73 protein-coding genes and 7 pseudogenes are annotated in these 86923 nt (G+C 58.7%); 50 read left to right on the top strand and 30 right to left on the bottom strand.

The features are described 5' to 3' along the window. A pseudogene (locus AC1DUP_RS32955) lies at positions 1-78 on the top strand (ATP-binding protein); the annotation flags it as partial. Between the two features lie 329 nt (positions 79-407). On the opposite strand, the pseudogene AC1DUP_RS32950 reads toward AC1DUP_RS32955, so the two are convergent. Next, a pseudogene (locus AC1DUP_RS32950) lies at positions 408-642 on the bottom strand (IS91 family transposase); the annotation flags it as partial. 17 nt (positions 643-659) lie between these two features. Further along, positions 660-1535: pseudogene (locus tag AC1DUP_RS32945) on the bottom strand (IS630 family transposase); the annotation flags it as partial. On the opposite strand from AC1DUP_RS32945, the pseudogene tnpC reads away from it, so the two are divergent. The 5 genes and pseudogenes from tnpC to AC1DUP_RS32920 all read left to right on the top strand — a co-directional run. Next, a pseudogene (tnpC, locus tag AC1DUP_RS32940) lies at positions 1535-3000 on the top strand (IS66 family transposase); the annotation flags it as partial. The pseudogenes AC1DUP_RS32945 and tnpC sit on opposite strands and share 1 nt — an antisense overlap. A gap of 502 nt (positions 3001-3502) precedes the next feature. Then, on the top strand, positions 3503-4360 hold the full coding sequence (locus AC1DUP_RS32935; RefSeq protein ID WP_113296515.1) for a WecB/TagA/CpsF family glycosyltransferase: 858 nt from the start codon (positions 3503-3505) through the stop codon (positions 4358-4360). Between the two features lie 15 nt (positions 4361-4375). Then, complete coding sequence (locus tag AC1DUP_RS32930) at positions 4376-5872, top strand: sugar transferase (protein ID WP_113296514.1); 1497 nt, start codon at positions 4376-4378, stop codon at positions 5870-5872. A 46-nt stretch (positions 5873-5918) separates the two neighbouring features. Continuing rightward, on the top strand, positions 5919-6962 hold the full coding sequence (locus AC1DUP_RS32925) for a UDP-glucuronic acid decarboxylase family protein (protein WP_113296513.1): 1044 nt from the start codon (positions 5919-5921) through the stop codon (positions 6960-6962). Positions 6963-6966: 4 nt separating this feature from the next. Further along, positions 6967-8796: a glycosyltransferase family protein gene (locus AC1DUP_RS32920; protein ID WP_113307583.1), complete on the top strand. Its 1830-nt coding sequence runs from the start codon at positions 6967-6969 to the stop codon at positions 8794-8796. 297 nt (positions 8797-9093) lie between these two features. Here the strand turns inward: AC1DUP_RS32920 and AC1DUP_RS32915 are convergent, their stop codons facing one another. Further along, complete coding sequence (locus AC1DUP_RS32915; RefSeq protein ID WP_477836815.1) at positions 9094-9918, bottom strand: response regulator transcription factor; 825 nt, start codon at positions 9916-9918, stop codon at positions 9094-9096. A gap of 556 nt (positions 9919-10474) precedes the next feature. Between AC1DUP_RS32915 and AC1DUP_RS32910 the strand changes: the two genes are divergently transcribed. From AC1DUP_RS32910 to AC1DUP_RS32885, 6 genes are read left to right on the top strand one after another with little or no spacing between them, the layout of a single operon-like run. Next, entirely contained in the window at positions 10475-10981 is a 507-nt protein-coding gene (locus tag AC1DUP_RS32910; RefSeq protein WP_113307584.1) for an acyltransferase, read from the top strand. Further along, positions 10978-12015, top strand: coding sequence for a Gfo/Idh/MocA family protein (locus AC1DUP_RS32905; RefSeq protein ID WP_113296509.1), 1038 nt, complete (start codon positions 10978-10980; stop codon positions 12013-12015). The genes AC1DUP_RS32910 and AC1DUP_RS32905 overlap by 4 nt, the downstream gene beginning before the upstream one ends. Then, positions 12012-13115: a DegT/DnrJ/EryC1/StrS aminotransferase family protein gene (locus AC1DUP_RS32900; RefSeq protein WP_113296508.1), complete on the top strand. Its 1104-nt coding sequence runs from the start codon at positions 12012-12014 to the stop codon at positions 13113-13115. The genes AC1DUP_RS32905 and AC1DUP_RS32900 overlap by 4 nt, the downstream gene beginning before the upstream one ends. Next, positions 13105-13818: an acyltransferase gene (locus AC1DUP_RS32895; RefSeq protein WP_113296507.1), complete on the top strand. Its 714-nt coding sequence runs from the start codon at positions 13105-13107 to the stop codon at positions 13816-13818. The genes AC1DUP_RS32900 and AC1DUP_RS32895 overlap by 11 nt, the downstream gene beginning before the upstream one ends. Continuing rightward, complete coding sequence (locus AC1DUP_RS32890) at positions 13815-14789, top strand: NAD-dependent epimerase/dehydratase family protein (protein WP_113296506.1); 975 nt, start codon at positions 13815-13817, stop codon at positions 14787-14789. Before AC1DUP_RS32895 ends, AC1DUP_RS32890 begins: the two co-directional genes overlap by 4 nt. Next, positions 14786-16000 carry a DegT/DnrJ/EryC1/StrS aminotransferase family protein gene (locus tag AC1DUP_RS32885; protein ID WP_113307585.1) on the top strand — a complete coding sequence of 405 codons (1215 nt, stop codon included), beginning with the start codon at positions 14786-14788 and terminating at the stop codon, positions 15998-16000. The genes AC1DUP_RS32890 and AC1DUP_RS32885 overlap by 4 nt, the downstream gene beginning before the upstream one ends. 72 nt (positions 16001-16072) lie before the next feature. On the opposite strand, the gene AC1DUP_RS32880 is transcribed toward AC1DUP_RS32885, so the two are convergent. From AC1DUP_RS32880 to AC1DUP_RS32865, 4 genes are all read right to left on the bottom strand, one after another. Beyond that, on the bottom strand, positions 16073-17581 hold the full coding sequence (locus tag AC1DUP_RS32880) for an O-antigen translocase (RefSeq protein ID WP_113307586.1): 1509 nt from the start codon (positions 17579-17581) through the stop codon (positions 16073-16075). 85 nt (positions 17582-17666) lie between these two features. Beyond that, on the bottom strand, positions 17667-18977 hold the full coding sequence (locus tag AC1DUP_RS32875; protein ID WP_113307587.1) for a polysaccharide biosynthesis/export family protein: 1311 nt from the start codon (positions 18975-18977) through the stop codon (positions 17667-17669). Positions 18978-19252: 275 nt separating this feature from the next. Then, complete coding sequence (locus AC1DUP_RS32870; RefSeq protein ID WP_113307588.1) at positions 19253-19789, bottom strand: OmpA family protein; 537 nt, start codon at positions 19787-19789, stop codon at positions 19253-19255. Positions 19790-19802: 13 nt separating this feature from the next. Next, positions 19803-20474: a L,D-transpeptidase gene (locus AC1DUP_RS32865; protein ID WP_113296501.1), complete on the bottom strand. Its 672-nt coding sequence runs from the start codon at positions 20472-20474 to the stop codon at positions 19803-19805. A gap of 197 nt (positions 20475-20671) precedes the next feature. Here AC1DUP_RS32865 and AC1DUP_RS32860 point away from each other — a divergent pair, with 197 nt between their 5' ends. The 6 genes from AC1DUP_RS32860 (at position 20672) to AC1DUP_RS32835 (ending at position 29265) form a co-directional block, all read left to right on the top strand. Then, complete coding sequence (locus AC1DUP_RS32860) at positions 20672-21394, top strand: RNA polymerase sigma factor (RefSeq protein WP_477836814.1); 723 nt, start codon at positions 20672-20674, stop codon at positions 21392-21394. A 117-nt stretch (positions 21395-21511) separates the two neighbouring features. After that, positions 21512-22528, top strand: coding sequence for a FecR family protein (locus AC1DUP_RS32855; protein WP_113296499.1), 1017 nt, complete (start codon positions 21512-21514; stop codon positions 22526-22528). 372 nt (positions 22529-22900) lie between these two features. Continuing rightward, positions 22901-25300, top strand: a complete 2400-nt coding sequence (locus AC1DUP_RS32850; protein WP_477836813.1) for a TonB-dependent receptor — start codon at positions 22901-22903, stop codon at positions 25298-25300. A gap of 75 nt (positions 25301-25375) precedes the next feature. Then, the gene (locus tag AC1DUP_RS32845) at positions 25376-26113 is read left to right on the top strand and encodes a hypothetical protein (RefSeq protein WP_113296498.1); all 738 of its coding nucleotides are present in this window, start codon (positions 25376-25378) and stop codon (positions 26111-26113) included. 7 nt (positions 26114-26120) lie between these two features. After that, positions 26121-27968 (top strand): type I secretion system permease/ATPase, encoded by a 1848-nt coding sequence (locus AC1DUP_RS32840; protein ID WP_113307589.1) that lies wholly within the window; start codon positions 26121-26123, stop codon positions 27966-27968. Next, the gene (locus tag AC1DUP_RS32835) at positions 27955-29265 is read left to right on the top strand and encodes an HlyD family type I secretion periplasmic adaptor subunit (protein ID WP_113307590.1); all 1311 of its coding nucleotides are present in this window, start codon (positions 27955-27957) and stop codon (positions 29263-29265) included. The genes AC1DUP_RS32840 and AC1DUP_RS32835 overlap by 14 nt, the downstream gene beginning before the upstream one ends. Before the next feature lie 42 nt (positions 29266-29307). Here the strand turns inward: AC1DUP_RS32835 and AC1DUP_RS32830 are convergent, their stop codons facing one another. Continuing rightward, positions 29308-29481 carry a hypothetical protein gene (locus tag AC1DUP_RS32830; protein ID WP_477836812.1) on the bottom strand — a complete coding sequence of 58 codons (174 nt, stop codon included), beginning with the start codon at positions 29479-29481 and terminating at the stop codon, positions 29308-29310. 368 nt (positions 29482-29849) lie between these two features. Between AC1DUP_RS32830 and AC1DUP_RS32825 the strand changes: the two genes are divergently transcribed. The 7 genes from AC1DUP_RS32825 to AC1DUP_RS32795 all read left to right on the top strand — a co-directional run bounded on the left by AC1DUP_RS32825 (position 29850) and on the right by AC1DUP_RS32795 (position 37313). After that, a complete protein-coding gene (locus AC1DUP_RS32825; protein WP_113296495.1) occupies positions 29850-31574 on the top strand; it encodes a peptidoglycan D,D-transpeptidase FtsI family protein in 1725 nt (574 codons plus the stop codon). A gap of 203 nt (positions 31575-31777) precedes the next feature. Further along, a complete protein-coding gene (locus AC1DUP_RS32820; protein WP_113307591.1) occupies positions 31778-32419 on the top strand; it encodes a TetR family transcriptional regulator in 642 nt (213 codons plus the stop codon). Between the two features lie 111 nt (positions 32420-32530). Beyond that, on the top strand, positions 32531-33373 hold the full coding sequence (locus AC1DUP_RS32815; protein ID WP_113307592.1) for a metallophosphoesterase: 843 nt from the start codon (positions 32531-32533) through the stop codon (positions 33371-33373). A 16-nt stretch (positions 33374-33389) separates the two neighbouring features. Next, on the top strand, positions 33390-34685 hold the full coding sequence (locus AC1DUP_RS32810) for an ABC transporter substrate-binding protein (RefSeq protein WP_113307593.1): 1296 nt from the start codon (positions 33390-33392) through the stop codon (positions 34683-34685). A gap of 81 nt (positions 34686-34766) precedes the next feature. Beyond that, positions 34767-35720: a carbohydrate ABC transporter permease gene (locus AC1DUP_RS32805; RefSeq protein WP_113296491.1), complete on the top strand. Its 954-nt coding sequence runs from the start codon at positions 34767-34769 to the stop codon at positions 35718-35720. Continuing rightward, positions 35710-36570, top strand: a complete 861-nt coding sequence (locus tag AC1DUP_RS32800; RefSeq protein ID WP_113296490.1) for a carbohydrate ABC transporter permease — start codon at positions 35710-35712, stop codon at positions 36568-36570. The genes AC1DUP_RS32805 and AC1DUP_RS32800 overlap by 11 nt, the downstream gene beginning before the upstream one ends. Positions 36571-36572: 2 nt before the next feature. Next, complete coding sequence (locus tag AC1DUP_RS32795; RefSeq protein ID WP_113307594.1) at positions 36573-37313, top strand: tyrosine-protein phosphatase; 741 nt, start codon at positions 36573-36575, stop codon at positions 37311-37313. 239 nt (positions 37314-37552) lie between these two features. Here the strand turns inward: AC1DUP_RS32795 and AC1DUP_RS32790 are convergent, their stop codons facing one another. Next, entirely contained in the window at positions 37553-38482 is a 930-nt protein-coding gene (locus AC1DUP_RS32790; protein ID WP_113307595.1) for an aldo/keto reductase, read from the bottom strand. Positions 38483-38710: 228 nt separating this feature from the next. Between AC1DUP_RS32790 and AC1DUP_RS32785 the strand changes: the two genes are divergently transcribed. The 3 genes from AC1DUP_RS32785 (at position 38711) to AC1DUP_RS32775 (ending at position 42025) form a co-directional block, all read left to right on the top strand. After that, entirely contained in the window at positions 38711-39769 is a 1059-nt protein-coding gene (locus AC1DUP_RS32785; RefSeq protein WP_162747066.1) for a substrate-binding domain-containing protein, read from the top strand. Between the two features lie 192 nt (positions 39770-39961). After that, entirely contained in the window at positions 39962-40891 is a 930-nt protein-coding gene (locus tag AC1DUP_RS32780) for a sugar phosphate isomerase/epimerase family protein (RefSeq protein ID WP_113296487.1), read from the top strand. Positions 40892-40918: 27 nt separating this feature from the next. Continuing rightward, positions 40919-42025: a Gfo/Idh/MocA family protein gene (locus tag AC1DUP_RS32775; RefSeq protein WP_477836811.1), complete on the top strand. Its 1107-nt coding sequence runs from the start codon at positions 40919-40921 to the stop codon at positions 42023-42025. 143 nt (positions 42026-42168) lie between these two features. Here the strand turns inward: AC1DUP_RS32775 and AC1DUP_RS32770 are convergent, their stop codons facing one another. Then, entirely contained in the window at positions 42169-43041 is an 873-nt protein-coding gene (locus AC1DUP_RS32770) for an IclR family transcriptional regulator (protein ID WP_477836810.1), read from the bottom strand. Positions 43042-43298: 257 nt separating this feature from the next. Here AC1DUP_RS32770 and AC1DUP_RS32765 point away from each other — a divergent pair, with 257 nt between their 5' ends. After that, a complete protein-coding gene (locus AC1DUP_RS32765; protein WP_113307598.1) occupies positions 43299-43733 on the top strand; it encodes a VOC family protein in 435 nt (144 codons plus the stop codon). A gap of 3 nt (positions 43734-43736) precedes the next feature. Beyond that, a complete protein-coding gene (locus tag AC1DUP_RS32760) occupies positions 43737-44180 on the top strand; it encodes a VOC family protein (protein ID WP_113307599.1) in 444 nt (147 codons plus the stop codon). Positions 44181-44252: 72 nt separating this feature from the next. Here the strand turns inward: AC1DUP_RS32760 and AC1DUP_RS32755 are convergent, their stop codons facing one another. The 7 genes from AC1DUP_RS32755 to AC1DUP_RS32725 form a co-directional block, all read right to left on the bottom strand. Next, entirely contained in the window at positions 44253-45500 is a 1248-nt protein-coding gene (locus AC1DUP_RS32755) for an ABC transporter substrate-binding protein (protein ID WP_113307600.1), read from the bottom strand. 26 nt (positions 45501-45526) lie between these two features. After that, positions 45527-46630, bottom strand: coding sequence for an ABC transporter ATP-binding protein (locus AC1DUP_RS32750; protein ID WP_113307601.1), 1104 nt, complete (start codon positions 46628-46630; stop codon positions 45527-45529). 4 nt (positions 46631-46634) lie between these two features. Next, positions 46635-47543 carry a carbohydrate ABC transporter permease gene (locus AC1DUP_RS32745; RefSeq protein ID WP_113307602.1) on the bottom strand — a complete coding sequence of 303 codons (909 nt, stop codon included), beginning with the start codon at positions 47541-47543 and terminating at the stop codon, positions 46635-46637. Next, the gene (locus AC1DUP_RS32740) at positions 47540-48415 is read right to left on the bottom strand and encodes a carbohydrate ABC transporter permease (RefSeq protein WP_113307603.1); all 876 of its coding nucleotides are present in this window, start codon (positions 48413-48415) and stop codon (positions 47540-47542) included. Before AC1DUP_RS32740 ends, AC1DUP_RS32745 begins: the two co-directional genes overlap by 4 nt. 415 nt (positions 48416-48830) lie before the next feature. Continuing rightward, positions 48831-49436 carry a flavin reductase family protein gene (locus AC1DUP_RS32735; protein WP_113307604.1) on the bottom strand — a complete coding sequence of 202 codons (606 nt, stop codon included), beginning with the start codon at positions 49434-49436 and terminating at the stop codon, positions 48831-48833. Positions 49437-49733: 297 nt separating this feature from the next. After that, on the bottom strand, positions 49734-50081 hold the full coding sequence (locus AC1DUP_RS32730) for a hypothetical protein (RefSeq protein WP_113307605.1): 348 nt from the start codon (positions 50079-50081) through the stop codon (positions 49734-49736). Between the two features lie 48 nt (positions 50082-50129). Continuing rightward, positions 50130-50774 (bottom strand): helix-turn-helix domain-containing protein, encoded by a 645-nt coding sequence (locus AC1DUP_RS32725; protein ID WP_477836809.1) that lies wholly within the window; start codon positions 50772-50774, stop codon positions 50130-50132. Positions 50775-50933: 159 nt separating this feature from the next. Here AC1DUP_RS32725 and AC1DUP_RS32720 point away from each other — a divergent pair, with 159 nt between their 5' ends. Continuing rightward, positions 50934-51899 (top strand): hypothetical protein, encoded by a 966-nt coding sequence (locus AC1DUP_RS32720; protein ID WP_113307607.1) that lies wholly within the window; start codon positions 50934-50936, stop codon positions 51897-51899. 5 nt (positions 51900-51904) lie between these two features. Here AC1DUP_RS32720 and AC1DUP_RS32715 read toward each other — a convergent pair whose 3' ends face one another. The 3 genes from AC1DUP_RS32715 to AC1DUP_RS32705 form a co-directional block, all read right to left on the bottom strand. Beyond that, positions 51905-53683, bottom strand: a complete 1779-nt coding sequence (locus AC1DUP_RS32715; RefSeq protein WP_113307608.1) for a hypothetical protein — start codon at positions 53681-53683, stop codon at positions 51905-51907. Between the two features lie 86 nt (positions 53684-53769). Continuing rightward, positions 53770-54444 carry a response regulator gene (locus AC1DUP_RS32710; protein WP_113307609.1) on the bottom strand — a complete coding sequence of 225 codons (675 nt, stop codon included), beginning with the start codon at positions 54442-54444 and terminating at the stop codon, positions 53770-53772. Beyond that, positions 54410-55642 carry an ATP-binding protein gene (locus AC1DUP_RS32705; RefSeq protein ID WP_113307610.1) on the bottom strand — a complete coding sequence of 411 codons (1233 nt, stop codon included), beginning with the start codon at positions 55640-55642 and terminating at the stop codon, positions 54410-54412. Before AC1DUP_RS32705 ends, AC1DUP_RS32710 begins: the two co-directional genes overlap by 35 nt. A gap of 270 nt (positions 55643-55912) precedes the next feature. On the opposite strand from AC1DUP_RS32705, the gene AC1DUP_RS32700 reads away from it, so the two are divergent. The 5 genes from AC1DUP_RS32700 to arcC all read left to right on the top strand — a co-directional run bounded on the left by AC1DUP_RS32700 (position 55913) and on the right by arcC (position 60036). Further along, positions 55913-56263: a hypothetical protein gene (locus tag AC1DUP_RS32700; protein WP_113307611.1), complete on the top strand. Its 351-nt coding sequence runs from the start codon at positions 55913-55915 to the stop codon at positions 56261-56263. A gap of 203 nt (positions 56264-56466) precedes the next feature. Next, entirely contained in the window at positions 56467-56658 is a 192-nt protein-coding gene (locus tag AC1DUP_RS32695; RefSeq protein ID WP_477836808.1) for a hypothetical protein, read from the top strand. 170 nt (positions 56659-56828) lie between these two features. After that, the gene (gene arcA / locus AC1DUP_RS32690) at positions 56829-58058 is read left to right on the top strand and encodes an arginine deiminase (RefSeq protein WP_113307613.1); all 1230 of its coding nucleotides are present in this window, start codon (positions 56829-56831) and stop codon (positions 58056-58058) included. Between the two features lie 36 nt (positions 58059-58094). Continuing rightward, entirely contained in the window at positions 58095-59099 is a 1005-nt protein-coding gene (locus AC1DUP_RS32685) for an ornithine carbamoyltransferase (protein ID WP_113307614.1), read from the top strand. Between the two features lies 1 nt (position 59100). Then, on the top strand, positions 59101-60036 hold the full coding sequence (gene arcC, locus AC1DUP_RS32680) for a carbamate kinase (RefSeq protein WP_113307615.1): 936 nt from the start codon (positions 59101-59103) through the stop codon (positions 60034-60036). A gap of 15 nt (positions 60037-60051) precedes the next feature. Here the strand turns inward: arcC and AC1DUP_RS32675 are convergent, their stop codons facing one another. After that, complete coding sequence (locus tag AC1DUP_RS32675) at positions 60052-61407, bottom strand: amino acid permease (protein WP_113307616.1); 1356 nt, start codon at positions 61405-61407, stop codon at positions 60052-60054. 182 nt (positions 61408-61589) lie between these two features. Here AC1DUP_RS32675 and AC1DUP_RS32670 point away from each other — a divergent pair, with 182 nt between their 5' ends. The 8 genes from AC1DUP_RS32670 to AC1DUP_RS32635 all read left to right on the top strand — a co-directional run bounded on the left by AC1DUP_RS32670 (position 61590) and on the right by AC1DUP_RS32635 (position 71620). Beyond that, positions 61590-62516: a cation efflux transmembrane domain-containing protein gene (locus tag AC1DUP_RS32670; protein WP_113307617.1), complete on the top strand. Its 927-nt coding sequence runs from the start codon at positions 61590-61592 to the stop codon at positions 62514-62516. A 164-nt stretch (positions 62517-62680) separates the two neighbouring features. After that, positions 62681-64942 carry an arginine/lysine/ornithine decarboxylase gene (locus tag AC1DUP_RS32665; RefSeq protein ID WP_113307636.1) on the top strand — a complete coding sequence of 754 codons (2262 nt, stop codon included), beginning with the start codon at positions 62681-62683 and terminating at the stop codon, positions 64940-64942. After that, positions 64939-67302 carry an ornithine decarboxylase gene (gene speC / locus AC1DUP_RS32660; RefSeq protein WP_113307618.1) on the top strand — a complete coding sequence of 788 codons (2364 nt, stop codon included), beginning with the start codon at positions 64939-64941 and terminating at the stop codon, positions 67300-67302. Before AC1DUP_RS32665 ends, speC begins: the two co-directional genes overlap by 4 nt. 20 nt (positions 67303-67322) lie before the next feature. Continuing rightward, complete coding sequence (potE, locus tag AC1DUP_RS32655) at positions 67323-68681, top strand: putrescine-ornithine antiporter (protein ID WP_113307619.1); 1359 nt, start codon at positions 67323-67325, stop codon at positions 68679-68681. Between the two features lie 17 nt (positions 68682-68698). Further along, positions 68699-69622, top strand: coding sequence for an amino acid ABC transporter substrate-binding protein (locus AC1DUP_RS32650; protein WP_113307620.1), 924 nt, complete (start codon positions 68699-68701; stop codon positions 69620-69622). 131 nt (positions 69623-69753) lie between these two features. After that, entirely contained in the window at positions 69754-70848 is a 1095-nt protein-coding gene (gene cax / locus AC1DUP_RS32645) for a calcium/proton exchanger (protein ID WP_113307621.1), read from the top strand. Positions 70849-70909: 61 nt separating this feature from the next. Continuing rightward, complete coding sequence (locus AC1DUP_RS32640) at positions 70910-71215, top strand: potassium channel family protein (protein WP_477836816.1); 306 nt, start codon at positions 70910-70912, stop codon at positions 71213-71215. 168 nt (positions 71216-71383) lie between these two features. After that, positions 71384-71620, top strand: coding sequence for a hypothetical protein (locus AC1DUP_RS32635; RefSeq protein ID WP_113307623.1), 237 nt, complete (start codon positions 71384-71386; stop codon positions 71618-71620). Here the strand turns inward: AC1DUP_RS32635 and AC1DUP_RS32630 are convergent. The 5 genes from AC1DUP_RS32630 to AC1DUP_RS32610 are packed head-to-tail and all read right to left on the bottom strand — an operon-like array spanning position 71602 to position 76923. Continuing rightward, the gene (locus AC1DUP_RS32630; protein ID WP_113307637.1) at positions 71602-72753 is read right to left on the bottom strand and encodes an AI-2E family transporter; all 1152 of its coding nucleotides are present in this window, start codon (positions 72751-72753) and stop codon (positions 71602-71604) included. The two genes, AC1DUP_RS32635 and AC1DUP_RS32630, sit on opposite strands and share 19 nt — an antisense overlap. A gap of 38 nt (positions 72754-72791) precedes the next feature. Next, positions 72792-73634, bottom strand: a complete 843-nt coding sequence (gene ppk2, locus AC1DUP_RS32625) for a polyphosphate kinase 2 (RefSeq protein WP_113307624.1) — start codon at positions 73632-73634, stop codon at positions 72792-72794. A 21-nt stretch (positions 73635-73655) separates the two neighbouring features. Further along, on the bottom strand, positions 73656-75371 hold the full coding sequence (locus AC1DUP_RS32620; protein WP_113307625.1) for a SulP family inorganic anion transporter: 1716 nt from the start codon (positions 75369-75371) through the stop codon (positions 73656-73658). 53 nt (positions 75372-75424) lie between these two features. After that, on the bottom strand, positions 75425-76582 hold the full coding sequence (locus tag AC1DUP_RS32615) for an HlyD family secretion protein (RefSeq protein ID WP_113307626.1): 1158 nt from the start codon (positions 76580-76582) through the stop codon (positions 75425-75427). Further along, on the bottom strand, positions 76582-76923 hold the full coding sequence (locus tag AC1DUP_RS32610; protein ID WP_113307627.1) for a DUF3302 domain-containing protein: 342 nt from the start codon (positions 76921-76923) through the stop codon (positions 76582-76584). The genes AC1DUP_RS32615 and AC1DUP_RS32610 overlap by 1 nt, the downstream gene beginning before the upstream one ends. Before the next feature lie 322 nt (positions 76924-77245). Here AC1DUP_RS32610 and AC1DUP_RS32605 point away from each other — a divergent pair, with 322 nt between their 5' ends. Genes AC1DUP_RS32605 through AC1DUP_RS32595 form a run of 3 tightly spaced genes read left to right on the top strand, consistent with a single transcriptional unit; the run spans position 77246 to position 80004 of the window. Beyond that, complete coding sequence (locus tag AC1DUP_RS32605) at positions 77246-77560, top strand: hypothetical protein (protein ID WP_113307628.1); 315 nt, start codon at positions 77246-77248, stop codon at positions 77558-77560. Positions 77561-77602: 42 nt separating this feature from the next. Then, positions 77603-79036 carry a DUF3300 domain-containing protein gene (locus tag AC1DUP_RS32600; protein WP_477836807.1) on the top strand — a complete coding sequence of 478 codons (1434 nt, stop codon included), beginning with the start codon at positions 77603-77605 and terminating at the stop codon, positions 79034-79036. Between the two features lie 29 nt (positions 79037-79065). Continuing rightward, a complete protein-coding gene (locus AC1DUP_RS32595; RefSeq protein ID WP_113309423.1) occupies positions 79066-80004 on the top strand; it encodes a DUF2950 family protein in 939 nt (312 codons plus the stop codon). Here AC1DUP_RS32595 and AC1DUP_RS32590 read toward each other — a convergent pair. Both AC1DUP_RS32590 and AC1DUP_RS32585 read right to left on the bottom strand, forming a co-directional pair. Then, a pseudogene (locus AC1DUP_RS32590) lies at positions 79967-80510 on the bottom strand (CYTH domain-containing protein). The gene AC1DUP_RS32595 and the pseudogene AC1DUP_RS32590 sit on opposite strands and share 38 nt — an antisense overlap. A 35-nt stretch (positions 80511-80545) precedes the next feature. Further along, complete coding sequence (locus AC1DUP_RS32585) at positions 80546-81013, bottom strand: hypothetical protein (RefSeq protein WP_113296451.1); 468 nt, start codon at positions 81011-81013, stop codon at positions 80546-80548. A gap of 264 nt (positions 81014-81277) precedes the next feature. On the opposite strand from AC1DUP_RS32585, the gene AC1DUP_RS32580 reads away from it, so the two are divergent. Next, the gene (locus AC1DUP_RS32580; RefSeq protein ID WP_113309424.1) at positions 81278-83095 is read left to right on the top strand and encodes a hypothetical protein; all 1818 of its coding nucleotides are present in this window, start codon (positions 81278-81280) and stop codon (positions 83093-83095) included. 376 nt (positions 83096-83471) lie between these two features. Further along, positions 83472-83762 carry a hypothetical protein gene (locus AC1DUP_RS32575; protein WP_113309425.1) on the top strand — a complete coding sequence of 97 codons (291 nt, stop codon included), beginning with the start codon at positions 83472-83474 and terminating at the stop codon, positions 83760-83762. A 30-nt stretch (positions 83763-83792) separates the two neighbouring features. On the opposite strand, the pseudogene AC1DUP_RS32570 reads toward AC1DUP_RS32575, so the two are convergent. Continuing rightward, a pseudogene (locus AC1DUP_RS32570) lies at positions 83793-84758 on the bottom strand (ISNCY family transposase); the annotation flags it as partial. 120 nt (positions 84759-84878) lie between these two features. Here AC1DUP_RS32570 and AC1DUP_RS32565 point away from each other — a divergent pair. Continuing rightward, complete coding sequence (locus AC1DUP_RS32565) at positions 84879-85910, top strand: IS110 family RNA-guided transposase (protein WP_113309630.1); 1032 nt, start codon at positions 84879-84881, stop codon at positions 85908-85910. Between the two features lie 307 nt (positions 85911-86217). On the opposite strand, the pseudogene AC1DUP_RS32560 reads toward AC1DUP_RS32565, so the two are convergent. Further along, positions 86218-86697, bottom strand: a pseudogene (locus AC1DUP_RS32560) (helix-turn-helix domain-containing protein); the annotation flags it as partial. Positions 86698-86923 lie beyond the last annotated feature (226 nt).

The following is an 86923-nucleotide window of genomic DNA, read 5'->3' as shown; positions in this document are numbered from 1 at the left end:
CTTCGCGAAAAGCGCCGTTCCGGCCTTCTGCAGAAGGCCGGAACGGCGCTCGAGACAAACGAAACAGCAAATCAATGAAGGGGGACAGTTCTTCGTTTCGCCTACGGGGTCAAATCTTCACTTCGCTTGACAGAAGGCGCGGGTTGTTTGGCGCTATGGGGATTCAACCGAAGCGGCGGATGGCACTTGGGAAGATCGAACCTTGCCGGAACGCGTGGACAGGTCTGGAAGGAGATTGTTGGCGGTCATTGCGGTGAAGTTGACGGGCCTGTCGGCTGGTTTGCATTGGTCGAACCCCTGGTACTGTTGCGCTCTGCGTCGCTCAGGCACAATTGGCCAAAGCACCAGCCTCGCGGCTGTTCGGCATACCGACGCTGATCGTTGAACTGATGGCGCGCGTGGAATAATCATGAGCTGTCTTCCCATGCTGGTCGGCAGGCCGGCCGAATCGGGGTCCACGCGCCGATGATCGTCATGGCTCCGCCGCAACAGGGGCAGCGATGCGTCAGAGGGGGTGGCTTTGCGTCCGGTTCTTCGACCGGCTGCTCCGGCGGCGGGAGGTCGATCAGGCTTCGGCAGAGGTCCAGCTTCAGTTGGCCGATGGCCATTGGAAAGCAAGCCGAAGTGACGAATGCGGTGAAAGCTCCGGGACCGTACACCTAGTCACCCGAATCTGAAGTTCGGCTCATTGTCTTCTGGCAGAAGCGCTTGACCGACGCGAGGATCTGGTCGGCGGATTTGACCCACTTGTATGGTGTGGGATTTTCGTTGTGGGTTTCGATGAATGCGTCGATGTCGGCTTCCAGTTCTGCGGTGGAACGGTGTATGCCGCGCTGCAACTGCTTTCGCGTCAGCTCTGCGAACCACCGCTCGACCTGATTGATCCAGGATGCCGACGTTGGCGTGAAGTGAACATGCCAGTGTGGGCGGCGCGCCAGCCAGGCCTTGATCCTCGGTGTCTTGTGGGTCGCATAGTTGTCCATCACCAGATGCACGTCCGGCCCATTGGGCATTTCGGCGTCAATCCGCTTCAGGAAGTCGAGGAATTCAGTGGCCCGGTGACGCTTATAGCACTGACCGATCACCGCACCCGTGGCAACATCGAGCGCGGCGAAAAAAGAGGTCGTGCCGTTGCGGACATAGGTATGGGTACGCCGTTCGGCGACGCCCGGTGCCATGGGCAGCACCGGCTGCTCGCGATCCAATGCCTGGATTTGCGATTTCTCATCCACGCAAAGCACAACCGCCCGGTCCGGTGGTGACATGTAAAGGCCGACGATGTCCTGCACCTTGTCGATGAAGAGTGGATCGGAAGATAGCTTGAATGTCTCGGCACGATGTGGCTGCAGGCCAAACGCGGTCCAGATCCGGCGGATGGTGGTATGCGAAAGCCCGCTGTCGGCTGCCATCGAACGGATGGACCAGTGCGTTGCATCCTTGGGCGTGGTGTTCAACATACGCTCGACGACCTCCGCAACCTGGGCATCGGAGACAGTCCGTGGCCGACCGGCCCGGTATTCGTCCGTCAGCCCTTCAGAGATCCGAGCGCACGGCACGTCTGATCGACAGATGGAATTACAGCTCGAAGAACTCGTGATGGCCGCGACGGAGGATGAAGTGGCGGCCCAGTCTGCTGCTGCCAGAACGTTGAGCCTGCGTTCGTTCACACGCAAACGGCCGGTGCACAAACCCTGGCCGGAGGATGCCGAGCGCGAGCGCGTGGTGATCGATCCCCCGACCGTCTGCGCTTGCTGCGGCGGGTCGCGCCTGTCCAAACTGGGCGAGGATGTCAACGAGACACTGGAGGAGATACCTCGCCGCTTCAAGGTGATCGAGACGTTTCGGGAGAAATTTATCTGCCGCGATTGCGAGGCGATCAGCCAGGCGCCAGCACCGTTCCATGCCACGCCGCGCGGCTTCATCGGTCCGCATCTGCTGGCGACGATCGTCTTCGACAAATTTGGGATGCATAGTCCGCTGAACCGCCAGAGCACAAGGTTCAAATGTGAGGGCATAGACCTGTCGACCTCGACGCTGGCCGATCAGGTCGGGTTTGGAACGGCGGCCCTCATGCCGGTCTACGACCTAATCGAGAAGCATGTTTTCGGGGCCGAGCGATTGCATGGTGACGACACGACCATCCCAATCCAGGCCAAGGGCAAATGCGTAACCGGGCGAATATGGACCTACATCCGGGATGACCAGCCGTTCGGGGGAACGGCTGCGCCGGCGGCGATCGATTATGCGTCGAGCGACCGGCGTGGCGAACATCCGCAGAAGCACTTGGCCGAGTATGGTGGTATTCTGCAGACGGATTGCTACAACGGGTTCGAGCCGGACATTATTGCCAAAACGAAGAAGACACCGATCACCTTTGCCTTTTGCAACGCCCATTCGCGTCGCAAATTCTTTGCATTAGCCGATGTCCAGAAACATGCTCGAGATCACAAGCGGAAAGGCAAGCCGATCTCGCCGGTCGCATTTGAAGCCGTTAAGCGCTATGACAAGTTGTTCGAAATCGAGCGCCAGATCAACGGATTGAGCGCCGAAGAACGACAGGCTGTGCGGCAGGAAAAGAGCAAGCCGCTGTTCGATGAGATGCGCGAGTAGTTGGCGAAGGAACGCGCCACGCTCAGCAGATCGTCCGAGGTCATCGAGCCGATCGATTACATGCTCAAGCGCTGGGAGGGCTTTGCTCTCTTCCTCGAAGACGGAAGGGTCTGTCTTACGAACAATGCAGCGGAAAGAGCGTTGCGCGGTGTGGCGTTAGGAAGGAAAAACTGGACCTTCGCCGGTTCCCAGCGTGGGGCCGATCGTGCCGCCGTCATGCTGACCGTCATCACCACATGCCGCCTCAACGATGTCGACCCAAAGGCGTGGCTTGCCGATGTCTTCGCCCGCATCGCCGATCTGCCCGTCTCCCGCTTGCACGAACTGCTCCCATGGGAGTGGAAAAGGCTGCGCCAGGCCGAAAAAGCCTCTGCTCAGATCAACGCCTGAATCTTATCCGCAGCATTCATCAGCAATGACCCGCGCACGCGACCCAGTCCCGCGGTTCCCGGCGTATGCATACGGACATCCCTGATGACGATGTAGCCATCAGAGCTCAAATCGTTCTGCAGCTGACTGGTACTGCTGGCGCCATTGACGGCCCTCCGGCCGGCACCCGCAATTCACCTATTGAATTCCCCCTATTGAATTCACCATTGTCTCTCCCCCGGCTTTATCGCGCTCAAACCTCCCCAGCTCTGATTGCGCTAAAGCGACTGTCTTCCGCTGCTCCATGAAGGTCAAACCGCTCTTTTCGGGGGTAACGCTTATCAAAAAGAGCAATGAGGCATACCCCCGGGATACTGCCTTACTTCGAATATCGTAAGTCATTTCCGTGTGTGAAATAGAAATGTTAAGTCTTTCTACGTCCAATAGCTGGAGATGCAAGTATGGAGGCAACGGTCTTGCCAGCATATTCTGGTAACAGTTTCAGTTGGCAAAAGCGTAGGTCATGAGAAATTCACCAGCAGACAGAAACCAAACGTCAGTCCTTGATCCAACGGGTTCTCTGAAGTGGACGAATGTACTTGGTGTTCGAATTTCGGCAGTCAATCTCAAAAGCGCGACCGGACTTATTGAAAAGGCGATTGAAGACGGCAGGAAAGAATATGTGTGCGTTCGCGACGCGCACGGCGTCGTGCGGTGTCAAAAAGATCCCGAGCTTCGGTCCATACATAACCGCGCATTCCTGGTAACTCCCGACGGCATGCCGTTGGTATGGGCGCTGAAACATGCTGGCCATGTGGAAAGTGACAGGGTCTACGGACCGGATCTGATGTTATCTGTTTTCGAGACCGGCAGATCCAAAGGCTTGCGTCACTTCCTCTACGGTGCGACGGCCAAGACGCTGGAGCAGCTGCAGGCTCGACTTATCGCAAAATGCCCGGAAGCACGGATAGTCGGCTCCTATGCGCCGCCTTTTCGCGAACTTTCGCCGCAAGAGGAAACGGATGTTGCTGAGCGGATCAATCGGTCAGGCGCGGATATCATCTGGGTCGGACTGAGCAGTCCCAAGCAGGAATTCTGGATGGCGCGCATGCGCGACCGTCTGGACGCTTCGGTTCTCATCGGAGTCGGAGCTGCATTCGACTTTCACGCCGGCCTCAAACGGCAAGCTCCGAGGGTCATTCAAAGAAGCGGCTTCGAGTGGGCGTTCCGTCTTTTATGCGAGCCACGACGGCTGTGGCGACGCTATGCGCTCGTCGTGCCGACTTTCATCTCACTGACTGCCTTTCAGAGGTTGGGGCTTCGGGAGTTTCCGATCGAAGACGCGGTTTCCGGATCAGGTGCGTCGAGACAAAGGCTGTAAAGGAGTAAAACCACTATGTCGTCGTTTGCACCGTCAGCAATGCCATCAGCTCCGCCGAAGGCAATCGGCACAAGCGACACAGCCTCGCGGACAGTTTCGGCAAGCTCTGTTCCACCCATTGCGAACGCCAAGTCTGTCGATCCTTCAAGGCAGACAGGGCTCAATATGTCGGCCGCACTCCGGCGCCCGCTCCCTCGGCTTGCAACATCGTCACTCCTAATTGGCGGCGACATCGCGAGCTATGTGATTGCCTATTTTGCTCTTCTGCCCTTTCTTCCCACTGGTTCAGAAGGAACGGTACTGGAGCGCGCTTTCGCCCTCGCAGCATTGGCGGCGATCCTTCTTTATGCGTCGGCTCGGCTCTATCCCGGATATCGGCTTCACGACCACGAACTTCTGCGTCGTCGCACGACAGCTTCCGTCAAGGTGGCCGTCATCGCGGCGTTCGGAGCAGTCCTGCTGCCGGAAGGGGAACGACTGCTGCTTGCTATCGTTGGCTTCCTTGGCCTCGGGCTGATTGTCCAGCCTGTCACGCACTGGCTCGCACGAGGCCTGTGCCGGAGGCTTGGAATCTGGGGAGAGCGCGCGGTGATCATCGGGGGCAGCAATCATATCCCCGCGCTGATGGCATATTTCAAGGATCATTGGCAGTATGGCATCAAGCCGGAGCCCTATTCTTCTGATGCACCAGACGTATCGCCGGACGGCGGGCCATCCATCGCCCTGATTGCCGGCGACACAGGTTCGCTGATCGCCGATCTGGCCGCAATTCGCCGACAATTCGCCGAAGTCATCCTTCTGTCCGATACGCCGAGCCTCAAGGTAAGTGGATTGCGGCCTGCAGATGTCGGCGGGGAGATCGGCGTTCGCCTCACCAATGGTGAGAAGTCGTTAAGCTCGGATCTGGTCCGGCGGATCGTCGATCTCGCGATCGCCATACCTGCAACGATCGTGGTTGCACCCTTTATTGCGATTGCTGCGGCCGCAATCTATGCCATCGATCCGGGTCCCGTCTTTTTCAGACATGCCAGGGAAGGTCTGTCCGGCAAGCCGGTGCACGTCCTGAAACTCAGGACGATGTACCAGGACGCGGAAGAGCGCCTCGAAGCATTGTTCCGAGAGAACCCCGCCATGCGGGCCGAATGGTTGGCCCATTTCAAGCTCAAGGAAGATCCTCGCGTCCTGCCTGTCATCGGGCATCTTCTGCGCTCGTCGAGTTTTGACGAGCTCCCGCAGCTGGTGAATATCATTGCAGGCGAGATGGCCTTCGTAGGGCCGCGTCCTTTCCCCGAATACCACCTCCTGGCGATGGACGGTGAGTTTCGTGACAAGCGCCGCTCGGTAACACCGGGCCTGACAGGCCTCTGGCAGATATCCGAACGAAGCAGTGCAGATATCGAACTGCAGCAGCAACTCGACGAGTTCTACATCGACAACCGGTCCCTGTGGTTCGACTGGCACATCCTTCTCAGCACAATCCCTGCGGTCTTCAAGCGCAGGGGAGCCTACTGACCTCATCCTCGTCCTGCGAGGCAAACATCAACAACGGAGCACATCAATGCACGGACAGAAGCGAATTATGGTTACGGGTGGCACCGGATTTCTGGGATCATTCCTGTGCGAAAGACTCTTGCGAGAGGGCAATGACGTCCTCGCCGTGGACAATTATTACACAGGTTCGCGCGACAACGTTCTGCATCTTCTCGACGACCCCCGTTTCGAGATCCTTCGCCACGACATTACCTTCCCGCTTTATGTGGAAGTTGACGAGATCTACAACCTCGCCTGCCCGGCATCTCCAGTCCACTACCAAGTCGATCCCGTTCAGACGGTCAAGACCAACGTGCACGGCGCCATCAATATGCTTGGCCTCGCCAAGCGCACCAAGGCGAAGATTTTCCAGGCCTCCACGAGCGAAGTTTATGGTGATCCGGCAGTCCATCCGCAGACGGAGGACTATCGCGGCAGCGTCAATCCCATCGGCCCGCGAGCATGTTATGACGAAGGCAAGCGCTGCGCCGAAACGCTGTTCTTCGACTACCATCGTCAATACGGCGTGGAAATCCGGGTGGCGCGGATCTTCAATACTTACGGGCCGCGCATGCAGACCAATGACGGCCGCGTCGTTTCCAATTTCATCGTTCAGGCGCTTCGAAACGAGCCGATCACCATCTTCGGCAACGGCACGCAGACGCGCTCGTTCTGCTACGTGGACGATCTGATCGAAGGCTTTATCCGCCTGATGGGCGCGCCGGCTGGCGTTACAGGCCCGATCAATCTTGGCAACCCGGGAGAATTCCAGGTCCGGGAACTGGCTGAGATGGTGATCGAAATGACTGGATCGAAGTCAGGCATCGTCTTCAATCCTCTCCCAATCGACGACCCGACGCAGCGCAAGCCGGACATCAGCCGCGCAAGGCAGGAACTGGGTTGGCAGCCGACGGTGAACCTGCGGGAAGGGCTCGAAAGAACGATCGCTTATTTCGAGTGGAAGCTTTCCCTTGGATCCAGGAGCATGCCTGACGTCAGGTCCCCGCAAACGGCTTACACGCACCTGCCTGTTCCGGCCGTTGGCCTTCCTGTTCAGGAAGCCGTTCGTTAGGGATATGAATAGCAACGCCAATCATCGCAAACCAAGGCTCGTTTTCTTTCAATGGGACCACCAACCCAATGCGAACGCGTCCGGTTACCTGCTGCTGCATATGCAGCAGCAGGTCAAATGCCTCGGCACACACTTTGATGTCGTCGTCGTAAACCGCGACTGCGACTATGCGGAGGTATGCGAAAGATGCCAGCCGGATCTGACGCTGTTTGAAAGCGGCTACCGGTCACAGGGTTCACGGCGGATAAGAATCATCAACACCGATGCCCATATCGGCGTTCCGAAGCTTGGTCTTCATAACGCCGATCCATGGTGCGACCGGCGCAGTGGTTTCCTTTCCGATATGGAGCAATGGGGCATCGAGACATATTTCTCGATTGCGACCCTGGCTCCGGAATATATGCCGGAGCTGAAAGACAACCTGTTCGTCTGGCCAAACTTCGTCGATCCCGAAGTCTATCAAGACTATCACCAGCACAAGATCATACCGGTCACGCTCACGGGCCAGGTCAATGGCCTTTACCCCTGGCGGCAGAAGGTCTTTCCGATCATCCGCGATCGATATCCCTGCCTGGCTTCGCCTCAGCATACCTATGAGAGCAAACTTGCCTCCCAGTTGCTGGCAGGAGAGGCCTATGCGCGCGCCCTCAACGCGAGCCTCGTCGTGCCCACATGCGGAACCATGGCCGGCGAGGTCGTGCGCAAACACTTCGAGATTCCAGGGGCGAACACCTGTCTCGTGACGGAACGGACGGCAGCACTGCAGGCGGCTGGCTTTAACGACATGGAGAATTGCATCTTCACCGACCAGTACGACGTGGTTGAACGATTGGAATACCTCTTTGCTCATCCAGCTGAAATACAGCGCATCTCGACGGCCGGCTATAATCTGGTCCACTCGCGCCACACTCTGAATCACAGACCACAAATATATCAGTGGTTCATATTGAACAGCGGCCTGCGATCCGGGGAAAAAATCATTCAGCCCGGGCCTTTCGGCAACCTTATAAAAGTTGAGCGCATCTCCCAGCGGGGAAGCATCCATGTAGCCGGGCGGGCAAGCGACCGCGTTTTACTGAAGCAAGGCGATTTGCTTCTTGAGCAGGGTAAACTCGAGGAGGCCAAGGACTGCTACGCGCGCTGCTTGGATTACGTTTCCTACCTGCCCGAAGCCAAATTCGGTCTCGCCGTCTGCGCCTTGCATGAGGGCGATGCCGATCGCGCTTACAAGCTTCTGGTGAACTTAATCAAGGTAACGATGATCGACTACGGGGCGGCCGCCCCGGATCCGGTCGAATGGGCATATTTCCTTCTCGCGTTGGTCTGCAAAGGCCAACTCGTCCAAGCGCGGCGATTGCAGGACTTTTATCCATCCCTATCCCATAACGAACTCAGGCGTGCGCGCCTCGTCCTCGATCGAGACCGTCGAGAAGACAATCGGCCGGCCTTAGAACTGTCGGCCACAGATCGAAAGAGCATTCACCGGCTTCCCAGACGAAGCGATCACGAATGGCTTGCATGCTTCGCCGAGATTCTCGATCGTTGTCAGCAGCCAGATCTTGCGAACGTTTTTCGTCACGGTCCCTTCGAAGAAAGCGAGACCGGCGATCGTACAGCGTCTAGACATCACGGACTTGATATTGGCTGGCGCCAGCGGTTGTACTCAGGCGTCGATCAGATGATGATCGCATTGCGCTTGAATCACTTGAGGCCAAACGTGCCACCACTGCCGGAGTTTCGATATTTTTGGCATCTTGCAAAGGGTCTGATCTCCCGTTCGCAGCGGATCCCGTTGCGCAGGATCCGAACGGCGCTTTCCAGGCATCCTTCGTGATCGCTGGCAATTGCTTAAACGACATGTTTTCATTGAGTTATTCTGGAAGACGAGCTCAGCAGCCCGCCAACCCCAAGGACTACAGGCGGCTGCCCAGTCTAGGCCGAGCCAGGGAAATTGGCGAGGAAGAATCAGCGGTGGGCTATTGCGTGTAGGGCAGAGCCGGAAGTGGAGATGCACATGGCGACCTTCGCAGGCTGAGCGATCACATCCGAGCTTTGGCGCCCTGGTGCCAGATCGTGCCTCGGCGGCGCATTTTGCTTTGCGCCGCCGAGCATGGCTCAGGTCAAGACCGCGTTAGTGATGTGACGCAACAGTTGATCGTCCGATAGCATCTGCTCGGTCTCTGCTTTTTTCGGGGGCGGTAATACTTTCCTTGAAGAGATCGTTTATCTTGAACACGACCTCTGTTCTGTTGGTTGCTTTTACCTTTTTCATGATGTTGCGAACATGAACCTTGACGGTGCTTTCCCGCAGATTGAGCTCATAGGCGATGATCTTGTTCGCCTTTCCGCGCCGGAGAGCCTCTACAACTTCGGCCTGACGATCCGTGAATATGCCGGCCAACGGGCGAGCGATCGAGTTGCTGGACTCCAGCAAATGACGCATGGCGAATAGGGTGCTCGCAGGCACAAAAACGCCTCCCGCCACTGACAGCGCGATCAGTTCCATACAGACGCTGACGCTGACCGAGGCGGGTATGTAGCCCTTGGCTCCAAATTCGAGCGCCCGCACGATTTGGGTGAAATCGTCGCTATCAGCCAGTACGATGACTGGTATCGTCCCGAATTCCGACGAAAGGCTACTGATTTGCTCCGAGACGGCCGGATCGTCGATTTTTTTGCCGCCAATGTTCAAGAGGATTGCCGAAAGCGGCGGATACTCGTCGCGTTTTTGCTTCCACTCTTCAACCGTTCCAAATGCCAGGATAAGTAAATCCGTCTTGTGGGCCGCCATGCATTGCGCCAGGCATTGCCGATCAAGTTCACGGTTATCCAGGATCATGAGAGAGTGCTTTGGCCCCGACAGCAAGGTCGATGCCGCTGAACTATTCTCTACCTTAAGTGGAAGAGCTACCTTTTCCTGTCTAAGATCTAAATTTGGTATTAGCGCTGAATTCACTGCCTCATCCTCCCCAGCCGAGTTTCCCTACGCCTCAACAAAATCGAACACTCAAGCCCTTCAGATATGAGGGTTTGGAAGCACTAAAGTAGGAATTCAATACCACAGTTCTCGTGATGTTAAACTAGCTAATATAGGCTAAATGCCCACATTAGTTCCATCGGAAGGTGTAAAGAGGACGTAATTCTTGATCTAAACTTATACGATACTAAGCCGTTCCCCGAATGGTTGATTACGTTGCACCCCGGCTACGGATCGAGCCGCTAAACGCATGAAAATAATGTCGGCCGCCGGCGTATGACGGAGTCAAATCCGGATTTGCTCCACCACCAAAATTGATCGCGGGCTATGAACTTCGGCGTACGTCGTCCTAAGTAGATACGTCTTTAGGTGAATAAGCTTCGACGTTTTGTTTCTTTACTCAGATAACAAAAACAATTCTCTTTGAATGGGAAGAAATAGTTGTCCCGTCGCGATGAAATCTTGGGCGCAATCATGTGATTGTTCGGTTTCATCTGGAAATCGGGGTTTGTTGAAGAGTAGGGGTGCATGCGTAATGATTGCATCGAACGTCAAGCTGGATGATAGCTGCGTCATCCATCATCGAGATCTTGTGAATCTCTACGGCTGCACGATCGGCGCCGGCGCGCGCATCGGCACCTTCGTTGAAATCCAGAAAAACGTCCTCGTCGGGAAAGACTGCAAGATCTCCAGCCATTCCTTCCTTTGTGAAGGCGTGACGCTGGAAGAAGGCGTTTTTATCGGCCACGGGGTCATGTTCACCAATGATACCTATCCGCGCGCCGTCAATTCCGATGGCAGTCTGCAGACCGAAGCCGACTGGGTTGTCATCCCCACTCTGGTCAAGCGCCACGCGTCGATCGGCAGCAACGCCACCATTCTGCCTGGCGTGACCATCGGAGAGGCCGCGCAGGTTGGCGCCGGTGCGGTCGTAACCAAGGACGTGCCTGACGGCGCTATCGTTGCCGGCGTACCGGCCAGGATCACCGGTCGCGTTCATGACCGGTCAGTCAACATGCAAACGTTGGGAGGAATGCGATGATCGGTATTGCTGTTGTTGGATATGGCTATTGGGGGCCAAACCTGGTTCGCAACATTTCGGAAGCGGCCGGCGCGCAGCTCATTTCGGTCTGTGATCTCAATGTGGAGCGGTTGGCGGCAGTTAAAAGCCGCTACCCCGCGATAGAGATCACCGATAATTTCGAGGAAGTCCTGCGCGATCCGAAAGTGGACGCAATCGCCATTGCAACGCCGGTCTCAACCCATTTCAAGCTCGCAATGCAGGCTATGATGGCCGGAAAACATGTCTTCGTCGAAAAACCGATGGCATCGACGACGGAGGAGGCCTCGCGCATGGTCGACGAGGCCGCGCGCCGAGGCCTCGTGCTGGCCGTGGATCATACCTTCGTCCACACCGGCGCCGTCCGCAAGATGCGCGAACTGGTCGAAAGCGGCCTGGGCGACATGTATTACTACGACTCGGTTCGGGTCAACCTGGGCCTCTTCCAGCACGATGTGAGCGTCATCTGGGACCTCGCGGTGCATGATCTCTCCATCCTGGACCATGTTGTGCAGGAAAGGCCGGTGGCCGTTTCAGCGACGGGCATGAGCCATGTGCTCGGCGAACCGGAGAATATCGCCTATCTGACGCTTTTCTTCGAAAGCAAGCTTATAGCCCACATCCACGTCAATTGGCTGGCGCCGGTAAAGGTGCGCCGCACACTGATCGGCGGCAGCAACAAGATGGTCGTCTACGACGATCTGGAGCCCAGCGAAAAGATCAAGGTTTACGACAAGGGCATCACGCTGAACCCCAATTCTCAGGCCTACGGCGAGAAGGTGCATCAGATGATGGTCGGCTACCGCAGCGGCGACATGTGGGCGCCCAAGCTCGATATGACCGAAGCATTGAAACGCGAACTGGATCAGTTCGTAGAGTGCATCGAGCAGAATTCGCGCCCCATTACGGACGGCCAGGCCGGGTTGCGTGTCGTTCGCACCCTTGAAGCAGCGAGCCGGTCGCTCGCCCAGCGCGGTCGTATCATCGAGCTCGAAGAGGCGAGGCGCATTGCATGATCCCCTTTCTGGACCTCAAAGCACAATATCAATCGCTCAAGAACGAAATCGACGCCGCCGTGCTCGGCGTCCTGGCCTCGGGGCAATACATTCTGGGCGAGGAAGTCGCCCGCTTCGAGCAGGAATTCGCGGATTATTGCAACGTCAGACATGCGATAGCCGTCAACACCGGGACGAGTGCCCTGCATCTGTCGCTTCTCGCTGCAGGCGTCGGCTCCGGCGATGAAGTCATCACCGTGCCATTTACCTTCGTGGCGACCGCATCTGCGATCTGCTACGCAGGCGCACGACCCGTCTTCGTCGATGTCGAGCCCGTGACGCTCACGATGGATCCGGCTCAGCTCGAGGCAAAGATCACGCCCCGAACCAAGGCCATTATTCCCGTCCATCTCTACGGTCAGATGGCCGATATGGACGCGATCAAGGCGGTTGCTGACCACTACCGCATACCGATCATCGAGGACGCTTGCCAGGCGCACGGTGCCCAATACAAAGGCGCGCGCGCTGGCAGCATCGGCACGTCAGGCTGCTTCAGCTTCTATCCGGGAAAAAACCTCGGCGCCTGCGGCGAGGGAGGTATCGTAGTCACGAACAGCGACGATCAGGCCAAGGCGATGCGCATGCTGCGCGACTGGGGTCAGGAACAACGCTATCACCATCTGCTGAAGGGCTTCAACTACCGTATGGATGCCATTCAGGGTGCGATCCTGCGCATAAAGCTTCGGCATCTCGAAGCCTGGACAGAAGCACGGCGTGCCCATGGCCGCCGCTACTCGTCGCTGCTTGGCGGTTCGGCAAATTTGAGGACACCTGTCGAAATCACCGACCGGCGCCACGTCTACCACGTCTATGCCATTAGAAGTCGCGATCGCGATGCGCTTCAGCGCGTACTGAGCGCGGAGAGCATTCAGTCTGGGCTGCACTATCCGATCCCAGTTCATCTGCAAAAGGCGCATGCCGACCTTGGTTACCAGGCTGGCGACTTCCCAATCTCGGAAGCCGCCGCACGGGAGGTCCTCTCGCTGCCGATCTATCCCGAGATGCCGGCGTGGCACGTCGATCAGGTCGCCGCCGCGCTGGAGTACGCTTATGTCAGCTAATCGCGAGGCCCGGGTCGTGCAGGCGGTCCACGGCCGTCATGGAAGGCCGGTAGATCCTGCCTACCAGGCCGGGTTGGCCGAAGAGCTCAGGCAATCATACGGGCGCGCTGGCCTGATCGAACTCTACGGTCGTTTCGCGACGGGTGATGGTGTCGTCGACACCATGATGCGGAAAGCCATCTGGCAAGCGATTGCGCGCAGTTGCGGCACGGGATTGCAGGTCGCAGGCGGTGCCGGTTTCAAACACCCGGAAACGTTCGAAATCGGCAATGGGGTGTTCATCGGTGCCCAGGCCTATATCCAGGGGCGCTACGATGGCACTTGCGTGATCGGCGACAATGTCTGGATCGGCCCGATGGCCTATTTCGACGCGCGCGATCTGGTGATCGAGGATTCTGTCGGGTGGGGGCCTGGCGCCAAGGTGCTTGGCTCGACCCACACGGCACTGCCGGTGGATGTGCCGATCATTCGCACGGATCTTGAAATCAAGCCTGTCCGCATCTGTGCAGAGGCCGATATCGGAACGAATGCGACCATTCTTCCCGGCGTGACCATCGGGAAGGGGGCTATCGTTGGAGCGGGGGCAGTTGTCGTTTCCGACGTCGAACCGTTTTCAGTTGCTGCGGGTGTACCTGCAAAATTCATACGTTGGCGTTCGGAGAATGATCCGATGACGAACATGTCGCGTGAGGGAAGATCATGAGAAACAAACGGGTACTCATTACCGGCGGTGCCGGTCTGATCGGTTCGCATATTGCCGATCTCGTCGCATCGGAAAAACCGCGTGAGATCATTATCCTCGACAATTTCGTGCGCGGACGCCGGGACAATCTCAGCACGGCAATAGCCAGTGGATCCGTTAACATCATCGAGGGAGATATCCGCGACAGAGCACTGCTCGCGAAAACCTTCGAGGGCGTCGACATCGTCTTTCATCAGGCGGCCATCCGCATTACGCAATGCGCGGAAGATCCGCGGCTCGCCTTCGATGTTCTGGCCGAGGGCACGTTCAATGTTCTCGAAGCCGCCGTCAAGGCAGGTGTGTCGAAGGTCGTTGCTGCTTCCTCGGCCTCTGTGCTGGGATTGGCCGAGAGCTTTCCGACCACCGAAGCGCATCATCCCTACAATAACAGGACGATCTACGGCGCGGCCAAGACGTTCAACGAAGGATTGCTTCGCAGCTTCGCGGAGATGTATGGCCTGCGCTATGTGGCATTGCGCTATTTCAACGTCTATGGGCCGCGAATGGATGTCTACGGCGCCTATACCGAAGTGCTGATCCGCTGGATGGAGCGTCTGGCGGCCGGAATGCCACCTCTCATCTACGGAGACGGCAGCCAGACGATGGATTTCGTCGATGCACGCGACATCGCGCGGGCAAACCTGCTGGCTGCGAAGAGCGATGTCACGGACGAAGTTTTCAATGTCGCGAGCGGCGAGGAAATAAGCCTTTTGCAGCTCGCGCAGATGCTGAGCAGCATCATGGGTGTCTCGCTCGAACCGCAGCACAAAGAGGCCCGCACGGTCAACGGTGTGACCCGTCGTCTTGCCGATATCAGCAAAGCCGAGAAGCTCCTGGGCTTCAAGGCGGAAATATCGATGGAGCAGGGGCTTCGCGACCTTGTTGCATGGTGGCAGTCGAAGACCGCTGCAGCAGGAGGCCAAGCCGCATGAGCCCGTCACCATCTACAATTCCAGTCGCCAAGCCCGTTCTTGGCGAAGAGGAGGCCGAGGCTGCGCGCCGCGTTATTCTGTCAGGATGGGTGACGCAAGGGCCGGAAGTCGCCGCTTTCGAGACCGAATTCGCGGCCTTTGTCGGCGCCGCGCATGCCTGCGCCGTTTCCAACTGCACGACCGCGCTTCATCTCGCCTTAATGGCGGTCGGTGTCAGTGCTGGCGATGAAGTCATCACGGTCAGCCATTCGTTCATCGCCACCGCGAACGCCGTGCGATACTGCGGTGGAGTGCCGGTTTTCGTCGATATCGAGGCGGATGGTTACAATATCGACGCCAGCCTGATCGAAGCGGCAATCACGCCCCGCACCAAGGCAATCCTCTGCGTGCATCAGCTTGGCATGCCTTGCGATCTTCGCTCGATCGTGGAGATCGGCAAGCGCCATCAGCTCCCGGTTATCGAAGATGCAGCCTGCGCGACGGGAAGCGAAATTCTGTGGGACGGGCGTTGGGAAAAGATCGGCACACCGCATGGCGACATTGCCTGCTTCTCCTTCCATCCTCGCAAGGTCGTCACGACAGGGGATGGTGGCATGTTGACCACCGCCAATCCCGAATATGATCGAAAATTCCGGCTGTGGCGACAGCATGGCATGAGCGTCACTGATGCCGTTCGTCATGGCTCGAAACAGGTGATCTTCGAAGACTATGACGAACTGGGCTACAACTACCGTATGACCGACCTTCAGGCCGCCGTCGGACGGGAACAGTTACGGCGGCTGCCGGGGCTGATTGCGCAGCGCAGACGGCTTGCCGAGCAGTACTGCGAGGGCCTATCCACGATTCCTGGGCTTTCGCCGGTCGAGCCGCATTGGGCGCGCAGCAACTGGCAGAGCTTTTGCGTGCGACTGCCTGATGCTGTCGACCAGCGGACAGTTATGCAGGCACTGCTCGATCATGGAATCTCGACCCGGCGCGGTGTAATGAACATTCATCTGGAGGGAGCCTATTCCGACCAGAGCTCCCATCGCGCTGCCACAAGCCTGATGCGAAGCGTATCAGCGCAGCAGCAAACGATCATCCTGCCGCTCTATGTCCAGATGACGGAGTCAGACATCGCAAGGGTTGTTGAGGCACTTCGCGGATCTCTTGCTGAAGCCATCAATGGACGCCCTATCTTACAGCACGATCGCGACGTCGCTCTTGCCTGATGCAGTATCTGCATGCTGCAGAGCTTAGATTATGCAAGGCCCAGCGCGCATCGTCTGATGCGCGCTTATTTGTTACGCGGATTTCGTGATCCATCCTCTGACGATTGCGGGCAGTGACTCCGGCGGAAGCAGTTCCACCAACATGCGCAGCGAGTAGAGCCCTGTGAGCGCCACGGCGAGAGAGCCGATCACCATCGCCGGCCATCGAGGCAAGATCAAAAAGGCAGAGAATACCAATCCCGAGGCGGGCAGAAAGAGCAGCGCGTGCCGGCGGTTGGCGGCCGACCAGCGGAAGCCGGTAAACCGCCGCACAATCACGTAAATCAGGATACTATGCCAGACGTAGAGGCCGAAAAACGCCATGCCGGCCCCTGGCGTGCCGAACTTTGACACGAAGAGCCACGCCAGCCCCACATGCACCAGCGTCGCCGCGACCTCTGTCCAGAAGAAGATCGTCTGCGCACCCTTAGCCAGAACGATGAAACCCATCGGCCAGGCGACAATCCTGAGCAGCATTCCCAGGCAGATCCAGCGCAGAAGCTCCACCGCCCCATGAAACTCCGCGGAATAGAACAAGCTCATCACGAGCGGTGCCAGGGTCAGGGTGGCGAGCAGACCGGGCCCTGCCAGCAGCAGGCTGATTTCCGCCTGCTCATTGACCAGCCGGTTGCACTCGGCATTGTTTTCTGCGGTTGCAGTCAGGCGCGGATAGAAGTCCGTGCCCATCGCCTGCAGGATGAAGCCCGCATAGAGACCTCCAAGCGCCCAGGCCGCCTGATACAACCCAGACGCAGCAACGCCCCCCTCATTCAGCACGATGATCCTGATAGCATAGGCGGCGCCGAAGGTCAGAAGCCCGCTTGCCATGAACGCAAAGCCGAGCCTGAGCAAAGCCGTTGCTTCCCGACCGAACTGGCGCGCTGACATTGGCGCAGGATGCGTGCTGATCTGCCTGCTGTACCACCAAGTGGGAAGGATTGAAGCAGCTGCAATCACGACGAGAGACGGTGCGATCGCCGGTGCGCCGAACAGATAGATCAGCGGGATGCTGATTACCGTGCCGAAGAGCCCCGAGAGCACGTTGATAAGGGCAAGATTTCTAATGTTCCGCATGCCCTGGATCAACGCAGTTTGCCCGGCGGAGACCATGCGAAAAAATACGGCCAGGGAGAGCAGCGCTATCGCGCCGGCATGCCGGTAGTCGCCAAAGGTGAAATTCGAGACCGGAAACGCCAGCGCGGCAAGCAAGAGCGCACCAAGCAGCCCGAGCACCATCGATATGCGCCTGAGGACTGTCGCCGATCGTGCGATCCTCTCTGCATCGCCGGTACCGGCAGCCTCTGCGACCTGGCGTACGCCACTGCCGCTCACTCCCAGACCAGCGGTCGCTTGTGCCATATCGATGATCGACCCGTAGAGGCCGATAAGTCCCACACCTTCCGGCCCGAGCAGGACAGCCAGGGCCTTATTGCGGACGATGCTGAGCGCGACGTTCACCAGCGAGGAGCCGCCCATCAGTATCGTCGATTTGAGGATCTGGGCATAAGTATGGCCACTTGGCGGGGTCATGCGCAAAGTCATCAGATCCCCCTAGCCGTTTGCCTTATGGGCCGGGAGCACGAGGCTACCTCGCAGCAAGCTTGATCGCACACATGCTTTTCGCCGGTCACTGGCTGGCCCGGTCTGCGAGCGTCTGGCTCTTGGGAGATTGGTCGGGGTCGATCTCAGATGAACTATCCAAAATACGAGGCTGAACGACTCTCACCACATCGCCCGGCGCCAATGCTGTCGTTTCCGAAGCCTGGAACTGATTGATTTGTCCTTCGTTCCGACGGCTCACGCTAAAGGTAAGCGGGAGTTCCTCGCCGGAGCTCTTGACGCCGTCATTGCTCGCAAGGTCTTCGAGGAGCAGCTTCTGCGTCATCTCGCGCTTCATCTTGAACTGATCGAGACTTGCCCGTTCAGACTGCGCTTCGGTCGCCACTTCGCTCCGGCGCGTGTCGGAAAGTCCCTCGAGATTTCGCGTTGTCTCGCTGATCGCCTGCCGGCCCCGCATGATGGCGGTGACCAGGTCGAGCTTGTCGGAACGGTAGGTCGTCAGCAACCGCTCCAGGTCCATCTGCCTTGAAGAGAGCGTGAGGCCTTTCTCGACCAGGGACTTAACGCTGGTCAGTTGGTCCTCGACAGATTTGATATTATCGTCTGCGCCCGTCAGCTTCTCTTCCAGCGTCGAAATTTCCGTGGTCAAAAGATCACGTAATTCCGTGAACGCCTTTGACTGCCTCTGAAGCGCACTTGCACGAGCCTGAAAGATAATCCTTTCTTCGTTGTATATCCCGGCGGTAAATTGCTGGTCGGCGCCGGTCGTCTGATCGAAGGTAATCTCCTTCGCGCCATCCATTTCGGCCTGGAGTCGCGATAATTTCGCGGTGGCGCGCAGGATGGAGTGATCGATCTCGCGCAATTCGCCTGCGAGCTTGATAGACTCCGTTTGCTGCGAACCTTTGGCGCGGAGCGGGCCGCCGCTCAGCGCGAGCGATTGCAGGACGGTCAGTCCGGGGCGAAATTTGTACTCCCCGGGCGTGGTTACGTCTCCCACGACGTAGATTGGCGGGTATTCGAGAATTTCGATGGTCACTGCAGGTGCCTGAACCAATCCGATTTTTGCCTGCAGGCGCTTGGCAATCTCGTTTGTGAGACTGGCGTTATCGAGATTGCCAACGGGAAGAGGTCCAAGGAAGGGCAAAAAGACCTGGCCGTCATCCGAGACGGTGTATTCGCCGCCAAGCGCATCCCATCGTTCATATTGGCCTTTGGATGGCATCCACTGGACAATCGATAGGCGGATTTTGGTCTGCGGGGTAAAGGGCGTGTCATCGGCGAGCGCCGGCAACGCGGGTCCGGCAAGAAATACGAGCGCACTGATGGCAAACGTCGCACTAAAGAAGATGCGAGGAACGCGGTACGATAGCTTCATCTACATGTCCAGCCTGCAAAGCATCCTTAAACGGATACAGGTTCAATGCTTTAGGCGTTGCGCGGACACCGGACGCAAGGTCCAGCGCCGCAACGCCAGTGTGCAATCAGACGGAGCCTTGAGGAAGATGGAGGGTCGGATGCTTCGCTTCATCACTATTGATGAAGTGGAGTAGAGTACTTCCGCCCAAGTCGAGCAGGAACATAAGTTTCCGCCTCGCGAACGATCACAGGAGGGCGAGGGCGGATTTCAGAGATCGACGTAGTAAATTGCAATCAGGTCGCATCGCGCTCCGTGCGCAGATTGGCGACGACGCGCCTATTCTGCACCTTGCAGGAACGTTGCGTGCAGTCGCGGACTTCGCGGTCCGCACCGTAACCCTTGGCCCACATGCGTCCGGTGTCGACTCCCTTCGAGACGAGATAGGCCATGACGGCATCGGCGCGCTGCTGCGACAGGGTCTTCAGTTTCGACTCCGAACCGGAATCGTCGGCAAATCCCTGCAGCTTGACCAGCCAGGTCGGGTTCCTGTTCAGCCAGGCAGCCTGGTTGTCCAGCGTTGTCATGGCGACGGTGTCGAGCTTAGCGGAATCTTGCGTGAAGTAGATCCGTCGGCCGACACTGAGGATGAAATCCTCTTCACTGCCAGCCTTGACGTTCTCGAAACCGGGCGCGGGATCGTTGGTCTGGCCGGTCAGCGGTGCTGCCGCAGGTTCCTCTACGGAAGCGATATCGGTGGTGGTGCAGGCCGTGAGTGCCAGAAGCATGGCCGTGGCGGCAAGGTGCCTTGCATATGCGGTCAAAACAGACATCAGGGTGATTTCCTCATTCGACCGGGGTGGCCTGGCTGACCTCGGCGGCGGGCGCCTGATCGGCAATATGCGGCAGAACCTGCACCGCGGTGCCGATCGGGCAACGCTGGTAAAGATCGATGGCGTCTTCGTTGAACATGCGGATGCAGCCGCTGGAGGCATCCTTGCCGATGCTCCAGGGCTCCAGCGTGCCATGGAAGCGATAGCCGGTATCGACGCCGTCACGATGCAGGTACATGGCCCGGGGGCCGAGCGGATTCTTCGGTGAGCCCCCGGCCACGAATTCGGGCAGTTCAGGATGGCGCTTGCGCATCTCCGGTGGCGGTGTCCAGCGCGGCCAGAGAGATTTGCTGTCGATCGTGGCGCGGCCGAACCATTTGAAACCCTCGCGGCCGACGCCGACGCCGTAGCGGATGGCCGTCTTGTTCTCCATGATCAGATAGAGAAAATGGTGCCTGGTATCGACGACAACGGTGCCGATCGGCTCGCTACTGAAATATTTGACAACCTGCCGGTGCCATTGCTTGTCGATCTTGGCGAAGTTGGTTGCTCTGAATGTCACACCATTATCGACGGCGGTGCCGGCAAAATAGGAAGCCGCCTGGGCAAAAGCCGGCTTCTGTACCGCGCCGGTGCCAAGTAACGCCAATCCACCAAGCAGAATATTCCTGCGGGTTAACACCATCGGCCAAATCCCCCTCAAAGCCAAGCAGCGCGGCGCCAGTAAATCAGATTTTTCATTTGCCACAACACAAAACTCTGTTCATCCCCTAGAGTTCGATGTCGAGTTGTTGATGCGGTGGCTGCGTTGCTCTGATCGTTACTCGGCGAGACCGGCGCTATACCCAATTGCCTGAGATAAACAGGAGACGGCCGCGAACTGTGCCGCCTTTGCGAAGCTGGATCCTGGTTCCACGCATTGGGTCGCTGGTCGAAGCGGCGCTCGACTTAAAAACTCCTGCAAATTCAATCCTGGAAAAAACATGCTGGAAATTGTCAAGTTTTTTTGGTTTACCTCTCATGTTGCGAAATATGCGGAATTTGCAATCCGGCGTTTGGCTGGCCGCCGATTGTTCGTCTCCGCGTTTCTTTATGGATATTGCTATGGGCATCAGGGAGGACGACCGGCGGTACGCGGTCTATGCGGCACATCGCTCCGACCTCATTCGATACGCTACGCCCATCGTCGGTTCGCGAGAAGAAGCTGAAGACCTCGTCCAGGAGGTCTTCATAAAATTCGTGCCGGAAGATGCGGCCACACCTCAGAAATTGAAAGCCTATCTCTTCCGCATGGTGCGGAACCTCGCGCTCGACGTGCGCAGGCGCCAGAAGCGAGACTTGCGCGCTCGCCCGGAAGATACGCCGTGGTGGGGACTTCCCCTGGACACGGGAACGCCTGAGGAAAACGCGCTCTTCTGCGATCAGGTCAGGCAGGTTGACGCAATCCTTTCGGCAATGCCGGACCAGGCACGCATCGCTGTCGAAATGCATCGCTTCGGCGGATACCGCATGGAGGACATCGCCAGCCACCTCGACATTTCGGTGGCCGGCGTCCACAGGCTGATCAAGGCGGCAATTGTCGAATTCGCCAAAAAAATGGGATGATCCGCTAAAAATCTCGAATCCGAGTGAAAAAAACGGGCGAGATAAACGTCAATGTTCGTGAAGCGGTAAAACAGCGGGGATGCGACGTGGTTTGGCTACAGGAAAGACTGGGAACTGATGGCCGTCGAACCAGATAAAAGGCCTGAAGTCTCGGACGAGGCGCTGGAGGCGGCCGCTGATTGGCTCCTTCTCCTGCACGAAGGGCCAGAAGACAGTGAGATCAAAGCGCGCTTCGATCACTGGCTGACCAGCGGTCGCGAACACCGCCTGGCCTGGGAGCGCACGCAGAAGACATGGGCCGCAATGGGGCAGGTTGTCCCGACCATGCAATCGCAGTGGGAATATGCGTCGAGATCGGCGGCCAGACCCGTCATACGACAGCCGGCAGCGGCTCGGCATCGCGCACCGTGGCGGCGGGTTGCCGTGGCAGCGGCGGCTATGGCCGCACTCTGTCTTGGGCTTGTCGTTGCGCCCGGCCTAATGCTTCGCTTGAGCGCCGACTATTCGACGTCAACGGCGGAAACCCGCACGATCACCCTTCAGGACGGCAGCACGGTAACGATGGCTGCCGCGACCTCGATTGCTTTGAACGACGGCGACGGACGGCGAGGCATCAAGCTTCTTGCCGGCGAGGCGTATTTCGAGGTGGCGCCGGACAAGGACAGGCCCTTTACGGTGGAAGCAAATGGCGTCCGCGTCGAGGTGCTCGGCACGGCCTTCGACGTGGAGCTCGCCGACGGGCTGACCAGCATTGCCCTTGCGCACGGTTCCGTTCAAGCCTCCATCGCGGGTTCGTCTGCGACCCCGCCCGAACGGCTGGTGCCCGGAGATCTGCTGACCGTCGATCCGAACAGCGCCGTCATGATGAAGGACACGATCCCGGTCGACGAGATCGCCAACTGGCGCAATGGTGAACTCTACGTCGTGGACGCAACGCTTGCCTCGGTGATCGAGCAGATCCAGCGCTATCACCCCGCCTGGATATCGGTTCCCGACACTACGCTTGCCCGCCAACGCGTCACGGGCTTCTACAATCTCAGACAACCCGATCAGGCGCTGCGCGCGCTGGTCGAACCTTATGGCGGCAAGGTCCGCTCAATCTCCTCGCTCGCGCGCATCGTCAGCCGACTCTAGAAAAAATTTGACTGTTTATCAAGATTTAGCTCACTCCAGCCGAAAACCCTGAAAAAACTCTGAGAGCCAATCGTCATTTCGTTGAAAGCGCCGGGCACGACATCGGCGCAAACGACTGGAGAGACGAGAGTGAGCATGCGAGTGAGGGTAGGGGTTCTAAGGCTCAACGGCGCGTGCCAAGCGGGTGGGTACGCGTGGCGAGCACGGTTGTTGGCGACAACCGCTTTTGCAATTTTGTCTGTAGTAACCAATGCTCACGCGCAGTCGGCGCCGGCCGACAACGCGCAAGCGCAAGCGGCCACGACACTCCCCTTCGATATCCCGTCCCAGCCCCTGGCGAACGCGATCCGTGCATTCGGGCGTCAGTCCGGCATGCAGATCACGCTGTCGTCGACGCCGACAGGATCAGTGAATACCAGCGCCGTGGCCGGTCGATTGACACCTGCCGACGCGCTTGATCGAATGCTGTCGGGGACGGGAGTATCGGCTCATATTTCCGGAGATGGTGGCGCAGCGACGATTGGCAGCGCCGATATCGTGAATGCCATTCCGCAGGAGGATGGTGTTACCCAACTTGCTCCGATCGTCATCAAGGGCGGCCGACGTCCAAGTTCCGGTGCGGGTTATCGCGGCACGCCTGACTGGGTCTACGAGGAGCCGGCAAGCGTCAGCGTCATCTCTAGGGAGGCCATTCAAAGCTCTCCCGCCCGTAACGCACGCGACTTGCTCGACAACGCCGCCGGCGTCTATGCCAACCGCTCCGAGGGGCAGAACCCCGGCGTCACGGTCAATATTCGCGGCCTCCAGGATCAGAACCGCGTCGTCACCATGATCGATGGGGCGAGGCAGAATTTTCAGCGCAACGGCCATGGATCGACGCAGCGAACCTATGTCGAAACTGCCTTTATCCGTGAAATCGACGTGGAAAAGAGCGGCACATCGGGCGTTGGCGGAGCCGGCGCACTCGGCGGCTCGGTCAACTTTCGAACCATTGAGGCCGATGACCTCATAGAAGACGGCCGCCAGTGGGGCGGCGAGTCGAACGCGACCGTTGGCACCAACGAGTTCCAATTTGATGGCGCGAGCATGGCGGCGGTCAGACTGTCGGACAGCTTTTCGGTGCTCGGTGGCATCAGCCACAAGAAGATTGGCGCCTATGACATCGGCGAGAGTGGCGACATCAAGCTTTATGACAGCTCCGTGCATGACGGAGCGGCGATCTTCACAGGGCAGGACTCCTACTCTTACCTGCTGAAGGCCGAGGCGGAGCTCACCGACGATCTCGACATGTCGATGACCTGGCTTCGCAACGATTCCGACTTCAGCCAGGGCTCCTACAACAATGATGGCGACCTTGATGAAGATACGCAGCAGGTCCTGAACGATACGCTCACCAGCAGCCTTCATTGGGATCCCGACAGCGAACTCATCGATCTCAATGCGCGCCTCTGGTACAATCACACGCGAAACCGCGAGAAGCGTTTCGGTTCCGCCATCAACGACGACGGTTTCCCGGTCAATTACGCTCTCGGCACGCTGGGCTTCAGTATCGACAACACCAGCCGCTTCGAGACCTCAGCCGGTTCGCTTTCGTTGAACTACGGTGTCGAGGCCTTCTTCGACCGCGGCAAGACGGAGACGCTTGAGGACTACTTCCTCAATGGCGTCGACATGACGGCCACCTATACCGGCACGACCCCGTCCGGCGATCGCGATGTCTACAGCGCCTTTACCAATGCCACGTTCGAACATGACGACTGGCTGATGGCGCAGGCCGGCCTGCGCTACGACTATTACAATCTTTCGGGCGACGCATCGCTCTACGGTCTGGAAGTCAAGACCATCGACAACCGAAGATGCCGGTTGTATTTCCCTGATGGCGTGACCTGCCGGATCTGGACGGGGACCATCGATCGCGTGACGGTCTATCCGGAAAACGTCATCGATGTGGACAATTCGGACGGCGCGCTGCTGCCCTCCGCCATGCTCGCCGTCAAACCTGTCGACTGGCTGCAGCCCTTCGCCAAATATTCGCGCAGCTTCCGTCCTCCGACGATCATGGAAACCTTCCTGACGGGCGGTCACCCTGGCGTCAATCTCGTGGAAAACGCTCCCAATCCCGATCTCGTGGCCGAAGAAGGCAACACTTTCGAGCTTGGCGTGAATGCCACGACCGACGGGCTCTTGTCTGCTGATGACAGCCTGCGCCTGAAGGCCGTCGGCTTTTATCGCGAGATCGAAAACTATATCGCGCTCGGGACAGTTCATCGCGCCGAGACCGGACGCGACTACGCCTCCTATGTCAACGTTGACGGCACGACGCGCATGAAGGGCATCGAGCTGGAAGCGAGCTATGATGCAGGTAAATGGTATGCCGGCCTTTCCTACACCTATCTGAAGACGGATTTCGGCACGACCTACAGCTATGACGGCACGAGCTACGAGATCGAGCCCTCGATCATTTTCGTGCCGCCGCGCAACAAGTTTACCATCGATGCGGGCATGCGGCTGTTCGATGACAAGCTGACGATTGGCGGTCGCGCCACCCATGTCGGCGGCACTTCACCCAATATCGGCGTGCTGGCGAGCAACTACGTCACCGAGGACTACTCGCTATACGACATATACGGCTCCTACGCCTTTAACGACACCGTCAAGCTTCGCTTTGCAGTCAACAACGTCACCGATGTCGCTTACGTCCCGGCGCTCGGAACCATCAGCCTGCCCGGACCGGGACGCACGGCGACGGCATCTCTCAACTTCAAGTTCTAAGCATTTCCCGGCCGGCCGGCCGCGGATCCGAGGTTCGTCGATCGACGGACAACCAACCATCAATGGAGAAAGACAATGAGTGTAGGAATTCAGGTCCCCGCCGGTGCGCCCGATTGGGTCAACTATCTCGAAACCACGTGGCTCAACTCCTTCTCATATCGCAGCCATGGCTCGTTCAGCCCGGGCTCAGCGCCTTATGACCAGTGGGTCGCCGGCAACGCTGGTACCGCCCAGTCGGGCGCGGTTCTCAACGGTGATTTCAGCTACATCCCACCGGGCGGCTTCGTCGGCTCGCTCGACACGCTGGAATTCGGCTCGCATCTGACCGGCAGCACGGCAACGGGCTATGATCTCAGCACCGTGCTGACGTTGGACCTGTCGGACGCGACCACCTCCACGGCATTTACCTATGCGATCTACTACCTCTCCAACTTCGCCGACCTGACGCATCTCTACGACTACCTTGGTGAGCAGGGCACGACGCAGACTGGCAATAGCGGCGGCCTCGGCGAGACCCTCTACAGCTTTGCAGGCGACGATGTGCTGACGGGTGCCGGTGCGAGCGACTTCGACACTTTCTACTATCGAGCCGATCTGAATGCCGGCGGATGGGGCGATGATGCGATCAACGACTTTGTTGACGGCAACGACCTGATCGTCCTCGACGGCTATGGCTGGAACGACTACAGCGACTTCGTCTCGGCTGGCGGCAGCATTTCCGGTTCGACGATCTCCTACGCCGGTAGCAGCATCGACGTCGCTTTCGCAGGCGGCGGCACGCTTGACAGCTCCGATCTGATCTTCGTCGCGTGATCGGCCGATGAAGAACCAATTTTTGGTTCGGACGTCGCCGCAGCCTTTTGCTGCGGCGACGATCCTTCCCCTGAAGAGCAATGTCGTCGCCATTGCCCTCATCAGCGGGGTCGTCAACCTGCTCGCCCTGACATCGCCGCTGTTCATGCTGCAGGTCTATGATCGCGTGCTCGCAAGCGGCAGCGTTCCGACGCTGATTGGTCTGGCAGTGCTTGCCGCCGGCCTCTACGCGTTCCAGTCGGTCCTCGATATCGTTCGCGCCCGCGTCTTGCTGCGGATCGGAGAGCGGTTCGACGGGAAGCTCAGCGCCCGCGTTCATGAGGCCGTGATACGCCTTCCATTGGTCAGTCGAGCCCAAGGTGACGGCCTGCAGCCGTTGCGGGATCTCGACAATGTCCGCGGCTTCCTATCCGGCACCGGACCGACGGCCTTCTTCGACCTTCCCTGGATGCCGCTTTATCTCGGCATATGCTTCCTATTCCATATCTGGATCGGCGTGACGGCGCTCATTGGCGCGATCATCCTTGTCTCACTGACGCTGATCACCAACATGCTGTCGCAAGGTCCTATCCGCGAGACCATTGCCCAGAACATGATCCGCAACGGCCTTCTGGAAGGTACCCGTCGCAACGCGGAAGTCGTCCGGGCGATGGGACTGGAAACGAGGCTCGCCAAACGATGGCTGAAGGTCAACGCCGCCTATCTTGCGGCCAACCGCCGTGCCGGCGACATCGGCGGTGGCTTGGGAGGCGTGTCGAAATCGCTGCGCATGATGCTGCAGTCCGCCATCCTTGCTGTCGGCGCCTATCTCGTGATCACGCAACAAGCCACGGGCGGCATCATGATCGCAAGCTCGATCATGATGGGCAGGGCGCTCGCGCCGGTCGAGCTTGCAATCGGCAACTGGAAGCCGTTCCTGATGGCACGCCAGAGCTGGGCAAGGCTTCAGGACCTGCTCGACAAGATTCCCGAGGCCAAACCTGTCACAGCTCTGCCGCGGCCCGAACGTGAGTTGCGCATCGAGGCCGTGACCGTCGTGCCTCCGGGCGAAAGAAAACCGACGCTGGCCGGGCTCGGTTTCTCATTGGCCGCAGGAAGCGCTCTCGGCGTGATCGGTCCGTCCGGATCGGGCAAGTCGACCTTGTCGCGTATCCTCGTCGGCGCCTGGCAGCCCTCGGCCGGCAAGGTCCGGATCGATGGCGCGAGCCTCGACCAATGGGACAGCGCCGCACTCGGTGAGCATATCGGCTATCTCCCACAGGGCGTCGAACTGTTCGACGGAACCGTTGCCGAAAATATTTCGAGGTTCGAGGAAGCTCCCGATGCGGAAGCGATCATCGCCGCGGCGCGCACGGCCGGTGCCCATGAGCTGATCTTGAAATTCGAACTCGGCTACGAGACGCAGATCGGCGAAGCCGGAGCCGCACTCTCGGCAGGTCAGCGCCAGCGTATCGGCCTTGCGCGCGCCCTTTATCGCGATCCGTTTGTGGTCGTCCTCGATGAGCCCAACGCCAATCTGGATGCCGAGGGCGAAGCCGCTGTCGTCAGAGCCATCGCCGCGGTTCGCGATCGCAAGGGTATCGTCGTCGTCGTTGCCCATAGACCCAGTGCGCTTGGGATCGTCGATCATGTGCTGATGATCGAGGGTGGCAGGCAAAAGGCTTTCGGCCTCCGAGACGAGGTGCTTTCCAGGGTTTTGAAAAGCGGATCGGGCCTGCCCGCAGGCCGGAGCTTTCCGGCAACCGGCGTCAGTACGCCACCGCTGCGAGTGATCGCAAACGCGGCGCAGACGACATCCGATCCAGCAAATGGCGCCATATCGGATAGTCAGGAGGATGCCGATGTCAGACATTGATGACCGGGAAGTCAGCCGTTCAATCCGCCGCCACCTGATGGTGGGCGTTATCGCTTCGCTGGCGATGGTCGGAGGTGCGGGGGCATGGGCTTCGGTGACGGATCTCTCCGGAGCGGTGGTGGCACCGGGGCATTTTGTCGTCGATTCCTACGTCAAGAAGGTCCAGCACCCGAAGGGCGGGGTCGTCGGAGAAATCCTTGTGGGAGAGGGTGATGAGGTCAGGGCTGGTGACGTTCTCATGCGCCTCGACGCTACCCAGGCCCGCGCCAACCTGGCGATCGTCACGAAGCGGCTGAACGAATTGGCCGCGCGGTTGGCGCGGCTGGAGGCCGAACGTGACGATCTTGATGACATCGCTTTTCCAGACTGGCTGCTTGCTGACGAAAAGGATCCTGAGGTGGCTGCTGCCATCCATAGCGAATCTCGATTATTCCAGTCCCGGCGGGACGCGAGGGAAGGGCAGAAAGCCCAACTCAATCAGCGCATCGCGCAGTTCGAGCATGAAATCGCCGGACTGAAGGCCCAGGAAGTTGCCTATGGCGAGGGAATAGAGGTTCTCAACGCCGAAATATCCGCCCTGAACAGGTTGCGCGAACAGGGCATCGTTTCCGACCAGCGGCTGAACGGCCTCAAGACCCAGGCTGCGACCTTTGGCGGAGAACGCGGTGAGAAGATTGCCTTCCAGGCCCAGTCGGCCGGCCGGATCACCGAAACGCGGCTGCAGATCCTGCAGATCGATCAAGATCTGAGAACCGAAGTCGGCCGTGAATTGCGGGAGGTCCAGGCGCAGATCGGCGAATATGTCGAGCGCAAAGTCGCAGCCGAGGATGAATTGAAGCGCATCGATATTGTCGCTCCGCAATCCGGCGTCGTGCACCAATTGGCGGTCCATACCGTCGGCGGCGTAATCTCTCCTGCCGATCCGATCATGCTGATCGTGCCGGAAGGCGATGATCTGGCCCTTGAAGTTCAGATTGCGCCGAAGGACGTGGACCAGATCCAGATCGGGCACGCGGCCTTGTTGAGAATGACCGCATTCAATCTTCGCACGACACCCGAGCTCACCGGTTTCGTCAGCCGAATTGCGGCTGATCTGGCCACCGACGAACGGTCCGGCCAGTCCTACTACCTGGTGCGTGTCGCCGTCCCGCAAGCCGAAAAAGAAAAGCTGAAGAGCCTTGCACTCGTCCCAGGCATGCCGGCCGAGGTCATGATCAAAACGGATGACCGCACCGCGCTTTCCTATCTCGTCAAACCGCTCTCCGACCAGATCTTGCGCGCCTTCCGGGAGGATTAAGATCGGATGCAATCGTGGAATTCGCAGCCCAGCTTTTGGTCGCTACCATGCCGTACGGGCGGTTCCCAGCGCGAACGTATGAGAGGATGTGACGAGGGCGACATGAGCCTTGAGCGAAACGGCACAATTTCCCGGATAGGAGAGATTGTGCTGGATCAGATGCTTCAACAGTTCATCGGCATTGCGCTTTTCAGTTAGCGGAAATGTCATTGTCATGTGCGTTCCTCGACAGAGCAATTTGACCGTTCGCAGCGATTAAAGGCGCGAATCCTTTTGCGCTGCAACAAGAAAAATTTAATCATAAAATTAAAATCGATTAGCTTTTGGAGCGAATATTTTAAAATCGTTTTAATTGTGCAAGCCTCCATTGGTCTGGTGGGCATCGGGCAACTGCGACAAAAACACACGTAGTCGGATAAGACCTTGTTAACCATCCAGGCGCCAGATGGGGAGAGGTTTAAAGCTCTACCAGAGCCGTGAGAATGTGTTCCGCTTCTTAGGCTTTAAATCCGCACATATCCCCTTGATAGCCGATGCCGATGGGTGGGTTATGCGCTGGTGAGTTCTGTTCTCGGTGTGTGGCAATGTCGATCATTCATAGTATCAGCGTAAGAAGCGGTCGACTGGTGAAGCTCACCTTCGAAGCTGCCCCTTTCACGCGGGCCGCTCGCAAGACCACCGGAACGGCACGGCAAGCCAGAAGCCGCATCGTCACCCTCGCAGGCGTCCTAGGCATCGTCTACGCCGGAATGTTCGGCAAGCTGATCTATTATGGCCTTGCCGTCGACACGACGACATCGAGCATTCCGCCGAATCCGATCATGGCCTCCCGGCCCGATATTCTCGACCGAAACGGCGAGCTGCTGGCGACCGATATCCGCACGGTTTCGATGTTTGCCGAGCCAAGCCATATGGTCGATGTCGATGAAGCGGTCGAGAAACTCACGCAGCTTTTCCCGGAACTCGACCGGAAAACGCTCTATCAGAAGCTGTCGGACAAGCGTTCGCAGTTCACATGGCTGCGTCGCCAGCTGACGCCGAAACAGCAAAGCGACGTTCTGGCCCTCGGCCTTCCCGCCATTGGCTTCCGCCCCGAGGTGAAGCGCTTCTATCCTGGCGGGCGTACCGCTGCTCACATCCTCGGCTATGTCGATATCGACAACAAGGGCATGGCCGGCATGGAGAAGTATCTCGACATGCAGGGCCTTTCGGATCTGGAATCCACCGGGCTCGCAGTGCGCGAGAATCTGGAGCCGGTGAAGCTGTCGATCGACATTCGGGCGCAGAATGTCGTTCATGACGTCGTCACCGATGCTATCACCACCTACAAGGGCAAGGCTGCCGGCGCCGTCATCCTCGACATCCATACGGGCGAGGTGCTCGCCATGGCTTCCGCCCCCGATTTCGACCCGAACGACCCTCAGGCGACCGGTAGCGAAGGCTGGCTGAACCGCATGTCAAACGGCACCTTCGAAATGGGCTCGACCTTCAAGACCTTCTCGATGGCATTGGCACTCGACAGCGGCACGGTCAAACTCTCCGACAGTTTCGACGCTACCGGCCCGCTGCACTACGGCGGCTTCATCATCCATGACGACCATGACGTGCCGCGCCGCTGGCTGACCATTCCGGAAATCTTTCGCTATTCTTCCAATATCGGCACGGCAAGAATGATGGACCTCGTCGGCATGGATCGTCAGAAGGACTATCTGACCCGTTTTGGCCTCCTGACCAAAATGCAGACCGAGCTGCCGGAGGTAAAAACGCCGACACAGCCCAAAGTGTGGAAGAAGATCAACTCGATCACCATCTCCTTCGGCCATGGCGTCGCGACCACGCCGCTGCAGACGGCCGTTGCCGGTGCCGCTCTCGTCGATGGTGGCGAGCTCATAGAGCCGACCTTCCTGCCACGCTCAGCGGAAGAGGCGGCGAAAACCGAGCAGCAGATCGTCAAGAAAAGTACCAGCGATACGATCCGCGCGCTCTTCAAACTCAATGGCGAACAAGGCTCCGGACGTACCGCCGACGTGCCTGGTTTCCATGTCGGCGGCAAGACGGGCACGGCGAACAAGGTCGTGAACGGCCATTATTCGCACACGCTGAGCTTCAACGCCTATCTCGCGGCCTTTCCGATCGATGCGCCGAAATATGTCGTTCTGTCTTTCATCGACGAACCGCTGACCGGCCAGCACGGGCTCACCTTCGCGACGAATACGGCAGCCCCCATGGTCCACGACATCATCAGCCGCGCCGCACCTATTCTGGGCGTCGAACCGGATTTCGGGCAGAATCTGCTAGCCTCATACTGAGGGGTAGCGAGCACTGTCCGGAATCGCCTCTGTCGGTCGTTTGCGACAAAGATGGGTTGAACGCCGTCAGCCGAAGAGCGTGCTGTTTCTAACAGCTTTCGCAACGGCATCGGGCCGGCAATGGAGGTTGCCCAACTTTCATCGCGTTGCGTCATCCAGGCTACATACTTGCGGCCTAGTCATTGGGCGAAGGTGTGCGCCTCATGTCCAGCCGAACAAACGTCACTGCAAAACGCCTCATGGATGCCTGCGAGCTGCTGCTTTGCGAGGCGCATGCCCTGGAAGAGCTGACGGCGCGCCGGATTGCGATCCAGGCGCAGGCGACGCCTTCGGCGATCGCCTATCATTTCGGATCCCAGGAAGAACTGATCACCGCAGTTGCGGAGCGCGTCTATCGCCGGCTGAACGCCGAGCGCCTGAGCCTGCTGCAGAAAGCCCTCGATCGGCGAGCACCCAATCCTCCCGATATCGAGGAGGTGATTGCAGCCCTCGTCGGTCCGTCGATCCGCTGGGCGACCGATCCAACGTCGAGCTATCCCGTGCTGTCGCACTTCACCTCTATGGCACACAGCCATCGTGACGGCGCGCCTCACTACCGTCGCATTATCGAGGACGTCGAGCATCACCGGGCCTTCATTCCGCAATTGAAGCGGATTGCGCCCTGGCTCGACGAGGTGGATATCGGCTGGCGTCTGAATTGCGCGCTCGGCATCCGTTCGCAGGTCACCCGCAGCCGGCAGCGCACCGAGCTTCTCACCAATCATCAGATGGATCTCGACAATCCGGATCTCGTCATCGCGCGCATGGTGGAGGTGATTGCACCTATGTTCCGTCGGCTTTCCTGACTTCCTCAGACTAAGTCCGAACGTGTTTCGAACAGCATTCGAAATCCGTCACGCCTGCGAAACACGCCCCCTCTATCGGTTCCCATGAGAGAACTGTCAGGGAGCCTTCCAATGCGCCGAGATACCACTTTCATCCATCTGACCGACCTGCACATCGGCACTACCGATGACGATCATCTGTACAGCGATACGACCGACACGCTCAACCAAGTGCTCGATCTGGTCGCCACAGTCACGCCCAGGCCGCAATTCGTGATCGTCAGCGGCGACCTCACAAACCGTGGTGACACTGAGAGCTTCCGCCGGCTGAAGGAGATCATGGATGCACGCATCGACGTGCCGGTGATCTATGCGCTTGGCAATCACGATACGCGCCCCGGATTCTACGAGGGCATGGCGGTTGCAACGGATGATCCGGATGCACCCTACGATCACGACGCCGTCGTCGATGGCATCCACATCGTCACGATCGACTCCTCGACGCCGGGACTGATCGGCGGCACCATCGATCCGGAGCAGTTCGACTGGCTGGCATCGACACTGGATACGCATCCCGATCTGCCGAAGCTGATCGTCGTTCATCATCCGCCGGCTTTGGGTGAAAATCCTGATGCAACCCATTGGCGGACCATTCATTTTCCGCAGTCGGAACGCTTCAGAATGCTGCTTGATGGTCGCAATATCATCGGCATCCTCAGCGGCCACATCCATCATGACCGCGTATCCGTCTGGCACGGCATTCCCGTCGTCGTCGGAACCGGCCAGCATGCCGCGACCGACATTCTGCGCACCGACATTTTGCGCATGGTTCGCGGCGCCTCTTTCGGCATCGGCACCATCCGTCCGTCCGGTCTCACCATGGCCTTCGTGCCGCTGCCGTCCGACCGCGCCGAGCTCAACACCTATCCGCTCGAAATGCTGTTGGCGCGGGCCGTGCCCGTCGCCGCCGAATAAACGTCAGGAGACATCCATGTTGCGCAGGACCACGTTGAAGTTCACGGCAGCGCTCGCCGCCGTCTCGCTCTTACCATCAGGCGCATTTGCCGAGATGCCCGCATCTGTCGACAAGCCGGTGACGATCAGCTTCTACAATTACAATCTCGCCTCGGCGAGCGCCGGAACCGACGCAACCAAGGAACTGCTCGCCGGTTTCGAAAAGAAATTCCCCAACATCAAGGTCGAGACCGTTGCCGTCCCGTCCAATGAGATCATGTCGCGCGTGCAGGCCGATATCGTTGCAGGCAAGCAGCCGGACGTGGCGCAATTGGTATTCCGTGACCTGATCTATATCTCCAGCGACCTCGGCGCCAATGCCCTCGAAGACATGGTCGATGCGAACGAATTGAAGGATCAGCTCACCGGCATGATCCCGCAGGGACTTGAGCTCGGCAAGGTCGACGGCAAGACCTATGGCCTTGCCTATACCTTCTCGACGCCGATACTGTTTTACAATGCCGACCTCTTCAAGCAGGCGGGCCTCGATCCGGACAAGCCGCCGAGGACCTGGGACGATATCAACATTGCCGGCAAGGCCATCAAGGAGAAGACCGGCAAGAACGGCTTCTTCCCCGGCGCCTATGGTCCGACCGACGGCACCTTCGTCTATCAGTCGATCGTCATGTCGAATGGCGGCAGGGTGCGCGACGGCAACACGCTGACCTTTGCCGACAAAGACGCGGCGGACGCCGTGAAGATGCTGCGCAACATGGTCGACAGCGGCGCCCATGCCAAGATCGATCCGGCGAGTGCATCCGATACGTTTGCCGCGGGCAATATGGGCATGTTCCTCTATACGAGCGCGTTGCTTTCCAGCGTCAAGAAGTCGGCTCAGGGCAAGTTCGAGCTGCGGCTTGCACCGATGCCCTCCTTTGGCGACAAGCCGACGGCACCGACCAATTCCGGCAGCGCCCTCTTCGTCTTCAGCAAGGACCCCGACAAGCAGCGCGCCTCCTATGAGCTCCTCAAATATCTGACGAGCAAGGAAGCCTACACGATCATCACCAGCAAGATCGGCTACCTGCCGCTGCGCCTCGATATCGTCGACGACCCGAACTATCTTGGCCCTTGGCTCAAGGAAAACCCGATGTTTCGGGCCAACATCAAACAGCTCGACCGTCTGACGGCCAATGTTGCCTTTCCCGGACCGAATTATCGCCAGGTCGAGAAGATGATGATGGACGGCGTTCGCGAAGCCGTCTTCGGAAGCGGCGACCCTATCGAAGCGCTGAAGGGTGCGCAGGAGCAGGGTCAGGACCTGATGCCGTAAGTCAGCCGCAGTCTTCACGAGGAAGGTGAGGGGCGGCGGCGAGGGCCGCCCTTCACCGACAGTCGATCGGAGCTTTCGTCAATGACAGATATCCAGGCAGAGGTGGCCGGCGCCGCCTTAACGAAAACGGCTTCGGTGCAATCGGAAATCACCCGCGAACGCTTTACCATTTCACCCTGGCTGTATCTTACGCCCGCGCTCATCCTGCTGATGGTCTGGACCTACATCCCGCTTGCCGAGACGTTCCGCCTGTCTTTCTATCAGTGGAACATGCTGCCGACGTCGCCGCAACGCTTTGTCGGGCTGACCAACTACCAGCGGCTGCTGGCGCTGCCGGAAATGCGCAACGCTCTCTGGAACACGCTCTATTACACGATCGGCCTGTTTCCGATGTCGGTGATCATTCCCCTTTTCGTGGCAATCTGGACGCAGGATCTCGGCGGCCGCGCCCGGACGATCTACCGGTCGCTGATCTTCGTGCCGATGATCATCGCTCCTGTCGTCGCGGCCATCCTGTGGCGCTGGCTGCTGAATGAGGATCAAGGGCTTATTACGCTTTCCCTCGAGGGCCTGGGGCTCGGCCGCATCGGCTTTCTGACCGATCCCCTCTATGCCCTGCCGACGCTGACATGGATCACCGGCTGGAAGCTGATCGGCTTTTCGACACTGCTCTTTTCGGCCGCCAATGCGGGTATCAACCCGTCCTATATCGAAGCCGCGCGCATCGACGGTGCCAGCCGCTGGCGTATCATCTGCGATATCAGGCTGCCGTTGCTCTCGCCGACGATCCTGCTGCTGTCGATGATGACGGTACTTTTCGGCGCACAATGGAGCTTTGCCTATATCAACGTGCTGACCAATGGCGGCCCGCTAAAGTCGACGACCAACATCTTTTACCTGCTCTGGGAATACGGTTTCCAGACGCTTTCGGCCGGCTGGAGTTCGGCCGCCGGCATGATCGCTTTCGCCGGCTTCGCGGTGCTTGCCGCTCTCTGCATGTGGCTGACGAAGAGGTTTGCCTTCTATGACAACTGATGCCCTCGACGACCACCGGCCGGGCCGATCAGCGCCGTCCCGCGGATTCGGGCGCAAGTTCGGCGTGCACGCCGTCATGATCGTGCTCTCGTTCATTTCGATCTTTCCAATCTACTGGATGATCGTCACATCGTTGCGACCGGAGAACGAAATCTTTTCGACGGCGCTCTGGCCGTCCGATCCGACGTTCGACAATTACCTCTTTGTTTTGACACGCGTGCCGATGCTGCAGATGCTCTTCAACACGACGATCGTAGCTGCCGCAACCGCCTTGCTGCAGGTAACCACCGGCATGTTTGCCGCCTATGCATTGGTACGTTGGCGCATGCGGCTGTCAGCCGTCGTTCACGGTCTGGTTGCCTTGTCCTGGCTCGTGCCTTTCCAGGTCACGATGATCCCGAACTATGTGCTCGCCTCCAGGCTCGGGCTGCTCGACACCTTGGCGGGTCTGGTCGTGCCGAATGCCGCCCACGCATTCGCGATCCTGCTGCTCTATCATGCCATGCGGGCCTTCCCGACCGAAGTGCTGGAGGCTGCGCGCATGGATGGGGCGCGAAGCCTGCGCATCCTCTGGCAGATCGTCATACCCAACATGGGCGCGCCCATCGCGTCTTTGTCGATCATCGCCTTTATTTCCGCCTGGAACGAATATTTCTGGCCGCTGCTGCTGTCGCGCAAGCCCGAGAATTCGGTCGTGCAGATCGGCTTGCAGATGTTCATGACCCAGGAGGGCAACCTCTGGGGACCGCTGATGGCGGCGGCAGCGCTCGCCAGCCTGCCGATCCTTCTGATCTATCTCGTTCTCCAGCGTCACGTCATCGAATCCTTCATGAAATCTGGAATCCGCTGATCATGCAAAATTATGAGAGACTTATCGCGCTTACCGGCGCTCGCAACGTGCGCGACCTTGGCGGCTATCCGGCGGGCAACGGTAGACTGACGCGTTGGCGCTCGGTTCTGCGCGGCGACGCACTGCATGCGCTGAGCGCGGCCGATATCGAGGCGCTGATCGCTTATGGGGTGACGACAGTGATCGACTTGCGCAATCCGCAGGAACTCGCTCAGGAGGCCAATCCTTTCACGGAGGATGCGCGGGTTCGTTACGACAACGTCCCGCTATTTTCGGCTTTGGCGCCGGTTGAAATGATGGCAGCGCAATTGTCCGATTTCGATATGGGCGACCGATACTGCCAGGCACTCGACAATTGTCAGCCAGCGATCGCCAAAGTGCTGACGACGATCGCACACGCACCTGATGGGATCGTCCTCTTCCATTGTTCGGCCGGCAAGGATCGCACCGGCATCATTGCGGCTCTGATGCTCGCACAGGCCGGGGTCGATGACGCTGTTATCATCGAAGATTACGCGCTGACCGGATCGATATTCGCTCCCTTGCTTGCCGACTTCCATGCACGGGCGATCGCACGCGGTATTCCTTCGAGCCTTGCGGAGGTGATCCTCGCGTCGGCACCGCACAGCATGGCCCGCACACTCGGGCACCTCGCCACACGTTACGGCGGCGTTGGCGCCTATCTCGCGCAGATGGGCTTGGGCCAATCGGAAATCACCAGTCTCGAGCGGCGGCTTGTCTGAGGCTTCTCTGTCTAATTAAAAGCAACTTGGCGTGATGCCAGCAACGTTTGTTGGGCTTCGGGCGCCATCCGTTACCAAAGCGGGCGACCCCATGAAGCTTGCTACGAATATGTTGGCCGGGCGATCGTAGATATCCTCAGGCGTGCCGAATTGCTGGGGATGCCATCCGGCATCACAGCTGCACCTCCGCCCCGCAAGGGTAGCCGCCCGATTATCGGACGGCTATTCCTCACAGCAGATCAAGGCAGCGTGTGTCCTGCAGCCCTGAACAGCCGATACCATTCCTCGCGGGTCAGCGAGACAGAAGAGCCGGCTGCTGCTTCGGCGACACGCTCCGGCTTCGTGGTGCCGAGGACAACCTGGATCTTTGCCGGGTGACGGGTGATCCAGGCGACGGCAATGCCTGTCGGCGTTACGCCATAGGCCTTCGCGAGTTCGTCGATGGCGTCGTTCAAATCGGCGAAATTTTCGCGGTCGCCAAGGAATACGCCGTCGAAGAAACCCTTCTGGAACGGCGACCAGGCCTGCAGCATCATGCCGTTGATCCGGGAATAGTCGAGGAGACCGTTATCGCGATCGACCGACTGATCGAGTCCCGCCATATTGGCGGCAACGCCTGATGCAATCAGCGGCGCATGGGTGATGCTGAGCTGTACCTGGTTGACGATGAGCGGTTGCTTGACCGCGGTCTTGAGCAATTCGACCTGACCCGGCGTGTGGTTGGAAACGCCGAAATGCCGGACCTTGCCGGAAGATTTGAGCGTGTCGAAGGCTGCGGCCACGTCCTCGGGTTCGACAAGCGTATCAGGGCGATGCAGCAGAAGCACGTCGAGATAGTCGGTCTTCAGCGCCGCAAGCGACTGATCCACCGAGGCCAGAATATGTTCGGCGGAGAAATCGAAAAATCCCTTGCGGATGCCGACTTTGCTCTGGATGAGAAGCTTCTCGCGCTCGGCAGGCGTCAGGGAGATCGCTTCGCCGAAACGGGCCTCGCAGCGATGCGGTGCGCCGCCATAAATGTCCGCGTGATCGATAAAGGTCACGCCGGCATCGCGTGCGCCGCCGATCAATTTCTGGATTTCGCCATTGCTCATATTGGCGATCCGCATCATGCCGAGGATGATGCTTGACACTTCGAGATCAGTCTGCGGAAGCTTGTAGAATTTCATGACGAGTACCTCAGGCGGGGTTGCGAAATAACTAAATGGTTATCAGCTTTTACGGGAACGGGGGTCGCGTGGCTAGCTGAAGCTGCTGCTCTCAACGACCGACATCGTTGAGTATCCAACGTAGCGAGCTTCGGATCTGACAGCTCCCTTTGGACGCAACTCGCGCGATAGGTTAGACATCGCGGTATTGCTGTAACGGTGTTGGCTGTCGAAGTGGAGGAAACCTGCGTGGCGGATCAAGCGAAACTGGCGGCATCCCGCAGGGCTGCACAGCGGGTGACCCTGCGCACCGTGGCGAAATCGCTCGGCCTCTCCGTCACGACCGTCAGTCGCGCATTGAAGGATGGCCCCGAGGTCAATCGCGAGACGATCGACCTCGTCAAGAAAGCTGCATCCGAGCTCGGCTACCGTCCGAATCTCGGCGGCATCAATCTGAGAACGGGCAAGACCCATGCCGTCGGCGTCATCATGCCGTTTTATCGGGATGGCGAGATGAATATCGTCGTCGCTTCGCTGATCGAGGGTTTTTGCGGCGCGATGAAACAATATGGCTACCGCACGACGGTCGTCCCGCAGTTTCAGGCTGACGACCCGCTCGCAACGGTGAGGGATCTCGTCGAGGAAGGAACGGTCGACGGCGTCATCCTCACGCATACGCGGCCGCAGGACGACCGGGTGAAATACCTGCTGGAAGTCGGAATGCCCTTCGTCACCTTCGGCCGGACCGAACTGCTCAGCAAACATCCGAGCATCGATATCGATCACGAGGAGATCGGCGCAGCTGCGGCGGCGCGTTTGCTCGATGCCGGGCACAAGGCGCCACTGCTCGTTGCCCCATCGAGCCAATTCACCTACAGCCTGCAATTCATCAAAGGCTGGACAGCGGAGTTCAACCGCAGGAACTTGACCGTTCCCGACGAGCGGATGTTCTTCACCGCAACCACGCCTGACAGCGGCAAGAAGATCGCCGTGGATGCGCTTGCTAAATATCCCCGGGTCACCAGTGCGTTCGTCGCAAGCGACGAGGCAGCCCTCGGTTTTGTCTCCGGCCTTGCCGATCTCGGCCGAAAGGTTGGAGAGGATTTTTCAATCCTGACCTATTCCGGTAGCCGCCTTCATGACTTCTATACTCCCCCTCTCAGCACCTATTATTTTCCAAATTTCATCATCGGACAGCGCCTTGGCGATCTTCTCTACAGATCGATGCGGGGGGAGGCGGCGTCGGGCCTGAACGAGGTCGTTCGCGCCAGCTTTCTTGAGCGCCGTAGCGAATTCAGCCTTCGCTAAAAATCCCCAAAGAAATCCTGTGCAGTTCAAGTCGTTCGTAACGTTACGAATTCACATTTCCTTGCCCCATGCGGCTAAAATTCCTTAGCTGATAACATTGACAACATAGGGTTTGCGATGCATTCGTAACGTTACAAATCGACTTTTGGAGCGGGTTGGAGCGCCCAAAGGGTGAAAAAGAGGGAGGACGGCGTGGGTGCTCAAGCACTTTTTTTCGGCTCGCCAATTTGGACGTTCAACTGGAATCCGCCTTATGCAGCGCCTTTGCGGCGGCTGGCGGCCACCGGTTGCAAAGGGTTCGAGCTGACTGCATGGTCGGTCGACATGCTCGGCTATTACACCGACGAGACGATCCGTGAACTCAAGTCGATCGCCGACGGTGAAGGGCTGACGCTGACCAACTTCTTCTACAATCTGCCATTTTCACGTGATGACGGCGCGCCTGTCTCCCGTGTGGACCTCGATGCCTATAAGCGCGGCGTCGAGCTGGCAGCAAAGATCGGCACACCGATCATGACAAGCATGACGCCTTACCCTTTCCAATCGGATATCAGGCCGATCCTGCAGCGACCGACGGCCCAGGAATGGTCGGCTGCCGTGAAGCCCGAATGGGATTGGGCACAGGAATATGAGGTCGTCGTCGAAGGCTTTGCGGCCGCCTGCGCCATTGCCGCGGATGCCGGGCTGCGTGTCGCCATCGAGCCACATCCTTATCGCTGGGTCAGTTCGGGGCAGGGCATGCTGCGATTGATCGAGCGTACCGGCGCTCCCAATCTCGGCCTCAATTTCGACCCCAGCCATCTCTTCCCCGCAGGCGACATGCCGCATTACGTGGTGCTGCAACTCGGCGACCGGATCTACAACACGCACTTCTCCGACAATGAAGGGCACACCAATGCCCACTGGCGCCCCGGTCGCGGCAAGATCGACTGGAAGGCGATTTTTGCAGCCCTGCGCACCATAAGCTATTCCGGCCCAATCACGCTGGAGCTTGAGGATGCGCCCGGCGCGTCGCACTGGACGCATTTTCGTGAAGCGACGCCGGAATTCGATTCCGAAATGAGACGCGGCATTCGCTATCTGCGCGACTGTGCCGCCGAACTCGACATCATCATCGCCTGAGGAGCCAGAATGAGCGGGAGCAGCCCCATGAAAGTCGGCATTGTCGGTGCCGGAAACATCAGCGCCACCTATGTCGCGACGCTGCATATGTTCGACTTCATTCGTGTGAAGTCGATCTACGACCTCTATGAGGAACCGGCGCGCAAGCTCGCCGAGCAGTTCGGCGTTCAATCGGTGTCGCTTGACGCAATGTTCGCCGATCCCGAGATCGGCCTCATCATCAACTTGACCACGCCGACCGCCCATTATTCGATCAGCAAGAGGGCGCTGCTTGCCGGCAAACATGTCTATTCGGAAAAGCCGCTCGGGGTTTCCATGGAGGAAGCCGAGGAACTGATGGCGCTTGCCCGCGCTGGTGATCTGCGGCTCGGCTGCGCGCCCGATACGTTCCTTGGCGGCGGTCATCAGTTGACGCGCCGCCTTTACGACGAAGGCCGCATCGGTACGGCGATTTCCGCAACCGCCATGCTGCTTCTGCCAGGTCATGAGCATTGGCATCCCAATCCGGCCTTCTTCTACGGTCGCGGCGGCGGGCCGATGCTCGATGTCGGCCCCTATTACGTCACCAATCTGATTGCCCTTCTCGGGCCGGTCCGCGAGGTCTTCGGCGCTGCCAAGGTCACCCGCATAGAGCGGACTGTGAAGACGCAGCCACGTTTCGGCGAGACGATCAAGGTGCTGACGCCGACGCATCTGACCGGCGTCATGGAATTCCATAGCGGCGCGACCGTAACGATCGCCACGAGCTTTGACGTCATCAGGCACAAGCACAACCAGATCGAGATCTATGGTTCCAAGGGCTCGATGGTGACGCCGGACCCGAACAACTTCACCGGCAAGGTCGAGATCTTCACCGAGGGCGACGAAGCCTGGGAAGAGGTGGCCGTCGACCATCCCTATGTCGAAGGTGTTCCAGGCCATCTGGGTCTTAGGGGATTGGGTGCTGCCGAAATGGTGGATTCGCTGCGCTCCGGCAGGCCGCATCGCGTCTCCTCGGAACTCGCCTTCCATGCCCTTGAAGTCATGACTGCTTTTGAACGGTCAGCCCAATCGAAACGAGCGGTTACCATCCGCAGCAGCTGCGGCCGTCCGGACCCGATTCCCCGGCATTTGAAGGAAGGCAAATTCACGTAAGTCTTCCTCCCGGACGGTCAGGCGAGCGACGCGCGAATGCACCATTCGTCTCCGGGAAGAAGCCAAGCTTTCGGAGATTGCGGCTAGCCGTCGAGGTGATCTTTGAACGCGGCCTGCTTTGAGCGTGGAGGTTCGCCAGACCTCTATCTCTGCTTCGGTTTGGCCGCCGTCTTCGCGGGCGCGCGCCTTGGCACCGGCTTCTCGTCGATCAGATCGACTGACGGCATTGCGGGGGTCGCCGATCGGATGTCGTTGGTGATCGATTGTGCAGCGGCGATCACCGCTTGCCGGATATCAGTCACGCGTTTTTCGTCCACGCCCGTGACGAAGGGAACACTGACGGCTGCAATGACCGTGTCTTGGTGATCCCTCACCGGGGCTGCGATCGCATGAACACCTGACATCTGCTCTCCCATGTCCCGTGCCCAATTCTGCTTGCGGATCAGCGCAAGCTCCTCAAGCATCTTCGTGGGATCGGTGATCGTCTGGTTGGTAAAGCGTTCGAGCTTGGTCAGGCGCCGCTCGATGTCCTCCTGCAACGAAAAGGCAAGCAGGATTTTACCGGCAGCACCGGCATGAAACGGCAGCCGCTGGCCAGCCGTCGCCGACAGCGCATATTGGCCATGCCCCTGCGCCGAAGCAACGACCAAAATATTGTCGCCTGATGGCACCGTCAGCTTGCTGCCTTCACCCAGAAGCTCGGAGATCTTGTTCAGATGCGGCTGCGCGATCGCCAGCAGATCGTAACTGGCAACGGTCGGGGCGACATGGGCCGCAAGTGTCAGAAGGCGCCTGCCGAGCGTGTAGCTTCCGGCCGGCGAACGATGCACGAAATCGTAGGCGCTGAGCGTGTTCAGCATACGGTAGACGGTGGTGCGTGACAGCCGCACAGCTTTGACCACATCGCGGATCGTCGCTCCCTCCGGCGTGCGTTCCAGGAGGGCAAAGACCTCCACCATCTGCTCGATGACGGGGATACGATACTTCTGCGCTGCGTCTTCACTAATGTCCGTCATTGAAAATCCTGCGAACCCCATCAGGCAATGCTTCGCCTTCCATAAGCAATGCATGGAGTTCACGCAATCGCGGCTCCTTCCGATTGACTCCGGCATGAGAATGCCGATAAATTCTTGGATGAACTTATATCAGTTCAAATAGGAAACGTCACGTCGTAATATTCCCGACGCGGCCTTCCTGGAATGTGCCGGATCGGAGGTTCGGCGCGCGGCTGCTTCAGCACGCGCAGTGAAACGGAAATACGGAGGAGGATGCAATGAAGAGCGTGAAATCGATCGGACATGTGGCCGTCAGTGTGAACAACATCGACAGCTCGCTCGACTTCTATGTCAACAAGCTGGGCTTCGACGAAATGTTCCGGCTGGAGCGCGACGGCCGCCTGTGGATCGTCTACCTCAAAATCACCGATACGCAGTTCATCGAACTGTTTCCCGAGGGCGTCGGCGACAGTGCGCCGCCTTTTGCCAATGTCGGCTATAATCATCTCTGCCTCGAAGTCGAAAACATCGACGAGGCGATCGCCGATATCACCAGCCGCGGCGTGGTCCTGACGGCTGAAAAGAAGCTCGGCGTCGACAACAATTATCAGGCATGGATCGCAGATCCGGAAGGCAACCGCATCGAGCTGATGCAGCTCGGCGCAGACGCCATGCAGACGGCTGCCATTCGCCGTATCAACGGACGAGGCTGAGCCATGGATCTTTTCAAGCATCTCGGCCATATCGCATTGCGCGTCAACGACCTCGACACGTCCTTGGCCTTTTACCAGAAGCTCGGCTTTCGCGAGATGACGCGACTGCTCAACGATAAGGGAGAGGCGTGGATCGTCTATCTGCGCATCAACGACGATCAGTATCTGGAGCTTTTCCCAAAGGGCGTAAAGCGGCCGGAAGCCGGCCCAGACGTCATCGGCATCTTCCATATCTGCCTCACTGTCGAAGATATCGACAAGACATTTGAGGAGCTTGCGAAAGTCGGCATCCAGCCGAGCAAGCCGCGGCCGACCAAAATCGGCATCGACGGCAATCGCGGGGGATGGATCGAGGACCCTGATGGCACGCAGATCGAAGTTATGGAGATGGCGCCCGATTGCATTCAGCTACAGGCCATCAAACGGTTGCGCAAAGAATCAGTCTGATTAGACTGTTTAGCGACAAGTTGATAACTAAAACAACCCGGCAGCGATCTGCCGGGTTGTTTTTGCGCTGTTTCAGAAGATCTGGTCGTAGGCGTCTTGCATCGCCTGCACAAATTCGTCATCAGTCCGCTTCGGATCACTCCAGTATTTGTCGGCTTCCTGCCAGATGGTGCGATACCAGTCGGCGTCGGCCGTATTGAAGGGGTTGGAAACCTGCTTCGTCGGGTCCTTCAGCGTTTCCAGGACGAGCTTGTTGCAGGCATCAAGGTTTGTCGTATCGGCATCGGTACGAACAGGGCTTGCACCCTTCTTCAAGACGAACTCGGCATTGAGCTTCGGATCGACATCGAGCTTGGCGAAGTCTTCCTGGGCTTTTGCGGTGTCAGCGTTGTTCGTGTTGAGGAAACCCCAGGAATCAACAGTGACGACGACAGCCTTGGTGCCGGGAATATTGATGCAGTCGAAATCCGTGCCCAGCTTCTTCTGCGCGGCGACGAACTCGCCTTTCATCCAGTCGCCATGAATCTGAAGCAGGGCCTTGCCGGTGATCACGAGATTGGTCGTGTCGTTCCACTGGCGGTTGGGGGAGCCCGTATCCGTGTGGTCGGCGATCTGGCGGAAGCGTTTGAGCGCCGCCCGCATCTCAGGCGTATCGATCACTGTGCGGTCCGGTTTTTCACCATAGAAACGATCGTAGATCGCGGGACCCTCCTCGGAAGCGATCAAGGCCTGCAGCAGATAGGCCTTCTGGAATTGGTCGCCGCCCTGTGCAATCGGGATGTAACCGGCCGCCTTGACCTTGTCGAAATCCGCGAAGAGGTCGTCAAGCGATTTCCAAGACTTCGGATCGACACCGGCGGCTTCCGCCACATGCTTGTTGTAATAGACCATGCCGTCGATATGCACTGTCGCCGGCGCCTTCATGATCTCACCGTCGACGGTGATGTTTTTCAGAACCGAGGGCGGGAAATTCTTCGTGGCGCCGATGCTGTCGAACAGCTTGGTGAGCGGCACGCCGAGGCCCTGCTTGTTCAGATCCCGATAGATGCCGGGATCGGAATTCATGAAGACCGCAGGCGGATTGCCGCCGGTGATCATGTTCATGAGGCTGACATTGGCGCCGGAGTCATGGGCGATGGACAGGTCTTTCCATTGGTGGCCGTCCTTTGCCCAGGCATCCCTGAGAACGCCGAGAGCCGCGATTTCCGAGGGCTTTGACCAAGTGTGATAGACGACGACTTCATCTGCCCAGGCGTTTGCGGCAAGTGTCGTCGCGGCAAGCAGGAGCGATAGCCCCTTCAGCGATTTCCATTTTGTCATGCAACATTCCTCCCTTTTGAATCTGGTCACAGCCGCCGGCCGGTCGGCGCATCGAAGACGTTCAACTTGGTCAGCGGCAGATAAACGGGCAGAGCCGGTTTGCCTCGATAGCGGTTTGCATCACGACCATCGATGCGCACGGCGATGCTCTTTCCCGACATGGTCAGGAACGCGAAGGCGTCAGGCCCAGATTTTTCGAAATATTCGACCGGGCAGTCGAAGCGGACGGTGTTGCCTGCATCCGCGCGCTCCTCGATCAGCAATTCCTCGGCACGGAAGCCGATCTTGACTGGCTTGCCGTCGTCGGCGCCAACCTTCCATTTATATTCGCCGAGATTGATGCGGATGCTGTCCTTCTCATCCACGGCGACGAGATCGCTGCCTTCCTGTCTAACGACGCAGTCGAGCAGGTTCATGGCCGGTGAGCCGACGAAGTCGGCGACGAAGAGATTGGCCGGTTCGTTGTAGATTTCGTCCGGCGTGCCGAATTGCTGGATGACGCCCTTGTTCATTACGGCGATTTTGGTGGCCATCGTCATGGCCTCCACCTGGTCGTGGGTGACATAGACAACGGTGTTCCTGAGCTGGTTGTGGAGCTTTTTTATCTCCATGCGCATCTCGTTGCGTAGCTTGGCATCGAGGTTCGAAAGTGGCTCGTCGAACAGGCAGACCCCGTATTGCTTGACCAGCGCCCGGCCGATCGCCACGCGCTGGCGCTGGCCGCCGGAGAGTTGCGATGGCTTGCGATCGAGCAGGTGTTCGATCTGCAGCAGCTTCGCTGCCCAGGCGATCCGTTTGTCTGCTTCCGCCCGCGAGATGCCGCGCGACGTCAGCCCAAAATTCATGTTCCCGCGCACAGTTTTGGTGGGATAGAGCGCGTAGGACTGGAAGACCATGGCAAGGCCCCGATCCTTGGGATCGAGATAGCTGACATCCCGCTCGTCGATCAGGATTTCCCCGTCGTCGATCTCCAGTAGGCCGGCCAGAAGATTGAGCAGCGTAGTCTTGCCGCAGCCGGACGGCCCGAGCAGGACCAGAAATTCTCCGTCGCCGATGCTGAGGTTCAGGTTCTCGATAACTGTCAGTGCACCGAACTTCTTGACGATATTGTTGAATGCGATGGAAGGCATGCCTCTATCCCTTGATGGCGCCGGCAGTGATGCCCTGCACGAAGAACCTGCCGAGAACGAAGTAGATGACGAGCGGCGGCAGGGCGGTCAGCAGCGCCGAGGCCATGTCGACCGCGTAATTCTTGGCGCCCGTCGTCGTCACCGTGATGTTATTGAGCACAACCGTCATCGGCTGCGTGTCTTGGGCGCCGAAGGTGAGTCCGACCAGGAAGTCGTTCCAGATTCCCGTGATCATCAGGATCAGCACGACGATCATGATATTGCCGGACATCGGCAGGACGATCTCGAAGAAGATCCGCCAGAAAGAACCGGAATCGATCATCGCCGCAGCGATGATCTGCGGCGGCATTCCCTTGAAATAATTTCGGAAAATCAATGTGAGGAAGGGCAGCGACAGGACGCTGTGAATGACGGCGATGCCGAATGTCGTACCGTAGATATGCAGCGCGCCGGCGATCTTGATCAACGGATACATGATGATCTGGAACGGCACGAAGGCGCAGATGAAAAGCACGAACAGGAAGCCGTTCGCCCATTTGATGTTCCAGAGGGCCAGCCCGTAGCCGGTGACGATCGACAGCGAGATCGTCAGGACCAGACTGGGAGCAAGAATATAGAGCGAATTGATGAAGCCGATGCGCACGCCGTTGCAGTTCATACCTGAACAAGCCTGCATCCAGGCGTAGGACCACGCATCAGTCGTCCAGGGCGAGGGCAGGGAGAATATCTGCCCTTCGCGGATCTGATCCATCGTCTTGAAGGATGTCACGATGATGACGTAGAGCGGGACCGCGAAGAAGGCGGCCGCCATCAGCAGGAAGACGAAGATCACCACCCGGTTCGGCCGGATCAGCGGACGCCGGCGCACTCTCGTCTCGCGGCGCGATTGTGATGTCGCTGCGATCGCCGTCATGCCTCCCTCCTTTGCCGGATGGCGGTGAGAATGACGAGCGGCAGGAAGAGCACGAGGGTCGTGAGCAGCATGACGGTGGCACCTGCCGAGGCGAAGCCGAGATTCTGCTTCTGCCAATAGGCGTCGATGACGAAATAGGCAGGCATGACCGATGCGCCACCGGGTCCGCCATTGGTCATGGCAACGATGATGTCATAGGCCTTCACCACGCCGATGCAGAGCAGGATGATGCAGGTCAGGAAGGTGAGCTTCATCATGGGAATGATGACCTCGATATAGAGCCGCCAAAAGGGCACGCCATCGAGGCGGGCGGCCTGCCAGATCTCGGTATTGATCGACTTCAGGCCGGCGAGCATCAACGCCATGAAGAAGCCGGTCGATTGCCAGACAGCCGCCAGGATGACGCCGAACATCACCGTGTCCTGGCTCGCGAGCCAGTCGAAGGAGGCGCTCTCCCAACCCATCGAATGAAGAACGTTTTCAACGCCAAGGCCCGGATTGAAGAGCCAGCGCCAGACGAGGCCAGTAACGATCAGCGAGACGGCAAGCGGGTAGAGAAAAACCGTGCGGAAGATGCCTTCGCCATGCACTTCCTTGTCGATCAGCGCAGCGAGAATGAAACCCATCACGATCGACAACAGGCTGCCAACGGCAAAGATGACGAGGTTCTGCAACGCCAGGGTCCAGGAGGGATCGTGAAACAGCCGCCAATATTGCTTCCAGCCGACCAATTCATAGTCGGGGAAGCGTCTGGACGCCGTGAACGAGAGATAGACGGTCCAGCCTATCGCCCCAATGAAAAAGACAAGCGTCAACAGCGCCGCAGGCGCAACGGCCAGATGCGGGATGACGCGGCTCCATCGGATTCCCATGAGCCTCCTCCTCAGATCACCAGCGCTCCGCTCCTCCAGCTCGCTGAGAATCTGTTCTTATATGAACAGGATATAGTTCATAACGCATCAACTATAGGGACCAAAAAATGGCGATGTCAATGAGAATTGGCTGAGCCCGGAGGTATTGCTCACGCTGAAGTTGGATAAGAGGGCGGCCGCAGCCGATCAATCGAAGAAGGCCTGGTCGTCTTCCGGGAGATACTGTCTCGCCCGCTCAGGCACGAGATCGACGCTCACTGCCGATCGGGCTTGCGGCGTTCTCAACCGAGTTCAACACCGATTGGGAGCGGTCATGGCCGCCTCCATGGTGATGACGGTCCCGATCGCCCTCCTGTTCCTCTTCTTCCGGGCGGGCTGACGGCAGGAGCGACCAAGGGGTAAATTGATCTTCCCATCAGAGTGAGGACGATGCACTTTCGGTGGGTTGGACTTCAGCCGAAAGCGCTTCTCCGATCGCGTAGAAATGGCCGCCGGCGACGTGGTGCAGACTGCGCCACTCAGGGCCGGCCGTTTCAAAGTGCCAACGCCCATTGCGGAACACACGATCGTCGGCCCAGGCCGCGGTCACCTCACCGATAAACAGGTCGTAGGCATCCTGGTTATGAGGCTCATTGATCAGCTTACAGGCGAGCCACGCCGAGCAGCCTTCCACGAAGGGCAGGTCCTGTCCCGGCATATCGAAAATCGACACGCCCGACGTCCGCAGCTTGTCCGGCTCTTCATACAAGGTGCGGTTCCCGACTTCGCGTGTCAGCGAGAGCTGGGCGACCGTTGGCACCTGGATGACGAAGCGTCCGCTCGCCTCGATCAGCGTGCGTGTTTGAGCAATCTTGTCGACGACGACGGTGAGCTTCGGCGGATCGATGTCGAGACCACAGCACCATGCGGCAGCCATGACATTGTCGATACCGTCATGGCGCGCCGACACCAGGACCGTTGGGCCATGGTTGATCAGGCGAAAGGCCTTTTTGAGTTCAACGGCTTTCACATGCTCGTTCATTCGAAGCCCACGACGATGAAATCACAACTCCCACCTTTCTCTGCGCCTGAGACAAAGAAAGATGATGCGAAACGATGTGGTTCCTGGTGACGGCGGACGCGCCGCGAAACCGAAGGCATTCCGCATCTCAGTCGTTATCGTGCCGGTCACGCCGGTGAGCAAGTGAAATGATCGAGCTGTAGGCCAGTTCACGCGGAAGGCGCGAAAACGTATCGCGATCTCGCAGATCGGCTTGTTACGCTTTAAGTCCTTGTTTGACGTATGTCGTTATTGCAAAATCGCCGCCCGCGACATGCTCTAACGTTTCAGGTCATAGGCTTGATGAGATGCGCGAAGCTCTGCCAAGGTCTTGCCGACGCAGCTGCCGCCCTCCGCGCCGCCGGTTGCCTTCGCGTGGCCGTCCAGGGTGATCGTCCCTGCCATCCGTTCAGATGCCACATAGGTCGCGACACCGTCCGGGGAGATACGCGATATATAGAAGGCGTGATAGGTTTCTTTGTGCTTGCACTGGATGAGCAATGGAAATTGATCGAACGGATCTTCCTGCGCCTCGATCGTGGTGAGTGGAAGCCCGACCAGCGAGACCAGGCCTGCAAAGAGCGTTTTGGCCAATCCGTTTGATCTTCGGCCGGATGTGTACTTCATTGCTCAATCCCTCCTTTTGCAAGATCAACTGGTCCGAAATCGCTGCCGCTAGATCGCCATTGCGATGAGTGCATCGCGGTCAATAAGGCGAACAATGCGTTGCAGTTTGCCGTTCAGGCAGAGGATGCGTTTTTTGCGAAGTTTCGTGAAGCAGCGGGCAACGGTTTCGACCGTCAGTCCGAGGTAGTCGGCGATATCGCTGCGCGACATCATCATATCGAATTCGCAATCTGCCGGATGACGATCGGCCATTTCGTAGACAAAGGCGGCGACGCGCTTCAATGCGCTTTGCTCGGTAATGACGAGCTGTTTGTGCTGTGCCTTTGCGAGGTTCGTCAGGGCAATGTGGAGAAGGTCTACGGGAATGACTGCGTTTTGATTGGCACGAAAGGGCTTTATGCAGGTTTCGCAGACGGTCTCTGCAAAATCGGTTCGCACAGTGCCTGTTTCGAGTCCGAACCATTCCCCCTTGCCGCAAAAAGACAGAATATATCGCTGCCCGCTTGCCGTGAGGCGGTATATCCGCACCGCGCCCGATTCGACCTGGTAGATCGTAAGAGCGTGTTCGCCTTCGCTATAGATCGTCTCGTCGGCCTTGAGACGGATCGATTGATCCTTCGCCGTTCTGGCAGCACTACCATAGCGGTGGCCTGTAACTGTCGTGTGCTTTACGATCGTCTGGTTTTGAAGCATGTGTGCCGTCCCCATCCGCATCGCAGCATAAGCAATCGCTGCCCGCCCGGGTATTCGAGATACTCCTTACGTATTGTTACGGAAGCCCGCGACCACCGACAGGTGTATAAAGCTGTTCCCCTTGATGAGAGCGATACGAAAATATCGTGGGAGGTATCGATGGCATCGGAAGAGGGAGGGGACAACCGCGCACTTCAAGACCCGGCAAGCGTGCGTGCGCAACTTGACCTGATACTCGCCAGTCCGGAGTTCCTTGCCCCTGAGCGAGGGCGCCGCTTCCTGCAATATATTGTTGAAGAGACGCTTGAAGGGCGCAGCGAACAGCTAAAGGCCTATACGATTGCACAGGCTGTTTTTGGACGCGATTCATCCTTCGACGCACAGAATGATCCGGTTGTCCGCATCGAAGCGGGGCGGATCCGTCGCGCGCTCGAACGATACTACCTCGTCAGCGGACATGGTGACCGGATCCGGATTACCCTCCCCAAAGGAGGCTATGCGCCGCAGTTTTCCAATGGGGAAGCCAGTTCGAATGCAGGCGAGGTTTCCGCCCCGCAGAACCGCGAGAATAAGCGGCGGCCTCTCGGTCAGGAGCGGCGGGTGAGCTATCAAGATTTCCTGTTGCCGATCGGCGTCCCTGCGGTGTTTGGGGCAATGGCAATACTCGCCCTTGTCCGTCCGCTCGAAGCCTATCTTTCCCCACCAAGAACGTTACCGGCCCCTGCCACATCAACGTTGAAGAGCAAGACCAGGATTGTTGTCGAACCCTTCGTCGCCCTCGGCGGCACGGCGCATGGAGCCGATTTCGTAAAGGGATTGGCTGATCAGCTGATTGCAAAGCTGATGAGGGTAGAGAACCTTATCGTGTTTGCCCCTGGCCGGTCGGGAACGGAAATCCCCGGCTCGCTTTTCAACCTGCAGGGAAGTGCGACCGTCGAGGGCATGATCCTTCATCTGCATGTCCGCATGTTAAATGACGTCGACGGCACGGTTATCTGGGCAAATCAATATGATCGAGACTTGCGCGGTCAGACCATTCTTGATGTTGAGGACGAGATCGCTGCACAGATCGCTATGGAGATTTCGAACAGCCGCAAACTGAACGGCGCAGGCGCCGATCCATAGCTGCCTTACCTTGCAGATACGGCGTCAACGACCAGTCCCGAGGCGCGCAGCCCGTTCAGGAACCGCTCCTGGTCCTCCAGCCGTTGCAGGCGGAACGAGACCTCCCGGCGGATATTCGTCATCAAAGCCGGCGCGTGGATATTGAGCCAGTCCTGTTCCTGCATGGCTTCATCCGTCTTTCCGGCTGCTCCGAGAATGGATAGCAGCACAAGGCGATGCATGGGATTATTGTCGAGGTCGGACCTTCGCGACCACTGCTCGGCTTCTTCGATATCTCCTTTCATGAACGCGCACAAAGCCATGCCGACCTCGTAATAACCTCGGGTGCCAACACCCTTGTTGAGGGCGATCGACAGCAACTCGCAGCCCGATTGCCATTTCCCCGACATCGCCAGCCGAAGACCGTATTCGCCTGCAACTTCCACATCGTCAGGGTCTGCAGCATAGGCTGCTGTGCCTGCCTTCAGGGCCTTGTCGATATCTCCGCTGAAAAAGCTCACCAGCATCTGCGCTTGCAGCACGCGGGGGTTGCCCGGCGCGAGCGATGTTGCCCGCTCCACAGCAGCGCTCGCCAATGCGAGAGGCTGGCTCGACGATGATGTACCGAGCGTGTGGCGGAATCTGAGTTCGTCGAGATAGACCATGGACAGCAGCGCCCAGGACACCGCGTTATCGGGGAAACGCTGGGTCGCCTGTTGCAGGCATTCGCGTGCTGAACTGTGACTTTGCGCAGTCATGGTCTGACGATAGCTGGAATAGGCGAGCCTACAGGCATAGGCACTCCGGTCTCCCGTCTGCGCCGGTCGCGCTATCATATCCGCGTCGGTTTGAAAGATGGCACCATAGGGCTGGGCGATCGCATTGGCGACTTGCCGGGCGACATTGCCTTGAATCGCAAGCTTGTTCTGATCTTGAAGATCCGCATCGAAATTGTTGGCCCAGATGACGGCTCCATCCAGTTGGCGCACCAGCCTGGCAACAGCACGCAGCCTGCTTCCATCGAACTGGACATTGCCCTGGAGCGCGTAGTCGGCCTCGGCGGCGTGCTCACCACGCAGTGGATCGGCGACCACGACGATGTCATCGAACTGGGCAAGTTGTCCGATAATGTCGTCCCTGAGACCAAGCGCAATATCCGAGCCGGCGTCAACGGGGCTGCTTTCGGCAAAAAATTCGACAAGCACCCTTGGCTCAGCTGGGGCCAGCGGCAATGCTGCGGTCGGAGCATCACGCAAAGACAATGCGGACGCCAGAGCGAGGAGAAGAAGGGCGAGGACGACGGCCAGCGCAGTTCCGAGACCAGGAAGGGTGACTAACCCCGGACGACGTGTTTCCTGAAACGAGTGATTTTGATTTACGCACTCCGCATTCAGTACATTGTCGGGGATCTCGACGGGCGCCGTCAGGGCCGGCGCACCCCGCGCATATTCGAAATGCGGGACATATCCGCCTTTGGGCACAGTGATGACGACGTCGTCCCTCTGACCCGCGACGAGATAATAACGCTCGAGTGCCTTTCGTATTCGACCGGCCTCAATCCGGACAACCGGATCATTCTGCGGGTCGAACGAGGCTTCCCGGCCAAAAACCACATTTGCTATCGTAAATGCTTTCAGGAAATCCGATCGACCGGCTAGCGTCTCATTGACAACGAATTCCAGGAAATTTCGCCCACGCTTCGGCGCGTGGAATTCCTCGCTTGTGAGAATTCGTTCGACCTGCTGGCAAATCTCGTCAGCCGTCGGCCCAAGACTGCTGAAAGCATTCACACTTGCGCTTCTCATGATCGCCCCTACGACAAAGATGACGCAATTATTTAAGTTTCGTCTAACGCATATTAGCGCACGAGCCTGAGGTTGCAAGACTTGCTTTAGAATTGACGCATATACGTTGACCGGTCCCCGGCCTGCGCTTTCCTCGTGGTTTCAATCGATTGCGCTGCCGCCTCGATGGTCATGGCCAGACGCATGAGTTCTGCCAAATTGCGCGCGCCCATCTTCGCCATCACATTGGCGCGGTGGACCTCCACCGTGCGCGAACTGATACCCAGGTGATAAGCGATCATCTTGTTCTGTAAGCCATCGAGCACGCCGGAGAGGACCTGGTGTTCGCGGTCCGTGAGCTGGCGAAGTCGCGCAGCAACGCTTTCGCAATCGGCCACCGCGCTGCCGTGCCGCCCTTGTGCCATTGCTCCGCTGATGGCTGCGATCAGCGCCTCTTCCCGAACAGGCTTTTCCAGGAAATCGAATGCCCCCGCTTTCATCGCCTGAACGGCCGCAGCAATATCGCCCTGGCCGGTGATGACGATCGCCGGAACGTCCATGCCGAAACGGCGCAGGCGGTGAAGCAATTCGATGCCGTCGACATGTGGCATGCAGAGGTCCGTCACAAGGCAACTTCTCCCCGAAAGGGGCAGGCGTTCCAGAAAGGCCTTTGCGCAGCTATGCGCGCGGACCGCAAAACCTGCCGACACCAGCAAGAACGTCAAGGATCGTCTGAGCGACTCCTCGTCATCGACGAGATGGATCGTAAGGTCGTTCGCCATGGGCTTTTGTCTCCACTAGCGGAAGCGAAAACGAGAGGGTCGAGCCGCTCCCCATTCTGTTGCGCGCGATAATACAGCCGCCATGCGCTTCGATAATGCGCCTGGCCAATGCCAGGCCCATACCGAGGCCTCGCGGCTTGCTGGTCACGAAGGGACGAAACAGCGTCTCTTCCATCTCGGCGGCAATCCCGCAACCGTTGTCAGACACTTCGACGACAAGATGAGATGAGTCGTCGCCTCTGCTGCGGATGACGATATAGGGTTGCTCGATACTGTCAGTCGCGTCCAGGGCATTGCGAAGAAGGTTCGTCAGCACCTGCACGATCTGGACACGGTCGGCGAGGACGATGTCGCGTTCGGCCTCAAGCTGATACTCGATATGGACGTTATTCCGCGGTGACCCGGCGAGTGCGAGCGTCGCCGCCTCATAAATTAACGCGTGCATTACCTCCAATTTTTTCTCGCAGGCACCGCGTCTCGCGAAATCTCTGATATTCTGGACGACCGTTCCTGCCCATAAGGCTTGCTGCGTAATTTCCGACAGAGCTTCGCGAAGCTCCTCGCCGTGACGGCGGCGATCTTTCATCATAAGCCTCCCGCAACCTTGTGAGTAGGCGGCGATCGAAGATAGCGGCTGGGAAAGTTCATGAGCCAGCGTCGATGTCATTTCCCCAAGCGTAACCACCCTTGCGAGACGGGCCAGCTCCCTCTGAAGCTCCTGAACCTGCTGCAATGTCTCGCGCTCGGCCCGGAAGTCCTCGAAGATCGCCACAGCGAAGGCCCCTTTTTCGCCCTGTTCCCTGATGATGGTCAGGACAGTTGGGAACTGAACGCCGTTCTTCGTGATTGCCAGACCGGCACGTACTGCTCCCTGGCTTGCCCAGCGGCCACTGAGTTGAACATCTGGCGTCGAAGACCAGACGAAGTCGATCTGGCGGCCGAGCAACTCGCTTTCTTCGTAGCCGAACAGCGTCACCGCAGCCCTGTTGCAGGCCGAAATTCCGTGGCGGTCAGTGATGAAGAACACTGCATCCGGCATCCGTTCATAAAGTCGCCGGATCCACTCCAACCGTGGCCCGTTTTCTCCCTCGCACAAAGCGCGTGCCATTCGCGATTCCGTGAACGAAGTTCGTCCCGCAAGGTTTGAGACAGCGGGACCGTGTTCAGTAACTTGCGATGCCTCCACCTTGATGGACATGGTGTCTACTCCGCCCTTTGAGAAGTTATTCAGTCCCAGACAGCCTCTCCTTTCCCAACAATGACGCAAGTTTACCACCTTTGGACGGATGTTCGGTGTAGTATCGCGTAGACTCTATTGGTCTCTCCCCGCAGGATTGCCCGGCCGAAGGTCCGGTGCGCCACCGTTTCGGCTCGGCGTCATCTCTATTGATCCGGCTCAATGCTCTGCGCTCATTGTTCCGCTACTCTTCGGAGCCATGGGTACATCGCCATTTGAGGGATCAGGAAGATGAGGAAGTTTGCCCTTGCTATCGCAATTGCGACCGCAGCGTCGGTTGTGACGCCTGTCGACGCCCAACAGAACCGCAAGGAATTCCGGCGCATGAACTGGGCCGAAAACCTGCCGGAGCACATCAGAACCTATCACGACAAGCGGTTTTCAATCGTCAGTTTTCGAACTGCAGTTGAAGTCGGTGCAATGCCGAGGCCGGGCAGTGCTGAACATGTCAAGGAAATCCGGACGGCAATCCGTGCCAACCAGTGGCTCGTTCAGCAACTGAAGGCCAAGAAATTGACACCCAACCAGATCGAATGGGTGACACGCGCCCGAAACGGCAATCTGACGTTCTACATCGAATGAGCGGGCACGTAAGGCTCCCAAGAAAAAGCCTGCGCTATCGAGAATCCATCGAAAGGCAGGACATAGCGGAGGTCTTCGCGGAATCCGCGCGCTGGCAGGAAAAACCACGCCGGCCGAGTGACTGGCATGCCGAAACCATGGCCTCTTGTCCGGTCGACACTCGTGCATCGTCGGGGGAGGGATCGGTGATGTGGCGGTTGGTCATGGAAGCTCCGTTCGAAGAGGATATAGAACTCGCCGTCATCGACGACGAAGGTGTCCACGCCTTGGTATTCCCCTGCCAGCGTCTGCCTGGCGGATGGGCCAATGCGCTTACCGGCGAGACGCTGGACGTTCACCCGACCCATTGGCGTGCATGGCAGATGCAGCGATGCGACGCGTCCGATCTTCAGTGAAAGGAACTGCATTCTTAATAGGCCGGACGGTTCGGAAATTACAAATGCTGCACTGCACCTTGTCTGCAATCAATGACATGAGCGGGTCCGCCCAAATAGGCTGCCAACCAGGCTGAATGTGTTTAGAGCGGCGGCGCGGCCGCTACCCCGATGGCTGGAAGGAGGAGCGCATGCGTGGTTTCGGTGTTCATTCGGAAGTGGGAAAGCTGAGAACCGTCATGGTCTGCCGACCATCCCTGGCTCATCAGCGCCTGACGCCTGCAAACTGCCATGATCTGCTTTTCGACGACGTCCTGTGGGTGCATGAGGCACAGAAGGATCACTATGATTTTGTCCTCAAGATGCAGGAAAGAGGGGTCGAGGTTCTTGAGCTCCACGATCTGCTCGGCCAGACGCTCGCCAACAAGCAGGCGCGCGATTTCATTTTGGATCGGCGTATCACGCCGAACGTGCTCGGCTCGCAAATCGCCGAGGCCATGCGTCCATGGCTTGACGAAATGCCGGCAAACCAGCTTGCCGCCTTTATGATCGGCGGCATCGCGATCTCCGACCTGCCCGATGTCAAGGCTAAGTCGCTGATGCTGAGCGCGCTGCCGGAAACAGATTTCGTCATCCCGCCGATCCCCAACACCCTATTCCAGCGCGATCCATCCTGCTGGATTTATGGCGGCGTGACCTGCAATCCGATGTTCTGGCCGGCAAGACGCGCAGAGACATTGATCCAGCGCGCCATCTACAAGTTTCATCCGATCTTTCACGGTGGTGACTTCAAGATCTGGTGGGGCGATTCCGATACTCAGTTCGCCAATGCCTCGATGGAGGGCGGCGACGTCATGCCGATCGGCAACAGCACCGTTCTGATCGGCATGGGCGAGCGCACCACCTATCAGGCCGTTGGCCAGGTGGCGCAGGCCCTGTTTAAGAACAAGGCCGCAAAGCGGGTGATCGGCTGCCTGATGCCGAAGAGCCGTGCAGCCATGCATCTCGATACGGTTTTCAGCTTTTGCGATCGTGACCTTGTCACTCTGTTTGCCGAAGTCGTCGACCAGATCCGCTGCTACAGCATGTATCCGGTGGATGACGACGGAACATTCGAGATCCATCCCGAAAATCAGCCGATGCTCGATGTCGTCAGCGAGGCGCTCGACCTGCCGCCGCTGCGCACCGTCGAGACCGGCGGCAATTTATATCAGGCCGAACGCGAGCAATGGGACGACGGCAACAATGTCGTCGCACTCGAACCAGGCGTCGTCGTCGCTTACGACCGCAACACCTATACCAATACGCTGCTGCGCAAGGCAGGCGTCGAGGTGATCACCATTCGCGGTTCCGAACTTGGCCGAGGCCGTGGCGGCGGGCATTGCATGACATGCCCCATCTGGCGCGACCCGGCTTACTGACGTTTCACTCACGAACCAGACCGACGGAGCAAGACCATGAGCTTCAATCTGCGCAATCGCTCGCTTCTGACCGTGCAGGATTATACGCCACGGGAATTCCGCTACCTTCTCGATCTCGCGCGCGACCTGAAGCGGGCCAAATACGCCCGTACCGAGCAGGAGCACCTGAAAGGCAAGGAAATCTGCCTGATCTTCGAGAAAACCTCGACGAGAACGAGATGCGCCTTCGAAGTTGCCTGCTCGGACCAGGGCGCCAACGTGACCTATCTCGATCCTTCCGGCTCGCAGATCGGACACAAGGAATCGTTCAAGGATACGGCGCGGGTGCTCGGTCGCATGTATGATGCAATCGAGTATCGCGGCTCCGCGCAAAAAGGCGTGGAGACGCTGGCCCGTTACGCCGGAGTGCCCGTTTATAACGGCCTGACGGACGAATATCATCCGACGCAGATGATTGCCGACGTCATGACCATGCGTGAGCATAGCGATAAGCCGATCGCCCAGATCAAATATGCCTATGTCGGCGACACGCGCTCGAATATGGGGCACTCGCTGCTGATCGTCGGCTGCCTGCTGGGCATGGATGTGCGCATCTGCGGACCGCGATCACTGTGGCCGTCGGATGAATATATGAACATCGCCAGGGATCTGCAGCAGGCTTCGGGCGCGCGCCTGCTGGTCACCGAAGATCCGAAGGAAGCGGTCAAGGATGTTGATTTCATCCACACGGATGTCTGGGTTTCGATGGGCGAGCCAAAAGATGTCTGGCGCGAACGCATCAAGCTGCTCACGCCCTATCAGGTCAATCAGGAGCTGATGAAAGCGACCGGCAATCCGCAGACCAAATTTATGCATTGCCTGCCGGCGTTCCACGACACTGAAACCGTGCTCGGCAAACAGATCGCCGAAGATTACGGCATGGAAAACGGCCTCGAAGTCACCGATGACGTCTTCGAATCCGAGGCCAATGTCGCTTTCGAGCAAGCGGAAAATCGCCTGCACACGATCAAGGCCCTGCTCGTCGCTACTTTGGGAGATTGACATGCGTGTGGTCATTGCGCTTGGCGGCAATGCGCTTCTTCGGCGCGGGGAGCCCATGACTGCCGATACCCAAAGGCGGAACGCGCGCGTCGCTGCTCAGGCCATTGCGCCATTGGCGGCCGAACATGAGATCGTCATCACGCACGGCAATGGGCCGCAGGTTGGGCTGCTCGCGCTCCAGGGAGCCGCTTACAAGCCGGAGGAAGCCTATCCGCTCGATGTTCTCGGCGCCGAAACCGAAGGCATGATCGGCTATATGCTGGAGCAGGAACTCGGCAATCTCCTGCCCTTCGAGCAGCCGCTGGCGACACTTCTGACCATGGTGGAAGTCGATGCCGATGATCCTGGTTTCCAAAACCCGACCAAGTTCGTCGGTCCTGTCTACGAACAGGCCGAGGCGGACCGGATCCGCACTGAAAAGGGTTGGGTCTTCAAGCAGGATGGCGAAAAATGGCGGCGCGTCGTCGCTTCGCCGGCACCGAAGCGCATCTTTGAGATTCGTCCAGTCCGCTGGCTCTTGGAAGAGCGCACGATCGTCATCTGCGCAGGTGGAGGCGGTATTCCCACCATGTACGAAAAGGGTGCCGACCGAAAACTGATCGGCGTCGAAGCCGTCATCGACAAGGACCTTTGCTCGGAGCTTCTGGCGCGCGAGCTCTATGCAGATCTTTTGATCATGGCAACGGACGCCGAGGCCGTCTGCATCGACTGGGGCAAGCCGTCCCAGAAGGCGATCCACCGCGCTCGTCCTGATGATTTCAGGCAGTTTTCTTTTCCTGCCGGCTCGATGGGGCCGAAGGTTGAAGCCGCCTGCCACTTCGCGCGGGCAAACGGCAAGACGGCCGCCATCGGCTCCCTTGCCGATATTGCCGGAATGGTACGCGGCGAGCGCGGTACGATCATCAACGAAAGTTTTGATGGGCTGAGCTGGCACTGAACTTCCAAGGTAAACTCATCCTGAGACGGCCGGGTGCGTTGCTGCACCCGCTGCCGTCTGTTTGTTTGTGACTTCGACCGCGTTTCGCCTTTGCCAGACATAGACGGGAATTCCGAGCATCAGCAAAACGAGCCCATAAAGCACCGGCTCGGCGCCGGAGCCATACAGGGTGAAGATCGCAAAGACGAAGGCGATAAGCTCGATCGCACTCACCCGTGGCATCCGTCCCTGGGTCGCGCCGGCAACCAGGCTTCCGGCAAGCGCGCAGAAGGCATAGGGAACAACGGCCGCCATCGTGCTCAGCCCGACCATCAGCCGGTAAACCGCCGCAAAGCCTTCAGAGCCGAGAGCCTGGACGAGTACCAGCAGCGTTGCAAACAATGCCGAAACGACCATCCCCCATGCAGGTACGCCGCGCGAGGAGAGCCGCGCGAAAAGCGGCGGAAACAATCCGTCGCGCGCAGCGGCCATCGGCACCTGGCCCATCAACAGGGTCCAGCCGTTCAGGGCACCGATCGAGGAGAGCAGTACGGCGATCGAGATCGCCAGCTCTCCGGGGCGGCCCCACATGATTCCGGCGGCTTGCGAGAAGGGCGCGATTGAGTGAACCAGTTGCTCACGCGGCATGAGCCCCATGACGACAATGGTGCCGAGTACATAGAGGGTGGCGGCGATTGAGATCCCAAGGACGGTGGAGCGGGGAATGGTCCGCTCGGCGTTCTCGACGTCGCCGGCGGGCACGGTCGCTGATTCCAAGCCCAGATAGGCGAACATAGTCAGCGGTGCCAGCGTTGCGATCGACTGCAGCAGCGGCTGGCCACTCGGGTTGAACTCGGAAAAATGCGAAGTGTCGATGTAGAGAAGGCCGATAATTGCGACGGCGCCGAAGGGAAGCAACTTGGCATAGGTCGTGACCTGCGCGAAGAGACCGGCCGCGTGAACGCCACGAAGATTGACCAGCACGATCGCCCAGATCACACCGAGCGTCAGAACGGTCGCGGTAAAGCGGTTGCTGAGGGCCGGAAAGAGGTCGACCATCACACCGGTAAAGGCAATGGCGATGACGGGCAGCGACGTCCAGATGGAAATCCAGTAGCCCCAGGCGATCAGAAAACCGGCGAAATCTCCATAGGCCAGCCTCGTATAGGCATAGGGCCCGCCGGTGACCGGCACGAGGCTCGCCAGGCGCGCGAAGGTGAGGCCGAGACAGATTGCGCCGGCGCCCATGATGATCCAGACGATGATTGCGAGGTTGCCATAGGGGGCCACTGCGGCTGGTGAAAGATAGAAGCCGGATCCCACCATGTTTCCGACCACGATGGCGGTGCAGGCGGCAAGTCCGAGACTTTTGCCATTCGACGAGGTTGTCATAAGGTCCCTCCCGTGAGCCGGCTTCCGGGAGCCGATGGCTCTACGGACTGCCTTCGAGCCGTGATTGTCGTTRCAAAAACCGACAGCCGCAATCCGGATCAATGCGTAGTCGCCAGGCCTCGTCTAGCCTTCCGGATTGTCGTAAAGCCGTTAGAATGACGGGTGCCGGAGGTGGGGTGACGATGTTAAGCGAGCAGGGGTTTCTCAGAATCTCGATTGCAGCGACCGTGGTGGTCGCGACCCTCGGCGTGGTTTTCGGTATTCTTTCCGGCTCATTTTCCATTGCCTTCGATGGTGTCTATTCGCTGGCCGATGCGGCGATGACCGGACTTGCGCTGTGGGTTTCGAGCCTGATCCTGAAATCGACGCAGAGCGATGCCCAATCCGGCAGAATTCGAAACCGGTTCACGATGGGCTTCTGGCATCTGGAGCCGATCGTACTCATGCTCAATGGCTGCCTGCTGATGACGGTCGGCGTCTATGCGCTGATCAGCGCGATCATCAGCATTTTGAACGGCGGCCACGAACTCCGTTTCGGCATGGCAGTAGCCTATTCCGCCGCGACGGTGCTCGTCTGTATGGTCATGGCTATTATGGGCATCAGGCTGAACCGCCGCATCGAATCCGATTTCATCTCGCTCGACATCAAGGCCTGGATCATGTCGGGCGGAATCGCACTTGCATTGCTCATCGCTTTTCTCATCGGCATGGCCGTGCAGGCGACGCCGGTTGCATGGTTCGCAAGCTATATGGACCCCGCGGTCCTAGCACTCGTCTGCCTCGTCATGATCCCGCTTCCGATCACCACCGTATGGAAGGCGCTGAGCGAAGTCCTGTTGATTGCCCCTGTCGATCTGCAAAACCATGTCGATCGCATTGCATCGGAAACTGTCCACCGCCTCGGCTTCCTCTCTCACCGCGCCTATGTTGCCCAGGTCGGCCGCGCCAAGCAGATTGAGCTCTACTTCATCGTACCCGAAGGACTTCCCCCAAAGACTTTGGAGGAGTGGGATGCGTTGCGCGACGAGATAGGGAATGCGATCGGCGACGAGAGTGCCAATCGCTGGCTGACGATTGCCTTCACCACCGACACAGAATGGGCGGAGTAACGTCAGCTGGAAGCATCCGGGCCGTCTCCACTGCCTAAATGCTTTGCGTCACGTTGATTGCAATCAACGACGCCGCACCACCCCTCATGTACGATCCTTCTACCTGAGATGCACACGGCTGCATGGCGGCCGGAGCCTTTGACATCAGGTTTCTGGAGGAACTCATGGAATTCCAGACGGCATTTCCCATCGCTGTTATTGACGAAGATTTTGACGGAAAAAGCGCCGCCGGACGCGGCATGCGCGATCTAGCAGCAGCCATCGAGAAGGAAGGCTTCCGGATCGTCTCGGGCGTTTCCTACGAAGACGCCCGTCGTCTGGTGCATGTCTTCAATACCGAATCCTGCTGGCTGGTCTCTGTCGACGGTACCGAGGACAAGGCCACGCGCTGGCAAGTGCTCGGAGAGGTGCTGGCTGCAAAGCGACAAAGAAACGACCGGCTGCCGATCTTTCTCTTCGGTGATGATACGACCGCCGAAGATGTTCCGGCGGCAGTGCTACGCCACGCCAATGCCTTCTTCCGGCTGTTTGAGGATTCCGCGGAATTCATGGCCCGCGCCATCGCGCAGGCCGCCCGCAACTATCTCGACCGGCTGCCGCCGCCGATGTTCAAGGCGCTGATGGATTACACGCTGGAGGGCGCCTATTCCTGGCATACGCCCGGTCACGGCGGCGGTGTTGCTTTCCGCAAAAGCCCGGTCGGCCAGCTCTTCTATACGTTCTTTGGCGAAAACACGCTTCGCTCTGATATCTCCGTATCGGTCGGCAGCGTCGGCTCACTTCTCGATCACGTCGGGCCGATCGCGGAGGGCGAGCGCAATGCGGCGCGCATCTTCGGCACAGACGAGACCCTCTTCGTCGTCGGCGGCACGTCGACAGCCAACAAGATCGTCTGGCACGGCATGGTCGGGCGTGGCGATCTCGTTCTCTGCGATCGTAACTGCCACAAGTCAATCCTGCACTCGCTCATCATGACGGGGGCGACACCGATTTATCTGACCCCGTCGCGCAACGGGCTCGGCATTATCGGCCCAATCTCTAAGGATCAGTTCACCCCGGAATCGATCGCCGGCAAGATCGCCGCAAGCCCCTTTGCCGGGCAAACGAGCGGCAAGGTCCGGCTGATGGTCATCACCAATTCGACCTATGACGGTCTCTGCTACAATGTCGATGCCATCAAGGCGTCACTTGGCGATGCAGTCGAAGTGCTGCATTTCGACGAGGCTTGGTATGCCTATGCCAATTTTCACGAATTCTATGATGGCTTCCACGGGATCTCGTCGAACCAGCCTGCGCGATCGCAGAACGCCATCACCTTTGCGACGCACTCGACGCACAAGCTGCTGGCAGCCCTTTCTCAGGCATCGATGATCCATATCCAGCATGCCGAGAACAAACGTCTCGACGTAACCCGCTTCAACGAAGCCTTCATGATGCACACGTCGACTTCGCCGCAATATGGCATCATCGCCTCCTGCGATGTCGCTGCCGCGATGATGGAACAGCCGGCCGGCCGCGCGCTGGTGCAGGAGACAATCGACGAGGCGATCAGCTTCCGCCGGGCAATGAACGCAGTCAGGAAACAGACCGAAGGCAACTGGTGGTTCGACGTCTGGGAGCCGACGGTTGCCGAGCAGACGCCGAGCGATACGCATGCCGACTGGGTCTTGAAACCGGACGATGCCTGGCATGGGTTTACAGGGCTTGCCGAAAACCACGTCATGGTTGACCCGATCAAAGTCACCATCCTGTCGCCGGGCCTGTCTGCAAGCGGTGTCATGGATGAGCACGGGATACCGGCCGCCGTCATCACGAAGTTCCTGTCCTCCCGGCGCATCGAGATCGAAAAGACCGGCCTCTATTCCTTCCTTGTGCTTTTCTCGATGGGCATCACCCGCGGCAAGTGGAGCACGCTTGTCACCGAACTTCTCAATTTCAAGGATCTCTATGACGCCAATGCGCCGCTGACCCGGGCGCTGCCGGCGCTCGCAGCAGCGCATCCGGAAGCCTATGCCGGCATGGGGCTGAAAGATCTCTGTGAACAGATCCACGCGATCTATCGCAAGGACGACGTGCCGAAGGCGCAACGCGCGATGTATACGGTGCTGCCGGAAATGGCGATGCGTCCTGCCGATGCCTACGACCGGCTGGTCAAGGGTCGAATCGAGAGCGTCGAGATCGACGATCTCATGGATCGCACCCTCGCTGTCATGATCGTTCCCTATCCGCCCGGCATTCCGCTGATCATGCCGGGCGAGCGGATCACACAGTCAACGAAGTCCATTCAGGATTACCTTCTTTACGCCCGTGATTTCGATCGCAAGTTCCCCGGTTTCGAAACCGATATTCACGGCCTGCGCTTCACACCCGGTGATAACGGACGCCGCTATCTGGTTGATTGCATTGTAGCGGAGGCACAAGAATGATCCCGCGTGATGTGAAGTCGCCGACGGTCGCCATACCGTTCCATAAGATGCTGAAGATCGTGGCCGTCATCGACCGCGACAATTCTCAGGCGCAGAAGTTGGTGGCGCAGATCACCGCCCAGGGTTTTGAGGTGGAGCTACGCGACGACTATTCCGCTGATGTGTCGGAAGATGCTGACGTCGGCGCCTATATCGGCTCGGTCGAAGGCGGGCAGTTGCCGGCGGCACGCAGCTTCCTTCGCGCTGTGAGAGACATAGGCTTCCGAACGCCGATCTGGGCGATGGCCGATACGCTGACGATCGCCGATATGGATGTCGTCGAGATGGCCGGTGAGGTGGATGGTTTCGTCTATCTCGGCCAGCAGACGCCGACCTTCTATGCCAAGCAGATCGTTTCCAGCGCGGTCAACTACGGCAAATCGCTGCTGCCACCTTTCTTCGGCGGCATGATGGCCTATGACGGCGAGGCAAACATCGCCTTCGATTGCCCGGGGCATCAGGGCGGCCAGTTCTATCGGAAATCGCCGGCCGGGCAGCTCTTCTTCAAATATTTCGGCGAGAGCATCTTCCGCAACGACCTCTGCAATGCCGATGTCGATCTCGGCGATCTCCTGATCCATGAAGGTCCCGCAGTCGAAGCCCAGAAACAGGCGGCACGCATTTTCGGCGCTGATAGGACCTATTTCATCCTCAACGGAACGAGCACTTCCAACAAGGTGGTTGCCAATGCGGTGCTGCGCAACGGCGACCTTGTGCTCTTCGATCGCAACAATCACAAATCCCTGCATCAAGGAGCCCTCGTGCAGGCAGGCGCCATCCCGATCTATCTGCCGACCGCCCGCAATCCCTTCGGAATGATCGGGGCCGTCGATTGGGCGGCTTGGGACGAAGCCTGGCTGCGGCAAAAGATAGAGGAACACCCGCTGGTCACCGACAAGAGCCGTGCCAAGGCCGAGCGGCCTTTCCGTCTGGCCTGCATTCAGCTCGCGACCTATGACGGCACGATCTACAATGTCCGGCAGGTGATGGAGAAGATCGGCCATCTCTGCGACTACGTGCTCTGGGACGAAGCCTGGATCGGCTACAACGCCTTCCATCCGCTTTTCGAGGGCCATAGCCCGATGCGGCTGAAGGACTTGTCGGCGGACATGCCGGGTCTGTTTTCCACCCAATCGGTCCATAAGCAGGGCGCCGGCTTCTCGCAGGCATCTCAGATCCACAAACGGGACGAACATATCAGCGGACAGCGCCGGTTCGTCGAACACAAGCGCTTCAATGAATCGCTGCTGATGCATGTTTCGACATCACCCTTTTATCCCCTGTTTGCCTCGCTTGATGTCAATGCCAAGGTGCATGAAGGCAAGGCAGGAGAGATGCTGTGGGACCGCTGCATCGAACTCGGGATCGAGGTGCGCAAGAAGCTGCGCGGGTTCGTCGATCATTACGAGACCAAAGCGGCAAGCCACGAAGAGCAATGGTTCTTCGATCCCTTCGTGCCAGACAGGGTGTCGGTTTCGGGCTCCAAGCACACCGGCGATCTCGCCGATACCAGATGGGAAGATATTCCGACCGATGTGCTGAAGCGTGAGCAGCAATGCTGGCGGTTCGATCCGCAGGCGAAGTGGCATGGCTATTCGGGTTATGCGCCCGGCTACACCATGGTCGATCCAAACAAGCTTGCGATACTGACACCCGGCATCGACCGGAAAACCGGCGAGTATCGCGAATTTGGCATCCCGGCGACGGTCGTTGCCAACTACCTGCGCGAGCAGCGGGTCGTGGCGGAGAAATGCGATCTGAACAGCCTGCTCTTCCTGCTGACCCCGGCCGAGGACGAGAGCAAGCTGAACACGCTGGTCGCCAAGCTCGTCAAGTTCAAGAACCTCTGGGACCGCGATGCGCCGCTGCAGGAGGTGCTGCCGACCGTCTTCGCGGCCAATCGCGAGCGTTATGCCGATTACACCGTTCGCCAGGTCTGCCGGGAGATGCATTCCTTCTATCGGGAGGCGGGCGTCAAGGAATTGCAGCGCCTCTGCTTCCGCTCCGAGAGTTTCCCGGAACCGGCAATCGCACCCAAGCAGGCCTATGAAGCGCTGGTCGCCAACAATGTCGATTACGCGCCGCTGGCGGAAGCTGCCGGACGCATCTCGGCGACGCTGGCGCTGATCTACCCGCCCGGTATCGGCGTGATCGTGCCGGGAGAACGCTGGGACGACCGGGCGCGGCCGATGCGGGACTATTTCCTCGCCTTCGAAGAATCCTTCAATCGCTTCCCCGGCTTCAATTACGAGGTCCAGGGCGTGTTCCAGGAGCGGATCGATGGGCGGATCAAATTCCACACATATGTCGTGCGCGAGTAGGGGGTAGGGAGGATTTCATCATGACCGATAACACGATGCATCTCGCGGCCGAGACCACGGCCAAGAAGAAGATGAACCTTGTGCAACTCACCTTCATCGTCGCCGTCAACATGATGGGCTCGGGCATCATCATGCTGCCTGCCAATATGGCCCAGGTCGGCGCGATCTCGCTATTGTCCTGGCTGGTCACCGCTGTCGGCTCGATGGCAATCGCCTATGGCTTTGCCCAGGCGGGGCTGTTCAATCAGCGCCCCGGTGGCATGTCCGCTTACGCGGAAGATGCCTATGGGAAAGACGGCTACTTCATGGTGTTCTTCCTGTATTTCCTCTCGCTCGCCGTCGGCAACGTGGCGATCGGGATTTCGGCCGTCGGCTATCTTGCCGGCTTCTTTCCGGTGCTGACCTCGACACCGATCATGACCTGCCTGGCGCTGATCGTGCTCCTGTGGCTGACCACGGCCGCCAATTTCGGCGGTCCGCGCATCACTGGCCGTATCGGCTCGATCACCGTCTGGGGCGTCATCCTTCCCGTCGGGCTGCTGTCGATTATCGGCTGGCTCTGGTTCAGCTCCAGCACGTTCGCAGCTGCCTGGAACCCGAAAGGACTATCGCTCGCGCAGGGCATGGGATCGAGCATCTCGCTCACGCTCTGGGCTTTCCTCGGCATGGAGTCCGCGGCACAGAACTCCGATGCGGTTGAAAACCCCAAGCGAGACGTGCCGCTCGCCTGCATGTTCGGCACGCTGGGAGCGGCCGTCATCTACATCCTGTCGACGACGGTTATTCAGGGCATCGTGCCGAACGCGGATCTCGCCACCTCTACTGGGCCGTTCGCACTCGCCTATGCCACGATGTTCAATCCGACAATCGGTTCGATAATCATGGCGCTCGCTGTGCTGGCCTGCCTTGGCTCGCTACTCGGCTGGCAGTTTACAATCGCCCAGACGGCGAAAACCGCTGCCGACGAGCGGATGTTCCCATCTCTATTTTCGGGGGTGAACGAGATGGGTGCGCCTGTCAGGGGCATGATCATTCTGGGCATCGTACAGACCTGCCTTGCCTTGATGACCATATCGCCGACGCTGAGCGAACAGTTCTCTGCACTGGTCAATCTCGCGGTGGTCACGAACGTACTGCCTTATATCATCGCGCTGTCTGCCCTGTTCGTCATGATGAAGGCAGCCCGCGTGCCCCCAGCGAAATACCGGCTGAATGCCACGATCGCTCTTATCGGCATGGCCTACAGCGTCTTCGCCATCTACGCCTCCGGCAAGGATGCGGTGCTCGGCGGCATGATCGTCACAGGTATTGGTTTCATCATTTACGGCCTGATCGCCCCGCGTTTCGCCAGCGGCGTGAACCGGGTTCCGGCTGAGTAACAGAGGGAGGACCAGACATGTCAGGAAAAAATGATCACTGGGCGGTTATCGCCGTCTCTGTCCTCGCCGCGACGGCAACGTCGGCTCTCAGCACGCCCGCGGTGGCTCAAACACTCGACCGCGTCAGGACAAGCAGTGCGCTGAAGCTTGGCTACGATCCGGATGCGAGGCCCTTTTCCTTCGCCGAGCAGGGCAAGCCGAACGGCTACGCGGTTGCAATCTGCAACAAGATCGCCGATAGCCTGCGGGCGCAGCTGAATCTGCCGAAGCTCGACGTGGAATGGGTCCCTCTTTCCGGTGACGAGAAAGCGCAGGCCATACAGGCCGGCGCTGCGGATCTTGTCTGCGGGGCAGAGCCGGTAACGCTGACGCGCCGACAACAAGTGTCGTTCTCTATTCCGATCTTCCCGAGCGGCACCGGCGCGCTCCTCAGCGCCAGCGCTCCGCTGGCGCTGCGGGAAGTGCTGCAATATGGCGAACCATCAAACCGCCCCGTCTGGCGTGGTTCACCGGCCCGAACGATCCTGGAACACAAGACATTCTCATCAATCGCCGGTACGACGAGCGAGGGCTGGCTCTCCGACAGGATCAAGACTTTCCAGCTCGCAGCGACCGCAACGCCCGTCAACAACTATCAGCAGGGGATCGAGCGTGTCCTGGACGGCAGTTCGGCAGTCCTCTTCGGCGACATGCCGATCCTTATGGATGCTGCCGCCCGCAGCGACAATTCCGGTAATCTCATTGTCCTGCAGCGGCATTTCACTTATGAGCCGCTCGGCCTTGAGCTGGCGCGCGGAGATGAGGACTTCCGTCTTGCTGTCGATCGCGCGCTGAGCCAGGCCTATGCCGCGCAGGATTTCCGGACATTCTTCACCACCTGGTTCGGACCGCCGGACGAACCGACCGTGACATTCTTCCGGCAGACGGCGCTGCCGGAATAGCACTGCGCATTGCGGCCGATCATCGACCGTCGAAGAAAGCGGCGTGCTCCGGAGCAGGTCCTTCCGACCCGCACCCCGCCTGCATACCGATCTGACGAACATGGATTCTGGCAACCGGACGGAGTGACGGGGTGAGCCTCCTTTGGAAAGAAATTCGTGACAACCCGATGTTGTGGCTGCTCGTCGCGGTGCCGGTAGTCTTCGTTGCTGCCCAGGTCGCACCTGAGGCTCATACTCTGCTCTTCATCCTGTCGGTGCTAGCCGTCATACCGCTCGCCGGTCTCCTCAGCCATGCGACAGAGTCCGTGGCAGCAAAAACGGGTGACGCCGCCGGCGGGTTGCTCAATGCCACGCTGGGAAATCTGACCGAACTGGTCATCGCACTGACTGCCCTGCGTGCCGGACAATATACTTTGGTAAAATCATCCATTGCCGGTGCGATCGTCACGAACACGTTGTTCATGCTGGGCGCGTCGTTTTTGCTCGGCGGCCTCAAACATCATAGTCAGGAGTTCAACCGAGCCAATGCGCGCCTTCAGGCGGGCCTGCTCTTCCTCGCCACGATCGGCCTGCTGATGCCGTCAGCTGTTGCTTCGATGGATTCGGCCTCGGCGACTGCCATCATCCACAAACTCAGCTTCGGGCTCGCGATCTTGCTCATCATCGGATACGGGCTGGGGTTGCTGTTCACGCTTAAAACACATCGCGAATTTTTTGCTGCAGCCGAGCACGCACAGTCGGAGGAACCACCGTGGCCAATCGGGATGGCGCTGGCGACGCTTGCCGGTGTCACAATCCTGGTCGCCCTGGTCAGCGAGATCTTCGTCGAGTCCGTGCAGGAGGCAGCCAAGGTGTTCGGTATGACGCCTGCCTTTGTCGGTTTCATCGTCGTTGCACTGGTCGGAGGTGCAGCCGAAATGGCTTCGGCCTTTTCCGGTGCGCGCAAGAACCGTCTCGATTTGAGTGTGGGCATTGCGCTCGGAAGCGCCTCGCAGATCGCTCTGTTCGTCGCACCCGTGCTGATCTTGTTGAGCTATCTGATTGGTCCGACACCGATGGATCTGCAGTTTGCGCCCGGCGTCGTGGTGATGGTTTTCCTGGCGACCATCACGGCGATGTTCGTCACCAATAGCGGACGCTCGGCCTGGTTCGTCGGCGTGTTGGTGCTGATGGTCTACATGATTTTCGCGATGACGCTATATGTTTTGCCCGATCAGACACTATGAGGCGGATCTGCGGGTGCAAAACATGCCAATGAAACCTGGCCATGAATTGACCCATCGGCAAATGCGGCGTCTCTTCTTCGTCGCCTTGGTAAGGCAGCTTCGCATGATCTGGCCAATCGTGTCCGGGGTGGTCCTGGTGATGATCGGATGCGGGCTTGCAATCTGGCGCATCGAAGATTGGCGCCTCGACGAAGCTCTCTATTTCACGTTCGTCACGGGCCTGACCATCGGCTACGGCGACTTTACCCCCAAACATATTTCCGCGCGGATATTGTCATTGATAATCGGCTTTGCCGGGATTGTGCTGACCGGCATTGTCGCTGCCGTCACTGTAAAAGCTTTGAATGCCGACGATTGGAAGCCTTAATTCCGAGTTCGGCTACGCTCCCGCTCTCTGGACCTCGCAACTCGGTCTGACGCGATGTGATCCAACGGAGCCGTTCTTACGAATAATTTCGGGCAACCAATCGGGAACGAGCGGCGTTCCCCTGAGTTCGTGCGATTTGCGGGGTGCGCAGATATACGGAGCTACTTGATGAGCCGAGAACGTGCACGACGGAAATTGATGCTCCGACTTCCCGATATCCGTCATCGTCTCGTGGGCATGACCGGCGAGACGCTTGGCGAAATCTTCGAGGCCTATGATCTGGCCGTCGATGCGCTGGACCGTTTTCGAAACGGGTGCCCGAGAGAAGACAAGCTGATCACCGAATATGAGCAGCTCTGCCTTGAAATAGAGCAGGAGGTTGCCGTCTACTGTGCCGACCGCTGAACCTTTCCGTCCAAGCTGGCGGCAGGCCCATGTTCATATCCGCTCGCTGTCGCCGCAGGCCAGGCCCAAGCTCGCAACAATTCATAGAATACACTGAGGACCACCGGCCCCAGGAATAGGCCGAGAAGTCCATGCGAGAGCGTACCACCGATGACCCCGATCAGGATGACGGGCATCGGGGTCGAGAGACCGCGCGCCATCAATACGGGCTTCAGGACATTGTCGACCACCGTGATCGGGATCGCGAGACAGGTAAAGACAAGAGCGACGGCAAATGGCCAGGAGAACCACGCCCAGATGATCATCGGCAGGAGCACCAGCCCCGGGCCGAGCTGCATCAAGCAGAGCATGAAGACCGCGAAGGTTAGTGCACCGCGTGCGGGAATGTCGAAGAAGGCAAAGCACAAACCGCAAAGCAGCGTCTGCAGGAAGGCGACGCCGATGACACCCCGCGAGACATTTCGCACCGTACTCCCGGCAAGCCGTGCAAAACCCACACCCTTTTCACCGCCGATCCGGTTTGCCAGAAGCTGTACTGTTGCCGCAAGTCGCGTCGCCCGTGTGAGAAACAGGCCGGAAAGCAGGATCGAGGCGACAAAGCTCAAGACGCCGCCGCCGACCGAGGCGAGCTTTGCGACGACAGCGCCCATCACTTCGCGGATGGGCGCTTGAAATTTGATGATCGTGGACGCCAGGTCGCCGGCAATCTGGTTCCAGGTGTCATGGATACGCTCGCCGATGACCGGCCATTCCTTGATGGCTGCCGGCGCTGCAGGCAAGATAAAGTCTTCCGTTCGCAGCTTGCCAATCAACGCCTGAACGGCATCAGCAAAATTGACCGCGACGAGGGCGAGCGGCGCGATAATCAGCACGAGGCAACTGACGACGATGACGAAAGCCGAAATCACCGGCCGGTTGCCGATCAGCCGCGAGAGCGCGTCGAACATCGGAAACAGTGCCACCGCAAGAATGGCCGACCAGATGACGATCAGCGCAAAGGGAGCGATCAGTTCCAGGGTCCAATAGGCAAAAAGCCCGATAATGCCCAACCGGACGAGATCGCTGACCCGCGCTTCTACTGAAATCTGCCCCGCACTGCTCCCTTGCGGGGTCGTATCGCTTACCTGCTCCATGGCTGTATCCATCCCGGCGCGCCTGGCCGGACCCATCGTCACGATGTCGTATCAGGCACCACATGCCGGATCGCATGATCCTCGACATAGGCCGATGGGCGCTTCTGCCGCTTTCCGAGATCCGGCGCGTCGAACTTCAGGCGCTCATAGGGGATCGATTGCAGGATGTGCGAGATGCAGTTGATCCGCGCACGCTTCTTGTCGTCGGAAGGCACGATCCACCAGGGCGCGTGATTGCTGTCGGTCATCCGCAGCATTTCGTCATAGGCGCGCGTATAGTCCCACCAGCGCTGATAGGATTCGACATCCATGGGGCTGAGCTTCCATTGCCGCAACGGGTCGTCGATCCGGCGCTTGAAGCGGCGCTCTTGCTCTTCTTCGCTGACCGTGAGGAAATATTTGAGCAGAATGACGCCGCTTTCGACGATTGCGGCCTCGAAACGCGGGGCGAGTTCAAGGAAGCGCTGTGCCTTCTTCTCGCTGCAGAAGCCCATGACCCGATCGACGCCTGCACGATTATACCAGCTGCGATCGAAGATCACGACTTCGCCGGCGGCCGGCAGATAGGCAATGTAGCGCTGCATGTAGATCTGCGATTTCTCGCGGTCGGTCGGGGCGGGCAGGGCGATTACGCGAAAGACGCGGGGACTGACCCTTTCCGTGATGCGCTTGATCATCCCACCCTTGCCGGCGGCATCACGCCCCTCGAAGACGATGACCACCCGCGCGCCGGATTTCTTGACCCAGGCCTGCAGATGGGCCAGTTCCACCTGCAGGCGGCCGATCTCCTTTTCGTAATCCCATGACTTTTTCTTCTTTTTATCCTTGCCGCTGCGGGGTGCTTCACCATCCGCTAGCTTCGGCTCGTAATTCTCGTCCATGGCTTTCCCTCCTCCTGTCATTTAAGGGGCATTATGCGCCGTCGCGGCGTTGCCGATCTGGTCGATATCGCCAATCAGCGTCCGCAGGGCTTCTTCTCTGCCATTGAAAATATTGTCGGCTCCGACGGTCTTGATGACCCCGGCCCGTTCGAGAATGGCGCGGCTTTCATCACTGAGATCGGCGAAAGCAAAGATGATATTCCGCTTCACGAGAATCTCGGCCACGGCCTCGAGCGCGGTCGCGCCTGTGCTATCGATTTGCGTGATGGCGCTGGCATCGAGCACCAGGCATTTGGTATTTGCGGGAAGCTCCTTGGCGACCGATGTCAGCCGGATGCGCACGTAGTCGGCGTTGTAGAACAGGACGCTGCCCTGGACGGCGAAGACTGCGGCACCGGGGACAGGACGAGCCTCGGGGTAGCGCTGGAGATCGAAGAAGCCATGCCGGCCTTCGATACGACCAAGCAGGCCATCGCGCGGAAACATGGTTTGACGCAGGAGGTAGACGAAGGTTGCGACAATAGCGACAATGACGCCATTGAGGACGCCGAAGCTGATCGCTCCCCACATGGCGATGAGCGCAAAGACAAACTCCATACGGCTGATGCGCCAGATCTTCCTGAGCTCGGGAATATCGATCAGGCTGATGGCAGCCATTGCAAGGATCGCGGCCAGCGCGGGAATGGGAAGGATGCGCAACGCACCATGGAGGAAAACCAGCACGGCGATCAGGGCGGCCGCGGAAACCAGTCCTGAGACCTGCGAAACGCCGCCCGTCGAAAGATTTATCGCGGTTCGAGAATCCGATACGCTGACCGGAAACGAACCGAAAAATCCGGGCGCTATATTGGCTGCGCCAAGGCCGATCAACTCCTGATTGGCGTCGACCTCGTCACCGGTTCGCGACGCGAAGCTGCGCGCCGCGACAATGCCGGAACCGAAGCTGACAAGAAAGATCGCAACCGAACCGGTGACGAGTTTGTCGAGAGGCATTTCATGGATAGGGGGCAGGGAGAAACTCGGAAGTCCGCGCGGTATGTCCCCGACGACGGCGATGCCTTGGCCCCGAAAGTCAAAAATAGCAGAAAGAAGGACCGAGATGATGACGACCAGGATAGGACCTGGAATTCTGAACGGGAAAAAGCGGACGATCCACAGCAGCGCGAACATGGCGAACCCGAGGATGAGCGAGGGCCAATGGATCAGTCCGCTTTTGGCAAGCATTTCGGCGAGCGGCTGGATCAACCCATCGGATTTAATCTTCACTCCCGTGAAACGGCCGATCTGTCCGACAAGGATAGAAAGCGAAACGCCGGCAAAGAACCCGACCAGAATGGGCCGGGAAAGAAAGCTCGCGAGAACGCCAAGTCTCAGTAATTTGGCGGCGAGATAGCAGACGCCGACGCCAAGGGCGAGGGCCGCCGCGATCGCTACCCGGTCGCCGCTGCCCGTGGGATCGGCGGCGATGATCGTGCCCATTGCAGCCGCCAGCACCGACATTGACGCCGCGTCAGGTCCGACGATCAGCAGCCGGGACGGCCCAAAAATCGCATAGGCGATGGGCGCGACGATGCTGGCATAGATACCGGTCTCCGGCGGCAGGCCGGCGATCGCAGGATAGGCAATGGCGCTCGGCAGGCCGACGGCGGCGATCGACAGCCCGGCCGGGATATCGCTGCGGAGCCAATCCCTCTTGAAACCGGTCAAGCCTCGCAACATCGGAAGACTGCCAATCACCGCGCACTCCTATTGCTTCGTCATCGTTCCCTGCATCTCTCCCGGCGCCGCGCTCAGTGCTCCAGGAACACGTAATTCATCCAGCTGCTCATCCGCAGAAGCACCTTGCGCAGGACGGCGACGTGGTGCCAATAATGCGTATAGACGGCGACCTCCGCGACTACGCCGCCGGGCAGCTGGTATTGGTCGGTAGCTTCGAGCAACTCGATGCGTGCCAGTGTCTGTCCGGGAGAGAGCCGCTCGGGCGATTGCGGGTCGATCAACGCGCCGCCGGGCTGTAACTGGCCCTGCGCCATCACGTCGATGACTTCCTGAACCCGTGCCTTGAAGATCTTGCCGGGGACGGCCTTGAAGGCCACCTCCGCCTCGTCGCCGACACGTACGCGCTGCAACGAGTTCTGGATGAAAGCTGCCGCCAGCATGCGATCCTGGCTGTCGATGAAGACCATGACAGGCCTGAGCGGCAGAGGATTGGCCATCATTCCGGGACGAAGGAAGACCTGGGTCACATAGCCATCTGTGGGAGCGCGAACGGTTGTCTGGTCGAGTTCGTATTTGGCGTTATTCAGCTCGGCCTGTAGCCTTGCGACTGTCGGGTTCGTGCCGTTGATCTCGGATTCATAAGCGAGTCTTGCCTGCAATGCCTGCGCACGTGCCGTATCCACTGCTGCCTCTGCGGTCAGATAAATGCCGCGGCGGTTCTCGACCTCAAGCTCGGAATAGACGGCGCTTTTGCCGCTCGACTTTGAATTCTCGTTGGACTGCTGGAATTTTTGAAAGGCCTGCAGTGACCGGTCTCTCGAGGCCTCAGCCCCCGTGACAGCGGAATTGGCGGCATCAAGCGCCGCTTTCAATTGCAGGACGGACTGTTCGGCTTCGGCAAGTGCTGCTTGCTTCTGATCGACCGTGAACTGATAGGGCCGCGGATCTATGCGAAAGAGAACGTCACCCTTCTTCAATGGCGTATTGGCTGCGACAGGCACTTCGACGACCTGACCTCCTACCGTGGGGATAACGGGAGCCGAGGTGAAATAGATTCGCCCATCGCTGGAATAGGGATGATTGTAACTCATCAGAAGCAGGAGGGTGGAGATGAGGAATATCCCGCCAAGCACTGCTGTTGCGAGCGTCCATTGATTGACCGGAATTCTGAATATCTTGAAGATCACCCAGCAAATCGCGGCATAAGTGAGTATCAGGAGTAGGTCCATCAGGCGTCCTCCTTCTCCGGCTTGCGTGCCTCAAGCTCGGCAATCCGCGAATGGAGACGGGCGATTTCTGCATCCGCTTCCGTCTCCGCCGATAATTTTCCGTCACTACGGATGCCCCAGCCACGATCCTCGCGGTAGAGCGTTGCCCAGATGAACAGGAACGGCCAGATGGCGTGCAACGTGAAGAGGCTGACCCATCCAGCAACGTGAATGGCATCCTGATGAGGATGATTGCGCGCCTTGGCGATCAGATGAGGAATGTCGTGGATCGCGATCACCGCATAAAACAGCGTGACCACGACGAAGACCAGCACGCCCAAGGCAAAATAGTCAAGAAACACAGCCGCTCCCTTCCGGCTGGTCTTGCCGAGCCGTTCGATCGCTATCGACGCGGGATATTAGGCCCGTTTTGGCGCTGAGGCCCGTAGCATCGCGTAACCTCTATCGGGGCGTCGGCAGCGGCTGCGCCCAGGCGGATCGTCCTTGCAGAAATCAAAAGAGGCGGGAACGGCAAGGGGGATGTCAATCCGGCCTCTGCGTCCCGAATTCGCCACGATTTTTGGAAGTCGGCTAATGTAAGATCACGTATTTTACGTCTGCCGCCGATCCGCCTGTTATATAGTTCACGCATCTGCTTAGCGCAGTTCGGCGGCGGGGGCGGAGATGGTGCCGGGAGAAAGTGGATCGACATATTTGTCCGTCCTTGAGACGGCTGAGACTTATTTCCCCGACCAGAAGCGGGTGGTGCAGCGGCTTTTCTATGTAAACGAGGCCTTTCACAGCATGTGCGAAGATCTCACTGCAGCAGCACAGGCTCTGGCGCATGTCGAGCGGTTGCCCGAGACGGTTAGGGAGGCGCGGCGGCAGGAATATGCGGGCCTCGTCGAGGCCCTGGTGAAAGAGATGGGGGAGGCGATCACCCAATCGAAAATAGTCGTGCTCCGGCGGTCGCCGCAAACCGGCCCGAAGTTTCCGTAAGCGAATCTGTCATTCAACCAATTAAAGGGAGGTCCATGCGCGATGAAAGCAATTTCCCGCAAACTGCTTTGTGGCAAACTGCTTGGCGGATTGTCAGCTCTGGCAATCATCGCATTGCCGCCTTCGTTCCCCGCGCAGGCGCAAGCTCCCGCGCCGGCAGCAGCCCCGGCCCAGCCAAGTGCCGAAGAGGCTGAAACCACGCGTCTGACGGATGACGAGCTTGAAGTTCTCGTGGCGCGCATCGCGCTCTATCCGGACGAGCTGGTCGCGGCAATTTCGGCCGCCTCGCTTTTTCCACTTCAGATCATCGAGGCGCAGCGCTTCCTGGAGGCGAAAAAGAAGAATTCCGACCTCAAACCCAAGAGCGATTGGGACGGCAGCGTCGTGTCCCTGCTGAACTATCCAGATATCGTCAAGATGATGAGTGAGGATCTCGACTGGACCCAGGCGCTCGCCGATGCGCTCGCCAACCAGCAGAAGGACGTCCTGATTGCCATCCAGCAGCTTCGCGACGAAGCGGTGGAAAAGAACATCATCAAGACGGATGACAAGGTGACGGTCGTCACCGAAAACGACAATATCATCATCCGGCCGACAGATCCGGAAAAGATCTATATCCCGCAATATCCACCGGAAATGCTCTATGAGCCGGGCTATGCGTCGGCGCCGATCTCCTATTATCCCGACTACTACGACAGCTATTATTATCCCGGTGCGGCCTTCTTTGCCGGCGCGGTGACCGGCCTTGCCTGGGCTGCGGTCGTCAATTGGGATGACTGGGGTGTCTGGGGAGGTCGCTGGAACGGCGATATCGATATCGACTGCAATAATTGCCTCAATGATCGTAATTTCAATGGGAAGCTGAAGTGGAACGACGTCGACTGGAGCAAGGTCGATCGCAGCAAGTTGAGCATTGGCAAGGACCAGCTTTCGAAGATGGACCGCTCGGCGATCAAATCCGGCCTGCAGGCCGACAACCGCAACCAGCTGCGCAACCGGGCCAACGATATCCAGGCGAGCCAGAGACCCAGCAATCGCGCCAACGCGGCGCGTGCGGACGATATCCGAAAAAGCACGGCGCAGGGCCTGAAGGACAGACCGCAGGCAAATAGGCCAACGGCAGCAAATAGGCCAGCGGCAGCCAATAGGCCAGCGGCGGCCAATCGGCCGGCCGCATCCCGACCCGAAGCGCGTCCTCAGAAGGCCGCCAATCGCCCGTCCAAACCCGCGCAGAAATCCATCAATAGGCCTAATAAACCGCAGATGGCCGCCAGACCCGACAATCGGGGACGGCAGCCGAGCGCGCTCGGCAATGTCCAGTCCGGCCGCCGTGAGGCGGTTGCCTCGAAACGCGGATCGCAGAGCATGGGCGCCCATCGCCAGTCAGCTCGCCCCGCACAGCATCGGCCGCGCCCGCAGGGTGGCGGCGGCCGAGGCGGCGGCGGCGGCCGAGGTGGCGGCGGTGGACGCCGGTGAGACCTCTTTCCAGTTCAGGGAGTTACATCATGAAACGTCAATCGACCGTAATTCCGCTCATGCTTGCGACACTGCTTTGCGCAATGCCGGCGGCACCTGCGTTTTCGCAAGTGCCGACAGATCTGGCCGAATACCGGGCGGCAACGCCGTCACCGAAATTCGACAGTCCTGAGCTTGCGCTGGACAAGCTCAAATCGGTGCTGGGCTCGAACAATATCGACGACCTTGCCGCTCTGCTCGGCTTGAAACCGGACAAGTTGCGGGCGAGCAACGAGGCGACGATCGCCTACGGACTGATCCGCGAAGGTGCCGAGCGACAGGCGATTTTACGGGATTTCGACGGCATGAAGATCGTTGCGATCGGCGATCGGCTCTGGCCACTGCCGTTTCCGCTGACCGCGGGCAAGGACGGCAAATGGTCCTTCGACACTGAGCGCGGCCTCGAAGAGATCGTCAATCGCCGCATCGGCGAAAATGAACTCGCCACCATCGATACCATGCATGAATATGTCTCGGCACAGTATCAATACGCATCCGAGGACCGTGACGGTGACGGCATCTATGAGTTCGCAAAGAAATTGATCAGCAGCGCGGGCAAGCTTGATGGCCTGTACTGGGATCCGAACGTTTATCCCGAAGAAAGCCCGGCAAGCACGTTGGTCGAAACGGCCGCCTTCGGTGCCGCCAAACGCGGGGAGGGGTACTTCGGCTATCGCTATCGCATCCTTACGTCCCAGGGGGACAATGTGCTGGGCGGCAAGCAGAGCTATCTCGTCAACGGCTATATGACCGGCGGTTTTGCGTTGATTGCCTGGCCCGTCAAATATCGGGTCACCGGCGTTCAGACATTTATGGTTAATGGGTCGAACGTTATCTACCAGCGCGACCTGGGGCCTAAAACGGAAGAACGCGCCGCGGCGATCAAGGAATTCAATCCTGATGCCAACTGGAGCGTCGTAAGCGACTAGGATCTTCGCCGGCGATCTCCCGCGCCGCCGGCGGAACGCGCAAAGCGGCTGCCATGACGCGGTTGGAGTAGCGCTTTCTGCCTGTGACCTCCCGACCGAGCCATTCCGGCAGCTTCGGCCGATCTTCCTCGCTCGCCAGTTCGATCTCGGCGAGGGTCAGCCCCTTACTTATAGGCGCCGGTAAAGACATCCACGTCCCAGTTTCGCCCATCATGGAGGACGCGATAGCGCGTTTTCTCAATGACATGACCGGCTGCGCGCAGGATGAGGTCACGAGCCTCACCAATGGGAATTTCGTACTCGTATTCCTCCTTGGCAAGGCTCAGCGTGCGAAACTTGATCGTCAAGCGCGCTGAACATCCATCGATCACGCGCACGCGGATAGAATTTCGATTGCGACGGGAGAGATAGAGATAAGCTTGCTGCAACACATGAGGCTCGTCGGCGCAGGCGCGCCAACTGTCGTCGCGGACCAGGAACTTCCGTTCGATCTCGGTCGCTTTCACATCGATCGTCCTTCGCTCATGCCTGCTGTTGTCCGTCAGTCGACTGGCGGTTCCCAGGTGAGGAAGAAACCTACGTCTCCAGGCATACCGTCGGGGAAGTTGATGATCATCGCCTTGAGTCCGTAGCCTTGAGGCTTGGCAACCTCCTCGAAGAGTTCGAGAAGTTCCTTTCCCTTTCCCTGCAGCGTTTTCTGCCATCCGGGAAGGTTGTTATTGATGGCCCGGCCGCTATCCGTGCAGAAGGTCGATGGAAAACTGTAGATCAGCGCCTCGTATTTGCCGTCTGCGGCGGCTTTCATCACCAGACGTTTGATGACGGCACGCTCCGTTTCACCAATTTGCTTGCGGAAAAAATCCTCAACGAACTCCGCATGTTTCTTTGCTTCGCGCGCCTTGATCTTTTCGTTGCGCTCCATTTCCAGAAGCTGGAGTTCCAGAGCACGTTTGCGCAGCTCCTCTGCGCTTGACATTGAATGGGATGTGGACGTCTCAGGTGATGTCATCGCCGCCTCCTCCAGAATGCACGGACGATGATAAAGCGCGCGGGCAGGGGAAGGCAGTAAAATACACGTCCGATCCGGTAGGATACGGTATCCTACGCCGGCAAATGCCCGCGAAGATGTGTCCCGGCCACCGGATGATCCATTTATTAGGCTTTTTGTTAATTAGTCCTTTCTTATAAATAGCGTTGCCGTTGCGGCAACTCGGGACTATCGTCCACGACAGTATGCTGCAGGTTGTTAGCAATCGGATTCTGGGGAAAGCCGATGACAAACGCAGGCGTTTACAGGGCCAGCAGCAGCGCGCCTTCGCAGGAGGAGGTGCAGCAGCAACTTGAGCGCATTCTTTCGAGCCCGGAGTTTCGTCTTCCCGAGCGGGCGAGAAGATTCCTCGAATTTGTGGTGACTGAAACACTTGCCGACCGTCGCGAGTATCTGAAGGCCTTTACCATCGCGCAAGCCGTTTTCGGCAGGGATGCGAATTTCGATGCTCAGCAGGATCCATGTGTCCGTATCGAAGCCGGGCGGCTGAGGAGGGAGCTGGAACACTATTACCTGACCGCCGGCGGCACTGACCGGATCATCATCACGATTCCCCTCGGCGGCTATGCGCCGGTTTTCGACGTGAGGCAGGGCGCTGAGCCCACAGGTATGTCGAAACCTGGGCAGTCCAATCAGCCGATGTCGGAGGGAGGCGCTGCACAGCAGGTCGATGTCATCAGGGATACGATCAGCCGAGATGCGATCAGACGAGACAGGGCCAGCAGGCACTTGTCACGACCCCGATCCTGGCTCCTTGCGGGGGGCGTGGTGATCATCCTCGCCGCGGGGGCGGCATTGCTTCAGCATGGAAGGTTGTTCGATACGGGAGCCGAGACGGTGAGGGGGGCTGACAGTCGCCCCACCATCATCGTCGAACGCTTTGAAAATGCTCCCGAAGGGGGACTTGCGTCCGGTATCTCTCGAGGCATTACCGACGATATCATCGAAAAGCTCGTCCCTTTCAACGACATAGTGGTCGTTGCGGTCCTGCCGCGCAGTAAAGAAGGCCAGGCTTCGTCGGAGCCGCTCTACGCTCTCCAGGGAAGCGTCCGGCTGGAAGGCAGCATCCTGCGCTCAACGGCAAGGCTCGTGCGACGGGCGGATGGAGTGGTCATCTGGGCAAATAATTACGATGCCGACATGAAAGTGCAGGGCATCCTGAAAACGCAGTCCAGCCTTGCCGATCATATTGCGGCGGCGGTTGCGCGACCGTTCGGCGTCATGTTCGAGACCGACACCGCGGGCATTGCCGGAAATGCCGACGCTTTCTCCTGCACTCTGTCCTACTACAGCTATCGCAGCGAAATGACTGCGCAGGCGCATGAGGCGGCAAAATCCTGTCTGCAGCGGGCAGTCGAAAAGACACCCGATGTTTCCAATATCACCGCTTTCCTTTCGCTGACCCATCTCGACGAGTTCCGCTTTCCGTACCAGCTGAATACGAAGCCGACTGCCGCGACGCTCAGCGCTGCGAAAGAACTTGCCGAACGCGCCGTACGGCTCGATCCGAAGAATGCGCGCGCTCTTCAAGCACTGATGCTCGCCGATTTTTTCAGCAATGACCTGATCGGAGCCCTGCGTGCCGGCGAGGCCGCCTATGCCAGCAATCCCAACGACACCGAGGTGGCGGGTGAATACGGCTTGCGCCTGTCGATGTCGGGAAAATGGGACATGGGCTGCGAACTGATTTCAAAGGCCATCAGCAGAAATGCCGGACCACACGGATATTACGAAGTCGGAATGGCGCTTTGTGCCTTCATGCGGGGTGACACGCAAGCCGCGGAACTGTGGTCCCGGATGTCAGACCTGAATTACAATCCGATGCATCGCCTCGTATTGCTCTCCATCCTCGGCACGTTGGGAAAAACGGCGGAGGCAAAAGAGCAACTCGACTGGATCGCGCTCAGGTCACCCACATTGATTCCGAACGTCAGGCAAGAGGTCGCCAAGCGGCTGGCGCGGCCCGAAGACCAGGAGCGTTTTCTTGCCGGACTGGTGGCTGCCGGGCTGCCTGTTTCAGACGAAAAGGCGTCAAAGGACTGAAATGATGACACCTAAAGACGGCCGGCCACCGCTATGACAGTGCATCGTTGCAGTCGACCAGTTCGTGGAGGTGACCCCAATCAGCGAGGGTCAACTCATGATAGTGCGAGCGATAACCCATTGGTATCATTCGCAAGTCGCACTTCATCCTTGCCCCTTACAGATGATGTCAAAGCTGATTAGGGCTGCGACGCCGCCAGCCATTTAGAGATGCGACACTGGCATTGCCGGTCAGCCCCCGCTCCGACCGGCTGGGCCGGGTTGCAACGGAGGAGCGGGGGCGGATGATGTCGCTCCCCTTCGGCTTTAGCTTTCTCAGTAGCAATTGCTTCATCGCCGGTTGATAATCGCTTGCCTCTGCTTTTAGAGTTTACCTATGACCCTTGCTCGCAAAATCGTCCTTCGTAGCCCGATCTCGAACGAGGCCGATCTAATAGATTTTGTAGAACTATGCCTCACCGAAGGCGTATCGCTGCTTGCGATCGTCGGGCCTGGAGCAGCCAAGCTTGAGGATCAGGTCGATTGGATCGTTGTTGGTGACGGCAGCAATCCAAGCCGGTTTCTTTGCACCACATCACATCCTGACGAGCCGCTGGATGATGTGCTCGCCATGGCGAATGCTTGGGACGCTGGCGATGGTGGCCGCGTTGAACAGGTATTTCTTTAGGCTACTCAGTTCTATGACGGAATCGTCCCATCACTCCGCCGCCTCCATCTTCGCCAGCGCCTTCTCACGTCCCGCAATCACCTCCGGATCGTTCATGAAATCCGTCCTTGGCCCAGGCTTACGATCCCGCTTCTGATAGCCGTTGGCTGTGCTGCCGTCGCGAATGCCGAACATATGATCTTTTTGTCCGGTGCGTCGGGGGCCGCTCTTGCTGCGCTGCTGTTGTCTGCCAGCCTGCAACTCGGCGACAACAGACAGCATGTCGTCCAGCCGCTTGTTGTCGACGACCTCAGCGCGATGCACTGATCGCAATGTGTCGAAGGTCCTGTAGGGCAGGGCAAAGCTCTCGTGCATGATCTCGAGCCGACCGTCCGGGTAGTCGCAGACGATCACCTTCCGGCCAGCCAATGGCCTGGAGATCTCGGTCGGATCGAGAATGAACAGCACCTTGTCGTAACGCAGTGTCAGGGATTGCGACAGGGTACGGACCTCCTTGCGGCACATGGCGCCATCGAGGTTCTCATGGTCGGCCAGCGCTCGGTGCATATCCTTCGGATTGCGCGGTTGCTTGCCAAAGCGACGATTGAAGTCGGCCATGAACTCAGGCGCATAGGCGTTGGCAGCCTCGATCGTGTCGATGTCGCGAAGCCGTAATTCCTTCACAAGGCGATCCTGCAGCGTCTGATTGGCACGTTCCACCCGGCCCTTGGCCTGCGGGGTGTTGGTGCAGATGATGTCGATGTTCAGCTCATAAAGCGCCCGGCCGAACTGCGTCAGGCCGCTCGTGCGGTCTTTCTCCGACGCATGCGTGGAGCGAAAGACGCCATGCTTGTCGCTGTAGAAGGCTAGCGGTTTACCCCATTGTTGCAGATAGGCCTTCGTCGCATGCAGATAGTCGAACGTGTTCTCCGATCCGGCAAAGCGAAGATGCAAGAGCTTGCCGGTTGCGTCATCGATATAGACGAGCAGGGCGCATTTGGGGCCGCGATTCTCGAACATGGAGTAATCGCGGCGCGACCGTCTCTGGCTTTTGGCTTGTGAGGGTGGTTGCCCCCGATAGGATGGAAAAACGGGCTCTCGATTGGAACCGGGCCCAAACATCGGATGGAGGCAACCGTGAACCAATATATTGGCCTTGATGTTTCATTGAAAGACACCGCAATTTCGATCCGGGAAGATGGGAAACGGATCTGGCGGGGGAAATGTCCTTCAGATCCCAAACTTCTCGTGCAGATAATCCGCAAAAAAGCTCCTCGCGCGCAGCGCGTCGTATTCGAAACGGGACCGCTGTCGACGTGGTTCTATCACGCGCTGACGGGCGAGGGGTTGCCGGCGATCTGCATTGAAGCGCGGCACGCGCAGAAGGTATTGAACGAAACGCTCAACAAGACCGATGCCAACGATGCGGATGGTTTAGCGCAACTCGCTGAAGCAGGCTTTTACAAAGCGGTTCGCGTCAAGTCGTTTGACGCTATGAGGGCCCGCACATTGGTGGCTGCCCGGGAACAGCTCTTGTACATCTCAACGCAACTTGGCAATCAAATCCGCGGCTTGATGAAGACCTTCGGTCTGATCATCCCGAAAGCGAAGGGTCGAGTGTTTGATGGCGATGTGCGGAAGCTTTTGGATGGGAACAGCGAGCTTGCGAAGATTATCTTGCCTCTTTTGGAGGCGTGGCACGATATCCGCAAGCGCGCAGCCGATCTTAGTCGCCAGTTGCTGATAGCGGCACGTGCGAGCCAAGCCGCGAAACTCTTGATGACAATTCCGGGAGTCGGCGCGGTCACAGCGGTGTCCTACGTTACGGCAATTGAAAATCCAGAAAACTTTCGAACGTCGCGCTCGGTTGGCGCCTGGCTTGGGCTGACAACGCGGCGTTATCAGTCAGGCGAGGTCGACTATGACGGCCATATCTCGCGAAGGGGTGACAATCGTTTACGGGGGCTGCTTTATGAAGCGGCGACGGTGCTTTTGACGAGAACCAGTGCCGGGACCGAGAGCAGACTCAAGAGTTGGGGACTTAAGCTGCGCGAGCGACTTGGCTTCAAGCGGGCCGCTGTGGCCGTCGCCCGGAAACTCGCGGTCATCATGCACAGCATGCTCAGGACGGGAGAAGTGTTCAACGCATCGGCTGGCGCGACCATATAGGCGACGCCTTCATCCCTCAGCGCGCCATCTAACTTTGGTGCTGAGCGTCCCTGCTGCGGACGTGGGTTGGATCATTCCGCTTCTGGTGGTTGCAGCTCGTTGAGACTGCGCCTCGAACATTAGGAAGATCCACCTGCGAAAACCATAGTGCGGCGACATTTGTCGACCGCGGAGACAACCCTGCTCCCAGCACTGGATAGCTCTCAAGGACCCGGCCGGTGAGGGCAGATTCCATCCAATCAGTTCAGCCGGGTTGCCTGTCCCGCAAGCCGGCAAGGTCGCTGAATGCTCAAATCCGCTTGACGGATGGAAAGCGATTAGACAACCACCAGTGATGCGAACCATCGATCTGCACCAGTTCGCCAAAGCAGTCGCGCCGGCCGCGTGGCTGGAAAACCCGCTTCTTGCGTTCGCGACGCGAGACCCAGATACCAGTCTCCGTCATCCATTGACGCAGCGTCTCCTTAGCGACCGAAATATGATGCAGTTCGATCAGCTTCTCGCGCGCCAGCGTCGGGCCGAAATCCACGTAACGATCGCGGATGAGGTCCAGCGCCGCATTGCGAAACTCCTCGCTGTGGCGCCGATTGCTCGGGCGCGATCGCTTCTTTGAAACAAGGCCGGCCGGACCATCCTGATCATAGGCCTGCAGCAGCCTGTGGACCTGACTTCGGCTGAGCCCAAGCAGTTCGGCAGCCTGGACGACGCCCAGGCGCCGATCACGGATCTTCTGAATGACTTCGAGGCGATGCAATTCTTTCTGCGACATGGTGATCAAACAGGACATGACGACTCCGACCGCTCATGGTCTCGACCAGGCTGAAGGTCGTCATCCTTGCTCCCGACGTTGGCATTGACCAGAACGTCGAGAGGCGAGACTGTCGCATCTCTAACTGGCCCAACTGTCGCATTACTAAATAGCCCTGGAGAACCTAACCCAAGTGCATCATGCCCGTTTTGCAGGGTAGGGGATCACCTTGCTTCTTGCAAATGTGCGATAAAAACCTCGGCAG

The organism is Rhizobium sp. 01L419, from assembly GCF_056400025.1.
The sequence above is the reverse complement of the archived record's forward strand: the minus strand, read 5'-3'. Positions and strand labels throughout refer to the sequence as shown.

Excerpts from the sequence above, each read along its gene's own strand:
- AC1DUP_RS32870 (WP_113307588.1), bottom strand. The coding sequence starts at position 19,789 with ATGTCTGTTTTGACCGCATATGCAAGGCACCTTGCCGCCACGGCCATG.
- AC1DUP_RS32790 (WP_113307595.1), bottom strand. The coding sequence starts at position 38,482 with ATGAAATTCTACAAGCTTCCGCAGACTGATCTCGAAGTGTCAAGCATC.
- AC1DUP_RS32700 (WP_113307611.1), top strand. The coding sequence starts at position 55,913 with ATGAGGAAGTTTGCCCTTGCTATCGCAATTGCGACCGCAGCGTCGGTT.
- AC1DUP_RS32630 (WP_113307637.1), bottom strand. The coding sequence starts at position 72,753 with ATGGAGCAGGTAAGCGATACGACCCCGCAAGGGAGCAGTGCGGGGCAG.
- AC1DUP_RS32810 (WP_113307593.1), top strand. The coding sequence starts at position 33,390 with ATGTTGCGCAGGACCACGTTGAAGTTCACGGCAGCGCTCGCCGCCGTC.
- AC1DUP_RS32845 (WP_113296498.1), top strand. The coding sequence starts at position 25,376 with ATGAGTGTAGGAATTCAGGTCCCCGCCGGTGCGCCCGATTGGGTCAAC.
- AC1DUP_RS32885 (WP_113307585.1), top strand. The coding sequence starts at position 14,786 with ATGAGCCCGTCACCATCTACAATTCCAGTCGCCAAGCCCGTTCTTGGC.
- AC1DUP_RS32900 (WP_113296508.1), top strand. The coding sequence starts at position 12,012 with ATGATCCCCTTTCTGGACCTCAAAGCACAATATCAATCGCTCAAGAAC.
- AC1DUP_RS32930 (WP_113296514.1), top strand. The coding sequence starts at position 4,376 with ATGTCGTCGTTTGCACCGTCAGCAATGCCATCAGCTCCGCCGAAGGCA.
- AC1DUP_RS32770 (WP_477836810.1), bottom strand. The coding sequence starts at position 43,041 with ATGACGGACATTAGTGAAGACGCAGCGCAGAAGTATCGTATCCCCGTC.
- AC1DUP_RS32600 (WP_477836807.1), top strand. The coding sequence starts at position 77,603 with ATGAAAGCAATTTCCCGCAAACTGCTTTGTGGCAAACTGCTTGGCGGA.
- AC1DUP_RS32815 (WP_113307592.1), top strand. The coding sequence starts at position 32,531 with ATGCGCCGAGATACCACTTTCATCCATCTGACCGACCTGCACATCGGC.
- AC1DUP_RS32795 (WP_113307594.1), top strand. The coding sequence starts at position 36,573 with ATGCAAAATTATGAGAGACTTATCGCGCTTACCGGCGCTCGCAACGTG.
- AC1DUP_RS32925 (WP_113296513.1), top strand. The coding sequence starts at position 5,919 with ATGCACGGACAGAAGCGAATTATGGTTACGGGTGGCACCGGATTTCTG.
- AC1DUP_RS32875 (WP_113307587.1), bottom strand. The coding sequence starts at position 18,977 with ATGAAGCTATCGTACCGCGTTCCTCGCATCTTCTTTAGTGCGACGTTT.
- AC1DUP_RS32835 (WP_113307590.1), top strand. The coding sequence starts at position 27,955 with ATGTCAGACATTGATGACCGGGAAGTCAGCCGTTCAATCCGCCGCCAC.
- AC1DUP_RS32675 (WP_113307616.1), bottom strand. The coding sequence starts at position 61,407 with ATGACAACCTCGTCGAATGGCAAAAGTCTCGGACTTGCCGCCTGCACC.
- AC1DUP_RS32830 (WP_477836812.1), bottom strand. The coding sequence starts at position 29,481 with ATGACAATGACATTTCCGCTAACTGAAAAGCGCAATGCCGATGAACTG.
- AC1DUP_RS32890 (WP_113296506.1), top strand. The coding sequence starts at position 13,815 with ATGAGAAACAAACGGGTACTCATTACCGGCGGTGCCGGTCTGATCGGT.
- AC1DUP_RS32585 (WP_113296451.1), bottom strand. The coding sequence starts at position 81,013 with ATGACATCACCTGAGACGTCCACATCCCATTCAATGTCAAGCGCAGAG.
- arcC (WP_113307615.1), top strand. The coding sequence starts at position 59,101 with ATGCGTGTGGTCATTGCGCTTGGCGGCAATGCGCTTCTTCGGCGCGGG.
- AC1DUP_RS32750 (WP_113307601.1), bottom strand. The coding sequence starts at position 46,630 with ATGCCTTCCATCGCATTCAACAATATCGTCAAGAAGTTCGGTGCACTG.
- AC1DUP_RS32640 (WP_477836816.1), top strand. The coding sequence starts at position 70,910 with ATGCGGCGTCTCTTCTTCGTCGCCTTGGTAAGGCAGCTTCGCATGATC.
- AC1DUP_RS32580 (WP_113309424.1), top strand. The coding sequence starts at position 81,278 with ATGACAAACGCAGGCGTTTACAGGGCCAGCAGCAGCGCGCCTTCGCAG.
- AC1DUP_RS32715 (WP_113307608.1), bottom strand. The coding sequence starts at position 53,683 with ATGAGAAGCGCAAGTGTGAATGCTTTCAGCAGTCTTGGGCCGACGGCT.
- AC1DUP_RS32595 (WP_113309423.1), top strand. The coding sequence starts at position 79,066 with ATGAAACGTCAATCGACCGTAATTCCGCTCATGCTTGCGACACTGCTT.
- AC1DUP_RS32725 (WP_477836809.1), bottom strand. The coding sequence starts at position 50,774 with ATGCTTCAAAACCAGACGATCGTAAAGCACACGACAGTTACAGGCCAC.
- AC1DUP_RS32635 (WP_113307623.1), top strand. The coding sequence starts at position 71,384 with ATGAGCCGAGAACGTGCACGACGGAAATTGATGCTCCGACTTCCCGAT.
- AC1DUP_RS32745 (WP_113307602.1), bottom strand. The coding sequence starts at position 47,543 with ATGACGGCGATCGCAGCGACATCACAATCGCGCCGCGAGACGAGAGTG.
- AC1DUP_RS32740 (WP_113307603.1), bottom strand. The coding sequence starts at position 48,415 with ATGGGAATCCGATGGAGCCGCGTCATCCCGCATCTGGCCGTTGCGCCT.
- AC1DUP_RS32760 (WP_113307599.1), top strand. The coding sequence starts at position 43,737 with ATGGATCTTTTCAAGCATCTCGGCCATATCGCATTGCGCGTCAACGAC.
- AC1DUP_RS32910 (WP_113307584.1), top strand. The coding sequence starts at position 10,475 with ATGATTGCATCGAACGTCAAGCTGGATGATAGCTGCGTCATCCATCAT.
- AC1DUP_RS32705 (WP_113307610.1), bottom strand. The coding sequence starts at position 55,642 with ATGTCCATCAAGGTGGAGGCATCGCAAGTTACTGAACACGGTCCCGCT.
- AC1DUP_RS32670 (WP_113307617.1), top strand. The coding sequence starts at position 61,590 with ATGTTAAGCGAGCAGGGGTTTCTCAGAATCTCGATTGCAGCGACCGTG.
- speC (WP_113307618.1), top strand. The coding sequence starts at position 64,939 with ATGATCCCGCGTGATGTGAAGTCGCCGACGGTCGCCATACCGTTCCAT.
- AC1DUP_RS32895 (WP_113296507.1), top strand. The coding sequence starts at position 13,105 with ATGTCAGCTAATCGCGAGGCCCGGGTCGTGCAGGCGGTCCACGGCCGT.
- AC1DUP_RS32855 (WP_113296499.1), top strand. The coding sequence starts at position 21,512 with ATGGCCGTCGAACCAGATAAAAGGCCTGAAGTCTCGGACGAGGCGCTG.
- AC1DUP_RS32880 (WP_113307586.1), bottom strand. The coding sequence starts at position 17,581 with ATGACTTTGCGCATGACCCCGCCAAGTGGCCATACTTATGCCCAGATC.
- AC1DUP_RS32575 (WP_113309425.1), top strand. The coding sequence starts at position 83,472 with ATGACCCTTGCTCGCAAAATCGTCCTTCGTAGCCCGATCTCGAACGAG.
- ppk2 (WP_113307624.1), bottom strand. The coding sequence starts at position 73,634 with ATGGACGAGAATTACGAGCCGAAGCTAGCGGATGGTGAAGCACCCCGC.
- AC1DUP_RS32775 (WP_477836811.1), top strand. The coding sequence starts at position 40,919 with ATGAAAGTCGGCATTGTCGGTGCCGGAAACATCAGCGCCACCTATGTC.
- arcA (WP_113307613.1), top strand. The coding sequence starts at position 56,829 with ATGCGTGGTTTCGGTGTTCATTCGGAAGTGGGAAAGCTGAGAACCGTC.
- AC1DUP_RS32665 (WP_113307636.1), top strand. The coding sequence starts at position 62,681 with ATGGAATTCCAGACGGCATTTCCCATCGCTGTTATTGACGAAGATTTT.
- AC1DUP_RS32920 (WP_113307583.1), top strand. The coding sequence starts at position 6,967 with ATGAATAGCAACGCCAATCATCGCAAACCAAGGCTCGTTTTCTTTCAA.
- AC1DUP_RS32685 (WP_113307614.1), top strand. The coding sequence starts at position 58,095 with ATGAGCTTCAATCTGCGCAATCGCTCGCTTCTGACCGTGCAGGATTAT.
- AC1DUP_RS32650 (WP_113307620.1), top strand. The coding sequence starts at position 68,699 with ATGTCAGGAAAAAATGATCACTGGGCGGTTATCGCCGTCTCTGTCCTC.
- AC1DUP_RS32825 (WP_113296495.1), top strand. The coding sequence starts at position 29,850 with ATGTCGATCATTCATAGTATCAGCGTAAGAAGCGGTCGACTGGTGAAG.
- AC1DUP_RS32615 (WP_113307626.1), bottom strand. The coding sequence starts at position 76,582 with ATGGACCTACTCCTGATACTCACTTATGCCGCGATTTGCTGGGTGATC.
- AC1DUP_RS32605 (WP_113307628.1), top strand. The coding sequence starts at position 77,246 with ATGGTGCCGGGAGAAAGTGGATCGACATATTTGTCCGTCCTTGAGACG.
- AC1DUP_RS32720 (WP_113307607.1), top strand. The coding sequence starts at position 50,934 with ATGGCATCGGAAGAGGGAGGGGACAACCGCGCACTTCAAGACCCGGCA.
- AC1DUP_RS32820 (WP_113307591.1), top strand. The coding sequence starts at position 31,778 with ATGTCCAGCCGAACAAACGTCACTGCAAAACGCCTCATGGATGCCTGC.
- AC1DUP_RS32735 (WP_113307604.1), bottom strand. The coding sequence starts at position 49,436 with ATGAACGAGCATGTGAAAGCCGTTGAACTCAAAAAGGCCTTTCGCCTG.
- AC1DUP_RS32840 (WP_113307589.1), top strand. The coding sequence starts at position 26,121 with ATGAAGAACCAATTTTTGGTTCGGACGTCGCCGCAGCCTTTTGCTGCG.
- AC1DUP_RS32710 (WP_113307609.1), bottom strand. The coding sequence starts at position 54,444 with ATGGCGAACGACCTTACGATCCATCTCGTCGATGACGAGGAGTCGCTC.
- AC1DUP_RS32865 (WP_113296501.1), bottom strand. The coding sequence starts at position 20,474 with ATGGTGTTAACCCGCAGGAATATTCTGCTTGGTGGATTGGCGTTACTT.
- AC1DUP_RS32800 (WP_113296490.1), top strand. The coding sequence starts at position 35,710 with ATGACAACTGATGCCCTCGACGACCACCGGCCGGGCCGATCAGCGCCG.
- AC1DUP_RS32905 (WP_113296509.1), top strand. The coding sequence starts at position 10,978 with ATGATCGGTATTGCTGTTGTTGGATATGGCTATTGGGGGCCAAACCTG.
- potE (WP_113307619.1), top strand. The coding sequence starts at position 67,323 with ATGACCGATAACACGATGCATCTCGCGGCCGAGACCACGGCCAAGAAG.
- AC1DUP_RS32730 (WP_113307605.1), bottom strand. The coding sequence starts at position 50,081 with ATGAAGTACACATCCGGCCGAAGATCAAACGGATTGGCCAAAACGCTC.
- AC1DUP_RS32935 (WP_113296515.1), top strand. The coding sequence starts at position 3,503 with ATGAGAAATTCACCAGCAGACAGAAACCAAACGTCAGTCCTTGATCCA.
- AC1DUP_RS32755 (WP_113307600.1), bottom strand. The coding sequence starts at position 45,500 with ATGACAAAATGGAAATCGCTGAAGGGGCTATCGCTCCTGCTTGCCGCG.
- AC1DUP_RS32850 (WP_477836813.1), top strand. The coding sequence starts at position 22,901 with ATGCAGATCACGCTGTCGTCGACGCCGACAGGATCAGTGAATACCAGC.
- AC1DUP_RS32695 (WP_477836808.1), top strand. The coding sequence starts at position 56,467 with ATGGAAGCTCCGTTCGAAGAGGATATAGAACTCGCCGTCATCGACGAC.
- AC1DUP_RS32805 (WP_113296491.1), top strand. The coding sequence starts at position 34,767 with ATGACAGATATCCAGGCAGAGGTGGCCGGCGCCGCCTTAACGAAAACG.
- AC1DUP_RS32765 (WP_113307598.1), top strand. The coding sequence starts at position 43,299 with ATGAAGAGCGTGAAATCGATCGGACATGTGGCCGTCAGTGTGAACAAC.